The sequence below is a fragment of the Streptomyces spiroverticillatus genome, from assembly GCA_014650415.1.
In the GTDB taxonomy this organism is placed as follows: Bacteria; Actinomycetota; Actinomycetes; order Streptomycetales; family Streptomycetaceae; genus Streptomyces; species Streptomyces spiroverticillatus.
The window spans coordinates 1-113,145 of record BMUX01000013.1 but is presented as its reverse complement, the minus strand read 5'-3'; the positions used below and the strand labels follow the sequence as shown (position 1 = coordinate 113,145).

Genomic DNA, 113,145 nt, shown 5'->3' with positions numbered 1-113,145 from the left:
GGTCCCCTGCCACCGTCATCCCGAAAGGTGTGAGCGTCCGCCCATGGGCGAGCCTCCCAGTAGTCGACATCGCGCGATCCTCCTGACCCTGATCGATCATGGGACGGAGGTGAACCGATGATTGAAGTGCTTCTGCTCCTCGTGGCGCTCCTGCTCTCGCTGATCTGCGGCGCCTTCGTCGCGGCGGAGTTCTCGCTGACGACGGTGGAGCGTGGCGACCTGGAGCGGGCCGTCGAGCGGGGCGAGCGGGGTGCCGAGAGCGCCCTGAAGGCCGTACGCGGCCTGACCTTCCAGCTCTCCGGCGCGCAGCTCGGCATCACCGTCACCAACCTCCTCGTCGGCATGCTCTCCGAGCCGTCGATCTCCAAGCTGCTCAAGGGCCCGGTCGAGGCGGTCGGCCTGTCCCCCGCCGTGGCCTCCTCCGTCGCCCTGGTGCTGGGCACCGCGCTGTCGACCGTCGTGCTGATGGTCGTCGGCGAGCTGGTCCCCAAGAACTGGGCGATCTCCTCGCCGCTGGCCGTCGCGAAGGTAGTGGCGACCCCGCAGCGCTGGTTCACGGCCGCGTTCAAGCCGCTGATCAGCCACCTCAACAACACCGCCAACCGCATCCTGCGCCGCTTCGGCATGGAGCCCGCCGAGGAGCTGGCGTCCGCCCGCAGCCCGCAGGAGCTGGTGGCGCTGGCCCGTCACTCCGCGAAGGAGGGCGCGCTGGAGGCGGACACCGCCGAGCTGTTCGTCCGTACGCTCAACCTGGCGGAGCTGACCGCCGAGAACGTGATGACCCCGCGCGTGCAGGTCACCGCACTGGACGTGCTTGCCACCGCCGAGGACGTCGCGAACGCCACCCGGGCGACCGGCCTGTCCCGCTTCCCCGTGTACCGGGGCAGCCTGGACTCCGTCGTCGGCCTGGTGCACATCAAGGACGTCCTGGCCGTCCCCGCCGACCGCAGGCCCCGCCACCCGGTCACCGAACTGGTCCGCGAGCCCCTGCTCGTACCCGAGACGCTGACCGTCGACAAACTGCTGGACCGGCTGTCCGGCAAGCGGACCATGGCCGTCGTCATCGACGAGTACGGCGGCACCGCCGGTGTCGTCACGCTGGAGGACATCGTCGAGGAGGTCGTCGGCGAGGTGCGCGACGAGCACGACCCGCACGAGACCCCCGACCTCGCCCGCGCGGGCGAGGACACCGACGGCCGCGACCTGTGGTCGGCGGACGGCGCCGCCCGCTGCGACCAGCTGGAGCGGATCGGGATGCGCGTGCCGGAAGGCCCGTACGAGACCCTGGCCGGGCTGATCGCCAACGAGCTGGGCCGCATCCCCGAGGTCGGTGACTGCGTCGAGCTGTCCGGCTGGAAGCTGGACGTGGTGGACGCGAGCGGCAGGAGGGCGGCCCGGGTGCTGATGCACGCGCCGCTCGCCTCCGACGACGTGCACGAGACCCACCAGCACCAGACGGAGGCCGGACGATGATCGCGATACAGCTCCTCATCGGCCTGCTCACGCTGGTCGTCAACGCCTTCTTCGTCGGCGCGGAATTCGCGCTGATCTCGGTACGGCGTTCGCAGATCGAGCCGCAGGCCGAGGCCGGGAACCGCAGGGCGCGCAGCGTCATCTGGGGCCTGGAGCACGTCTCGGCGCTGCTGGCCGCCGCCCAGCTCGGCATCACGCTGTGCACCCTGGTGCTCGGCATCGTCGCCGAGCCCGCCATCGCGCACCTGCTGGAGCCGATGTTCCACGCGGTGGGCGTGCCGGACGCGCTGACCCACCCGATCTCCTTCGTGATCGCGCTGGCGCTGGCGACGTATCTGCACATGCTGCTCGGCGAGATGGTGCCGAAGAACATCGCGCTGGCCGAGCCGACGAAGACCGCGCTGGTCCTCGGCCCTCCGCTGGTCGCCGTCGCGCGGGCGCTGCGGCCGGTGATCTTCGCGATCAACTCCTTCGCCAACCTGCTGCTGAAGCTGCTGAAGGTGGAGGCGAAGGACGAGGTGTCGGCGACGTTCTCGGACGACGAGCTGGCCCGGCTGGTGAAGGACACCGAGGACGCGGGTCTGCTGGACGACCGGGCCGCGGACCGGCTGCGGGACGCCCTGGAGCTGGGCCGGCGCCCGGTGCGGGACGTCGTGATGCCGGTCGAGCGCGTGGTGTACGCGCAGGTCGGGACGACGCCGGAGGAGCTGGAGCGGCTCTCGGCCGAGTCCGGATTCTCCCGCTTCCCGGTCCTCGACTCGACCCGGCGCATCCTCGGCTACCTGCATGTGAAGGACGCCCTGGACGCGATGCCGCGCGACCTGCCGTTCCCGGTCTCGGCGATGCGGCCGATCGCGCGGGTACGGGCGGAGACCCCGCTGGACGACGTACTGACGGCCATGCGCCGCAGCCGTACGCACCTGGCCGCCGTGGCGGACGAGGACGGCCGCCCGGCCGGTCTGGTCACCATGGAGGACGTGCTGCGGGAGCTGGTGGGGCCGCCGCAGCAGGCCTGACGCACGATGCCCGATCCCTCGACAGGAGGGGTCGGGCATTGTCGTTTCCCGACCGCACGCGCCCGCAAGTGATTGGGTACGATCGCTCCGCCATGGAGATGAATGCCACCTACACCAGTCTTGTCGCGGTCGGCGACTCCTTCACCGAGGGAATGTCCGACCTCCTGCCCGACGGTTCCTACCGCGGCTGGGCCGATCTGCTCGCCGCCCGGATGGCCGCGCGCACACCCGGCTTCCGGTACGCGAACCTCGCCGTGCGCGGCAAGCTGATCGGCCAGATCGCCGACGAACAGGCGCCGCTCGCCGCCGCGATGAAGGCGGACGTGGTGACGCTGGTGGGCGGCCTCAACGACACCCTGCGCCCCAAGGTCGACATGGGCCGCGTCCGCGCCAAGCTCACCGAGGCCGTCGAGACGCTGGCCCCGTCCTGCAAGCAGCTCGTGCTGATGCGCAGCCCGGGCCGCCACGGTCCGGTCTTCGAGCGGTTCCGCCCGAGGGTCGAGGAGCTGTTCGCCGTCGTCGAGGAGCTGGCCGCCCGGCACGACGCGGTGGTCGTCGACCTGTACGGGGCTGCCGTGCTCGGTGACCAGCGGATGTGGGACGTGGACCGCCTGCACCTCACCGCCGAGGGGCACCGCCGGGTGGCCGAGGCGGTCTGGCAGGCCCTCGGACAGGAGGCCGAGGACGACTGGCTGGCCCCGCTGCCCGCCGCCGTGCCGCCGAAGTGGGCCGCACGCCGGGTGAGCGACGTGCGGTTCGCGCGCGAGCACCTGGTGCCGTGGATCGGCCGCCGGATCACGGGGCGCTCGTCGGGGGACGGCCGCCCGGCGAAGCGCCCGGAGCTGCTCCCGTACGACCAGCGCCTCTCGTAGCAACGTACGAACCGCCCCGCGGCTCTGGCCTGCACAAACCGCCAGTAGAATCTGTTTACGTGACTGCCAAGCCCCGCATTCCCAATGTCCTGGCCGGCCGCTACGCCTCCGCGGAGCTCGCCGTCCTGTGGTCCCCCGAGCAGAAGGTCAAGCTGGAGCGCCAGCTGTGGCTGGCCGTGCTGCGTGCGCAGAAGGACCTCGGGATCGAGGTTCCGGACGCGGCGCTCGCCGACTACGAGCGCGTGCTCGACCAGGTCGACCTGGCCTCCATCGCCGAGCGCGAGAAGGTCACGCGCCACGACGTGAAGGCGCGGATCGAGGAGTTCAACGCCCTCGCCGGGCACGAGCAGGTCCACAAGGGCATGACGTCCCGCGACCTCACCGAGAACGTCGAGCAGCTCCAGATCCGGCTCTCGCTCGAACTGATGCGGGACCGCACGGTCGCCGTCCTCGCCCGCCTCGGCAAGCTGTCGGCGGACTACGCCGAGCTGGTCATGGCCGGTCGCTCGCACAACGTCGCCGCCCAGGCCACCACCCTCGGCAAGCGCTTCGCGACCGCCGCCGACGAACTGCTCGTCGCGTACGGGCGTCTTGAGGAGCTGCTGGGCCGCTACCCGCTGCGCGGCATCAAGGGCCCCGTCGGCACCGCCCAGGACATGCTCGACCTGCTCGGCGGCGACGCCGAGAAGCTGGCGGAGCTGGAGCAGCGCATCGCGGGCCACCTCGGCTTCGCGCACGCCTTCACCTCGGTCGGCCAGGTCTACCCGCGCTCGCTGGACTACGAGGTGGTGACCGCGCTGGTGCAGCTCGCCGGCGCGCCCTCCTCCGTCGCCAAGACGATCCGCCTGATGGCGGGCCACGAGCTGGTCACCGAGGGCTTCAAGCCCGGCCAGGTCGGCTCCTCCGCGATGCCGCACAAGATGAACACCCGCTCCTGCGAGCGCGTCAACGGCCTGATGGTCATCCTGCGCGGCTACGCGTCGATGACCGGCGAGCTGGCGGGCGACCAGTGGAACGAGGGCGACGTGTCCTGCTCCGTGGTCCGCCGGGTGGCGCTGCCGGACGCGTTCTTCGCATTCGACGGGCTCCTGGAGACCTTCCTGACCGTCCTGGACGAGTTCGGTGCCTTCCCGGCCGTCGTCGCCCGCGAGCTGGACCGCTACCTCCCCTTCCTCGCCACGACGAAGGTCCTGATGGCCGCCGTACGGGCCGGGGTCGGCCGGGAGGCCGCGCACGAGGTCATCAAGGAGCACGCGGTGGCCTCCGCGCTCGCCATGCGCGAGCAGGGCGCCGAGCGCAACGAGCTGCTGGACAAGCTGGCCGCAGACGACCGGATGCCGCTGGACCGCGCGCAGCTGGACGAGCTGATGGCGGACAAGCTGTCCTTCACCGGTGCGGCGGGCCAGCAGGTGGGCGTGCTGGTCGCGCGCATCGAGGAGATCGCCAAGCAGCACCCCGAGGCGGCCGGCTACGCCCCCGGCTCGATCCTCTGATCACCACGTGACTCCTGAGGAGCTTCAGGCCGCCCGCGACCGCGTCATCCCCGACGTGGTCGCGGGCGGTCTGCGTGTGCTGTTCTGCGGCATCAACCCCGGGCTGATGTCGGCGGCCACCGGGTACCACTTCGCCCGCCCCGGCAACCGGTTCTGGCCCGTGCTGCACCGGTCGGGCTTCACCCCGCGCCAGTTGCAGCCCTGCGAACAGGAGGAGCTCCTCTCGTACGGTCTCGGCATCACCAACGTCGTCGCGCGGGCCAGCGCCCGGGCGGACGAGCTGAGCGCCGAGGAGTACGTCGAGGGCGGGCGGCTGCTCACCGCGAAGGTGGAGCGGCTGGGGCCGCAGTGGCTGGCGGTGGTCGGGGTGACCGCGTACCGCACGGCGTTCGGCGAGAAGAAGGCGCGGATCGGGCCGCAGGAGCGGACGATCGGCGGGGCGCGGGTCTGGGCACTGCCCAACCCCAGCGGGCTCAACGCGCACTGGAGCCTGGACGCGATGGCCGAGGAGTACGGGAGGCTGCGCGAGGCCTCCGCAGACGTTGCAGGCACGTAGCGCCCTGCAACGATCCGGTTCCGCTTTGTACGACGCGGCTCGCACCGCGTGTGGCCAGCGGATACGATCCAGCAGCCAGACACACGTACGAGCCGGGAGGACACGTTGGGGCGGCTGACCGGCGGGGACCCCTCTCTGCTGCGGCGGATCAACTCCGCGGTGGTACTGCACGCGCTGCGCGGCGCGGACGCCGCCGACTCCCCCACCCTCACCGACCTGACCCGCGTCACCGGCCTTTCCCGGCCGACCGTCGAGGGCGTCGTCGAGGGGCTCATGGAGACCGGGCTGGTCGTCGAGGCGGAGGCCGAGGAGGGCGGGGCCAAGCGGCAGGGGCGGCCCGCGCGGCGGTTCCGGTTCCGGGCCGAGGCGGGGCATCTGCTGGGCATCGAGATCGGGCCGCACCGGATCTCGGCGCTGATCTCCGGGCTCGACGGGCGGATCGTCGGTGCGGGCTCGCGCGAGGTGGACGAGTCGGCGAGCGCGGACGACCGGCTGGAGCGGGTACGGGTCGTGGTGGCCGACGTACTGCGCCGGGCCGGTGTCGCGCGCAGCTCGCTGCGGGCGGTGGGCGTCGGCAGCCCCGGCATCGTGGAGGCCGACGGGACGGTGCGCCTCGGCACGGCGCTGCCCGGCTGGACCGGACTCCCCCTCGGCGAACGTCTGCGCCGCTCCTTCCGCTGTCCCGTCCTCGTCGAGAACGACGCGAACACCGCGGCCGTGGCCGAGCACTGGAAGGGCGTCGGACAGGACACCGACGACATGGTCTTCGTGCTGGCCGGGCTGAGCCCGGGGGCCGGTTCGCTGATCGGCGGCCGGCTGCACCGGGGCTTCGGCGGGGCGGCCGGTGAGATCGGCGCGCTGCATCTGCTGGGCCAGGAGGACCGGCCCGAGAGCCTGCTCTCCACCACGGACGAACCCCTGCACCCCCTGGACGAGCAGGCGGTGGCGGCGGTCTTCGCGCAGGCCAAGCGGGGGGACGAACGGGCGCGGGCGGCGATGGACCGCTTCCTCCAGCGGCTCGTCCACGACGTGGCGGCGCTCGTGCTGGCGCTGGACCCGGAGCTGGTGGTGGTCGGCGGGTGGGCAGCGGGCCTGGACGGGGTCCTGGATCCCCTGCGCACCGAGCTGGAACGCTTCTGCCTGCGGCCTCCGAGGGTGGCGCTTTCCCTCCTGGGCGAGGCCTCGGTGGCGACGGGCGCGCTCCGTCTCGCCCTCGACCACGTGGAGGAGCAGCTCTTCGCGGTGGAGACGACGGTGACGGCCCGCCGCTGAGCGCTCGGGGCGCGGGCGGTACGGGGTGAGGGTGGGCCGGTCTCGAGGGTGCGGGCAGGGGCCGGGACCGGGGCGGGCCCGGATCGGGCGTACCGCCCCCTTGCCCGCCCGTCCCGCCCCCGGGGGGCGGCCCCGCCGCCCAAGGGGGCTAGGCGGAAGGGGCGCCGCCCAAGGGGGCTAAGCGGAAGGGCGCCGTCCAAGGGGGCTACGGATCGCCCTCCGGTCAGGACGCGTGGGCCGCCGGAGCGTCGTGGTGGCTTATTTCGAGGTCACCGGAGTCGCCGAAGGTCAGACGGCACGTGTCGGCGCGGTAGGTGGCGACGGAGACGGCCGCCGTGCGGCCCTCCGCGAAGTAGCGGGTCGTCACGACCAGGACAGGCGCACCTGGCAGCCGGTCCAGTTCCTTGGCGTCGTCGGCACGCGCGGAGCCCAGTTCGACGGCCCGGTCCTGGCCCTCCAGCCCGAGCCGCTGGAGTTCACGCAGCACCGTACGGGCGCGGACCTGCCCCGACGGGGTCTCCACGGCGGGCAGTTCGGGCACCGACGCCGCAGGCACGTAGAGCAGTTCGGCCGCGACCGGCTGCCCGTGCGTCATGCGCGTGCGCCGCACCACGTGCAGCTCGTCCCCGAGGGGCGTCCCGAGCATGCGGCTGACGGCCGCCGGCGGTGCGGCGAGCGCGGAGCCGACCGGCACCCAGGCGTCGTCGGCCGCACCCGGCCAGGAGTGCTGCGAGGTCGAGACGTCGACACCCATGCGCGGCGGCGCGACCGTGGTGCCCACACCCCGGCGGCGCTGGAGGCGGCCCTCCAGCTCCAGCTGTTCGAGGGCCTGGCGGAGCGTGGCCCGGGCGACCCCGAAGCGGGCCGCGAGCTCGCGCTCGTTGGGAAGGATCTCGCCGACCGAGAAGTCGGAGTCGAGTGCCTCGCTGAGCACGGTCTTGAGGTGCCAGTACTTCGGCTCCGGCACCGTTTCGAGCTGCGTGGTCCCCACCCTGATCCTCCGCAATCGCCGCGTCCCCCGCGGCATTCCGAGACGTCCGCCAAGACGCCGTTCCGCGCCCTTGTTTATTAAAGGTCCTTGCACTAACTCTGCGACCATAGGTCCGCCCCCCTACTTGGTCAAGACCAATCCGCTTTCCTTTACGGAGGTTATGGAAGCCCGGGAGCGAATTGCGCGTAGGCCACGGACCGTTCACGAAGCCGCAAACTGCCCCGCATCCGAGGGACGGATACGGGGCAGAGAGACGCACGGGAAATCCGGAAGAGACTATTCCGGCAGGAGTGCGGAGAGTTTGTCGGGATTGCGCATGATGTAGACGGTCTGAATGAGCCCGTCGGCGACGTCCAACTGGAAGACGGCGTCCACCACTCCGTCCACCGACGACACCAGCGCGGGCCCACCGTTGAGTTCGGCGAAGCGGATCTCGGTGCCGGGGGCCGCCTTCTTGGCGATGCCCGCCAGGAAGCGCGCCACCTTGTCCGCGCTCTCCACGACCCGCAGCGAGAGCCGCACCTTGCCGCCGCCGTCGCCGACGAGGCGCACCTCGGGGGCCAGCAGCGCGAGCAGGTCGCCGAGGTCGCCCCCGGCCGCGGCGGCGAGGAACCGCTCGGTGAGCTCCTGCCGCTCGGCCGGGTCCACGTCGAAGCGCGGCTTGCGCGCGTCCACGTGCTTGCGGGCGCGCCCCGCGAGCTGGCGCACCGCCGCGTCCGACCGGTCGAGTGCGGCGGCGATCTCCCCGTACGGAAATCCGAAGGCCTCGCGCAGGACGAACACGGCGCGTTCCAGCGGCGAGAGAGATTCGAGGACGACCAGGACGGCGAGGGAGACGGACTCGGCGAGCACGGCGCGTTCGGCGGTGTCGGGGACGCTCGCGTCGAGGTCGGTGGCGAGCGGCTCCGGCAGCCAGGGGCCGACGTACGCCTCCCGTCGCGACTGCACGTGCCGCAGGCGGTCGATGGCCAGACGCGTGGTGATCCGTACGAGATAGGCCCGCGGTGTGCGGACCTCCTCGCGGTCCTCCGCCGACCAGCGCAGCCACGCCTCCTGCACGACGTCCTCGGCGTCGGCGACGCGACCGAGCATGCGGTAGGCGACGCCGATCAGGACGGGGCGGTGCTCTTCGAAGAGGGCGGCGGCGTCGGTGGCCGTGTCCAAGGTCATCCCTCCATCCCAGCTCACGGGCGTGGCGGTGTCCAGGGCGGGCGGGAGCGGTCTCGGCCACACCCGCGGCCGGCGCGGGCCGAGCGGGAGCGGCTCTTGAACTCCAAGCTACTGGAGGGTAGTTGTTGCTGACAGAGCGTCTAAGGCTGTTCCTGCACCCCCGCCCCGAGGAATCCCGAGGAGTCCCCCATGACCGCCACCGTCGCCTTCGCCGTCGAGTCCCCCGGCGGCCCGCGCACCGCGTCCGTCACGTACGAGCGTCGCGGGCAGGGCGAGCCGCTGCTCCTGCTGCACGGCATCGGGCACCACTGGCAGGCCTGGGAGCCGGTGCTGTCCGCGCTGGCGGCGGAGCGCGACGTGATCGCCGTCGACCTGCCCGGGTTCGGGACCTCGCCGGCCCTCCCCGACGGCGTGTCGTACGACCTGGAGTCGGTGGTGCCCGTACTGGGCGCCTTCTGCCGGGAGTTGGGGGTGGAGCGGCCGCACGTCGCCGGGAACTCGCTCGGCGGGCTGCTCGCACTGGAGATGGGCCGGGAGAAGCTGGCGCGGTCGGTGACGGCGCTCTCCCCCGCGGGCTTCTGGACGCAGGCCGAGCGGCGGTACGCGTTCGGGACGCTGCGCGGGATGCGGGCGGCGGCGAAGGCGATGCCGCTGCCGCTGATCGAGCGGCTGTCGAAGAGCGAGGCGGGCCGGTTCGCACTGACCAGCACGATCTACGCCAAGCCGGGGCGGCGTACGCCGGAATCGGTCGTCGCGGAGACCTTGGCGCTGCGGGAGGCCACCGGCTTCGGACCGACGCTGACCGCGGGGCTGAGCGTGCAGTTCCGGGACGACGTGCGGGACGTGCCGGTGACGGTGGCGTGGGGGACGAAGGACCGGCTGCTGGTGCGACGGCAGGGGGTGCGGGCCAAGGGGATCATCCCGGAGGCGCGTCTGGTGCGGCTGCCGGGGTGCGGGCACGTGCCGATGAACGACGATCCGGCGGCGGTGGCGAGGGTCATCCTCGACACCAGCCGCTGAGGCCGCGAGGGCCTCCAGGACCGTACGGGCGGCAGGGACCGCACACTCTTTCCAAAGTGGAAAGTAGATGGCAATCTGGCAACAACACCGATTCCACGGGACGTTGGGGGAGCCATGAGTGAATACGCGGACGCGGTCGCGGCGTTGCGGAAGGCGGAGCGGGTGGAGGGCGCCGCACGGCACGGCAGCAGTTGGTACGCGCGCTACCTCCTGGTCTTCGGCACCGCGCAGTTCGCCTTCATCCCGCTGGTCGTGCTCTGGCACGGCGCACTGGCCACCGCCGTCACGATGTCCGTGTTCGCGGTGATGGTCGTCCTGCTGAGCGTGTACGCCGCCCGGCAGCGCACGGCGCGGCGCCACTTCGGTCTCCGGCACGGCCTCACGATCGGCGCCTGGACGCTGCTCTACACGGCGACGATCGTGCTGCACGGCCGGGACGGGTGGCAGGACAGCGTGCCGCTCGCCGTCGGGGGCGCCGTGGCCTGCGCACTGCCCCTGCTGGTGGGGGCCGTGTTCGAGCTGCGGAGTGCGGCATGACGGAGCAGAAGGCCGGCGCGCACCCCCGGCACGCGCTGGCACCGCTGCTGTCCTCTCCGGTGCGGCTGTCCGTGGTGGCGGCGCTCGCTCCGCTGGACAAGGCCGAGTTCGGATTCGTACGGGATCTGGTGGAGGTGTCCGACTCGGTGCTGTCGAAGCAGGTGGCCGCTCTGGAGGAGGCGGGGTGGGTGACCGTGACGAAGGGGCGGATCGAGCGCAGGCCCCGGACCTGGCTGGCGCTCACGAAGGAGGGGCGCGAGGTGTACGGGCGTCACCTGGACGCCCTCCGGGCCATCGCCGGCGGCCAGGCGCTTGACACTCCCACCTGACCTGGGCGAACGTATCCCGCCACGGGATCGGTCAGCTCCGGTCGCCCCGCGCCCAGAATCGCGGCGAAACGACCAGAAGCACACTTAACCCATCAGTCACAAACCGTTCGTGATCACGCAACACCGCTGAGCAAGAGTGCTGCCATGACGCACACGAATCGCCCCGCGGCAGCCCCTTCCCAGCAGGCCTCCAAGCCCCGGCACCGCCACCACTGGCGGCGCGACCTCGTGGAGCTGGCGGCGCTCTTCACGGCGGTCGCGGTCGCCGACTCGATCGCGAACATGATCGTGCACGGCCCCGACGGACCCGTGCTGCTCATCGCCTCGGCGGTGGCGCTCGCCGCCACCGCCGGGTTCCACACCTGGTGGGCACGGAAGCACGGGCACGCACCTCCGCCCGCACCGCCGACCGATCCCGGCACGGCCGTGGAGGCGGCCGAGTCCGAGGAGCCGGCCGAGCCCCGCGAGACCGCGCTGTGGCGGATGCGTACGACGGTCAAGGACGAGCCCGGCTCGCTGGCCGCGCTGTGCACCGTGCTGGCACGGCTGGAGGTCGACATCCTGACCCTCCAGACCCACCCGCTCGGTGACGGCACCGTGGACGAGTTCCTGCTCCGGGCGCCCGCCGAGGTGCAGATCCGGGACCTGTCCCGCGAGGTCGCGGCCATAGGGGCCAAGGACACCTGGCTGGAGCGGGCCGACACGCACGACCTCGTGGACGCGCCCACCCGGGTGCTGGGTCTCGCCACCCGCACCGCGCTCGATGCCGCCGAACTGCCGCTCGCACTGCGGCAGTTGCTCGGCCGGTGCACCATCCACTCGCTGCCCGCGACCACCCTCACCGGGCGGCCGTCCGGACACGCGGCGCCCGTGGAGGGCGTACTCGAAGGGACGGTCATGCGGCTCGGCCACCCGTCCGGCGGGGCGATCACCGTGGAGCGGCCCTACCTGCCGTTCACGCCCACCGAGTTCGCGCGGGCCAGGGCGCTGGTGGAGCTGGACGCCCGGCTCGGGCCGCGGGTGCCGCGCAGCCAGGACGTGCTGACGCTGCCCGAGGGCAACGCCATCACCGTACGCAGGGCCGGACCCGACGACCTCGAAGCGGCACTCGCCATGCACGAGCGCTGCTCGGAGCGGACGCTGGGGCTCCGCTACCACGGGCCCGTTGCCGACGCCGACCGCTATCTCACCCACCTGCTCAGCCCCCGTTACGGCCGCACGCTGGCCGTGCAGACCGCGTCCGGGCGGCTCGTCGCCCTCGGCCACCTGCTGTGGGACGGCGACGAGACCGAGGTGGCGCTGATCGTCGAGGACGCCTGGCAGCGCCGGGGCATCGGCTCCGAGCTGCTGAGCAGGCTGGTGGGCCTGGCGGCCGAGGCCGACTGCGAGAGCGTGTACGCCGTCACTCAGGCGTCCAACACCGGCATGGTCGCCGCGATGCGCGGCCTCGAACTGCCCCTGGACTACCAGATCGAGGAGGGCACGCTGGTGGTGACGGCGCGGCTCGGCGGGGTGACTACGCCGGTACGCCCTGGTTCCGTGCAGCAGGAAGGTCTGCCGTACGTGCCCCGCTCCGACCGGAGTTGAGGACCAGGCGGTCGGTGGCCGGTACGGAACCGGCCGCCGCCAGGGCCTCGCAGAGGTCCCGCCAGAGGTCCTCGACGTCCTCCAGCCCGACCGACATTCGCAGCAGCCGGTCGCTGACGCCCGCCGAGCGCCGGTCTCCCTCGGCCACGATCCGGTGGCTGATGGAGGCCGGGTGCTGGATCAGGGTGTCGACGCTGCCGAGGCTGACGGCCGGGGTGATCAGGCGGACGCCCGCGATCACCGCGTGCGGGTCGCCGTACACCTCGAAGGCGACCATCGCGCCGCCCAGTTCGGGGTAGTGGACGCGGGCAACTCGGGGGTCGGCGGCGAGGCGGCGGGCCAGCTCGGAGGCGTTCGCGGACGCGGCCTTCATCCGTACCGGAAGCGTGGACAGGCCGCGCAGCAGCAGGTATCCGGCGAGCGGGTGCAGCACGCCGCCGGTGGCGAACCGCACCTGCCGCAACTGCCGGGCGAACTCCTCGTCGCAGGCCACCACTCCGGCCAGCACGTCACCGTGCCCGCCCAGGTACTTGGTGGCGCTGTGCAGGACCAGGCGGGCCCCGTGCTCGACGGGGCGCTGGAGCACCGGTGTCGCGAAGGTGCTGTCGACCAGCAGCGGAACCGGGCCGCAGGCCTCGGCGACGGCCGCGATGTCGATCTCCGCGAGAGTCGGGTTGGCCGGGGTCTCGACCATCACGAGCCCCGTGTCGGGGCGGATCGCCTCCGCGATGCCCGCCGGGTCGGTGCGGTCGACCCAGGTGACCTCGGTGCCGAGCAGCCCTGCGGTGAGCAGGTGGTCGCTGCATCCGTACAGCGGGCGCACCGCCACCACGTGCCGCAGCCCCGCCGACGCCCGCACCAGCAGGACGGCGGTCAGCGCGGCCATGCCGCTGGCGAAGGCGACGGAGGAGTCCGTGCCTTCGAGCCGGGCGAGCGCCTCCTCGAAGCGGGCGGTCGTCGGGTTGTCGAGGCGGGCGTACACCGGCGGGCCCTCGGGGAGTTCCCCGGTCGCGGCGAACGCGTCGATGCGGGCGGCCTCCGCACGGCTGTCGTGGGAGGGGTACGTCGTCGAGAGGTCCAGCGGCACGGCGTGCACGCCCAGCGCGGCGAGGTCTTCGCGGCCGGCGTGCACGGCGTGGGTGGCGAGGGCCCGGGGTGCGGGGTGCTCGGAGGCGGCGGCCCGGGGTGCGGGGTGCTCGGAGGCGGCGGCCCGGGGTGCGGGCGAGGATACGGGGGTCATGCTGCGCAGTCTGAACATCCACCGGACTTCGGCGGTGAACTCCCGTGCTACGTTCGGCCAATGGCTGATTCCGTCGCACTGGACCCGGTCGACCTGCACATTCTGCGCCTGTTGCAGAACGACGCCCGGACGACGTACCGCGACCTGGCCGCCGAAGTCGGCGTCGCCCCCTCCACCTGTCTGGACCGCGTGACCAGGCTGCGCCGCTCCGGCGTGATCCTCGGGCACCAGCTGCGGCTGGACCCGGCGAAGCTGGGGCGCGGCATCGAGGCGCTGCTGCTGGTGCAGGTGCGCCCGCACCGCCGGGAGCTGATCGGCCCGTTCGTGGAGCGGGTCAGGGCGCTGCCCGAGTCACGGGCACTGTTCCACCTGACGGGGCCCGACGACTACCTGGTGCAGGTGGCGGTGGCCGACGCCGCCGAGCTCCAGCGGCTCGTCCTGGACGAGTTCACCTCCCGTCGCGAGGTGGCCCGTGTGGAGACCCGGCTGATCTTCCAGCAGTGGGACTGCGGTCCTCTGCTGCCTCCCGGATCGCCCCAGGTCACGGGGCGACAGGGGTCAGGCGCAGAACGCTAGTGACGTGGGCCCCCTCTTCGTACGAGGATGTCCGTATGTCAGACAACAGCACCCTTGACACCCCGCTCCCGCGCGAGGTCGCCGACGCGTACGTCGACGCCCTGATCGCCCTCGACCCGGTCCTCGGCACCTACCTCGGGGTCAAGGACAGCGCACGCAGCCTCCCCGACTACTCCCCCGAGGGCCGCCAGGCCGTCGCCGAGCTGGCTCGCCACACCCTCGCCGTCCTGGACGAGGCGGAGCAACTGCCCGGCGCGGACACCGAGGCCGAGCGGCGCTGCGGGCGTCTGCTGCGCGAGCGCCTGACCGCCGAGCTCGCGGTGCACGCGGCGGGCGAGGACCTGCGCGCGGTCAGCAACATCCACTCCCCCGCGCACACCATCCGTGAGGTGTTCACGCTCAACGCGACCGACACCGACGAGGACTGGGCGGACATCGCCGAGCGCCTGCGCGGTGTCCCGGCCGCCTTCGAGGGCTACCGCTCCTGCCTCGAACTCGGCCTGGAGCAGGGCCTGTTGGGCGGTCCGCGCCCGACCGCCACGTTCATCGAGCAGCTCACCGAGTGGGCGGGCGGCGAGCGCGGCTGGTTCGAGGAGTTCGCGGCGGACGGCCCGCAGTCGCTGCGCGGCGAGCTGGACGAGGCGGCCCGTGCGGCGACCGCCTCGGTGATGGCGCTGCGCGACTGGATGCGGGACGTGTACGCGCCGGCCGTCAAGGACGCGCCCGACGCCGTGGGCCGCGAGCGGTACGCGGTGTGGTCGCGTGCCTTCAACGGCACCGACCTGGACCTGGACGAGGCGTACGCGTACGGCTGGGCGGAGTACCACCGCCTGCTCGCCGAGATGAAGACCGAGGCCGAGAAGGTCCTCCCGGGCGCCGAGACCCCGTGGAAGGCGCTGGCCTGGCTGGACGAGAACGGCACCCACATCGAGGGCGTCGAGGAGGTCCGGGTCTGGCTCCAGGCGCTGATGGACGAGGCGATCGAGTCCCTCGACGGCACCCACTTCGACCTCGCCGAGCGGGTCCGCAAGGTGGAGTCCCGGATCGCCCCCGCGGGCGGCGCGGCGGCCCCGTACTACACGGCCCCCTCCGAGGACTTCTCCCGCCCGGGCATCACCTGGCTGCCCACCATGGGCGAGACCCGCTTCCCGGTGTACGACCTGGTGTCGACCTGGTACCACGAGGGCGTCCCCGGCCACCACCTCCAGCTCGCGCAGTGGACGCACGTCGCCGACCAGCTCTCCCGCTACCAGGCGTCGGTGGGCCAGGTCAGCGCCAACTGCGAGGGCTGGGCGCTCTACGCGGAGCGTCTGATGGACGAGCTGGGCTTCCTGAAGACCGCCGAGCAGCGGCTCGGGTACCTGGACGCCCAGATGATGCGTTCGACGCGGATCATCGTGGACATCGGCATGCACCTGGAGCTGGAGATTCCGGCGGACTCGCCGTTCCACCCGGGCGAGCGGTGGACGCCGGACCTGGCGCAGGAGTTCTTCGGCCTGCACAGCGGGCGTCCGGCGGACTTCGTGGAGAGCGAGCTGACCCGCTACCTGTCGATGCCGGGCCAGGCGATCGGCTACAAGCTGGGCGAGCGGGCGTGGCTCCTGGGCCGTGCGAACGCGCAGGCCGCGCACGGCGAGTCCTTCGACCTGAAGGCGTGGCACATGGCGGCGCTGTCGCAGGGGTCGCTGGGCCTGGACGACCTGGTGGACGAGCTGTCGAAGCTCTGAGTCGGTGACGGGGGGCGGGGGCTTGGGCTCCCGCCCTCTTTCGCGTAGGGGGAACCGTGCAAAGCAGTTGGCTGATGTGCGCCGATCCGCTGTCGGGGCGGCGGGTCGATCCGGCGTTCGCCGCCGAGGCGTCGGCGGTACGGGATCTGGGCGGGCCGGTGGCGCTCCTGGACCACGACGCGCTGCTCGCCGGGGACCTCGGGGCGGCGCTGGGGCGGGTGCCGCGCGGGTCGGGGGCGTACTGGTACCGGGGGTGGATGATTCCCGTGCACCGGTACGAGGAGTTGGCGCGCGGCCTGGAGGAGCGCGGGTGCGCCTTGCTGACCGGGGCCGATTCCTATCAGGCGGCGCATGAACTCCCTTACTGGTACGAGGAGTTCACCGGCCTCACGCCGCGCAGCGTCTGGCGGCAGTGCCCGCCGGGCGCGCCGCCCCGACTTCCCGAATTGTCCGCGCTCGTCCGTCCGCTGCGGGCCGGGCCCGCCGTGGTGAAGGACTTCGTCAAGTCCCGCAAGCACGAGTGGCACGAAGCGTGCTTCGTGCCCGAACTCGGGGACACCGCCGCCCTGTCGGCCGTCGTGGACCGGCTCTTCGCGCTCCAGGAGGACTCCCTGGCGGGCGGTCTCGTGGTGCGGGAGTTCGAGTCGTTCGTACGGGGCGGGGAGGCCCGGGTGTGGTGGGTGGACGGGGAGGCGGTGCTGGTCACCGCCCATCCCGACACCCCCGGCGACGCCCCGGAGCCGGATCTCGCGGCGGTGCGCCCGGCCGTGCGGGCGCTGGGCTGCCGGTGGGTGACCACCGATCTGGCGCTGCGCGAGGACGGGGTGTGGCGGGTCGTGGAGGTCGGGGACGGGCAGGTCAGCGGGCTGCCGGAAGGGGCGGACCCCCGGGCGCTGTTCGAGGTGCTGGGTGCGGCCGTCGGCCCCGATGGGCTGTGACGGCCGCCGTCAGCCCCGGCGGAAGCCGCCCTCCGAGTCGATGACCCGGCCCGTCACCCACGCCGCCTCGTCGGTGGCCAGCCAGGCGAGCAGGCGGGCCGGGTCGTCCGGCATGCCCCAGCGGCCCGCCGGGAACATCGACGCGATCGTGTCGTAGACCTCGCCCGTCAGGTAACCGGTGTCCACCGGGCCCGGGTTGACCGCGTTCACGGTGACCCCGAGGTCGGCGAAGGTGGTGGCCAGGGTGCGGGTCGCCGAGGCGAGGGCGCCCTTGGCGAGGGCGTAGGCCAGTTCGCCGGGCATGCCGCTGCCCTGGTCCTGGCCGGAGGTCATCAGGAGGAGGCGTCCGCCGGGGGTCCGCGTCGGCTGTGCGGTGCGCAGTCGGGCGTAGGCCTGGGCGAGCAGGATCACCGAGCGGGTGTTCGTGGCCCAGTGGGCGTCGAGCATGTCCGCGTCGATCTCGTCCAGGGTGCCGTCCGAGCCGCTGAGGGCGTGGTTGGCGACGACGATGTCGAGCCGTCCGCCGAGTGCTTCGGCGGCGGTGGCGATGAGGGAGGCAGGGGCCTTCGGGTCGGTCAGGTCGCCGGGTCCGTGGGCGACGACCGCTCCGGGGTCGCTGCGGGCCTCCCGGACACCCGCGGCCACTCCTTCGGGGCCTTCGGGGTCCGCGCCCCACGGCTGGGCGGCGTCGTGCGGGACGTGGTGGTGCAGGTAGACGCTCGCCCCGTACGCGGCGAGCCGCCGGGCCACCGCGTAGCCGATGCCGCCGCGCCTGCTGGCCCCGGTGACGAGTGCGGTGCGGCCCAGGAGGGGGCGGGGATCGCGGCGGAGGTCTTCGGGGGCGGGGTGCTGGATCTCGGGCATGGTCCCGGATCCTCTCAAAGAGGCCGGCCCCGCTCCACCGGATTCCCTGCCACCGCAGGCGGGTTCGGCAGCCGCAGGAGTCTTCAGCAGCCGCAGTCGTCGGAGTCGACCGGGGCGGTCAGCGGGTCGGCCGTGGGCGTCACCGGGCCCTCCCAGGTCTCGTACGCGAAGCCCTCGCGGATCCAGTACTCCATGCCGCCGAGCATCTCCTTGACCTGGTAGCCGAGTTGGGCCAGGGCGAGGGCGGCACGGGTGGCGCCGTTGCAGCCGGGGCCCCAGCAGTAGGTGACGACGGGGACGCTCTTGTCGAGGAGGCGTTCGGCCTGCTCGGGGATGAGGGCGGTGGGCAGGTGCACGGCGCCGGGGACGTGGCCCTGGTCCCAGGAGGCGGTGTTGCGGGAGTCGATCACGACGAAGCCGGGGTCGCCGCCCGCGGCGAGGGCGGAGGCGACGTCGGAGACGTCCGCGTGGAAGGCGAGGCTGGCGCCGAAGTACGCGGCGGCAGCGGCGGGGGACGCGGGCGGGACGCGCAGGACGGCGTTGGCGGCGGGAGCAACGGGGGCGGCGGTGTGCGAGGCGGTGCTCGTCGTGGTGCTCGTCATGGCCAGAAATCTACGGTCGATGATCATCGGGCTGAAGTGGATTACCCCGGGACTTCTCTTGATCTGCCGGTGAATCCCCTGTTGTCTGTGCGCATGACCGGATATTCACCGGACGCCACGGACTGGCGCATTCTGGAAGCCCTGCAACGCGAAGGCCGTGCCACTTTTGCCGAGTTGGCGCGGACCGTCTCGATGTCGTCGAGCGCGGTGACCGAGCGCGTGCGCCGCCTGGAGGAGGCGGGGGTGATCTCGGGGTACGCCGCCGTGGTCGAGCCCGAGCGGATCGGCATGCCGATCCTCGCCTTCGTGCGGCTGCGCTACCCGCACGGGAACTACAAGCCCTTCCACGACCTCCTCGACGTGACGCCGGAGGTGCTGGAGGCGCACCACGTGACCGGCGACGACTGCTTCGTGCTGAAGGTCGCCGCACGGTCGATGCAGCACCTGGAGGAGGTGTCCGGGCGGATCGGGGCACTGGGTTCGGTGACGACCAGCGTGGTGTACTCCTCGCCGCTGCCGCGCCGGGCGATCAGCCGCTGAGCCTCGGTCGCAGATCCCCCTGAACCTCAGTCTGCCGTGCCCCGGCGACGCACGGCAGAGCCCGCCCGCCCCTTGATCACCTCCAGTTGGACCGGGATGCGGCGGCGCAGGTCGCCGACGTGGCTGACGATGCCGACGCTGCGGTTCCGTTCGCGCAGGGCGTCGAGTACGTCGATGACCTCGTCCAGTGTCGCCTCGTCGAGGCTGCCGAAGCCCTCGTCGATGAACAGGGTGTCCAGGCGCACCCCGCCCGCCTCGTCGGTGACGACGTCCGCGAGGCCGAGCGCCAGCGCGAGGGAGGCGAAGAAGGTCTCGCCGCCGGACAGGGTGGAGGTGTCGCGCTCACGGCCGGTCCAGGAGTCCACGACGTGCAGGCCGAGGCCCGCGCGCCTGCTGCCGGTGCCGATGGTGCGCTCGTCGGAGTGCACGAGGGTGTAGCGGCCGGCGGACATGCGGTGCAGCCGGGCGGTCGCGGCGGCGGCGACCTGTTCCAGGCGGGCGGCCAGGACGTACGACTCCAGGCGCATCTTGCGTTCGTTGTCGGCGGAGGTGCCGGCGGCGAGTCCCGCCATGCGGGCCACCCGTTCGTAGTCGGCGCGCAGCGGGCCGAGCCTGCGGGCCTCGTCCTGGGCCTGCCTGCCGAGGCGGGCCAGCGCCGTGCACCGGTCGCGGGCGGCGTCGTACGCGGAGGTCGCGTCGCGCTGGGCGCGTTCGGCGGCGGTGAGTGCCGCCTCGGCGGACCGGACGTCGGAGGCGGGCCGGGCGGCCGCTTCGGCGGCGTCCCTCTCGTGCAGCCGGTCGGCGACCGCGGCCCGTTCGGCCTGCCAGGCGTCGATGCGCTCCTGGAGGGCGCGCTGCTCACGGTGGTCGAGGAAGGCCCGCGCCGCCTCGTCCGGGGTGGCGAATCCGGCCTTGAACGCGGCGTCGGCGAGGGACCCGTCGGCGGCCTTGAGGCGCTCCGCCGTCTCCTCGTACGCCCGTACCGCCTCGGCGGCGTCGGCGAGCAGGGCGACCCGGCGGGTGAGGGTGGCGAACTGCTCCTCCACGCTGCCCGCCTCCCCGCGCGCCCGGGTCAACTCCTCCTGGAGTCCGGCGAGTTCGCGGTCGATGGCCTCGCGGTGCGAGGTGCGGGCGGCGCTGCGCCGTTCGGCCTGCTCGCGGGCGTCGACGCGGCGGGCGTGCTCCTGCTCGGCGCGGCCCAGTTCCTCGCGGGCGGCGTGCATGTCGCCCGCCGCGGCGTGGGCGGTCGCGTGGTCGTGGCGCAACTCGCCTTCCAGTACGGCCAGTTCGTCGACGCTCGCACCGGTGGCCTCGGCCTGGGCGGCGGCGTGGGTCTGCCGGAGCCGGGACAGTTCGCTCTCGGCCTGCGCCCGGGTGTCCTCGGCTCGCCCGTAGGCGTCCTCGGCGCGCTGTTCGGTGTCCCGGTCGACGTGTCCGGCCCCGGCGCGGGCGGGGGCGGGGTGGCCGGTGGCGCCGCAGACCTTGCAGGCCTCGCCGTCGCGGAGTTCGGCGGCGAGTTCGGCGGCGATGCCGCTGAGCCTGCGCTCGCGCAGGTCGAGCCAGTGCTCTCGGGCGTCGCCCGCCGCGTCGCGGGCGGTGCGCAGGCGCTGCTCGGCACCGCCCAGTTGCTGGTCCAGTGCGTCGCGGCGGCGGGCGGCGGCCAGCCGGGCGGCGGCCGGTGCGAGCTGCGACTCCAGGTGCCCGGCGCGGGTCGCCGCTTCCTGGGCGGTCTCGATGCGGTCCTGGAGGCGGCGTCGTACGGAGTCCCAGGCGGCGAGCCAGTCCTCGGCGTCCTGCCGTACGTCCTCGTCGGCGCGGGCCTCCCGGTCGAGGGCGGCGCGCTCGGCGGTGATCTCGGCGCTGCGGCGCTCGGCCCGGCGGGCGGCGTCCAGGCCGCCCAGCTCCTGCCGTATCCGCCTCTCCCGCTCGGCGAGCTGGTCGGCCCCGGCGTCGGCGAGGGAGGCGGGCAGCCGGGTGCGGGCGTGTGCGTACGCCGTGGCGGCCTGCCGGTGTTCGCGTTCGGCGGTGTCGCGCAGGGTCAGGGCAGGGGCGACCCGGTCGGCGGCCCGGGCCAGGTCCTGGCGGGTGCAGAGCCCCTCGAACTGCTCACGGCGTTCGTCCAGCGCGGTCGCGCGGCGGCGGGTCTCCGCGTACCGCTCCTGGAGCCGCAGCAGGTCCCGCTGCTCCTCCAGCACGCGCCGGGCGGCGGCCCGTCTGCTGTCGGCGGCGTCCACCGCGCAGGCGGCGAGGTCCCGGCGCTCGACGGCCCCGCTGCGGGCAACGGCGGCCCAGGCGAGGACGGCGGCGGCGAGCCCGGGGTCGCCGGGGCGCTCCTCGGGGCGGGGCAGGTCGCGGGCGGCGGGACCGGCGGCCTCGGCGGTGCGTTCGGCGAGGGCGAGGAGGCGTTCGTCGCCCTGCTTGACCTGCTGTTCGGCGGTGCGGCGCAGTTCGGCGAGGCGTTCTTCGACGGCGGCGAAACGGCGGGTGTCGAAGAGCTTGCCGAGGAGTTTTCCGCGGGCTTCGGCGTCGGCGCGCAGGAAACGGGCGAAGTCGCCCTGCGGGAGGAGGACGACCTGGCAGAACTGCTCGCGGTTCATCCCGACGAGCTGGCCGATCTCCTCGCCGATCTCCTGGTGGGAGCGGCTGAGGGCCTGCCACTCCCCCGTCTCGGGGTCGCGCTCGCGCAGCCAGCTCTGGGCCTTCTCGGTGACGAAGCCGGTGCGGTTGCCCTTCTTGGGCCGCAACTGGGCGGGGCGGCGGGTGACTTCCAGGCGACGGCCGCCGACGGTGAGGTCGAGGACGACCTCGGTGGGGGTGTCGGTGGCGGCGTGGTCGCTGCGCAGGGTGAGGCCGCGCCCCTCGCGGGCGCCGGGCACGGACCCGTACAGCGCGAAGCAGACGGCGTCCAGGACGGAGGTCTTGCCCGCGCCGGTCGGCCCGTGCAGGAGGAACAGTCCGGCGGCGTTGAGCGCGTCGAAGTCGACGTGCTGGGCGGCGCCGAAGGGGCCGAAGGCGGTGACGCGCAGGGAGTGCAGCTTCATCGGGGCACCTCGCACGGGCCCCGGCGGGACATCTCGCACACGGTCGCAGGGCAGTGCTTCATCGGGCCACCTCGCGCACCGTCTCGTCCACCCGTACGTCGTCGAACGCGCCCCGGAGCACCGCCCGTTCGCTTCCGTCCGGTCCGCTGCCGCCGCGTACGTGCGCCACGAAGTCCTCCGCGATCTGCTGGTCGTCGCGGCCCTTGAGCCGCTGCGCGTACGAGACGTGTTCGCTCTCGGGTCCGCGTTCCGGGTCGAAGACCAGGCTCACCGTGTGCGGGAAGCGGACGCACAGGCGGGCCATCGGGTCCTCGGGCCGCACCGGGTCGGTGAGCGTGGCCTCCACCCAGGAGTCCTCGTGCCGGGCCAGGCGGGGATCGTCGAGGAGGTCCTCCAGGTGGCCGCGCAGCCGGGCGAGCGGCCGGGGCACCGGGCAGTCGAGCCGCTCGGCAGCGGCGATCTCGCCGCCGGGGCCGAGGTCGATCAGCCACATCGTCTTGCGGTGGTCGACCTCGGAGAAGGAGTAGGCGAGCGGGGAGCCGGAGTAGCGGACGCGTTCGTTCACCGTCTGCGCGCCGTGCAGGTGGCCCAGCGCCACGTAGTCGACGCCGGCGAAGACCCCGGCGGGGACGGCGGCGACCCCGCCGACCGTGATGTCGCGCTCGCTGTCGCTGGGCTCGCCGCCCGCGACGAAGGCGTGCGCGAGGACGACGGAGCGGGTGCCGGCGGGGCGGGCGGCGAGGTCGGCGCGCACCCGGTCCATCGCGGCGGCGAGGACGTCCTCGTGGCGGGCCTTGGCGGCGCCCAGTTCGTCCCGTGCGAGAGCGGGTTCCAGATAGGGCAACCCGTAGAAGGCGACGTCGCCGTGCGCGTCGGAGAGCACGACGGGGGTGGCACACCCAGCCGGATCGGTGCGCAGGTGGATGCCCGCGCGCTCGATGAGGCCCGCGCCGACGCCCAGGCGACGGGCGGAGTCGTGGTTGCCGGAGATCATCACCGTCGGCACGTTCTCGGCGGCGAGGCTGTGCAGGGCCGCATCGAAGAGCTCCACGGCGGCGAGCGGCGGCACCGCGCGGTCGTACACGTCCCCCGCGACCAGCACGGCGTCCACCTCGTGCGCGCGGACCGTCGCCACCAGGTGGTCCAGGTACGCGGCCTGGGCGTCGAGCAGTCCCACCCGGTGGAAGGACCGGCCGAGGTGCCAGTCGGACGTATGCAGAAGCCTCATGGTTCACGAGCGTAAAGGGAGGGTCTGACAATCAAGGCCGCAACGGGTGAATCCGCCCTCGCACCGGCCTCTCCCGCCCCTGGTCCGGCGGGCTGCTCAGACGTCTCCGTACGCCTCTCCGCCGAGCGCGAAGGAGGCTGTTCCCGCCGTCGCGTCCGCGAGCCAGCCCCGGAAGGCGTCGACGTCGGCGTCCGGCAGCCCGATCTCGATGGTGACCGCCTCCGCGTACCGCACCTCGCGCACGGAGCGCCCGGTGGCCCGCAGGTCGTTCTCCAGCTTGCCCGCGCGCTGGTGGTCGACGGTGACGGTGGCGAGCCGGAAGCGCTGGCGGGTGATCGTCCCGAGTTCGTCGAGCGCCTCCCCCACGACTCCCCCGTACGCCCTGATCAGGCCGCCCGCGCCGAGCTTCACGCCGCCGTAGTACCGGGTGACGACGGCGACGACGTACCGCACCTCGCGGCGCATCAGCATCTGGAGCATCGGGACGCCCGCGGTGCCGCCGGGCTCGCCGTCGTCGCTGGCCTTCTGGATGCCGGCGTCGGCCCCGACGACGTACGCGTAACAGTTGTGCGAGGCGGTGGGGTGCTCCTTGCGGATGCGGGCGACGAAGTCCTGCGCCTCCTGCTCGGTGGCGGCGGGCGCGAGGGCGCACAGGAACCGGGATCGGTTGATCTCGGCCTCGTGCACGCCCTCCTGGGCGACGGTCCGGTACTGCTCTGCCATCCGGCCACCCTATGCGGCCTGCGGATTCGCCCGCCCACCGAGGCGCTGCGGGCTCAGCCGGCGGCCCAGTGCTCCCAGGACTGCGCCCTGATCCACTCCACGGCCGGAGTGAGCCGCACGCCCAGCTCCCGTTCCGTGTGCGCCGGGTCGGCGGCGAGCAGGGCGGGGTCCGTGTGCGCGTGGTGGTAGACCCCGGCGACCCCTGCCGCGGCCGCTGCGCCCACGGCCCGGGCGAGCCCGTCCTCGAACCGCCGGACGTCCAGCGGTACGTACGTCACGTCCCGGCCCAGGACCTGGGCGAAGGCCCGCGCCAGCTCGGGGCCGGTGAGGACGTCCGCACCGCCGACGTCCAGCACCCGGCCCACCAGTGCGTCGTTGTCCAGCGCGGCGGCGACGAGGCGTGCGAGGTCGTCGTGCGAAAGCCAGGCGACCGGCTGGTCGGCACGCAGTGGGTAGGCGAGGACGCCGTGGTCGACGAGATCGGGCCCGTGCCAGGGGCTGAAGAGGTTGTCGAGGTAGACGGGCGGACGCAGGACCACGGTCGGCACGCCACTGGCCCGGATCACGTCCTCGGCGGCGCGGCGGGTCTCGAAGGCGGCGTACGGGGTGGTCGTCTCGGGCAGCGCGGTGTTGGTGTTGAAGACGAGTCGCCGGAGGCGGGCGGTTCGGGCCGCGGTGGCGACGTTGCGGGCGTAGGTGAGGACGGTGTCCGGGTCGTACTCCAGGGGGATCGTCACCACGGCGTGGGTGATGCCGGTGAAGGCCTCCTGGACCGCGTCGGCGTCGCCGAGGTCGGCGGCGAGCAGGGTGACGCCGGTGGGGGCGGGCTTTTCGGGGTCGCGGACCAGGCCGATGACCTCGGTCCCGTGGGCGGCGAGGTAGCGGGCGATCGCGCCGCCTTGGGCGCCGGTGGCGCCGGTGATGAGGTAGCGGGGGGTCATGCGGGGTTCCTTTCGGGTACGGGGGTGGGCCGGGGCCTCTGCGGAGGCGCGGCCGGTGTCGGGCTGGGCCGGGGGGGGAACCGGGGCCCGCCGGAAGCGGGAGGGGCCGCCCCCCTTGCCCGCCCGTCCCGCCCCCGGGGGGCGGCCCCGCCGCCCAAGGGGGCTACGTGAGCACAAGGGAGCTACGGAGCTGCGGGGTTGCGGAGTCGGGCCGCCACCAGCGCCCCCATCACCCCCACGCCCGCCCCCGCGAGGAAAGCCGCGGCCAGGCCCCCCGTGAGGTCGTCGCCCGCCGCGGTGCGGGACGCCGTGATTCCGGAGAGGGTCGCGAGGCCGATCACGGAGCCGAACTGGAGGCTGGTGTTGACCAGCCCCGAGGCGAGCCCGGCCTCGTCGTCGCCGGTGCCCGCAGTGGCCGCGACCTGGGTGGTGATGGAGACCAGCGGCAGCGCGACCCCCAGCACCAGACTCGGGAACAGCACCTCCCCGACGAACGACCCCGTCGCCGAGAGCCGGGACAGCCAGCCCATCCCCACCGCGATCAGCACGAACCCGGCACACATCACCGCCCGCAGCCCGTACCGGCCGATCAGCCGCCCCGTGCCGCCCGCGACGAGCACCACCGTGACGGACAGCGGCAGCAGCCCCAGGCCGCCGCCCACCGCGTCGTACCCCAGAACCGTCTGGAGGTAGAGGCTGACCAGGAAGAACATCGGGAACAGCGCCATCTGCCACAGGGCGGCCAGGACGTTCGCCGTGCGCAGGGCGCGGCGCCGGAGGACGCCGGGCGGCACCAGTGGCGCGGCCGCCCTGCGCTCGATCCGTACGAAGAGGGCCAGCAGCAGGACCGCCCCGGCGGCCGGGCCGAGGGTCGCGGGCGCGTGACAGCCCGCCTCTCCGGCGCTGACCACGGCGTACGCGAGAAGCGCGAGGCCCCCGGTGACGGTGACCGCGCCGGGCAGGTCGACGCCGCGCCCGTCGCGTACCGCACGCCCCTCGGGCAGCAGCCGGAACGCCGGGACCATCAGCACCACCCCGGCGACGACGTTCATCGCGAAGGTGGACTCCCAGCCGAGCCAACGGGTCAGTACGCCGCCGAGCACCGTGCCCGCCGCGCCTCCGGCACCCGCCATGGCCGCGAAGACGCCGAGCGCCCGGTGCCGGCCCGGCCCGTCCTCGTACAGCAGGAGCAGGAGCGCGAGCGCGGACGCCGCGGCCAGTGCCGCGCCGACGCCCTGTGCGGTGCGGGCCGTGATGAGCAGCGGGGCGTTGGTCGCGAGGGTGCCGAGCAGCGAGGCGACGGTCAGGACGGCGAGGCCCGAGACGAACACCCGCCGCCGCCCGAGCAGGTCGGCCGCCCGGCCGCCGAGCAGGAGCAGGCCGCCGAAGGAGACCAGATAGGCGTTGGCCACCCAGGACAGAGCGGCGGGTGAGATGCCCAGCTCCCGGCCCATGGAGGGGGCCGCGACATTGATCACCGAGGTGTCCAGGATCAGTACGAACTGGGTCCCCGCGAGCAGCGCGAGCGCCCGGCCGGTCCTGGCGGAGACCGGGCGTTCCTGACCGGTGCGGGACATGTCTCTCCTGACAGTGCGGCGACGGACGACTCCGTACTCCCTCACCGGGAGGCGGAGTCGATGACTCCCCACCACCCTCCGCCGCCCACCCGATACGATCAATTAACCGCAGACTCAATCCACTTAAGGATCGTCCATGCCGCAGGCCGACGTGCTCAGCGAGCTGCTCAAGCCCCTGCGGCTGGCCGACACCTATTGCAGCCGGTGGCTGGCGGGCGGGAGTTGGGGGATCGCCGGGGAGGACGACAGTCACGCCGTCCTCCACCACATGGTGCGCGGAACCTGCCACATCTCCTTCGCGGACGGCGAGGTGATCCGGCTGGACGAGGGCGACCTCGCGGTGTTCCCGCACGGAACGGCCCATTCCTTCGCTTCTGCGCCGGGCCGCGCGACGACCCCGCTGCGGTCCGTCCTCCCGGACCTCTCCCCCGGAAGCTCCGCCTCCGTCACGATCGGCAGCGCCCCTGCGGACACGGAGATCCTCTGCGCCAGCCTGCACTACGACCCCACCACCGAACCCGCCCTCTACCGTGCCCTGCCCCGCGTCCTCGTGCTCCGCAGCCACCTCCTCCGCGAGGAGCCGCTCCTGCACCACACCCTGGACTGTCTGCCCCGGGAGAACGCCCGGAGCGCACCGGGCTCCCCGCTCGTCTCGCTCCGCGCCTTCGAGATGGTGTTCGTCCTGGCTCTGCGTACGGCGATGGAGCGGCTGGCCGAGTCCTCCCCCGCGCTGACGGCCCTGCGCCACGAGGGGATCGGCCGGGCCCTGACGGCCGTCTACGCCGCGTACGCGCAGCCCTGGACGGTCGAGTCGCTCGCCCGGGAGGCCGGGATGTCCCGGTCCGCGTTCTCCCGGACCTTCCGCTCGCTCGTCGGCGAACCACCGGCCCGCCACCTCCTCTTCCGCAGACTCCAGGAGGCCCGCAGACTGCTGGCGGACCCGTCCGTCCCGCAGCAGGAGATCCACAAGGCCGTCGGATACGGCAGCCACGTGGGCTTCCACCTGGCCTTCCGCAAGGAGTACGGCATGACACCGGGCGAGTACCGCACCCGACGCCTCGGCCCCCGGACCGCCACCACTTCGTACCATCGAGCGCACAAGGACCCGTCACAGGAACACGAAGCCGAAGGAACCCTCATGGACGACACCCGGCAGGCCATCCGCAAGATCCTCCTGGAATCCGGGGACACCTGGGCCGTGGTCGGCCTCTCCTCGAACCAGTCGCGCGCCGCGTACGGCGTGGCCCAGACCCTCCAGCGCTTCGGCAAGCGCATCGTGCCGGTGCACCCGAAGGCGGAGACGGTCCACGGCGAGCAGGGCTACGCCTCGCTGGCCGAGATCCCCTTCCCGGTCGACGTCGTGGACGTCTTCGTCAACAGCGACCTGGCGGGCCAGGTCGCCGACGAGGCGGTGGCGATCGGCGCGAAGGCGGTGTGGTTCCAGTTGGGCGTGATCGACGACGCCGCCTTCGACCGCACCCGGGCAGCGGGCCTGGACATGGTGATGGACCGCTGCCCGGCCATCGAGATCCCCCGCCTCTGACCCCGCGACCCGGCTCACCCCGGCCGTCCCAGTCCCGCGTCCCGGGCCAGGGCGATGGCCTCCGCGCGGGTGCGGGCGCGGAGTTTGGCCAGGATGTCGCTGACCCGGTTGCGGACGGTCTTCTCGGAGAGGGTCAGTCGGCGGGCGATGGCGGTGTTGTCGAGGCCGCGGGAGAGCAGGTCGAGTATCTGCCGTTCGCGGTCGGTGAGTTGGGGGAAGGGTGCGGTGTCGGCGGCGGCGTGCGGTGAGGCGAAGTGGGCCAGGACCCGCTGGGCGATGCGTGGGCCGAAGAGGGCTTCGCCGTGTGCCGCGCCCAGCACGGCGCGGTGGATGTCGGTGCCGTCGGCCTCCTTCAGCAAGTAGCCGCGGGCTCCGGCCCGCAGCGCCGCGAAGATGGAGTCGTCGTCCTCGTCCATGGTGAGGACGACGACGGCGGTGTCCGGGTGCCGGGTGGTGATGGTGGCGGTCGCCTCCAGTCCGCCGACGCCGGGCATCCGCAGATCCATCAGCACGATGTGCGGGGCGAGCCGTGCGACGGCGGCGACGGCCTCGGCGCCGTCGGCGGCCTCGCCGACCACGGTGATGCCGGGCAGGTCGCCGAGCACGGTCGCCATCCCGGCCCGGAAGACCGGGTGGTCGTCGACGACAAGTACGGTCACGGGCTCATCGGGCAAGGTCGTGCGCCTCCTCCGGGGGCACCGGAATGCGGGCCTCGACCGAGGTGCCGCCGCCCGGGGTGCGGGTGATCGCCAGGTGGCCGCCGACCTCCGCCGCGCGTTCGCCCATGCTGCGCAGGCCGACGCCCGCACGGTGGCGCGGCGGGATGCCGCAGCCGTTGTCCGCGACGGTGAGGACCAGGGTGCCGTCGGTGACGCGGGCGGTGAGGGTGAGGGTGCTGGCCGCGCTGTGCTTGAGGGCGTTGCCGACCGCTTCGGCCGCGATGGTGTACGCCGCGACCTCGACGGAGGCGGGGAGTGCGTCGCAGTCCGGGGCGAGGGCGCAGCGGCAGGCGGGGACGTCGTACCCGGCGAGCAGTTCGCGCAGCGCCCCGCAGAGGCCGAGCTGGTCGAGGACGGCGGGGCGCAGCCCGTTGACGACGTCGCGCAGGTCTCCGACGGTCAGGCGCAGACGGTCCCGTACGACGCGGATGGCGTCGGCGAGGTGGGGGTCGGCGGACTTGCGGGCCAGCGAGTCCAGTTGGTGGGCGGTGCCCGCGAGGGAGGGGCCGACGCCGTCGTGCAGGTCGGCCCGCAGCCGCCGGCGCTCCTCCTCCCGTACGGCGACGATGTGCGCCCTGCTGCGGGTGACCTCCTCGACGAGCCCGGCGGCGTAGGCGAGGGTGGCGGCCCGGGCGGCGACCTCCTCGGCCGCCGCGCGCTGCTGGGCGGTCCAGGGTTCGGCCGCGCGCCGCCGCCCCAGGTGGAGTTCGCCGACCAGGCGGCCGAGCGCCATGCAGGGCACGGTCCGCCAGCCCGCGCCGGGGACGGGGGTGCCGGAGGCGGCCGTCGCGGCGGGTCCGGTGAAGGCCGCGTACGGCAGGGCCAGGGCGCGGCGGAGCTCGTCCACGAGCAGGTGCATGGCCTCGGCGGGTTCGGAGGCGGGGGCGAGGTGGCGGCCGACGCGGGCCACCACGGCGTACGGGTCGTGGCGGTGCCCGAACAGCAGCCGGTCCACGGCCGACTGCACCGCCCCGCGCCCGGCTGCCGCGAGCAGTGCGGCCACCGCGATCACGGCGGTGCCGCCGAGGGAGCCGGGGGCGAGGGCGCCCGCGCCCGCGACGACGGCCAGGTAGACGCCCAGGACCAGGCCGCTGAGCAGCGCGAGGACGATGGCCCGGCCGAGCACCACCTCGATGTCGTAGAGCCGGTGGCGCAGCATGGCCACGGCGATGCCCGCGGGCGGGCCGAGCAGCCCGATCGCCATCAACAGGTCTGTTGCCACCGGGTTTTGCTCATCGTCGACGAAGACGCCGCCGGTGAAGGCGAGGGCCATCGTGAGGCCCCCGAGCATGAGCCATTGCAGTTGCGCGCGCTCCACGCCCGTTGCCGCACGGGTCCGTAGCACCACGAGGAGTCCGGCCGAGGCGGTGCCGCCGACCAGGCAGACGACGGCGGAGGTGAACATGACGGGAGCCAGCCAGTCCGCACCCCGCAGGCCGAGCGGATTGGCCAGCCCCGGAACGGGGTCGGTGCCGTTCGGACGCAGCATCCCGGCAAGTGTGGCGACGCCGGCGGAGGCGATGACCACCGCTGCCAGCACGCGGCGCGGGCGGGTGCCGAGCCGTCCGTGCGGGAAGAGCAGCGGCACCAGCGGGGTCGCGAAGAAGTATCCGGCGAACCCCCAGCAGCCCAGCCAGGCCCCGAACTGCCAGCCCGGAAGCGGGTGTTGGGCGATCAGCTGCGAGTAGGCCGCGTAGTAGGTCAGCAGGTGGTAGGGCCCCATGAGCGCGGGCGCCAGCATCACCCAGACCAGCCGGTTGCGCGGCTGCACCCGGGCGACGGCCGCACCGAGCAGCGGCCACACCGTACCCAGGACGAGGTCGCTCCAGAACAGTTCGCTGACCTCGATCCGCCGCGCCAACGCCTCGTGCACCGGCACGGCGGCCACGCAGCACGTGACGCCCGCTCCCGCGACGGCGTGCGCGGCACGGCGCAGCGCGCGGCCCCGCCTGCCGTCTGTGTCCCCCCGCCCCATGGGGACATGGTGGCCCACCGATATCCCGGGCGAAAGGGACGGGCGCCCCTGTCGCCCGGGACGCTGCCGCCTGGACAGTGCAGCCCAACTACCCCTACTAAAACTGGAGTTGAGCACCATGACAGCAGTGGAACCCCGCACGGCGGAGGCGACGACACGCACGGACACCGTCGAGGGACGGGCCAGGTGGCCGCTGTACGGCGTCGCGGCGGGCCTGCTCGGCCTGGCGGCCACCCTCTTCACCGATCCCCGGATGGGCATCCCGGAACGCGACGCCGTGGACGCGTCCGTCCTGAGCGACCTCTCCCGCGGTCTCGCCCACGTGGGCCTGGTGGCGGGCTTCCTCACCGTGGCTCTTCTGCTCGTCCTGGCGGCGGCCTGGCGGCGGCAGGTCGAGCCGCGGGTCCCGGGCAGCACTGCGGCGCACGTGGTGAGCGGTGCGCTCGTCGCCTCGGCGGCCGGACTGACGTACGGATACGCGTGGAAGGGGGCGCTGGCCATCTACCTCCCGACGGGCTCCGACGCGGGGCCCTACGGCGACGACGGCCTGTTCGTGTACTTCATGCTCAACGACTTCGGTCCCTACATCGGCTGGCTGGGCGTGGTCGTGGCCGCCGGCGCGGTCGCGTGGATGGGCCTGCGCGAGCGGACCGTGTCGCGCTGGATCGGCGTGCTGAGTCTGGGGCCGGTCGTCGCCGTCACGGGCCTCGCGGGCGCGACCGGCCTGCCCGGCTTCCAGGGACTGGCCGGCCCCGCCTGGCTCCTTGCCGCCTGCACCGGCCTGGCGGCGGGCCGCAGCACGATCGTCCGCTGAGCCGGAGGGGGGTCAGCGGACCGGAGGGCAGGGCCGCCCGTGCGCGGCGGCCCTTGCCTCGAAGCCCGGGGGGAGCCAGCCGTGGGAGAGGAGACGGGGGTGGGCGGGGAAGGCGGCGTGGGCGGCGAGGACGAAGATCAGGGAGGCCCAGAGGCTGTGCAGGCGGATGGTGGTGTAGCCGCGGCCGTTGATGTCGTGGAAGGCGCACTCGAAGGTGTCGGGGGCGGCCAGGTCCATGGTGGCGAGGCCCGTCCAGCCGAGGTCGAGCCAGGTCTCGGGGTGGGAGTAGATGGCGCGTTTGTCGGTGACGGTGAGTTCGCCGTGGCCGTTCTCCATCACCCAGCGGGGCTGCGCGGCGGCCATGGCCTGGTTGCGGCGGTTGGCGTTGCTCATGGCGTTGACGGCGAGCGCGCCGACGACGAAGCCGGTGGAGCCCATGGCCATGGTGCTGGTCTGGGTGTACGAACCGTCGCCGAGCGGACGCCAGGTGGAGCGGGCGGCGGGGCCCGCGGCCAGGGAGAGTTCGCCGGGGGCGAGGCGGGTGGTGGTGGGGAGCGGGGGCCGGTTGCGCAGGAGTCCTCGGCCGAGGTCGTGGACGACGCCGCAGGTGTAGAGGAGGTGGTCGTCCAACGGGCCCCAGGGCGGCTGTCCTTGGGGCAGGTGCGGTTGCCCCTGGGGCTGGGGCGGTTGCCCCTGGCCGTGTGCGGGCACCGGCAAGGTGTGGTCGTTCACTGTGTTTCCCCGTTCCCGTCGACACTTCCCCGTCTCCATCGACGCACGACATCGTAGGACTCCCCCGCATCCGGAGTCGACGCCTTCACCGTGCGTGCGGCACCGACCGGGTCGGCGGCACCGAGACCGCCATCGTCATCTCCATGGGCTCCGGGCCCTCGTTGGCGTACGTGTGCCGTACGTCGCCCTCGAAGGTGACGGCGGTGCCCGCCGGGACCCGGTACTCGGTGCCGTCCACCACCAGGGTCAGTTCCCCGTGCGTGACGCGCAGGAGTTCGACGGTGCCCGAGGGGTGCGGGTCGGAGGTGCGGGAGTCGCCCGGCATCAGGAGCCAGGACCAGAGTTCGAGGGGGCCCGCGTTCTCGGTGCCGACGTGCAGGGTGGCGTGGCCGCCCGCGCCGGTGGACCACATCCGTACGGCCTGCTCGGGCGTCACCAGGCGGACCCGGGTGGTCTGTTCCTCGTCGAGGAGGGTGGTGATGCTGATGCCCAGGGCGTCCGCCAGCTTGACGGTGGTGCCGACGCTGGGGTTGGTGCGGGCCTGCTCGATCTGGATGATCATGCCTCGGCTGACCCCGGCGCGGGCGGCCAGCGCGTCGAGTGTGAAGCCCCGTTCGCCGCGCCACCGCTTGAGGTTGCGGGCGAGCGACTGCGTGAGCTGGTCGAGGTCCGACACGTACCGTTCCGTCCCAGAAGTGGCCAGAGTGGCCAGGCCGTGCAATGCGTTGAACGGCTGGTTCACTTTACTGGAACGCCCGTACGGGACCGCGAGCACTTCAGGAGGCTTCGCGCTCCTCCAACTCGGCCAGCGCGACGAGCTGTTCCGGTGTGATGTCGGCCGGTATCGGCACGGGTGCGGGGGTGCGCAGCGGCGGCTGCCAGCCCTTCTCCTCGTCCCAGGTCCGTACGATCCGGGCGGGTGCGCCCGCGACCACCGCGTGGTCGGGGACCTCGCCCCGCACGACCGCCCCGGCCGCGACGACGACGTTCCGGCCGAGCCTCGCGCCGGGCAGGATCACCGCGTTGGTGCCGATCCAGCAGCCGGGCCCGATCGAGACGGGTTCCATGCGGGGCCACTGCTTGCCGATGGGCGTCTCGGGGTCGTCGTAACTGTGGTTGGTGGTCGTGACGTAGACGTGCGGGCCGAAGTAGACGTCGTCGGCGATGGTGACGGTGGTGTCGGCGATGATGTGGCTGCCCCGGCCGAGGACGACACCGTTGCCGAGGGTGAGGATCGGGTCGGGGCCGAGGTCCAGGCCCGGCATCATTCCGGCCGTCAGCGTGACGTGCTCGCCGATGATGCAGTAGTCGCCGAGGTGGATCCAGGGTTCGCCGAAGACGGTGCCCTGCGGGAAGGCCAGCTTGCTGCCGTGTCCGAGGGAGCCGAAGCGCAGCTTTCCGGGCCGCTGCGCGCTCACCGCTCCGGCCTGCTGGATCAGCCGCCAGCCCTCGTGCACGGCCCGCGTCGTGGCGCGCCGCCGCCAGAGCGCGGCGGTGGTGAGGGCCTGCGTCACAGGGGCGGGAAAGGAGAACGTGTTTCTGTTCTTCGGCACCCGCACACGGTAGTCGGCGGGGCGCGGGCCGGTCAGCGGCCCGACCTGTGATCTTCACCCCACCCCGGGTGGACGCGGGAGGGCCGTACGGAGCACTGGGACGATGCTCCGTACGGCCCTCTTCATGTCCGGTACTGCGGTGATTCAGGTACTGCGGTCGTTCGGTACCGCGGGGTGGTCGTCCGGGTCAGAGCAGGACGCCCAGGCCCAGGCCGACACCGACACCCACACCGACGCCGTGGTGGTGGTGATACCACGGGCCGTCGTCGCAGTAGACGTGACCGTGGTGCCGCCAGCAACGGTCGGCCGCCACAGTCGATTTGGCCGTCTGGTCCACCGTGCTCGCCGCAGCCGTGCCGGCGAGGGGTGCGATCGCGATGACGGCCAGGGCCGAAGCCGCCACCGCTCGTCCGATTATGGCGCGCATACTGGTCTCCTTAGTGAGGAGGAATGGGACACACTGAGGCATACCGTGCGCCATCCGTCCTACTACAGGGCCGGTCGGGTTACGCCCGTTCGGAGCCGTAGTGCGGCCGTTCGGCCCAGTGCGGGTTGCGCGAAGGCACCCGACTGTGCGTCAGGCCCCGGACTCCCCCACCGCTTCCCCGTGCTGCGCCGCCAGGTCCCGGTACATCAGGGCGTTGACCTTGATGCCCTCGCGCTCCTCCTCGGTCAGCTCCCGGCGCACCTTCGCCGGTACGCCCGCCACCAGCGATCCCGGCGGCACCACCATTCCCTGCGGCACCAGCGCCTGCGCCGCCACCAGCGAGCCCTCGCCGATGACCGCGCCGTTGAGCACGGTCGCCCCCATGCCGACCAGTACGTCGTCCTCGACGGTGCAGCCGTGCAGCACGGCGTTGTGGCCGACGGAGACGCGCGCGCCGACGGTCACCGGGAAGCCGGGGTCGACGTGGACGGTGCAGTTGTCCTGGATGTTGGAGTCGGCGCCCAGCACGATCGGCCCGCAGTCGGCGCGCAGCACCGCGCCGTACCAGACGCTCGCCCCCTCGCCGAGGGTCACTTCGCCGACGACCACGGAGGTCGGGGCGGCGAAGGCGTCGGCCGCGAGCTTCGGCTGCCGTCCGCCGACGCCCATGATCAGCGCACCCTGGGTGCTGCCCTTGCGACCTGCTGTTTCAGTCATCGTGTGTTCCTTGTACGTGGTCGGGTCCTGCCGCGCCGCTGTCCTTGCCCGGCACCGTAGACGACCGGGGCGCACCCGGGCGGGGCGGGGTCGGCAGCGGACCCCGGACACGGCGGAGCGGGGTGGTGCGCAGCCGCCCCAACGGCTGCGTCCCACCCCGCCCGGTCTGAGGGGCCGCCGCTTACGCGGTGGCCGACTTGAGTGCCGCGAGCAGCTGGTCCGCGTACTTCCGGTCGATCGTCACCCCGGAGGCCAGCCGTATCTGCACGGCCAACGCCGCGATGCGGGCGTTGCGCAGCAGCGGCCTGTCCCAGTCCCGGCGCAGGCCCGCGAGCTGGTCGAGGAGGGTGCGCTCGGTGATCCGGCCGGTGATGCGCCGGTCGGCCACCGCGTCCCGGACGGACGCCGTGAGGGTGTCCGGGCCGAGCGTGCTGCTGTCGGGGCGGCGGACGGTCGCGGTGACGGGGCCCTCGATGCGTTCGCCGCGGTTCTCGAAGGTGGTCTCGGCCGCGCCGTCCTTGACCTGGAACGGCACCCAGTCGTGCACCCCGAGCGCCCCCGGCTCGACCCCGTCGACGCGCAGGCCGTAGCCGCGCCCGTCGCCGAGCCGGGTGGTGGCCCACAGGCCCTTCGCCCAGGCGGGGGGCGGGGTGTCGCCGCCGGTCTTCAGCTCGTTCGGGGCGTCGGTGGCCGCGGCGGCGGGCGTGCCGGCGTAGGCGCTGGACGTACCGGTGACCGGGAGGGTGGCTTCGGCGTCCTTCTGGACGACGACGTACGCACCGGCCTTGACCTGGCCGTTCCCGTAGACGTACGACGACACGACGGCACCCGTGCGCTTGTCGGTGCGGACCAGGACGAAGCGTCCGGCGAGCTTCATGCCGTCCACGTCACGGACCGTGGTGTCGTCGCTGACGTACACGGTGTCGCGGTAGCGGTCGGTCTCGGTGCGGACGACCGTGGTCATCGCGTCGCCCTGGTAGCCGGTCTCGAAGGCCGAGGAGGTGAGCTGCGGCTTCTGGCCCTTGCGCCAGGTGTCGTAGACGGCTCCGTACGTCGTGGTGTCGTCCGGGGTGACCAGGGAGCGGCGCTGGAAGTGCCAGCCCGGGAAGTCGTTCTTCTTGGGGATCTCGTTGGCGGTGCGGCGCAGGGTGGGCGTCTTGGAGAAGATCACCTCGTCGCCCTCGTTGCCGTTGACGAAGGCACGCACACCGGTGCCGGTGCGGTCGCCGGTCCAGGTGAAGGAGAGGTCCTTCGCGCCGTCGCCGATCTTGGGGTCCTTCATCAGGTCGCGGTCCTCGGCGAGACCCTCGTCGTGGCCGGAGGCCGCGTAGTAGTCCTTGACCGTGGCGCCGCCGTCCTTGAGCGGGAGCGCGGTGTCGAGGGTGTTGTTCTCGTCCTCGGAGGCGCGCAGGAACCACTGGTGCGCGTCGCCGCCCTTGAGGCGGGAGAGGTCCACGGTGTAGGGGCGTCCGCCGGGCACCTGGATCACGGCGAGCAGCCGCCGCTTGACCTCGGCCTTGTCGGAGGCGGGACCCGGTTCGCTCGCCTCGACGAGCTGGACCTGCTTGCCGCCGCGCGCCCCGTCGTCGTACGCGAGGAGCGAGGCCCGGGTGGGCAGCGCGTCCGCGCACTCCTGGGGAGTGGCCGAACGGGACCAGATCCAGGGGGTGTTGTGGGCGGGGGTGTCCATGTGCCAGTACCGGTTGTTGTCCGGCTTGACCGGGTAGCCCTGGTCGGGCAGGACCTCCATGCCGGAGCCCCACAGGTTGAGCCCGAGGTGGCTGCCGTGGCCGTGCCCGGCCTTGTACGGCAGGCCCTCGCTGTACTGCGGGAACATCAGGCCCGCGTGGGTGGCGTCCTTGGTGTTGCCGGCGGTGAGGCCGAAGTACCCGTAGTGGTACTGCTCGATGTTGCGCAGGTACTCAGGTCTGATCGGGTCGTCGGCGACGGCCTGGTCGGCGGGCAGGAAGTGGGTGTCGTTGAGGGTGATCGGCGCACCGTCCGGGTAGCGCAGCTCCTGGCCGGGGCGGTCGGTCTTGGTGAAGATCGGGTAGCGGCCGGGGACCAGGTCGGTGTGGTCGAGCTTCAGCCCGTACGTCGTGTCCTCGTACCCGTCCGGGTCGGTGAAGTTGTCGGCCAGGAGCTGGAAGGCGCCGCGTCCGAAGACGGCCACCTGGTCGTGGTAGGAGACCGAGCCCTCCTCCCAGTTGCCGTCGGCGAAGAACTGCTCGCCGCTGAACATCCGGTCCGCCATGGGCAGTACGTGCCGGACCAGGTCCGGGTCGCCGAGGACGGAGGCCACGCCGAACGCGTAACGGAAGCCGTACACCTCGATGTTGTGCTGGCCGACGATCCGGTGGTCAGCGAGGTTCACGAAGTTGACGACGGTGGCGCGCAGCCACTTCTCGACGGCGGCGCGGCTCTCGGGGGTCCAGTCCGGGGAGTCGTGGACCAGGTCGTAGGCGCGGACCGCGTTGTACGGGATGGTGTTCTTCGACCAGGCGGCGTGGAGGTAGGGGACCTTGTCGTAGCCCTCGGCGAAGGCGGTGAGGCCGAGGACGGCGCGGCGCTTTTCCTGCTCGCCGCCGAGTTCGGCCAGACGCCTCAAGTGGTTCTCGAAATCCGGGTGTTGGTCGAGGCCGGTGCGCGCGGCGGACGCCTTGCGGGCCTCGGCGAGGTACGTCGCCTCGTCGGCGGTGGCCAGCGCGCCGAGCTTCTCGCGCTTGACGTCGGCGGACTCGTTCGCGATGGCGTCCCAGTCGGCCTTGCCCATCATGTTCTGCGGGTTCTTCAGCGGGTGCGCCACGCGGCTGCTGGGGAATTTCCCGCCGATGTCGCTCGGGCGCAGTTCGGGTGCGTACGAGCTGTCGGTCCACACGGTGCCGGGTCCGGCGTACGTCAGCTCGACGCGCAGGGTGTCGGCGCCGTCGGGGATCGGCACGTTGTGGGAGAGGAGCGTGAAGTCGGTCAGCTCCTGGTCGAGGGTCTTGTACGCGTACCGGATCTCCTTCTTGTCCGGGCCGAGGACCGGCTTGCCGCCGGACAGCGGGGTGTACGCGACCTCGAAGACGCTCTGCTTGCAGGTGATCCCGGCGAGCTTTGCCCACACCTCGGAGCGGTAGACCTGGCGTGCGGTGACGGGGAAGTCCCGCCGGAAGCGGCCCTGCTGGCCTGCCTTCGCGTCGATACGGAGCGTGGGCTTCCCCGCGTGCCGCGTCTGCTCGTCGAGGGCGAGGTCGGGCGTTCCGGCGAGCGGGATGCGGGTCCAGCCGCCCACGGGGGCGAGATCCCCGGCCCAGTCGATGCGCAGGTCGTCCAGGAAGTAGCTGCCGACCGCGCCGTCCGCCATGGGCTCGACGCTCAACTGGGCGGTTCCGGCTGGGACTTCGACGTACGCCTCGACGCGCTGCCAGGTGGTGGTGCCGGTGGCCACGCCGACGTACCGGATGGAACCGGCGCTCGTGCCCGTCGCCGTCTTGAACTGGACGCGGACACTCGCCCGGCCGCCCTTCAGGTCCTTGGCGCGGACCTGTGCGGAGACCTTGATCCAGCCGCCGTCGGCGCTGGGGAGCTTGGCCTTCTGGGTGATGGCGACGCGGTCGTCGGCGCTGTCGGTGCGCAGTTCGACGGAGCGGGAGCCCTCCGCCGCTTCGTCGGAGACGAGGACCTGGCCGTCGCCGGCGGGCTTCCAGACGCCCCACCCTTCGGGGACTCCGGCGGCCACGGACTCGAAGCCGCCGTTGACGACGAGGGGGTCGGCGGCCGACGCGGCGGGGGCGACGACGGTCAGGCCGGTGGTGAGGGCCGCCAGGGTGATGGACGCGGCGACCGTTCTACGAGCAGGCACACTCGTCTCCTTTGACGAGGGAGGGGCGGGGGATGACGTGCCGTACTGCCGTGATTTCCAGCGGTGTTACTTGCCCGAACCCAGCGTCATGCCCTCGATGATCCGGCGGCCGAGCCAGATGTAGACGAGCAGCAGGGGCAGCACGACCAGGCCGATCGCGGCGAACAGGCCGCCCCAGTCGGCGCCGCTGAACTGCACGCGGGACATGAAGCCGAGGAGCGCGAGCGAGAGGGTCTGCTGCTGCGGGTCCTGGAGGAAGATCATCGCGAGCATGCCCTCGCTCCAGTGGCCGATCACGTTGAGGATGACCAGCGTGACGATGCCGGAGCGGGCCAGCGGCAGCATGATCTGCCAGAAGGTGCGCCAGGGGGTGGCCCCGTCGAGCGCCGCCGCTTCTTCCAGCTCGGCCGAGAGGCTGCGGAAGAACGCGGTGAGGAAGAAGACCGCGAAGGGCACGGACGTCGCGATATAGACGAGGATCAGACCGCCGAGGCTGTTGACCAGGCCGATCTGCGACATCGCCACGAACAGCGGCAGCATGATCGCCTGGATCGGGATGCCGAGCCCCATCGCCATGAACGAGGTCAGCCCGCTGGCGGAGCGCGCCCCGAACCGGCTCAGCGCGTAGGCGGCGGGGGCCGCGATGGCCACCGTGCCGATCGCGGTGGCGGCGACCACCAGGAGCGTACGGAGAATGGCGGGACCGAAGTCGCCGACCTCCCAGGCGCGGGCCCAGTTCTCCAGCTGCCAGCTCTCGGGCAGTCCGAACGGCGCGGCGAAGATCTCCCGGGCGGTCTTGAAGGACGACAGCGCCATCCAGACCAGTACGAGGAGGTCGAAGGCGACCATGGCCCAGACGAACGTGTACACGACGTGCCTGACGCGTGGCCGCTGGAACTTCCGGCGGGGGGCCGGGGTCAGCACGGGACGGGGCAGGGCGGGGTTGGCCATGGGTCAGAACTCCAGGGACTCTCGACGCGTGACCCGGCGGGTCAGCACGATGAGCAGGACGATCAGTACGAGCGTCACGACCGTGGCCGCCGCGGAGGCGCCGAACCTGGCCACGCCGGTGGGCTGGAAGGCCTCGGCGTAGGCGTACAGGGACAGCGTCCACGCCTTGGTGGTCGGGGTGGACCCGGCGGCGCCCGCGAAGACGTAGATGAACTCGAAGATCTTGATGGCGCTGATCACCCAGAGGGTGGCGCTCACCGCGACCGCGTCCCACATCATCGGCAGGGTGACGTGGCGGAACTTCTGCCAGGCGTTGGCGCCTTCGAGGTCGGCGGCCTCGTACAGGGTGATCGGGATGCGGTCCACGGCGGCCATCAGGATGGTCGTGTAGAAGCCGGTGTTGATCCAGATCAGGCCGATGCAGATGACGTAGAAGAGGTTGTCGTCGGCGAGCCAGCGCGGCGGGGCGTCCAGGCCCAGCGCGCCCATCACCTTGTTGATCAGGCCGTCCGCCTGGAAGAGGAAGCCCCAGAGGATGGAGATCGCGAGGGCGGACACCGCGTTCGGGAAGAAGATCACCGCGCGGACGAACTTCCGGCCGGCCATCTCGCGCAGCACGGTGGTGAAGAAGAAGCTGAGCAGGAAGGTGCCGAAGCCGACGCCGAAGAGGATCAGCAGGGTGTTGCCGAAGGACGAGGCGAAAACGTCGTCGTACCAGAGGCGCTTGTAGTTGTCGAAGCCCACCCACTCGATGGGGCCAGACCCGGCCCACTTGGAGAAGGAGAGGACGACCGTGAAGAGCGTCGGGGCGACGATGGCGACGGCGTAGAGGAAGAACGCCGGGCCGACGAACGGGACGAAGAGCTTGCGGCGGCCCCGCTGGAGGGGGCTGGTCGGCGCGTCCGACCGCTTGTCGTTCTTCTTCACGGGTACGTCAATGACGGCGCCCGGGGGCGTGACGGCCGGGTCGGGCAGGGCCCGGGACGGCTGGAGGGCCGTCCCGGACTCCCGGACCTCGGCGGAGGCGGTGCTCATCAGCCGTTGGCCTTCCACCAGTTGACGGTGCTCTTCTTGAGTTCGGCGACGTAGTCGGCGGCGCTGATCTGCCCGGAGATCAGCTTCTTGCTGAGCGGCTGGGTGATCTTGGTCTCCCAGTCGGACATGCCTTCAGCGCCGTCCTGGCTGACGTGGATGGCGCCCGCGTCCTGGAGGGCCTTCTGCGGGCCCTGGAGCTCCTTGACCGCGGGGACGTCGGCGCGGACGGTGATGGACTTCTCCTCGGTGGCGAGGCGGTCCATCCACTTCTTGCCGAGGAAGAACTGGATGAACTTCTCGGCGGCGCCGCCGTTCTTGGCCTTCTTCGGGATGCCGTAGCCGTAGAGGCTGGCCTGCTCCGAGTCGTGGCCGCCGGCCGTCTTCGGGAACGGGAAGGAGCCGTACTCGAAGTCCTTGCCCGCGATCTCCCCGGTCTCGGACGGGCCCCAGGTGCCCATGAAGAGGAAGTCGGCCTTGTTCTGCGCCCACTTCTGCTGGATCGCCGGGAACTTGCTCGCGTCCCAGCCGTCGACGAAGTACTTGCCCTTGCCGATCTTCTCGGCGTTCTGGGCGGCCTTGAGGACCTCGGGCTTGTCGAAGCCGGCGCCGGACTTGTCCTCCAGCACCTTCTTCCAGTTGCCGGCGCCCAGTTCGCGGATCATCAGGGTCGAGACCCACTGGTCGACGTAGGCGAGGATGTCGCCGTCGAGGGCGAGCGGGGCCTTGCCGGCCGCCTTGCGCTTGTCGAGGAGGGCGATGAACTCGTCGAAGGTCTTCGGCGGGTTGGCCGCGACGTCCGGAAGCTGCTTCTTGTTGAAGAAGACCTGCCAGGTCTGGACGTTGGTCGGGATCAGGTAGGTCTGCCCGTCCTTGTCCTTGACCAGGTCCTGGTACGCCTTGGGCACGGTCTCGCCGACGGTCTTGGACTCGCCGGTGACCTTCGCGTCGAGCACGCCGGACAGGTCGCGGGCGTTGCCGGTCGCGGCCAGGGTGTCGCGGATCTTGAACTGGCTCTGGTCGACCAGGTCGGCCGCCACGTTGCCGCCCACCAGGGTCGGCTGGAGCTTGTTGAGGACCTCGCGGCCCTGGAAGACCAGCTCGACCTTGATGCCGGTCTCCTTGGTGAAGGCGGCCACCGCGTCCTTGATGACCTTGGCGCGGGGCTCGTCCTCCTTGTACATCGACCAATAGGTGAACTCCTTGGAGTCCTCGCCGCCGCCCGCACTGCTCGCACCGCCGCAGGCGGAGAGGGTCAGGGCCAGGGCTGCGACGGCGACGAGTGCCGTGCTCTTGGTCGTGGTACGAAGTCTCATGTGACACCACCGTTCTCGGGCGCACATTCGTTGGGCGCCGAAGGAGGACGAGCTGGGGAAGGAAGGAATGCCCGGATTCTGTTGCCGCCGCTGCACTAAGGTCAAGGCATTCGTACGAATGAATTTTCCGTTACCGGCTCGATACATACCCTTGAAGGCGCAGTGACCGCCCTGGACGCCCCTGTTGGAGGCCTTATGTCCGTCCGCCAGCCGTCGGTTTTCCGTCGGGAGACCCGATGAGCACCCCGTCGCGTCCCGCAGCGCGCGGGGAGAAGTTCCGCCGACTCGCCGAGGAACTGCGGCGCGGCGTGGCCGAATTGCGCTGGCCGGACGGCCGTCTGCCCACCGAGCAGCAGCTCGCCAAGGAACAGGGCGTCAGCCTGAACACGGTGCGCCGGGCGGTGGACCTGCTGGTCGCCGACGGTCTGGTCTACCGGCGGCAGGGCTCGGGGACGTACATCGCCGACGACGCCGGCGAGAGCGCGGACACGGCGGGCGGGGAGTCCGTGCCGGGTCCCGTGGTGGGCATCTGCGTGCCCTCGATGACGTACTACTACCCCCGGATCATCGCCGCGATCGAAGCCGAGCTGACCCGTGGCGGCGCCCAGATGATGATCCGCAGCACGGGTTACGACGCAGGTCAGGAGCGGTCCGCCATCGACGGCATGCTCGCGGCCGGGGCGACCGGACTGCTGCTGGTGCCCGAGCTGGAGCCGGGCGCGGACCCTATGCTCCAGCACGACGCGATCCAGTCGCTCGGGGTGCCGGTGGTGATGGTGGAGCGGCGCTTCGCGACCTCCGCCGACCACCATGAATTCGTCTGCTCGAATCATTCCGCCGGGGCGTACGTGGCCGTGCGCCACCTGGTCTCTCTCGGCCACCGGAAGATCGGCTACCTCCAGCGGCACAGCCCCTTCACCGCCGACGCGGTCGCCGCCGGGTTCCGCACGGCGCTCGCCGACTCGGGACTCGACCCGGCCGAAGCCCCCTACGCGGGGCGGGCCCGGTGGGACATGCCGGACGCGGACGCCTTCCTGGACGAGCTGATCGCGGCGGGCGCGACCGCGGTGGTCTGCTTCGCGGACCGGGAGGCGGCCCTCCTGGTCTCGGCGGCGAGACGGCGCGGACTCTCCGTACCCGGGGATCTCTCGCTGGTCGGGTACGACGACGAGGTGGCCGAGCTGTCGGAGGTGCCACTGACGGCGGTCTCCCCCGCGAAGGCCGAGGTGGGACGGCTCGCGGCACGCACACTACTGCGCCGGATCGAGGACCCGTCGGCGCCGATCGTGCAGCAGCTGGTGGTGCCGAGGCTGGTGGTGCGGGACTCGACGGGGCCGGTGGGCTGAGCGGACCGGGGCATCTGGAGGCGCCTGGCGGCATCTGACGACACCTGGCGGCCCTCGCACGCACAATTCATTCCCTCCAATGGGTTGTATTCAGGGATTGAATTAGTGAGGGTGGGGGCTCAGCTTCCCGGACCAGCGAGGTAGTCATGCCCCCAGCAGTGCCCCCCACAGGTGCCGTACGGCTCGGAATCGTCGGCGCGGGAGGCGCTGCCCGGCTGCACGCGGAGGCCGCGCTCACGCTGCCCGACGAGGCACGGGTGACCGCGGTCCACGACATCGCCGAGGACCGCGCCCGCTCCCTCGCCGACCTCACCGGCGCCAAGGTCACCACCGGGTACGCGCAGATGCTGGACGAGGGCCTGGTCGACGCGCTGGTGGTGTGCACCCCGCACGCCCTGCACGTGGCACCGGCGCTCGCGGCGGCGCGGGCCGGGATACCGGTACTGCTCGAAAAGCCGATGGCGACGAGCCTGAGCGACTGTGACGCAGTGTCAGAAGCCTTCGCTGCGGCGGGAGTTGCCCTCTTCCTCGGACACATCCAGCACTACCTTCCCCTGACGGCCGCCGCCCAGCAGGCGGTGCGCGCCGGGCTGATCGGCGCACCCGTGTCGGTCGTGGACCGCCGGGCCACCGACTACCGGCCGGGGCACCGGCCCGCCTGGTTCTTCGATCCCGAGCTCGCGGGCGGCGGTGCGGTGATGAACATCGGGGCGCACTGCGTGGACCGGGTCACCTGGATCACCGACGCACGTCCGCTGCGGGTCGATGCGCGCATCGTGCACCGTGACGTGCCGGTGGAGACGGAGGGGTTGCTGCATCTGGAGCTGGAGGGGGGTGTGCGGGCCACGGTGTCGGTGACCGCCGGTGCGCTGTCGGACCTCGACGAGTTCGAAATCACCGGTGAGAAGGGGACGTTGCGGGCCTCCAAGGCCAAGGGGCTCTGGCTGGCGGCCGGTTCGGGCGAGGCGCGGGAGCTGCGGGCGCCGGCCGACATCAACGAGGACGTGGCTGTCGCCTTCCGCGACCAGCTCCACGACTTCACCGCTTCCGTACGCGGGGAACGCCCCCCGGCGGTGGGTGCCCGCACGGGGCGCGACGTGGTCGCGACGGTCCTCGCCGCTTACGCCTCCTCGGCGCTCGGCGAACCTCAGCCGGTCTCCCGCCCCGGCGTCCTGGCCTGAGCCCTGTCCCGCCAGGGGCACGGGGCTGTCTCGACGCGCGGGCACGACCTGCCGTGCCCCTTCAGGGGCGCGGGGAACTGCGCGAGCAACCACGTACTCGTCCGCACGGAACCGCCCACCAGCCGCGCGGCCGAGCGCTTTAGGTGAAGGGGCGGGGCTGGGGCCTCTTCTGCCCAGGCAGCCTGCGGGCTGCGCGCCCGGTGCTGGAAGCGCAGCCCTCGGCCCGCTGGGCCAGGGGGTCCCCAACCCCGCCCCTTCACCTAAACCCGCGGGGCGATTGCACGGCTCCGTGCAGGCGCGTCGTGGCTGAGCGCGCAGTTCCCCGCGCCCCTAAAGGGGCACGGAAAGGGAGCGGCCCGCACGGGAAAGTCGCGCCCACGCGGCGGAGCCGCACATCGGCACAGCCCCGCGCCCCCGAGGGGGTACGCGCAGGGTCAGCCCGCGACCCTCTCCGGCTCGGCGACAGGCTGCGCCGAGTCCGCCTGTGCCGAGGCCTTCTTGGCGCGGCTCTTCAGGACCAGCATGGACCCAAGACCGAAGGCCACCGCCAGCAGCAGCCCCAGCCAGGAGAACCGCTTCAGCCACGCCTCGGCGACGACCCCCACCGAGTAGATGACCGCGGTGGTGCCCCCGGCCCAGACGATCCCGCCCAGCACATTGGCGATCAGGAACTTCCAGTACGGCATCCGCAGGACCCCCGCCAGGGGCCCCGCGAAGATCCTCAGCAGCGCGACGAAGCGGCCGAAGAAGACTGCCCACATGCCCCACTTCTGGAACGACCGCTCCGCCATCACGATCTGCGCCTCCCCGAAGTGCTTGGGGAACTTCCCGCCCATCCAGGCGAGCAGCGGCCTGCCGCCCTTGCGCCCGATCGCGTACCCGATCGAGTCGCCGATGATCGCTCCCGCCGAGGCGCACGCGCCCAGGACGTACGGGTCGATCTCCCCGTGCTGGGACGCGAGCAGGGCCGAACTGACGAGGACGATCTCACCGGGCAGCGGAATGCCGAGGCTCTCCACACCGATGACCACCCCCACCAGGATGTAGATGCTGACCGCGGGCACGGTCTCCAGCCATTCCTGGACGTGCAAAGCCGGTTCCTCCGTCGAACGTGATACGTGATGCGTGGGATTCTGGCGCTCAAGCAACAAGCAACAAGCAAACTGCCCGGCCCGCGCCCCGAGGGCGCACGCCGGGCAGCCTACCCCCCGGGTCAGGCCGTGGCGGCGGCGTCCCAGAGGTCGCACTGGTGGTCGGATCCGACCTTCCCGTCGAGCGTGTTGCCCCCGGCGGACGCGGTCTTCAGGGACAGCACCGTGCCCGGGGTGCGGTTCTCGGCGGGCATGGCGGGCTGCCCGGCGGCCCTGGGCACACCGCCCCGGACGAAGGAGCCCCAGTACTGCACCATCTGGTCGGACAGCCTGCGCTGTTCGGCGTTGAAGGGGCTGGTGAGCCCGAAGTGCTTGAAGAGGTACTGGATCTCGTTGACGTGCATCGCGCCGAAGTCGAAGTCGTCCGGCCGCGGGCTCGACGAGGCGAACGGCGGCGAGGTGCGGTCGGCGAACTCGTACGTGTAGACGGTGTTGTGCGTGGCCATCGCCCGGTCGAGCCGCAGCGCGCTGCACGCGAACATCTGGTCGCCGATGGCCGTGCCGATGGCGATCGTCGGTGAGGAGTACGCGGCAGCCGGGTAGCGGGCGAGCACCTTGTCGCCGAGCGGCCCGAAGAAGGCCTTGACCGCGAGGGGGTACGCCTCGGGGGTCAGCGGCTTGCCCTGCCCGTCGAACATGCCGAAGGCGAACAGCCTGCCCTCGTCCTTGTTCGCGCCGTTCAGCACCGGCACCCGTGCGGCTTTCCCCTCCTTGAAGGCCGCCGTGGGCTGGACGGGCAGGAACGAGCCGCCGACCACCGGACTCCAGGAGAACCCGCTCTGTGCTGCGAGGATCTCCCGGGAGCTCTTGCCGCGCAGACAGGCCACCGCCGTCTTCGCGTTGGTGCAGCCGAGTTTCGCGGCGAAGGCGGTGCCCTGTTCGGCCGCCGTCTTCTTCGTACGGGCCGCGCAGTCGTTGTACGCGCCGGACTCGATGATCCCGGCGCGGAACAGTCCGCGTGCGGTGGGCGAGGCCAGTTGCGTACAGACGGACAGCCCGCCGGCCGATTCGCCCGCGATGGTGACGGCGGCCGGGTCGCCGCCGAAGCCGCCGATGTTGGCGCGCACCCAGCGCAGGGCCGCCTGCTGGTCCTGCATGCCGAAGTTGCCGGACGTGCCGTCCTTGGCCTCGGCGTCGAGTCCGGGCGCGGAGAGGAAGCCCATCGCGCCGAGGCGGTAGTTGACGGCGACGACGACCGTGCCGGTCCTGCGCGCGAACTCGTCCGGCACGACGTCCTGCCCCGCACCGGCCGTCAGCCCGCCGCCGTGGAACCAGACCATGACCGGCAGGCCCTTGCCGTGCTGCGAAGCGGCCTGCTTCGGCGCGTACACGTTGAGCGCCAGACAGTCCTCGGTGTACGAGGGGTTCTCGTACCCGGGGTCCCAACTCGCTGTCTGCACGCACTTGTTGGCGAAGCGGGTGGCCTCGCGCACGCCCTGCCACTTCGGGGCCGCCTGCGGCGCCTTCCAGCGCAGCGCGCCGACCGGCTGGGCCGCGTAGGGAACTCCGAGGAACTGCTGCCCCTCGCGGGTGGTCTCGCCCCGGACGGCGCCGGAAGCGGTCCGTGCGACCGGACCTTCCGCGTGGGGCGCGGCCTGTGCGGACGACGGCAGGAGTGCGGCGGCCGAGGCGACGAGGGCGGCAAGTCCCAGCCCGGCGCAGTGTGTTCGAAGTCTCTTGGGGCCCGGTGTTGCATCCGTCATGGCCGCTCCCTCTTCGTTGAGGTCATGGGGCATGTACACGTGCCAACTATCGTGCGACGTTCGCTCCTTGAAGGCGGAACACGCCGGAGCTTGCGACTTGTCCGTGAAAGTTAGATCCGGCCCCGGGAGGAGTCAATAAGTTGAACAAGAAACAGATGCATCACGCACGAAAGGGCGGTGCCCCGCCTCCGCCGAGGTGGGGCACCGCCCTGCCGAAAAAGCCTGCCGCGCCTACTTGTTGGGCTGATTGGGCCGCAGCGTCCAGACGACCGTCATCTCGCCGGTGACCGCGCCGTCCTCCCGGGTGATCGCGATCTCGACCGGGAACTCCGGGCGCTCGCCCGCGTCCAGCTCGGCGACCACGTCGGCGATCGGGCGGCCGAGGGTGGCGGTCGCGGTGACGACGCCCATGGCGAGCTTCTTGTAGCCGATCTCGGCCTTGACGGCCAGCGGCACCGCGCGCGTCAGCTGGTCGCCGAAGGCGGCGATCACGATCGCGCCGCTCGCCGACTCGGCGAGGGTGAACATGGCTCCGGCGTGCGGCCCGCCGACGTGGTTGTGGTAGTCGGCCTGGTCCGGCAGGCGGACGACGGCCCGCTCGGGGGTGGTCTCCAGGAACTCCAGACCCAGCGTGCGGGCCATCGGAACCGTGGCGGCGAGCATCTCGCCGACGGACATCTGATCTGCGCTCATGGCCGTGATGTTACCCACCGGTAGTCATGCTTGGCCATCCCCCTCGACGCCCTTCCCGGGCGAAGCCTTCACCGTCCCTCCAGAGGCGACTGTGGCCCCTGTGCTCCCACCCCTCTATGGTTACTGGCCATGTGGCCAGGACAGCAGCCGCCCGGGGGCGAGCAGAACCCGCAGGACCAGAACCAGAACCCGTACCAGCAGCCGGGGTACCAGTCGACGCCTCCGCCCGGGGGGCCGCCGATGCCGCCCCCTCCGCCGGGGCAGCCGCCGACGCAGCCGCCCGGCGGCTACCAGCAGCCGGGCTACCAGCAGCCTCCGACCCAGCCCGGGTACGGCTATCCCTCCGCGCCGACTCCCCCGCCGGGTGGTTTCGGTCACCAGGAGCCGTACACGGTGCCGATGCAGGCGGGTCCGCCCGGACCCGGCGGCGGCCCGGGCAACGACCGCAAGAAGACGATCATCACCGCGTCGATCGCGGGTGTGGTGGTCGTCGCGGCCCTCGCCGTGACCGGCATCTTCGTCCTGGGCGGCGACAAGGACGAGGAGAAGCCGCCGCCGGTGGCCGCTCCGAAGACGACCCAGCCCGCCGCCGGCGGGGACTCCGCGCCCGCCACCACCGACCCGAACACTCCCGCGCCGGGCGCGGGCGGCAGCACGGGCAACCCGCGCGCGGGCATCGACGCCAAGCCGACCGTCCCCGGCTGGAAGGTCGTCATCAACCCCAAGCACGGCGCGATCTTCGACGTGCCGCCGGAGTGGGACGTCCAGTCGACCGACACGTTGATCGGCTTCGAGGACGCCAAGAACCCGACCGGTCCCGCGGTCGCCATCATGTCCGCGCCCGCCACGCTCAAGGAGCAGTGGTGCATGACCGACGAGGACGGCGACGGCGACCAGGACAAGACCGCCCTCTCCCACGTGGGCACCACCGGCACCATCAAGGGCGCGAAGAACACCGCCGAGGTCGCCCAGGGCCAGGCGGGCAACTGGGTCTTCGGCGGCTACGACCAGAAGCGCACCGGCAAGATCAACGTGACGAAGGGCAAGCCCTTCACGACCACGGCCGGCGTGGAGGGCAGCATCTCCATCGGCACGGCGGTCGGCGTGAAGAAGCCCAACAAGTGCACGACGGACGGCAAGTCCCTCGCCTTCGGCTTCAAGAACGCCAAGGGCGACTTCCGGACCTTCGTCTTCCACAGCGCGAAGGGCGTCAAGGACGAGGTCCCGGACGCGACCGTCATGAAGATCCTGGGCACACTGCGCCTGGTGCCGTGACCCACCGCCCGCCCCGGCCCTGCTGAACGGGCGCCCGGCACCGCGAGGTGCCGGGCGCCCGTCCGTGTTCTCCGGTACGTTCCCGGGCTCAGCCGATGCCGAAGGCGCCGCCCGGCGGCTCGGGCGAGTCCGTCGCCCCGGCGTCCGGCACGGGAGCCGCGCCCCCGACGAAGCGGACCAGGGCCGCCCCGTGCTCGACCCGGGCGGGGAAGGCGTCGGAGGCGGTGCGCCGGGCCAGGGCCGCGGTGTCCAGGGGCTTCTGCGAGGCGACCAGCACCGCGTTGCCGAACCGCCGCCCGCGCAGCACCGCGGGCTCGGCGATCAGGGCAAGCTCGGCGAACTCCCCGCGAAACGTGGCGAGTTGGGAACGCAGAAAATCAAACGGGGCACCGTCCGCGAGGTTGGCCACGTACACGCCGTCCGCCCGCAGCACTCGGGCCGCCTCCCGTGCGTACCCGACCGAGGTGAAGGCGGCGGGCACCCGCGAGCCCCCGAAGACGTCCGCGATCAGCACATCGGCGCTGGAATCCCCGGCCCGCTCCAGCCACGCCCGCCCGTCCGCCCCGTGCACGGTGATCCCGGCGCCCCCGTCCGGCAGCGGCAAGTGCTCGGCGACCAGCCCGAGCAGCCCCCGGTCGGCCTCGACGACGTCCTGCCGTGAACCGGGCCGGGTGGCGGCGACGTACCGGGGCAGCGAAAGGCCGCCCCCGCCGAGGTGCAGGACGTCCAGCGGCTCCCCCGGCTCGGCCACCCCGTCCACGACGTACGCGAGCCGTCGCGCGTACTCGAACTCCAGGTGCTCGGGCTCGTCCAGGTCGACGTACGACTGAGGCGCCCCGTCGACGGTGAGCAGCCAGGCCCGGGGGCGGTCGACGTCGGGCATCAGCCGGGCGACTCCACCGTCGACGTCTCGCACAACGGGCACGGATTCATTCATCCGCACATTCTCCCCCGGACGCCGGAGGTCCGCGTCCGTGCCCCATGGGAAAGTGTCACTGTGAGCAATGATGTGCCGAACGATTCCGCCCTTGCGCCGTGGCAGCAAGGCGCCCACCGGAACGCCGCCGAACTCGCGGACATGCTCGGTGTTTCACCGGACCACTACGCGGCGGATCCTCTGGCCCTGCTCCCCGCTCTCCACCACTACGTTTCCCGGCTCCCCCTGGGAGAGTTCGAGCAATCCGACTGGATCACGCTCCACACCGATCTGACGTCATATCTGGGCGATGTGCTCGTACGCCGTCATGGAGCGAGGTGGGTCCGGGTCGACGACTCCTCCTCCCCGGCGGGCCATCGGTTCTTCACGGAGGCGACAGGTGCCGACGGCGAGGTGCACCGGGTCGAGCCGTACGACGTGGTGATGGAGGAGTTCGAGAACCTGCCGATCGAGATCTCCCGGATGATCGCCAACGCGGAGGCCGTACTGCGAGTCGGCCCGCCCGGACCTCGGTCCTGACCTGGCACCGTGCCCCCCTGCAACTGCCCGGCCCCGCCGGGAAAATCGTTCGCTCCCCGCGGCCCGATCGGCAATGATCTGGCTCATGTTCCGGTACGCCTTCCTCGCAGCGCCGTCCGCAGTCGCGGACGCGCCGAAGGCTGCCGTCAACGCACACTTCGCAGACTTCGCTGACTTCACGGACTTCGCGGCAGAGGCCGCAGTCCCCGCAGCATTCCCCGCAGCAGTCGTCACTGCTGCCGCAGCGCCCGTCGACGGCGCCCGAAGCTGACCCTTCCCGGAGAGCGTCCGGCGGACCCCGTACGGGGAGGGTCGGCAGGCCCAGGGGGTCCCACCACGCTTCGCGTCACCACGCGTCACTCCGCAGAGGAAACATCTGTCATGCCCAAGACGGCATACGTCCGCACCAAGCCCCACCTCAACATCGGCACCATGGGCCACGTCGACCACGGCAAGACCACGCTCACCGCCGCCATCACCAAGGTCCTCTCCGAGCGCGGAGGCGGCACCTTCGTCCCCTTCGACCGCATCGACCGCGCCCCCGAGGAGGCGCTGCGCGGCATCACCATCAACATCAGTCACGTCGAGTACGAGACCGACACCCGCCACTACGCCCATGTCGACATGCCCGGCCACGCCGACTACGTCAAGAACATGGTCACCGGGGCCGCCCAACTGGACGGCGCGATCCTGGTGGTGTCCGCGCTCGACGGCATCATGCCGCAGACCGCCGAGCACGTCCTGCTCGCCCGGCAGGTCGGCGTCAACCACATCGTCGTCGCCCTCAACAAGGCCGACGCCGGTGACGACGAGCTCACCGACCTCGTCGAGCTGGAGGTCCGCGAACTGCTCACCGCGCACGGCTACGGCGGCGACGCCGCCCCGGTCGTCCGCGTCTCCGGCCTCAAGGCCCTTGCGGGCGACCCCCGTTGGGAGGCGTCCGTCGAGGCGCTGCTGGACGCGGTCGACACGTACGTACCCATGCCCGAGAGGTACGTCGACGCGCCCTTCCTCCTCCCGGTGGAGAACGTCCTCACCATCACCGGGCGCGGCACCGTCGTGACCGGTGCCGTGGAGCGCGGCACCGTCAGGGTGGGCGACCGCGTGGAGGTGCTGGGCGCGGACACCGAGACGGTGGTGACCGGTCTGGAGACCTTCGGCAAGCCGATGGACTCCGCGCAGGCCGGCGACAACGTGGCGCTGCTGCTGCGCGGGGTGCCCCGGGACGGGGTGCGCCGCGGACACGTGGTGGCCGCGCCGGGCAGCGTCACGCCCGCGCGCCGCTTCGTCGCCCAGGTGCACGTGCTGTCGGCGAAGGACGGCGGCCGCTCGACGCCGCTGACCTCCGGCTACCGGCCGCAGTTCTATCTGCGTACGGCGGACGTGGTCGGCGACGTGGACCTGGGCGAGGCCGCCGTCGCCCGGCCCGGCGAGACCGTCACCATGACGGTCGAGCTCGGCCGCGACGTCCCCCTGGAGGCGGGCCTCGGCTTCGCGGTCCGTGAGGGCGGGCGCACGGTCGGCGCGGGCACGGTGAGCGAGGTGCTCGGCTAGTCCGGGCAGCAGGGCAGGGCCGCACGGTCGACCGTGCGGCCCTGTTTCGCCACGTCAGAGGTGCTTCAGGGCCTCGCGCACCGAGAGCGGGGAGAGCGTGTCGCGGTGGGCCTCGACGAAGGTGCGGACGGCCGCCGGGTCGGTCTTCGCGTACTCGCGCAGGCACCAGCCGATGGCCTTGCGGACGAAGAAGTCGGGGTGGGAGGCCTGGCGCTCGCAGTAGGCGAAGAGGCGGTCGGTGTCGGTGGCGGTCTTGTGGCGCAGCTGGTGGAGGAGGGCGGTGCGGGCGACCCACAGGTCGTCGTCGCCGATCCAGTCGTCCATGGCGCGCTTGAGCTTGGGGTCGGCGGCGACCAGTGCGCCGACGACGTGCGCGGCGAGCAGGTCGACGGTGTCCCACCACGGGACGGTGGTGATCAGGTGCCGGGCCGTCGGAAGGAAACCGGAGGACAGGCGTCCGGCGTGCTTGCGCAGGTAGTCGACCGCGAAGTAGTGGTACTCGCGCTCCGGGAGCGCCCAGCAGCGCAGGGCGAGAGCCGTGCAGTCGGCCTCGTCGGGTCGCGGAATCCCGGCGAGGACGGTGCGGGACAGGGCACGGCGCTCGGGGGTGGGGATCCCGAGGAAGGGGGCGACGTTCTTCATGTACGCAGCCGCTTTCTCGGCCCGGATCGGGTCGGCCGCGGCGGGGTACTCGGTGGTGAGCCGCGCCAGGACGGTGTCCGCGAGTGTGCTGGAGGGGCCGCCGTCAGCCATACGGGTCAATCCGGTCATGCGGTGCACATTACGGCGATCACACACGCATGTCAGTTACTCTCCCGGGATGTTCGACCACGCCACTGGGGCCACGCCCCGCACGGACGCACCGCTCACGGACCACCCGTGCACGGGCCGCTCCGACGCGGCCGGACCCCGCGCGGGCAGACCGGACGGGGCTCGCGCCGACGCTCCGCGGGTCGTGCGCTTCGCCAGGGTGCTGCTGTCGCCCTGGGCGCGCCTCGCGCTGCTGCTGGTCGTGCTCGCCTCGGCGGCCACCGCCGTGCTGCTGTACGAGCCGCAGAAGATGCTGGCCGACGGCTGGCCGCCGCAGTTGGGCGGGGCCATGGCCGCCGTGCTCTTCGGGGTGGCGTACGGGCTCTGCACGGTCGCCTTCGTACCGCGTCCGATCCTCAACCTGGCGGCGGGCGCCCTCTTCGGCACCGCCCTCGGGCTCACCACGTCCATCGGCGGCACCGTCCTCGGCGCGGGCATCTCCTTCGCGCTGGGCCGCTACCTGGGCCAGGACGCGCTGCGGCCCATGCTGCGCGGGCGGGTGCTGCTGGCGGCGGACGGGGTGCTCAGCAGGCACGGTTTCCGGTCGATGCTGGCGATCCGGCTCTTCCCCGGGGTGCCGTTCGCCGCGGCGAACTACTGCGCCGCCGTGTCGCGGATGCGGTACCTGTCCTTCCTGACGGCCACCGGGCTCGGCTCGATCCCCAACACCCTGGCGTACGTCATAGCCGGCAGCGAGGCCTCCTCGCCGACCTCGCCGGCGTTCGTGATCTCGACGGCGTTCATCGTGGTGACGAGCATCGCGGGGGTCGTGGTGGCGTGGTGCAAACGGCACTCGATCGGCCGATCGGCGGGGCCGACCTCACCGGTCGCCGCATCGGAAGCGAAGACGGAAGAGACGTCAGAGACGGAAGAGGCCGCGAAGACCCCCGCCCTCCCCCTCTCGAACAAGTGAATTCCGGGCGATGACACCGAGCCACGCCCGACGCCCGCTGATCACCCTCCCGCCACCTTCCACGGGTACGCTGCGCACCACTTCACCCCACCCACCGCGCTGCGGCACACCGCCCTGCGCTCTCTCGGGACGGCGCGACCCCTCATGAGCTGGTTCGAATCCTTCATCCTCGGTCTGGTCCAGGGCCTGACCGAGTTCCTGCCGGTCTCCTCCAGCGCCCATCTGCGGCTCACGGCGGCCTTTGCGGGCTGGCACGATCCGGGGGCCGCCTTCACGGCGATCACTCAGATCGGCACCGAGACCGCGGTCCTGATCTACTTCCGCAAGGACATCGCGACGATCCTGGGCGCGTGGTTCCGCTCGCTGCGGGACAAGTCGATGCGGAGCGACCACGACGCGCAGCTGGGCTGGCTGGTGATCGTGGGCTCGATCCCGATCGGGGTGCTCGGGGTGACGCTGAAGGACCAGATCGAGGGCCCCTTCCGGGACCTGCGGCTGATCGCCACCACGCTGATCGTGATGGGCGTCGTACTCGGCGTCGCGGACCGGCTGGCGGCGCGCGCGGAACGGGACACGGGGCGGCACACCGCCGGGAACCACCGCAAGACGCTGAAGGACCTCGGGGTCAAGGACGGCCTGATCTACGGCTTCTGCCAGGCACTGGCCCTGATCCCGGGCGTGTCCCGCTCGGGGGCGACGATCAGCGGCGGCCTGCTGATGGGGTACACGCGGGAGTCGGCGGCACGGTACTCGTTCCTGCTGGCGATTCCGGCGGTGCTGGCGTCGGGGGTGTACGAGCTGAAGGACGTGGGCGAGGGGCATGTGTCGTGGGGCCCGACGGTCTTCGCGACGCTGATCGCGTTCGGGGTCGGATATGCGGTTATCGCATGGTTCATGAAGTTCATCACGACGAAGAGCTTCATGCCGTTCGTGTACTACCGGATCGCCCTCGGGGTGCTGCTGTTCGTGCTGGTGGGCACGGACGTGCTGAGCCCGCACGCGGGGGAATCGGCCGGGTAGTCCCCAGCACTGGCCAGAGACCGCCCCGGTCACTTCGGTGAGGACACCGCCGCCGACGCGTCCACGATCCCCAGGCCGAGCTTCGGGAGCTTCTGAGGGTTGCGGGCCGTGGAGCGGATCGCGGTCATGATCTGGTCCGGGGTGCGCCCCTGATGGTGCAGGAGGGCCGCCACGGCGGAGACGTAGGGCGCAGCCATCGACGTCCCGTCCAGCGTCCCGTACCCGGACGTGTTCTTCTTCGTCTCCTGCGTCTCGTACGTGGGGAGAGTCGAGAGGATCTTGACGCCCGGCGCGCTCACTGCGTCCTGCGCCCCGAAGTTCGAGAAGTCGGCCGGCTTGTCCGCCGGGCCGCTCGCGCCGACGACCAGGACCGGCGTCTGCGGCTTGTACGGCTGGAGGACGGTGCCGTCGTTCCCGGCCGCCGCGACCACCACCGCCCCCTTCTTGTGGGCCGCCGCGATGGCCGGATTCAGCACGCCCCCCTTGAGGAGCCGCGCCATCAGACCCGATTCGCCGAGGGAGAGGTTGATGACGTCCGCCCCGTGGTCGGCGGCCCAGAGGATGCCCTTGGTGATGTTGGCGTTGGTGCCCGAGCCGTCCGCGCCCAGCACCCGTACCGGCATGATCTTCGCGCCCGGGGCGCCGCCCGCGATGCCGATGCCGTTGTCGGTCGCGGCGGCGGCGATGCCGGAGACATGGGTGCCGTGGCCGTTCTCGTCGGTGGGGTCGTCGTCGTTGTCGACGAAGTCGTGCCCGTCGACGAAGCGGCCCTTGAGGTCCGGGTGCTTCAGGTCCGCGCCCGTGTCGACCACCGCGATGACCGTGTCGTCGCCCTTGGTGGTCTTCCACGCGTCGAGCAGCTTGATGTCGTCCAGCGCCCACTGCTTCCCGCGCATCGGGTCGGGGGTCGCCTCGTCTCCCCCGCAGCCGGTGACCAGCGCCGCCGAGGCGACGGCGGTGGCGAGCAGGACGGAGATGGTGCGCCGCAGACCCATGGACATGCCTTCCGAAGTGACGAACAAGCGGCGGGTGGCCGATTCATTACGGAATATGCAGTTCTGCCCGATCGTAAGAGCGGCATCTTTCCGCCGCACGGCGAGCACTCGTGCCCCACGGGCCCTTGGCGGCGCGCCCGTGCTGCCCGAGACTGAGCCGATGACCCAGCGTGTGGAGCTCGCGACCGTTATGGACCGGCTGGCCATCGACGCGGTGATCACCGGTTACGCCGTGGCCGTGGACGACGCCGACTGGACGGCGTACCAGGCCCTGTTCACCCCCGACGGGCGCGCCGACTACCGCTCGGCCGGCGGCATCGAGGGCCCGGCCGTCGAGGTCGCCGGGTGGCTGGCGGAGATGCTGAGGCTCTTCCCCGTACGCCAGCACCTCATCGTCAACCGGCTGCTGCGGCTGGAGGACCTCAACGGGTACACGGGTGACCGGGCGGACCTCCAGGCCGACTACCTCAACCCGATGCGCCTGGAGCAGTCGGGCCTGCTCGACGGCACCTCGGCCCCGAACTTCGTCACCGGCGGCCGCTACTCCTTCGAACTGCTGCGCTCCGAGGAGGGCTCCTGGCGGGTGCGCCGGGTGACCGTGCACGAGAAGTGGCGGCGCACGGGCCCGCACGCCATCTGAAGCCCACCGTCCCGCCCACCGTCCCGCCCGCCCGCCCGCCCGCGATCCGACGCCCACTGTCCCGCTCCCCGCCCCTCCCCCACACTGGGGTCATCACTCCGGTGGTGAGGAGGCGCGACATGCCGAGGCACTGGGTGGCAGGCAGGCGTCCGAGCCGTCTGCGACAGGACGGCACGGCGACCACGGGCACCCCCCGAGCCGCTCCCCGCACGCACGCCCGGCCCCGCGCCCTCGCCGCCCTCCTGGCCGGCGCTCTGCCCGTGCTCACGTTCCCCGCCCCCGGCCTGTGGTGGTTCGCCTACGTCGCCCTCGTGCCCTGGATGCTGCTGCTCCGGTCGGCCCCGACCGGGCGGCGGGCCGCACTGGAGGGGTGGCTGGGCGGGGTCGGGTTCGTGGTGGCGGTGCACCACTGGCTGATGCCGAGCCTGCACGTGTTCATCGTGGTGCTGGGGGCACTGCTGGGGCTGCTGTGGCTGCCGTGGGGTGTGCTCGTACGGGTCCTGCTCGGCGGCAGGCCGACGGTGCCCCGTGCACTGGCCGCCGTCGCCGTGCTGCCCTCGGGGTGGCTGATGGTGGAGCTGGCCCGCTCCTGGGAGGGGCTCGGCGGTCCCTGGGGGCTGCTCGGCTCCTCGCAGTGGGACGTGACGGCCGCCCTGCGGCTGGCCTCGCTCGGCGGGGTGTGGCTGGTGACCCTGCTGGTCGTGGCGGTGAACACCGGTGTCGTCATCCTGCTGACGCTGCCGCACGCCCGTAACGCGGCCCTCTGTGCCCTCCTCGCCTGCGCCGTCCTCACCGGGGCCGCCTGGGCCTGGGCCCCGCGCCCCGCGCCCGACCGCACCGCCCGGATCGCCGTCGTACAGCCCGGTGTCTTCGACGGCATCGGCAGCACCGAGCAGCGTCTGGCGCGCGGCGAGGAGCTGACCCGTACGCTCGCCGACCGGCGGGTGGACCTGGTGGTGTGGGGCGAGAGCAGCGTCGGCGAGGACCTGACGGCCCGGCCCGACGTGGCGGCGCGGATCGCCGCGCTGTCCCGGGCGGTGGACGCGTACGTCCTGGTCAACGTGGACGCCCGGCGTTCCGACCGGCCCGGCATCTTCAAGTCGTCGGTGCTGGTGGGCCCGGACGGGCCGACCGGGGCGCGCTACGACAAGATGCGGCTCGTCCCGTTCGGCGAGTACGTCCCGGCGCGCGCCCTCCTCGGCTGGGCGACCTCGGTCGGCAAGGCGGCGGGCGAGGACCGCATGCGGGGCACGGCCCCGGTGGTGATGGAGCTGCCGAACGGGCTGCGGCCGGGCCCGCTGGTCTGCTTCGAGTCGGCGTTCCCCGACATGAGCCGCCGCCTGGTCAGGGACGGCGCGGGCCTGCTGATCGCGCAGTCCGCGACGTCCACCTTCCAGGACAGCTGGGCCCCCGGGCAGCACGCGACGCTGGCCGCGCTGCGGGCCGCCGAGACGGGCCGGCCCATGGTGCACGCCACGCTCACCGGGGTGAGCAGCGTGTACGGGCCCGACGGCCGCCGGATCGGGCAGCCGCTGGGCACCGACCGCAGCGCCGCCGCCGTCTACGACGTACCGCTGGCGAAGGGCCTGACCCCGTACGCGAGGTTCGGGGACTGGGCGGTGTACCTGGCGATGGCCGTGCTGGCGCTGCTGCTCGCCGCCGAGGGGGTGCGCAGCCTCAGGAAGCCTGCTCCAGAGCTGTCCGTACCACGCGCTCGCACAGCTCGTGAGTAGCGAGCGCGTCGCGTGCGCTGACGAGCTTTCCGGCGCGTACGGAGTCCAGGAACCCGGTGACGGCCTGCTCGATGCCGCGCTGGCGGGCGACGGGCACCCAGTCGCCGCGGCGGCGGACGCTCGGCTGGCCCTTGTGGTCGATGACCTCGGCGAGGTTGACGACCTGCCGCTTGGTGTCCTGGCCCGCGACCTCGAGGATCTCCTCGGTGGAGCCGGACATGTGGTTCATGGTGCCGATGGCGGTGAAGCCGTCGCCGGAGAGCTGGAGAACGACGTGGTGCAGCAGGCCGTCCACCATGCGTGCGCGCACGTCGACGTGGTCGATCTCGCCGGGGGCCAGGAAGCGCAGGGTGTCGACGACGTGGATGAAGTCGTCGAGGACGAAGGTGCGCGGCTCCTCGGGCAGGCCGACCCGGTTCTTCTGCATCAGGATCAGGTCGCGCGGGTGGTCGGCGCACTGCGCGTAGCCGGGGGCCAGGCGGCGGTTGAAGCCGACGGCGAGGCTGACCCCGCGCTCCTCGGCGAGCTCCACCAGCCGTACGGAGTCGGCCAGTTCGTAGGCGAGGGGCTTGTCGACGTACGTCGGGACGCCCGCCTCCAGCAGTGCGGTGACCAGCTCGGGGTGCGCGGACGTCGACGCGTGCACGAACGCGGCGTCCAGGCCCTGCGCGAGGAGTCCGTCGAGCGTGGTGTGGGTCTGGGAGGTGGGGATGCGGTGGGTCTCCGCGACCTGGGCCAGCTTGGCGGCCGTACGGGTCTGGAGGTGGATCTCGACCCCCGGAAGGGTCGCGAAGACGGGCAGGTACGCCTTCTGCGCGATGTCGCCGAGGCCGATGACGCCGATCTTCACGGGGGTCTCCCTCTGTGGTGCTAGGCCTGTTGTGCCTGGTGAACGGGTGTCCCGGCAGCATACGTGCGCTGCGGGGGACGCCAGTCGCAGACTCCGTCGAAGGCCCGCAGGGCGAGCGCGGAGGGGCCCAGGCTCGCGAGCCTGAGCACGGCGTTGCGGACGGCGGTGCCGGGTGCGCTGTCCAGCATGGCCAGCCCGGCGATCTTCGCGGACTTGGCGACGATGCCGGTGGTGCGGGGCAGCCGGTCCGCGGTGAAGGCGGCGAGCCCCGCCCCGAGGTCCGCGGCCGGGTCGAGGTGGTGGCCGAGGACGACGCCGTCCTCGATGGACTGGTTGCCGCCCTGGCCCATGGTCGGGCACATGGCGTGCGCGGCGTCGCCGATGAGGACGGTGCGGCCGCGGTGGAAGGAGTCGAGCGGGGTGCTCATGTGGAAGACGTCGTGCCGCAGAACGCCGGACTCCTCGGTGGCGGCGACGATCTGCGGGATCGGGTGGTGCCAGTCGCCGAAGCGGCGCAGCAGTTCGGCCTTCTCGCCGTCGGCGGAGCGGCCTCCGGCGGGGGTGCGGGCGGCCCCGTACGCGTAGATCCGGCCGTCCTTGAGCGGCTGGGTGCCCCAGAGCCGTCCGCGCCCCCAGGTCTCGTGCGGCGCGAAGGGCTCAGCGGGTGCGGGGACGACGACCCGCCAGGTGGTGAACCCGGCGTAGACGGCCCCGGGGTGCTCGGGGAAGAGGACGCTCCGGACGCCCGAGCGCACGCCGTCGGCCCCGACGACGAGGTCGGCCTCGATGTCGCCTTCGTCGGTACGGACCAGGGCGGGCCGGCCGCCCGGCTCGCCCGCGTCGACCAGCGAGGCGGCGGCGCCGGTGCGGATGATGCCCTCGGGCAGTGCGGAGCGCAGGACGTCCACGAGGGTGGCGCGGTGCAGCAGCACCAGGGGTCCGCCGAAGCGTTCGGCTGCGGCGGCGCTGTCCATACGGGAGAGCCAGCGGCCGTTCGGGGCGCGCATCCCGCCCTCGCCCTGCCAGGCCGCGAGCTCGCGGACGGTGTCGCCGAGGCCGAGGACGTCCAGGGCGCGCAGGGAGTTGGGGGCGAGGCCGATGCCCGCGCCGACCGGCTCCAGGGAGGCGGCCCGCTCCAGGACGGTGACCTGCCGGCCGCCTTGGTGGAGGGCGACGGCAGCGGTGAGTCCGCCGATTCCGCTGCCGACGACGACGGCGCGGCGGGGCTGGTGCGGGGTCCGGGGCTGGTGCGGGGACATGACGCCTCCTGGGTGACTACACCTGTAGTGACCTCTCGAACGCTACTACACATGTAGTGAGCGCGGTAGATTGGCCCCATGACCGCACCCACCTCCCCGGACTCCCCCGCCGCCTCCCGCACCGAGCGCATCGCCGACGCCGCGCTGACGCTCCTGGTCGAGCGCGGAATGCGCGGGCTCACCCACCGGGCCGTCGACGAGACGGCGGGCCTGCCGCAGGGCTCGACCTCCAACTGCGCCCGCACCCGGCAGGCCCTGCTGGAGCTCGCGGTGCGCAGGCTGGCCGTGGTGGAGGGCGAGGCGTTGGGGGTGGGCGCGCTTCCGGGACCGGGTGCCGCACTCGACCTCGACCGGCTCGTGGACCTGCTCTCCCACGTCCTGCACCGGTATCTGACCGAGCACCGCTCCCTGCTGATCGCCCGGTACGAACTGGGCCTGGAAGCCACCCGCAGACCCGAGCTGCGGGAGTTCTACGACGCGACGGGCCGGGCGGGCTTCCGGGAGCCGCTGGTCGCGCTGATGACGGCGGCCGGTTCGAAGGAGCCCGAGCGGCACACGCTGTCACTGGTCGCGTGGGTGGAGGGGCTGATGTACTCCTGCGCGGCGGGCTCGTACCACGCGTCGGTGCCGACCAGGGAGGAACTGCGCACCGGGTTCGGCGAGTTGCTGCGCGGGATGCTGGGTGCGCAGACCCTTCCGTACCGTACGTAAGCACCTGGCCCGCACGTCACTCATGTGGGGCAATATCGGCTTCCCGGCTTCCCCAACGGGGGCCGCGATCAGCAGAGTTGCGCGGGTGCACCGAACAAGAACCGTGACGAGAACCGCCGCGACCCTTCTGGTGGGGGTCGCCGTGTCGGCCGTGTCGGGCTGTGTGTCCGCGGGAGCCGGGCAGCCCGCCCCGCCCGCGGCCCAGTCCCCCGCCGCCCAGCAGCCGCGCCCGCCCCAGCTGCCCCACCTGATCGGGAACGGCGGCGATCCCGAGGAGCTGGTCGAGGCCCCCGTCCACGAGGTGCTCGAAGCGGCCCTGCTGCCCTCCGAGCGCGCCCCCGAACCCGCCGCCGCCCCGCCCGTGCCCCGCGAACCCCGCCACCACGCCGACACCGACGCGCCTGCGCAGCCGCCCGCGCGCCGGGCCGCGGCCCCCGAATCCGCCCCGCACAAGAAGCCCAAGCCCCACCACGAACCGGACCGCAAGAAGCCCGCTCTGCCCAAGCTGCCCACCTCGGCGGCGGACGTGTGCGCGCTGGGCACCGGCTACGGCGGCTGGAAGCCGAACAGCCCGGAGGCCCGCATCTGCCGCGAGACGTACGGGGGTTGACCCCGCCCCTCGGCCGGCCCCGCCCCTCGGCCGGCCCCGCTCTCGGCTAGCCCGGCTCCCCCGCCAGCCTCGCCTCCAGCCGCCCGATGGCCTCCCGCACCCCCAGCGCCGGGCGCCCCTGCTCCGTCAGCGCGTCGGACAGGGCGCGGGCCCGGCTCAGATGGATGCGGGCGGCCTCCGGGCGGCCCAGCTTCACGTAGTCGGCGGCCAGGCCCAGGTGCAGGGAGGGGCGGAAGCCGTGCAGCTCCGCCGACGGGCGTTCGCCTCCCCGGCCGCCGTCGCGCCCGTCGGCGGCCGCCAACGCCCGCAGGTCCCACAGCAGTTCGTCCCGGGGGTCGTCCTGCGCGTCGGCCAGGTAGTGCGCGGCCATGCAGCGGTGCCAGGGGTCGCCCTGCGTGCCCAGCTCCTCCCACAGCGCCTCGAACCTGCTGCGGGCCTCCTGCCGGTCACCGGCGTGCAGCAGGATCGCCGTCTGCCCGATCCTGGTCATCACGGCGTCCCCCGACGCCTCCTGCTGCTCCACCACTGCGGCCTCCGCTGCGCACGCTGTCATCGACTGTCCCCGTGACGCTAGCCGCAGGCGGGGACGATCGGGCTCAGGCTCAGCCCAGGTTCGGGATGGTCCAGTCGATCGCCTCGTGGCCCTGCTCGGCGACGGCGGCGTTGATCTGGGTGAAGGGGCGCGAGCCCCACCACTTCTTCGCGGACAGCGGGGACGGGTGAGCGCCCTTGACGATCGCGTGCCGCTCGGCGTCGATCAGCGGGAGCTTCTTCTGCGCGTAGTTGCCCCACAGCACGAAGACGGCCGGGTCGGGGCGGTCCGCCACCGCGCGGATGACGGCGTCGGTGAACTTCTCCCAGCCCTTGCCCTTGTGCGAGTTGGCCTCGGCCTTGCGGACGGTGAGGACCGCGTTGAGCAGCAGGACGCCCTGCTCGGCCCACGGCATCAGGTAGCCGTTGTCCGGGATCGGGGTGCCCAGCTCCTCGTGCATCTCCTTGTAGATGTTGCGCAGCGAGGGGGGTGTCTTGACGCCGGGCTGCACGGAGAAGCACAGCCCGTGCCCCTGGCCCTCGCCGTGGTACGGGTCCTGGCCGAGGACCAGGACCTTCACCTGGTCGTAGGGGGTGGCCTCCAGAGCGGCGAAGACCTGCTCGCGCGGGGGGTAGACCGGGCCGGCCGCCCGCTCCTCCTCGACGAACTCCATGAGCTCCTTGAAGTAGGGCTTCTCCAGCTCTTCGCCGAGGACCCCGCGCCAGGACTCGGGCAGCATCTGGATGTCCGTCACGTCAACAACCTCCGGTGAGCGATTCGTTCTCTGGCAAAGAACCTACCGGCCACCACTGACAACGCCGCCCGAGCCCCGTGCGTACCCCTCCGTACCCCTAGTCCCAGCTGGTCTTGCGGTACAGCTCCCACACCTGCATGACGGTCTGCGGGTCGAGCGTGAGCTCGGTGCCGCCGACGTCCTCCAGGGCGGCGACGTACATCTTGCCCTGCCACAGCGGCAGCAGCCGGGCGTCGTGCATCAGCACCTCCTGGGCGCGCACGAAGTAGTCGGTGGCGTTCTCGCGCTTGATCTCGCGGCGCGACTTGGGCAGCAGCTCGCCGGTGATCTCGGGGACGACGTACGGGGTGGAGATCGCGTTGCGCTTGCCGACGAACGGCGAGACGAAGCTGTCGGGGTCCGGGTAGTCCGGCGCCCAGCCGCGGCCGAAGACGGGGAAGGAGCCCTTCTGCACGCCCTTCTGGAACTCCTTCCAGGGCAGCCCCTTCACCGTGACCTCGAACAGCCCGGAGGCCTCCAGCTGCCGCTTCAGCTCGGCGAACTCCAGGGCGGTCGCGGAGCCGTAGCGGTCGGTGGGGAACCAGAAGGCGAGCGGCACGCGTTCGGTGATGCCCGCGGTGCGCAGGATGCGCTTCGCCTGGGCGGCGTCGGCCCTGCCGTACTCGTCGAAGAAGTCGGTGGTGTGCCCGGCGATGCCGGTCGGCACCATCGAGTAGAGCGGTTCGGCGGTGCCCTTGTAGACCTTCTCCACGAGGGTGGGCCGGTCGACGAGCTGGGCGATGGCCCGGCGGACGGCCGGCTTGGCGGCGTACTTGTCCTTCGGGTTGAAGACCAGGTAGTGGATCTCGGAGCCGGGCGACTCGGTGACGTGGATCGGCCCGTCCGCCTGGTCCTGGAGGCCGACGACCTGCTCGGCGGTCAGACCGCGGAAGGTGGCGTCGATCTGCTTGTCCTTGAGCGCCTTGACCATCTTCGCGGAGTCGTCGAAGTAGCGGATGGTCACCGCGTCGTTCTTGCGGTCGGCGAAGCCCTTGTAGGACTCGTTGCGCTCCAGGTCCGCGCCGGAGTCGGCGCCCTCGGCGCGGTAGGCCTTCAAGGTGTACGGGCCCGAGCCGACCAGCGAGTCGTCCTCGCGCAGCTTGGTGGACGGGTACGCGGCCGGGCTGACCAGCGACATGCCCGGGGTGGCGAGGACGAACGGGAAGGTGGCGTCGGGCTTGTTGAGCCGGAAGACGACCTTCTGCTTGCCCTGCGTCTCGACCTTGTCGAGGCTGCTGAGCAGGCCCGACGGACCGCCGTCGGCGTTGATCTTCACGATGCGCTCGATGGAGTGCCGGACGGCGTCGGCGTCGAGCGCGGTGCCGTCGGAGAAGGTCAGGCCCTCCTTGAGCGTGCAGGCGTAGACGCGGTGGGCGGTGTCCGCGAAGCCGCACGTCTGCGCGGCGTCCGGGGAGGGGGACACGGTGCCGGTGGGATAGCTCAGCAGGGTCTGGAAGACGTTGCGGTAGAGCTCCCAGGAGCCGTCCCAGGCGCCCGCCGGGTCCAGTGTGCTCGGTTTGCTCGTGGTGCCCACGCTCAACCGGTGTTCCGTGTCGGAACCCTCGTCGGTCAGCACCCCGCAGCCCGCCAGCAGGGATATGGACGTGAGGGCTGCGGCAGCCCGCAGTCTCCTGGCCCGGTCAAACACGTGCACGCTCCTCGTTCAGCCGTGGGATCGGCAGACCATACCTCAACGGCCCGCCGGAGCAACGTGGTTGTCCAGCGAGCCGTCACAGGGAAGGAACACAGAATTCCGCCCAAGCCGGGTGCGAGGGGAACTACCGCGCACCCGTCTTCACCAATGCTCCTCAGCCGACACCGGCGTTGAGGAAGATCCCGCCGTCCACGACGAGCGTCTGCCCTGTGATCCAGTCCGACTGCGCGGAGGTGAGGAAGGCCGCCGCGCCGCCGATGTCGGAGGGCACGCCGAGCCTGCCGAGCGGGTACGCCGCCGCCGCTTCCTCCTCGCGGCCCTCGTAGAGCGCCTGCGCGAACTTGGTCTTCACCACGGCCGGCGCGATGGCGTTGACCCGCACCAGCGGGGCGAATTCGTGCGCGAGCTGGACGGTGAGGTTGATCATCGCGGCCTTGCTCATGCCGTACGCGCCGATGAACGGCGAGGCCGAGACGCCCGCCACCGAGGCGATGTTGACGATCGCCCCGCCGTTCGCGGACTGCCAGGCCTTCCAGGTCTGCTGGGCGAAGCCGAGCGCCGAGATGACGTTGGTCTCGTAGACCTTGCGGGCGACGTTCAGGTCCATGTCGGCCATCGGGCCGAACACCGGGTTCGTCCCCGCGTTGTTGACCAGGAAGTCGACCCGGCCGAACGCCTCCATGGTGCGCGCCACGGCGACGGCCTGGTGCTCCTCGTCGGCCGCCTTGCCGGCGACGCCGATCGCACGGTCAAAGCCGAGCTTCTCGACGGCCTCCTTGAGGGCGTCCTCGTTGCGTCCGGTGATGCACACCCGGTCGCCGCGGGCGACCAGGGCCTCCGCGACGCCGTAGCCGATGCCGCGGCTGGCACCGGTGATGAGGGCGACCTTGCCGCTGTCCTGCACTGCTTCACTCATGTGCTCGAAGTCCCTTGGCTCGGCAGGTCAGTTGAGGGGTCCACCGGCGACGTACATGACCTGGCCGGAGACGAAGCCCGCCTCCTCGCCGGTGAAGAAGGCGATGGCGTTGGCGATGTCCTCGGGGCGCCCGACGCGCTGCACCGGGATCTGGGTGGCGGCGGCGGCCTGGAAGTCCTCGAAGCCCATGCCGACGCGGGCGGCGGTCTGCGCGGTCATCTCGGTGACGATGAAGCCGGGGGCGACGGCGTTGGCGGTGACGCCGAACTTGCCGAGCTCCTTGGCGAGGGTCTTGGTGAAGCCCTGGAGTCCGGCCTTGGCGGCGGAGTAGTTGACCTGGCCGCGGTTGCCGAGCGCCGAGGACGACGACAGGTTGACGATCCGGCCGAACTTCGCGTCCACCATGTGCTTCTGCACCGCCCGCGACATCAGGAACGCGCCCTTGAGGTGGACGCCCATGACCATGTCCCAGTCCAGGGCACTCATCTTGAAGAGCAGGTTGTCGCGGAGCACGCCCGCGTTGTTGACCAGGATGGTCGGCGCGCCCAGCTCGGCGGCGACGCGCGCCACGGCGGCCTCCACCTGCGCCTCGTCGGACACGTCGCAGCCGACCGCGAGGGCCTTGCCGCCCGCCTTGGTGATCTGCTCGACGGTCTCGGCGCAGGCCGCCTCGTCGAGGTCGAGCACGGCCACGGCGCGCCCCTCGGCCGCGAGCCGTACGGCGGTGGCGGCGCCAATGCCGCGCGCCGCCCCGGTCACGATCGCAACGCGCTGCTCGGTGGTGGACATCCCTGTTCTCCTCGCCCTTGGGAACCGGTCCCGGGGGACCGCTCAACTGCTGAGCAACCGCTTAGTAGCCTCAGCAGTCGTGACGCTAGAAGCCACGGCACCCGGTGTCAACGGCCGCCCCGGTACCCGACGAAGGTCACACGGTGTCCACCCGTGTCAGCGGACCAGCAGGTCGAGCAGCCGTTCCAGCTCCGCCTGCGGATCGGCCGTCAGTCCGGTGTGCACGGGTCCGGGCTGTACGACGGCGGAGCGCGGCGCGCTCAGCCACCGGAACCGCCGCCCCGGTTCGTCACCGGCCGCCTGTCCCGCCGCCTCGCCGCCCCCGCAGAGGCCCTCCACCGCGTGCAGCGCGGCCCGGACGCCCACGACGTCGGCACCCGGGTCGAGCACCCGCAGCTTCTCCTCGTCGAGGTGGGTGAGGGCGGCCGCGTACGACTTGGCCCGGCAGTAGACCATGACCCCCGCGTTGAACATCTCGCCGCGCTCCACACGCGGCACGACGCGCAGCAGCGCGTACTCGAAGACGTGCCGCTGGACGGGGTCCTTGGCACTCGGCGGGACGGGGGCCTTCACACTCAACTGCTCGCTCACTTCTCGCCGCCGTCCTGCTGGGCCTTCTTCGTGGGGTGCGGCAGCGGCTTCAGCCGCTCCTTCAGCCAGCCGGGCGCCTGCGAGGGCCGGTCCTCGGTCGGCGCCTCCAGGACGATCCGCTCGTGCACGGTCGCCGCGCGCGGCAGCAGCGCGTCCACGTACGCCCGGCGCAGCGCGTCGGTGCTGTCGAAGCCGGGCTCGTCGGCCAGCCATACGTCGGGCACCTGGGCGGTGACCTCGGTGAGCAGTTCCTCCGTCACCAGCGGCGCCAGCTTGGCGGCGGCCGCCGCGATGTCGGGCCGGAAGCGGGCCAGCGCGTGGTCGGAGGCGTTGTAGGGCTTGGCCGAAGCGGTGGCGGCGGTGGGCCAGTTGTGGTGCCAGATCATGGTGGCGCCGTGGTCGATGAGCCACAGGTCGCCGTGCCAGACCATCATGTTGGGGTTGCGCCAGGAGCGGTCGACGTTGTTGATGAGCGCGTCGAACCACACGACCGCGCCCGCCTCCCCGGACCCGACCTCGTACGCCAGCGGGTCAAAACCGATCGACCCCGGCAGGAAGTCCATCCCGAGGTTCAGCCCGCCGCTCGCCTTGAGCAGCTCCTGCACCTCCTGGTCGGGCTCGCCAAGACCGATGACCGGGTCCAGCTCCATGGCCACCAGCCGCGGCACCCGCAGCCCGAGCCTGCGCCCCAGCTCCCCGCAGATGACCTCGGCGACGAGCGTCTTGCGCCCCTGTCCGGCGCCGGTGAATTTCATGACGTACGTACCCAGGTCGTCGGCCTCGACGATTCCGGGGAGCGAGCCGCCCTCACGCAGGGGCGTGATGTAGCGGGTCGCTGTGACTTCGGTGAGCATGCCGTCAGGCTAGCCGGACGGTCCGCGCCCGAGACCGTGCGCCCGGCTCCTGTCATAGTCGGAGCATGGTGTGGTCACCCGATCCGAAGGCACTGGACGGCCGGGTCGCCGTCGTGGCGGGGGCGACGCGCGGGGCCGGACGGGGCATCGCCGCCGCGCTCGGTGAGGCCGGGGCGACGGTCGTCTGCACGGGGCGCAGCAGCCGTGTGCACGGCAGCGGGGCGTCCGACTACGACCGGCCCGAGACGGTCGAGGAGACGGCGGAGCTGGTCACCCGGCTGGGTGGGCGAGGGGTCGCCGTGCAGGTGGATCACCTTGATTCGGGGCAGGTGGCGGGGCTTGCCGGGCGGGTGCGGGAGGAGTTCGGGCGTCTTGATGTGCTGGTGAACGACATCTGGGGCGGCGAGCTGCTCAAGGGCGGTCCGGCGCGGTGGAACACGCCCCTGTGGGAGCTCGATCTCGACGACGGGATGCGGCTGCTGCGGCTCGCCGTCGACACCCATCTGATCACCTCGCACCAACTGCTGCCGCTGCTCATCGAGCGGCCCGGCGGGCTGCTGGTGGAGGTGACGGACGGGACCCGCGAGATCAACGCCTCCTGGTACCGGATCTCCGTCTTCTACGATCTGGCCAAGGCGGCCGTGAACCGGCTGGCCTTCTCCCAGGGCCACGAGCTGGCGCCGTACGGGGCCACCGCGCTCGCGCTCACCCCGGGCTGGCTGCGTTCGGAGATGATGCTGGACAACTTCGGTGTCGACGAGGAGACCTGGCGCGACGCCCTGCTGCCGGACCGGCCCGGGGGCCTGCCGACCGCCCCCGAGGGGTTCGCCGCGTCGGAGTCGCCGCGTTACGTGGGGCGTGCGGTGGCCGCTCTGGCGGCCGATCCCGATCGGCGGAAGTGGAACCAGCAGTCGCTGACCTCGGCGCGGCTCGCGGTGGAGTACGGCTTCACCGATGTCGATGGCACCCGGCCGGACAGCTGGAGCGGGCGGCCCGGCGCGGATGCGTGGAGACTGGGCGTGTTCCCTGCCCCGACCCCCTGCCGGCGGGGGCCCGACGTACCGGAGAGCACCGCATGAGGATCACCATCACCAGCGTCTTCGTCGACGACCAGGCCAAGGCGCTGAGCTTCTACACGGACAAGCTGGGCTTCGTGACGAAGCACGACGTGCCGGTGGGCGGCGAGGACCGCTGGCTGACCGTGGTGTCGGCGGAGGACCCCGGGGGCACCGAGCTGCTGCTTGAGCCCGACAAGCACCCCGCCGCGCAGGCCTACAAGAAGGCGCTGGTCGCGGACGGGATTCCGGCGGTGCAGTTCACGGTGGACGACGTGAAGGCGGAGTTCGAGCGGCTGAGCGCGCTCGGGGTGCGCTTCACCGTGGAGCCGATGGAGGCGGGCCCGGTCTGGGTCGCCGTCCTGGACGACACCTGCGGCAACCTGGTGCAGATCGCCACCCAGCCCTAGGACGTACGGCGAAGGGGCGGGCCGGAGCACTTCCGGCCCGCCCCTTCGCGGTGTCTGCCGGGCGTCGCCCCGGTTCCGCGTGTCTACCGGGCGTCGCCCCGGTTCCGCGTGTCTACCGGGCGTCGCCCCGGCTCCGTACCAGAAGCCACAGGAAGTACGGCGTGCCGATGACCGCGGTGACGATGCCCGCGCCGATCTGGGCGGGCGCGATGACCGTACGGCCGATCATGTCCGCGACGCCCACCAGCACCGCGCCGAGCAGGATCGCCACCGGCACCACCCGCACGTGCCTGCGGCCCACCAGGGCGCGGGCGGCGTGCGGGGCGACCAGGCCGACGAAGGCGATGGTTCCGGCGGCGGCGACGGCCGACGCGCTCAGCAGCACGCCGAGGGCGAGCAGGACGAGGCGGGAGCGGGAGAGCCCCAGGCCGAGCAGACGTGGGGTGTCCTCGTCGAGGGAGACGAGGTCCAGCTCGGTGCGCCGTACGAAGGCCACCACGATCCCCAGCACCAGCACGACGGTCAGCGGCACCATGTCGGGGAAGGTGCGCCCGTACGTCGAACCGGACAGCCAGGTCAGCGCCTTGATCGCGTTGAACGGGTCGGTCAGTACGAGCAGCAGGCCGATCAGTGCGGTGGTCGCGGTGGCGACACCCATGCCGACCAGGACCAGGCGGTTCTGCTGGAAGCCGCCGCGCGCGGAGAGCCCGAAGACGATGACGGCGGCGACGGCCGCGCCCGCGAAGGCGGCGAGCGCCATGCCGACCGGCCCGGCCAGCGGGACGGTCGTCACCAGGACGACCGCGCCGAGCGCCGCGCCGCCGGAGACTCCCATGACGCCGGGTTCGGCGAGCGGGTTGCGGGTGACGGCCTGGATGAGGGTGCCCGCCAGTGCCAGGGCCGCGCCCGCGAGGACGGCGGCGAAGACGCGCGGCACGCGGGTGTCGAGGACGAAGGCGACGGAGCGGACCGCGTTGCCCTGCGCCCAGTTGACGACGTCGCCGAGCAGGAGCTTGGAGTCGCCGAGGAGCACGGAGGCGATCAGAACACCGGCCAGGACGGCGACGAGGACACCGGTGACGGTCACGAAGACCGTACGGCTGCGGATGCGCAGTTTGTCCGGCGGCGACGCGGCGCCCAGGTCGCGGCCCCTGGTGGCGAGGGTGACCAGGAAGACGGCGCCGACGAGGCTGGTGACGACGCCGGTGGGCACCGACACGGCGGTGTCGGAGGGCACCAGGGAGCGCAGCACGACATCCGCGCCGAGGACCAGGACCATGCCGATGAGCGCGGAGGCCGGGACGTTCCCGCGGACCTTGGCGAAGACGCGGTAGCGGCGGGCCAGGACGCGGACGACGGCCGGGGCGACCAGGCCGACGAAGCCGATGGGCCCGGCGAGCGTGACGGCCGCGGCGGACAGCAGTGCGGCGAGGACGACGGTGATGACGCGGGTGGAGCGGACGTTGACGCCGAGGCCGCGGGCCGCATCGTCGCCGAGTGCCAGCGCGTCGACCCGGCGGGCCACGAGCATCAGCCCGACGAGCCCGATCACCAGCAGCGGAAGCATGGACAGGACGCCGCCGAAACCGTTCTGGGCGATGCTGCCCTGGTTCCAGTGGCGGAGCCCGTCGGTCTCCAGGGGGAAGAGCAGTTGCAGGCCCTCGGTGACGGCGGTGAGGCCCAGGGTGAGGGCGGTGCCCGCGAGGACGAGGCGGACGGTGCCCGCGCCGAGCCCGGACATGCCGAGGACGATCGCGGCGGCGGCGAGCGCGCCGACGAAGGCGACGCCGGAGGAGGCCAGCAGCGGCAGGGAGATGCCGGTGGTGGCGACGACGCCGAGCGCCAGGTAGGAACCGGCGTTGACGGCGAGGGTGTCGGGTGCGGCCAGGACGTTGCGGGTGACGGACTGGAGGGCGGTGCCCGCCATGCCGAGGATCGCGCCGACGAGGATTCCGGCGGCCATGCGCGGCAGCCGGGAGGCGAGCACGACGGAGGAGTCCCCCGTGTCGGCCTGTCCGGTGAGCGCCTTGAAGACCTCGGCGGCGCCGACACGGGCGGTGCCCTGGGTGATGTCGACGACGGCGAGGACGGCGACCAGCAGGACGAGAGCGGCCGTCACCGCTACCGCGCCGCCCTTCCGGGAGACCGCCGCCGGGGTGGGGGCGGCGGGTGCGGTGGTGGTGACGGCCATGGTGGTTGCTTCGTGTCCCCTCGTTACTTCTTCAGGGCGGCGACGAGGGAGTCGGCGTACTTCTCCATCGAGGCGGTGCCGCCGAACATCCAGACGCCGTCGGGCAGACGGTAGGTCTTCTTGTCCTTGACGAACGGCAGGGACTTCCAGACGGCGTTGTCCTTGAGCTGGTTGTCGAAGACGGTGCTGCTCTTGTCGGCGTCGTTGGAGATGTAGCCGAAGTGGGTGTCCTTGTCGAGCTTGGTCAGGCCCTCGACGTCGGTGGCGCCCAGGCCGTACGCCTTGTCGCCCTCGACCTTCCACGGGTTGACCAGGCCGAGCCGGTCGTTGACCGCGCCGAACAGGGAGCCCTTGGTGAAGGCGCGCAGGCTGACCTGGCTGCCGTTGGCGTAACCGTCGGCGAAGGCGAACTTGGTGCCCTTGTGGCCGTTCTTCTCCAGCTCCGCCTTGGCGGAGGCCAGCTTGGCCTCGAAGCTCTTCTTGAGCTCGTCGCCCTTGGCGGTGGTGCCGGTGGCCTTGGCGATGAGGTCCAGGTTGGCGGTCATCGTGCCGATCGGATCCTTGGCGTCGGCCGCCTTCAGGTTCAGGACCGGGGCTATCTTCTCCAGCTGCTTCACGGCGGCCGGGGGAAGGTCCGTGGTGGCGACGATGAGGTCGGGGGCCAGGCCCGCGACGGTGTCCATGCTGGGCTCGCCGCGGGTGCCGATGTCCTTGGGGGACTTGGTGAGCGGGGCGGCCTTGTCCCAGTCGGTGTAGCCCTTGACGTCGGCGACGCCGACCGGCTCGACGCCGAGCGAGACGAGGTGCTCGACGACGTCCCACTCGGTGCCGACGACCTTCTTGGCCGGGGCGTCGAGCTTGACCGTCTTGCCGTCGCCGCCGGTGAGCGTGATGGCCTCGGAGACCTTCTTGTCCGTCTTCTTGTCCGCGGCGGGCTCGGTGGTGCCGCAGGCGCTGAGGGCGAGGACGGCCGTGGTGGTGGCCGCGGCGGCGAGGAGGAGGTGTCGCTTCATGACGGGGACTTGAGCCTTTCGGAGTGCGCGGGGGTGCGCGTCGAGCAGTTCGGAGTGCGCGGGGTGCGCGTCGGGCGGAGGGTGGAGCGGAGGGAGAAGTCTGGGGTCAGGCGTGCACGTCGACCTGCGCGGCCGTCTCGCTCTGCGGGGCGTCGCTGTCGAGCATGCGTACGCCGTCGGAGGTGCGCCGGGTGTGGTGCCGGCCGAGGGCGCGGGTGCGCAGCTTCCCGGTCAGCGGGTCGGTGGAGACCTCGATGCGGATGCCGTACGTGTCGGTCAGGCGCTCCGGGGTGAGGACGTCCTCGGGGGTGCCGTCGGCGATCACGCGGCCCGCCTTCAGCAGGACGATGCGGTCGGCGACGGCGGCCGTCTGGTCGAGGTCGTGCAGGACGACGCCGACGGCGATGCCGTGGTCGTCGGCCAAGTCCCGTATGAGGTCGAGCAGTTCCACCTGGTAGCGCAGGTCGAGATACGTCGTCGGCTCGTCCAGGAGCAGTACACCGGTCTCCTGCGCGAGGCACCCGGCGAGCCACACCCGCTGGAGCTGGCCGCCGGAGAGGTGCTCGACGCCGCGCTCGGCGAGTTCGGTGACGCCGGTCATCGCGAGCGCCCGGTCCACGGCCTCGCGGCCGCCCGGGTCGGCCTTGCCCCAGCGCCCCCGGTAGGGGTAGCGGCCGAACTCCACGACGTCGCGCACGCTGAGCCCGCTGGGCGTGGGCCGCCCCTGGGTCAGCAGGGCGACGTGCCGGGAGAACTCACGGGGGGTCAGGGCGAAGCCGTCGGTGCCCTTGTCGAGGGTGAGCGCCGCGTGCCGGGGCTGCTGGAGGCGGGCGACGGTGCGCAGCAGCGTGGACTTCCCGCTGCCGTTCGGCCCGACCAGGACGGTGACCCGGCCGGGCGAAAGCTCCAGGGACGCCTCGTGCACGACGTCGACACCGTCGTACGCCACCGTCACGCCCGTGGCGTTGAGGGTGTGGCCACGGGGCGTCGTGGCCTGCGGAAGTTCTTCACCGGCTTTCACAGACTGAAGGTTAGCCTAACCTAAACTTGGCCGAAAACACCCTCTCCCGTTCCCGCCCTGACGGAGGCTCGGCCTCTCCGGCTCAGAGCTCGCGCGGCACCTTCTTCGCCTTGCTGCGGATGCTGAACGCGGTGACGACCTCGACAATGCCGGTCGCGACCAGCCAGCACCCGCCGATGACGGTGAGCACGGCGACCGAGTCCAGCGGCGAGCTGATCAGCACGACACCGCCGATGACGGTGAGAATGCCGAGGCAGATCTGCCAGCCACGGGCCGGAACGGCGGGGTCGGAAGCTGCGGCGATCGTCTGGGTGATGCCGCGGAACAGCCAGCCGATGCCGATCCACAGGGCGAGCAGAAGCAGTGACTGCATCGCACCGCGGAAGCAGAACAGGCCGAGCAGGATCGACAGCACACCACTGATGAAGGCCATCACCCGCAGGGCCGTCGAGACGTGCGTGCCGAACGCGGCGACCAGTTGCATCACACCGCTGACCACCAGGTAGACGCCGAAGAGCACGGCGACGGCGAGCAGCGTGGCACCCGGCCAGGCAAGCACCATGACGCCCAGCACCAGTGCCGCGAGTCCGGCGGCGAGCACCGCCTGCCAGGCCCCCTTGCCCAGCCGGTGCAGCGGGCCCTCCTCGGGGCGCGGGCCCCACTGCGGGCCCTGCGGCCCGTCGGTGGGCGGGGTGTGCGGGGTGGCCTGATCCGTGGTCATGGGTGACTCCTCCTGCCGAGGAAGTGCCGGGACCGGCCGGTGTGCGCGGGCCGGTGAACCGCCGATCACTCCACTAGAACAAACAGTCACCGCTCCCGCACGGCGAGCGAGGCCCCGCCCGTCTCCGGACATGCCGACCCGTAACCGGGTTGCTACGTTGGGCGACTAGTCACGCTTTGCTCCGTTTCCTCCCCTTCTCTCTGGGATCTGACGACTATGGGCGTTCTCAAGGACCATCCCGAGCTCGCACTCTTCCTGTGCCTGGCCCTCGGCTACCTGGTCGGCAAGCTCCGCGTGGGCCCCATCTCCCTGGGCGGCATCTGCGGCACGCTGATCGTGTCGCTGCTGATGGGCGCGTGGGCGAAGGTGCAGGTGTCGGGCGACGTGAAGAACGTCTTCTTCGCCCTGTTCATCTTCTCGCTCGGCTACATGGCGGGCCCGCAGTTCTTCTCGAATCTCAACCGCAAGAGCCTGCGCTTCTTCGCGCTCTGCTTCATCGAGCTGATCAGCGTGCTGGGCATCGCGTTCGGCCTCGCGAAGGCCTTCGACCTCGACGTCGGCACCGCGTCCGGCATCCTCGCGGGCGCGGCCACCGAGTCCGCGGTGGTCGGTACGGCGACGGAGGCGATCGGCAAGCTCGGCGACCTCACCCCGGACCAGATCAGCCAGTACCAGGGGCACGTGGCCACCGCGTACACCGTCTGCTACCTCTTCGGCCTGATCACGATCGTGCTCTACACCAGCCAGATCATGCCGATGCTGCTGCGCATCAACCTCGCCGACGCCTCCCGCGAGCTGTGGGAGAAGATGCGCGGCGGCAGCGGCCAGGGCGCCCTGGAGTCCGACGAACGCGCCGCGCTCCCGGGCCTGGTGGGACGTACGTATCTGGTGACGCACGCCGACGGCCGCACCGTCGGCGACCTGGAATCGGGGCTCGACGGCCGCATCACGGTCGAGGCCGTCAAGCGCGGCAGCAAGGTCTACCCGGCCGCCCCGAACTTCCGCCTCGGCCTCTCCGACCTGGTCCTGATCGTGGGCCGGCGGGCCAACATCATCGAGGCGGGCCGGCTCATCGGCCCGGAGACCCCGGGCATCCCCGGCCTCGACACCCCGCTGACCTCCCGCCAGATCGCGGTGACCGACAAGGCCACCGACGGGCTCACCATCGACCAACTCCAGGCGCAGCACCCGGAGTTCATCAAGGACGGCGTCTACATCACCGACGTCCTGCGCGGCGACCAGCAGCTGCCCGCCAACGGCGACACCGTCGTCCACCGCGGCGACGTCCTCACCCTGGTCGGCGCGCGCTCCGGGCTCTCCAAGCTGGTCGCCAAGATCGGCGCGGTGGTCAAGAACGACGCCACCGACTTCATCTACCTGGGCCTGGGCATCGTCGTCGGCTCCCTGATCGGCCAGTTGGTCGTCAAGCTCGGCGACGTCCCGCTCTCGCTCGGCACCGGCGGCGGCTGCCTGATCTCGGGCCTGCTCTTCGGCTGGTTCCGCTCCCGCTCGCAGACCTTCGGCGCGTTCCCCCCGCAGGCCGCGACCACGCTCAAGGACATGGGCCTGGCCCTGTTCATCGCCTGTACGGGCCTGGTCTCGGGCCCGCAGGCATGGCCGCTGCTCAAGGAGTACGGGGCGCTGCTGCCCTTCGCCGGAATCGCCATGGTGCTCGTACCCGCGACGCTCTCCCTGCTCGTCGGCCGCAAGCTCCTGAAGATCGAGAAGCCGCTGCTGATCGGCGCCATCGCCGGACAGCAGTGCTCGACCCCGGCGATCACCTCCATCACCCAGACGGCCCAGAGCTCGGTACCGATGCTCGGCTACACGATCACCTACACCCTCTCCAACTTCCTTCTCCCGCTGACGGGGCCCATCCTCGTCGGCGTTCTGGGGGCCTGACCCATGATCGATTTCCTGGTGCGGGACATCTTCAAGCCGCACCCCGAACTGCTCGTCTTCCTGGTCGTCGCACTCGGCTTCCTGGTCGGGAAGATCCACTACAAGACGATCGCGCTGGGCGCGGTCACCGGCTGCCTGGTGATGGGCCTGCTCTTCGGCGCGCAGCTGAAGGTGCCGGTCAACGGCACGGTGAAGGACCTGTTCTTCATCATGTTTCTGTTCGCCCTCGGCTACAAGGTCGGCCCCCAGTTCTTCCGGGGCCTGAAGAAGGACGGCCTGCCGCAGGTCCTCAACGCGGTCGTCGTCTGCGTGACCGGACTGCTGGTCGCCTGGGGTTTCGCGGCCATGCTGGGGTACGGTCCCGGGCTCACCGCCGGCCTGATGAGCGGCTCGCTCACGCAGTCGGCGGCGATCGGCGTCGCCCAGGACGCGATCAGCACCCTGCCGGGGCTCAGCGGCGCCGACGCGAAGTCCGAGGAGAACCTCGTCGCGGTCGGCTACGCGGTGACGTACCCGCTCGGCACGATCCTCTGCGCGATGCTGCTCGCCAACGTCCTGCCCCGCCTCTACCGGCGCAACCTGGCCGCCGAGAGCGCCACGCTCGCCAAGGAGATGGACGCCCCCAGCGACAACCCCGACCTGGGCGCGGGCTACTACGAGGTGGTGCTGCGCGCGTACACCGTGCAGCGCCCCGACATCGTGGGCCGCTCCATCGAGGACTTCGAGAACCAGCAGAAGGAACTGGGCCGCCGCATCTACCTCACCCAGGTCAGACGCGACGGCGAGATCCTCCCGCAGTCCCAGTCGACGGTCCTCGCCGAGGGCGACGTCGTCGCGGTCAGCGCCCTGCGCGGCGACCTGGTGGCGTACGACGCCCGCACCCACATCGGCGGCGAGGCCGACGACGTCGAACTCCTCGGCTACCAGACCGAGCACCTGCACGTCGTCGCCTCCGAGAAGGCCCAGCTCGGCAAGACCGTCGCGGACCTGCGCCGCGAGCCGTTCATGGTCGGCGTGTACGTCGACAAGCTGTACCGGTCGGGCGCGGAGTTCCCCTACCGCCTCTCCACGAAGCTGGAGCGGGGCGACACGCTGATCCTGTCCGGGCCCAAGCGCCTGGTGGACCCGGCGGGCAAGAAGATCGGCAAGCCGGTCCCCACCTCCTTCGCGACCGACATGATCTGGGTCGGCCTCGGCATCTTCCTCGGCGGCTGCATCGGCATCCCGGCGCTCACCGCCGGCGGTGTACCGATCTCGCTGTCGACCTCCGGCGGCGGCCTGATCATGGGCCTGGTCTTCGGCTATCTGCGCGGCAAGTACCCGACGTTCGGCAATGTGCCGCCGGGTGCGCAGTGGCTGATGGACACGCTCGGACTGTGCATGTTCGTGGCGATCGTCGGCATCAACGCGGGCCCCAGCTTCACCAGCGGCCTGTCCACGGCCGGCTGGGGGCTGCTGGTCTTCGGCGCGGTCACCACGGTGATCCCGCTGGTCGTCGGCTTCCTCTTCGGCCACTACGTGCAGAAGATCCGCTTCCCGATCCTGATGGGCGTCCTGGCGGGCGGACAGACCACCACCGCCGCGATCGGCGCCCTCAACGAGAACGCCAAGTCCCAGATCCCGACGCTCGGTTACACGATTCCGTACGCCGTCGGAAACGTGCTGCTGACCATCTGGGGCGCGGTCGTCGTCCTCCTCCACCACTGAACGCCCGTACCGAATCCAGGAGTTGCACCATGCCCAAGGCCACGTACAGCCGCGAGGAAATGAAGCGGCTCTCCTCCCTCAGCCCCTTCGAGCTGAAGGCCGAGTTCATCAAGCTCGCCGAGGCCCAGCAGGCCGACAAGCCCGGCCAGAAGGGCGAGGCCGCCCGCACCATGCTCAACGCGGGCCGCGGCAACCCGAACTGGGTCGCCACCGGCCCCCGCGAGGCCTTCTACGCCCTCGGCTACTTCGCGCTGAGCGAGTCCCGCCGGGTGTGGACGGCCGACAACCTGGGCGGCATGCCGGAGAAGTCGGGCGCGGGCGAACGCTTCGAACGCTTCGTGCGTACGCATCCGGACCTGCCGGGCATCGAGATGCTCAAGGCGAGCTTCGACCTGGCGGTGGAGCGCTTCGGGTTCGTACGGGACGACTTCGTGCACGAGATGGCCGACTCGATGATCGGCGACAACTACCCGAGCCCGGACCGCATGCTGGTCCACTGCGAGAAGGTCGTCCGCGGCTACCTCCAGGACGAGATGTTCGACAAGAACCCCCCGGCGGACAACCTCAGCGTCTTCGCCACCGAGGGCGGCACGGCGGCCATGTGCTACATCTTCGACTCCCTGATGAAGAACGGGGTGCTGAAGAAGGGCGACCGGATCGCTTTGATGGTGCCGGTGTTCACCCCGTACCTGGAGATCCCGGAGCTGGACACGTACGGCTTCGACGTGGTCTACGTCGAGGCGAGCATGTTCGCCGAGAACGGGGTGCGCGAGTGGCGCTACCCGACCGAGGAGGTCGCCAAGCTGGAGGACCCCTCCATCAAGATGGTCTGCCTGGTCAACCCCAGCAACCCGCCGTCCCTCGCGCTCTCGCAGCGGGTCACCGACCAGATCAAGGAGATCGTCGCCACCTCCAACCCGAACCTGGTGATCGTCACGGACGACGTGTACGGCACCTTCGTGGAGGGCTTCCGCTCGATCGCCGCCGACCTCCCCCGCAACACGCTGCTGGTGTACTCGTACTCCAAGCACTACGGCGCGACCGGCTGGCGCATCGGCGTGATCGGCCTGCACGACGACAACGTGATCGACGCGATGATCGACGCGCAGCCGCAGGAGGACAAGGACCGCCTCAGCAAGCGGTACGGGACCCTCACCCTGGAGCCCGAGAAGATCCGCTTCATCGACCGCCTGGTCGCGGACTCCCGCCAGGTCGCGCTGAACCACACCGCGGGCCTCTCGCTCCCCCAGCAGGTCATGATGGTCCTCTTCTCCCTCTTCGACATGCTGGAGGAGGGCCAGGAGTACAAGCACCGGATCCGCGCGATCGTCAACCGCCGCCTCGACCTGCTGCTCGAAGGCGCGCAGATGAAGATCGCCGAGGACCCGAAGCGGGCGGGCTACTACATCGAGCTGGACCTCCTCGCGGAGGCCGAGCGCGTGCAGGGCAAGGAATTCGCCGACTTCCTGGAGCAGAACTACGAGCCGGTCGACCCGCTGTTCCGCCTCGCCGAGCAGACCTCGGTGGTCCTCCTCAACGGCGGCGGCTTCGACGGCCCCGAGTGGTCCGTCCGCGCCTCCCTGGCCAACCTGGACGACCTCGACTACCTCCAGATCGGCCACCACCTCCGCAAGATCTTCGACGACTACATCGCGGAGTGGCAGCAGTCCAAGGGCTGACAGCTCACCGCTGTGCCCGCCTGACTGCGGGCCTCACTCTGTCCACGCTGTGGGCAGGCGTTCCGCAGGGCGGAACGGGTGGGCACAGCGGAACTCCCAGCGCCGGACAGGCGCCCCACCCCCCGGCCAGCCCCCGCACCGCGCACCCCCACGGAGCCTCCATGCAGCACCGCTCCCGCCTCAGCCGCCTCGACCACGAGTGGTTCGAGAGGGTCGCCGCCGCCCACATCCCGGGCGCGGACCAAGCCCTCCCCGCCCTCTCGAAAGCCGCCAACCACGGCCGCCTCTGGTTCGCCTCCGCCGCCACCCTGGCGGCACTCGGCGGACCCAAGGCCCGCCGCGCCGCCCGCCGCGGCCTCGGCTCCCTCGCCCTGGCCTCCCTCAGCACCAACGCCGTCGCCAAGTACGCGGTCCGCCGCCACCGCCCCTCCACCGACCGCGTCCCCTTCGTCCGCCGCCCGGCAAAGGCCCCCTGGACCTCCTCCTTCCCCTCCGGCCACTCCGCGTCGGCCGCGGCCTTCGTCGCCGGCGTCGCGCTGGAAGCCCCCCGCTACGGCGCCCTCCTCGCCCCGCTCGCCGCCGCCGTCGCCTTCTCCCGGGTGTACGTCGGCGTGCACTACCCCGGCGACGTCCTGGCGGGCTGCGCGCTCGGCGTGGCGGCCGCCGCGGTCACCTGCTACTGGTGGCCCCCGCGCCCCCCGTACGTACGCAACGGCCGCACCCGCGTCGAAGCGCCGGCGCTCCCCCGGGGCGCGGGCCTGGTCGTCGTCGCCAACTCCGGTTCCGGCAAGGGCGTTCCGGGCCGCATCCCCGCCCACGAGCACCTGCGCATCCTGCTCCCCGAGGCGGAGATCATCGTCCGCGAACAGGACCAGGACCTCCTGGAGATCCTCGACAAGGCAGTCGTACGGGCCAAGGAGTCGGCCGGTGTCCTCGGCGTGTGCGGCGGCGACGGCACGGTGAGCGCGGCCGCGTCCCGCGCGGCCGAGGCGGGCCTGGCCCTCGCGGTCTTCCCCGGCGGCACCCTCAACCACTTCTCCCTGGACGCGGGCGCGGACACCTTCGAGGACACGGCGCACGCGGTCCAGCACGGCGAAGCGGTACGGGTGGACCTCGCCCATGTGCTGGACGGCGAGGGCACCCCGGTGACCGACTTCGTGAACACCTTCAGCATCGGCCTCTACCCGGAACTGGTGCGCCGCCGCGAGAAGTTGGAGGACCGCATCGGCAAGTGGCCGGCCGCCGCGCTCTCCCTGCTCTCCGTCCTCCGCGACGCCACCCCCATCCACCTGCGCATCGACGGCGAACCCCGCACCCTGTGGCTGCTGTTCGCCGGAAACGGCCACTACTACCCGGACGGTCTGGCCCCCTCCCACCGCGCGCATCTGGACGAGGGGCTGCTCGACGTCCGTACGGTCGACGCCGACGCCCGCCTGGCCCGCACCCGCCTGGCGATCTCCACGCTCGGCGGCGCCCTGAACCGCTCCCGGATCTTCCACACCCAACGTGTCGAGAAGCTCGCTCTCGACGGCCTGACCGACGTCGACCTCCTCGCCCACGACGGCGAGACGACCCCCTCCCCGGACTCCCTGCGTCTGACGAAGTCGCGGGGCGTGCTCACGGTCTACAGCCCGGCCGCCGACCTGGGCGAGATCCGCCAGCAGTTCCTGACCGCCACCGCCCACCTCACTCCCCCGGACGGCTCCCCTTCTCCCTGGCAACAGCTCCGGCTGCGAGGAGCGTCGCAGTGGCGAGGCCGCCCCACAGAGCGGCCGGACCGTGAGGGGCGAGACCGGTGATGACCGTCGGGGACACCGCGAGCCCGACCCCGGTGGACAGCTCGAACCGGGCCAGCACCTGCCCCAGCGCACGGCGCGGCGCGAGCACGGTGACGAGCGCGGTCGCGCTGCCCGCGTAGAGGATCTCGCCCAGCGTGCACACCACCGACACGACCGCTACCGCAGGCGCGCCCCACCCGCCGCCCAACGAAGTGGCGGCGAGGAACCCCCCGTACGACACGGCGAGCACCACCCCGGCGACGACCAGCACGGTCCGCCGGGAGAAGCGTGCCGCCCAGGCGGTGAGCGGCACTTGCAAGGTGACGACCAGCACCGTGTTGGCGACGAAGATCACCGCCGACCAGACGGGCGAGGCGTGCAACTGCGTCACCAACACCAACGGCAGCGCGATCTCGGGCACGTTGAGGCAGAACGCGTACACCGCATTGGCCCCCAGCAACGCACCGGTCCGGGGCACGGGCCCGCCGCCCTCCTCACTCCCGACCGCCACCGGCTCCGCCGCGACACGCACCGACCGGGCCAGGACGGCCGCGACGAGACACGCCAGCCCGGTCGCGGCGGCCAGCAGCCGCAGCGCCGCCGGCCCACCCGCCAGACACACGGTGGCCAGGAGCGCACCCACCCCCATCCCGGCGTTGCGCAACGCCCGCCCTGCGGCCAGGGCGTTGTCCCGGTCCCGCCCGTGGGCGACCGTCGCCACCAGCGCGGCATGGGCGGCGGGGAAGGCCTGGTTCCCGACCCCGAGCAGCAGCGCCGCCGCCCCGAACGCCCCGGCGCTCCCCACCGGGGTGACCAGCAACAACCCCACACCCACGACCCGTACGAACATCGCCGCGGCGACGACCGCACTGCGCGCCCCCCGGTCCAGCCACACGCCGACCAACGGCATGCACGCAAGCCCCACCACAACACCGGCCGTCATGGCGATCCCGGTGACGGGCGCGGACAACTGGAGCACGGTCACCCCGTACAACAACAAAAACGGCCGCAACAGCCCGGTACCGAGGGCGTCAACGCCGAGCGCGACGGCGTAACGAGGCCCGCCGGACGCCTGCACGAGGGCCTTGGGCCGGAGGGGGGTGGTGGTGAGTGCCATGTCCCCCACGGTCCCGCCGCCCGCCGAACCCCCCACGCGGCTTGACGATCTCCGCCAACTGACACTCCTCGCTTCCCGCCCTCCGGACCCAACGCCCCCGTCCGCCATCATGGAACCGTGACGCTGAAGATCGACATCAGCGGCCTGCCGCCCGAGCGCCTGCGGTTCGCCGCCTCCCCGCTGGCCGAGCTGACCGCGATGCTGCACGTCCTCGCCGCACCCGAGCACCATCCGGAACAGACCGCCCTCGTCGCGGAGGTACGGTCCGGCCTGCGGCCCGAGCTGGCCGAGCGGCTCCGCGAGGCGGAGTTCCTCTGGCGCTCCTCACAGGCCGACTTCCTCCTCCCGGCCCGCCCCCGCGCGACCCTCGCCGAGGAGCTGGACGACGTCGACCGCATCGACGACGACACCTACGTGACGGCCGCCCTCGTCTCCACCTGCGGCAGCACCCGGACCCCCTTCGCGACCGCGTCCCCCCTCACCGACCCGGCCGCCCGCGAACGCGCCCTGAGCCGGGCCCAGGCGCGCGGCCCGCGCCAGGAGGCCTTCGCCGAGCGCCTCCTCACCGACCCGGCCGCCGTACGGTCCCGGCTGCGCGACACTCTCGAACAGTGCGCCGCCGCCTTCTTCGACGCCGTCTGGGCGGACATCGTCGTACGACTGGCCACCGACCTGCGTCTGAAGAGCGACCTCTTCCGCCGCCAGGGTCTCGCGGCGGCCCTCGCCTCGGTGTCCGGCGCGGTCGCCCTCTCGCCGGACGCCGACCGCATCCTCATCGACAAGTTGCAGGACAAGGCGACCACCGCCCAGGACACCGGGGTCACCTTCATCCCGAGCGTCTTCGCCGACCCCCACCTGGTGGTGGTCCACGCCCCGGGCTGGCACCCGGTGGTCCAGTACCCCGTGCCCGCACAGGCCCCGGCGACCGCATTCCCCGTCCCCCTGGACACCGTCACGCTACGGCTGGAAGCCCTCACCCACCCCTTGCGCCTGCGCCTGCTGCGCACGCTGGCCCGCGGCCCGCACACCACCGGCGAGCTGGCCCACGCCTGGGAGCTCTCCCTGCCGGAAACCTCCCGCCACCTGGCAGTCCTCCGCGCCGCCGGCCTCCTCACCTCCCGCCGCCGGGGCCGCTACGTCCACCACACGCTGCACCTCCCCACCGTCGCCACCCTCGGCACGGACCTCCTCTCCGCAGTCCTGCGCTAAACCCCCTGCCCCAAAGCGGAGTCGCGTTCCCACACCCCCCAGATCTCCCCCGCCCCCACCACCCTCGCCACCAACCCCAACGAATGCCTCATCACCGCCCCCACGTACTCCTCCGGCACCCCCGCCACCGCATCCTCCGCCACCACCACCCCGTACCCCAGGTTCACCAGGTCGAAGACCGCGTTCGGCACCGCCACGTTCGCCGACACCCCGACCACCACCACGTCCCGGCACCCCAGGTTCCGCAGCAGAGCGTCCACCCCCGTCCCCGCCACCGGCGACAGCCCGTGCAGCCGCCCCACCACGAAGTCCTCCTCCGCCACCTCGATCGGCGCCGCCACCCGCACCGCCGGCGACCCCACGATCTGCCGCACCGGCAGCCTCTCCGCCGCCCGGAACAGCCGCGCGTTGCGGTTCGCCCCCCGCCCGTCCGCCCGCCGCTCCGCCACCGCGTGCACCACCTGCACCCCGGCCCCGTGCGCCGCCGACACCAGCCGGGCGACGTTCGCCAGCACCCCCGACTTCCGTGCCTGCGCGGCGAGTTCGGGCAGGGCGCTGTCCTCCCCCACCACCCCCTCCTGGCACTCCACCGTGAGCAGCACGGTCGTTGCGGGATCGAGCTGGGCCACGAGCTGTTCGTACAACGACATGGCGACGCCCCTTCGAAGACTCACACCACCGGCCAACGGGGCCGCGACCCTAACGGCCATTGCGTACCGAGGGAAGAGCCCGCATGCTTTCCGCACACAGCATCTGACGGCGCATCAGAACCTTCCACATGCAGCACCTGACGACGCATCAGAAATCTTCCACAGGAGCCCGGATGACCACCGAGACGCACCCCCAGCGGCGCGGCCGCCGCATCATGATGACGACTGCCGAACGCGACGCCTACCTCACCGAACAGCGCACCTGCCGGGTCGCCACGGTCTCCTCGGACGGCGCCCCGCACATCGGCGCGCTGTGGTTCGTCTGGGACGGCACCTCGCTGTGGCTGTACTCGATCACCCGCAGCCGCCGCTGGGCCCAGCTCCGCAAGGACCCCCGCATCGCGGTCGTCGTCGACGACGGTGTCGAGTACGGGGACCTGCGCGGCGTCGAACTCTCCGGCACCGCCGTCTTCGTCGGCGAGGCCCCCCGCACCGGCGAGCCGTGCCCCGAACTCGACGCCCCCGAGGGGATGTTCACCCAGAAGTACTTCGGCCTGACCGAGATGCCCCACGACGGCCGCCACGCCTGGCTGCGCCTGACCCCGGACGCCATCGCCTCGTGGGACTTCCGCAAGCTGGCCGCCCTCTGAGCCCCCGGCGAAGACCGACGCGCACCGGAGGCGGACCCGCCCCGGAGACGACCCGCCCCGGAGTGCTCAGCTCGCCACCCGCTCCCCCGCCACCGCCAGCGCCTCCACCGCCGCCCTGATCGAGGGCCGCCGGTCCGCGTCGGCGCGCCACACCGCGTGCACATGCCGCCGCATGGCATGCCGTACGGGAACCACACGCACCCCCTCGGGCACCGGCCCCCGCCCGAGCCTGGGCGCGATGCACACCCCCAACCCTGCCTCCACCAGGGCGAGTTGGGTGGCATGCTCCTCCGCCACATGGGCGAGCCGGGGCTCCACCCCCACTCCCCGCAGCGTCAGCAGCAGCCACTCGTGGCAGAACTCGCCCTCCGCCCACGTCACCCAGTCGTCGTCGGCGAACTCCGCCAGGTCCACCTCACCGCGCCCGGCGAGCGGATGCCCGACCGGCATCGCCACGTCCGCAGGGTCGTCGAGGAGTTCACGCTTGGCGAGCCCGGCGGGCATGGAGAGCGGCTTGTTGTACCAGTCGAGCACCACGGCGACGTCGTAGTCGCCGCGCACCACGCCCCGTACCGCCGCATCGGGCTCCACCTCCCGCATTTTCACGCGGAGTTGGGGATGCCTCTCGCGCAGCGCCGCCAGCGCCGGGGGCACGAGACCACGGGCCGCCGTCGGGAACGCGGCCACCGACAGATCACCGACGACCCGGCCCCGCTGCGCCTCGATGTCGGCCTGGGCGCGCTCCGCCTGCGACAGGATGGCGGCGGCGTGCCCGGCGAGCAGCCGTCCGGCCTCCGTGAGCCGGACCCCCCGCCCGTTCTTGGCGAGCAGCGGCTCCCCGATCTCGCGCTCCAGCTTGGCCATCTGCTGCGACACCGCCGAGGTGGTGACGTGCAGCCCCTCCGCCGCCCCGCTGACCGACCCGTGCCGGGCAAGGGCGTCCAGGGTGCGCAGCCTCTCCAGATTCAACATGTAAGCAATGCTAAGCGGTACCGCCACGAAAAGTTGCTTGTGCTACGAGGTCGGATCGGCCCATGGTGGCAACCATGACCCCCGCGCCCTCGGCCCCGAGCCGCACGACCGCACCGCCCGCCCCCGCTCCCACCCCGGCCCCCTCCCGCCGCCGGGCGCTCGACTGGCGCATCCGCTTCGCCGCACTCGCCCTGATCTGGGGCTTCAGCTTCCTGTTCATCAAGGTCGGCACGGAGGGCTTCGCCCCCTTCCAGGTCACCTTCGGCAGGCTGCTGTTCGGGGCACTCGTGCTGGTCGCGGCGATGGCGCTCAAGCGCGAACGGCTGCCGCGCTCCCTGCGCACCTGGGGTCATCTCACGGTCGCCGCGTTCTTCCTGAACGCCCTCCCGTTCTCCCTCTTCGCCTACTCCGAGCTGACGATCCCCTCGACGCTCGCGGGCATCTGCAACGCGACCTCCCCGCTCTGGGGGATGGCGCTCTCGCTCGTCGCGCTCTCCGAGGACCGCCCCACCCGCCGCCGGGTGGCCGGTCTCGGTCTCGGGTTCCTCGGCGTGCTGACGGTGCTCGGCGCGTGGCAGGGCTTCTCGGGCGTCGACCCGGCGGGCACCGTGATGGCCCTGCTGGCCTCCCTCAGCTACCCGATCGGCTGGATCTACCTGCGCCGCACGCTGGGCGGCAGCAAGGACTCCGCCCTCTCCATGACCGGCACCCAGCTCCTCCTCGCCACGGCCCAACTGGCCGTCGTCACCCCCCTCTTCACCACCCTCCCCACCCACTTCCCCCTCCTCCCCCTCTTCTCCGTCATCGCCCTCGGCGCCCTGGGCACGGGCCTCGCGATGCTGATCCAGTACGGCCTGGTCACCGAGGTCGGCCCCACCACGGCCCAGATGGTCACCTACTTCATCCCGGTGATCGCCACCGCCGCCGGCGTCACCCTCCTCGACGAACACCTCACCTGGAACACTCCGGTCGGCGCCCTCGTCGTGCTCGCCGGCGCCTTCCTCACCCAACCCCGCAAGACCCCCTGACCGCCTTACTCGTACCTCCGCCCCACCCCCACCTCCCCGATCGCCTCCACCACCGCATCCGCCACCGCTCCCACCTCGCCGACCCCCAGCGTGGACACGGTGACCCTCACCCCCGCCCCCGCCCGCACCCGGAAGCGGGCCCCCGGCGCCACGGCCCACCCCGCATAGAGCATCCGCGCCACCACCCCCGTCTCGTCCCCCACCGGCACCCACACGTTCATCCCGCTCCGCCCGTGCGCCCGCACCCCCCGTTCCGCCAGCGCCGTAACCAGCGCGTCGCGTCGTTCTCCGTACGACCGCGCGACCGCCTCCGTGTCCACGGCCCCCGTGGTCCACAGCCGTACGACCGCCTGCTGGAGCAGCCGGCTCACCCACCCGGGCCCCAGCCGCTGCCGCCCCCGCACCCGGTCCACGGTCTCCGCGTCGCCGGTCATCACGGCGACCCGCAGGTCCGGCCCGTACCCCTTGGACACCGACCGTACGAACACCCAGGGCCCGCCGCTCGTCCCGGCCACCACATGCACCGGCAGGTCCACGATCCCGTGCCCGTGGTCGTCCTCGACCAGCAGGACCGACGGGTGCGCCGCCAGCACCTCCCGCAGCTCCGCCGCCCGCACGGCACCGACCGCCGCCCCCGTCGGGTTCTGCGCCCGCGCCGTCACCACGACCGCCCGCGCCCCGCCCCGCAGCGCCCGCTCCACCTCGTCCGGCAGCGGGCCCTCGTCGTCCACCGCCACCGGCACCGCCTTCAGCCCCAGCGCGGGCACCAGGTCGAGCATCGCGCCCCAGCCGGGATCCTCCACGGCGACCGCGTCGCCCGGCTTCAGATGCACGGCGAGCACCCGCTCGATGGCGTCCAGCGAGCCCGAAGCGACCGCCACCGGCCCGTCCGGCACTCCCGCCGCGTCGAAGCCCGCCCGCGCCAGCCGTTCCAGCTCCGGCTCGACGGCCTCCTCCCCGTACAGGACGGGCTCCGCGTCGGCGCGCTCCACGGCCCAGGCCATCGCGTCCCGCAGGGAGGGGAGCAGGGCGACGTCCGGGTTGCCCTTGCTCAAGTCCCGTACGCCTGCGGGCACATCCGCCCGGATCGACTCGCGCGCGGTCACGGCCGGGCGCGCGCGGATGCGGCTGCCCCGTCGTCCGGCCGTCTCGATCACCCCGCGCTCGCGCAGAGTCCGGTATGCGGACGCGACCGTATTGGGATTCACCCCGAGCTCGTTCGCCAACTCCCGCATGGGCGGCAGGAGTTGACCGGGTTTCAGTGCACCCTCGCCCACCCCCCGCTCCACGCTCGCGGAAATTTCTGCTGCACGCCTGCCACTGATCCGATACTCTCCTAGCACAAAAGACAGTATGCACTAGTGCAATGGAGAGCGCAATGCAGGACAGCATCACCGGCAGCGGCAGCGGCAGCACGACCGACGCCCCCGCCGCCTACACCCCCACCGATCGCACCGTCCCCACCCGCTCCCCCGACCGCGCCTCCTACGACCGCGAACTGGTGCACTCGATACTCGACGATGCCTACGTCTGCCACCTCGGCTTCGTCCGCGACGGCGCCCCCGTCGTCCTGCCGACGCTCTACGGCCGGATCGGCGATCGCCTGTACGTCCACGGCTCGACCGGATCGCGCCCGCTGCGCGCCGCCGGGCGCACCGAGGAGGCCCCGGGCATCAAGGTCTGCCTGACCGTCACGCACGTCGACGGACTGGTCCTGGCCCGGTCCGCCTTCCACCACTCCATCAACTACCGCTCGGTCGTCGTCCTCGGCACGGCCCGCCCGGTCGTCGACGAGGAGGAGCGGCGCATCGCCCTCGACGCCCTCGTCGACCACGTCGTCCCGGGCCGCTCCCGCGACTCCCGCCCCGCGAACGCCAAGGAGCTGGCCGCAACAGCCGTACTGCGCCTGGACCTTGACGAAGTGTCGGCGAAGGTCCGCACCGGCGGCCCCAACGACGAGCCCGAGGACGCCGCCCTCCCGCACTGGACCGGCGTCGTTCCCCTGACCCGCGGCTACGGCCTGCCGATCCCGGCCGACGACCTCGACCCGGCCGTCGCCCTGCCCGACTACCTCGGCGCCCTCCAGCACTGACGCGAGGCCGGCGCGGCGGCGCGGCGGCGCGGCGGCGCCCCACCATGCCCGCCACCGCGCCACGCACCCCCGCGCCTCAGCCCCCTGCAGCCACCGCCGCCCGCCTCGCCCGCGCCGCTTCCCGCGCCTCCCCGTACGCCAGCCCCGCCACCGCCGTGAGCAGCAGCAACGTGCCCAGCACGGTGGCCGCCGTCAGCTCCTCGCCGAGCAGGACGACCGCGATGACGGCCGCGCTGACCGGTTCGAGCAGCATGATCACGGACACGGTCGCGGACCGCACGACCGCCGCCCCCGCGAAGTACAGCGCGTAGGCGAGCGCGGTCGGCACGGCCGCGACGTACACCAACAGCCCGATCACCACGCCGAGTTCACCGGCGTGCGGCAGCAGCCCCTCCGCCAGCGCGAACGGCAGCAGGCACACCGTCCCGACCGCGAAGGTCCCGGCGCACGTGGCGACGGGGTCGCCCCCGCCCCCGTCCCGCCCGAGCCACCGCGTGAGCAGCGTCATCACCGCGTACGCGGCCGCCGACAGCAGCGCCAGCAGTACGCCACCGGGCCGCACAGCCCCGCCGTCGCCGCCCAGCGTCAGCACGGCGAGCCCCGCCAGCGCCCCCGCGACGGCGCACACTCCGCCGCCGCCGAGCCGCTCCCCCAGCAGCACCCGCGCGCCCAGCGCGATGAACACGGGCCCCGCCCCCAGCGTGACGACCGTCGCCACGGCGAGCCCGGTCGCCTGCACGGCGGCGAAGTAGGCGCTCTGGAACACGGTGAGCGCGAGCCCGGTCGCCAGCACGCGGGCGAGACGCCGCACCCGGGGTTCGGCCACCACGGGCTCCCGACGCCGGCCGGTGCAGGCCCGTACCGCCAGCAACAGCAGCAGCCCGCCCGCACACCGCCAGAACGACAGCGACAGCGGACCCAGATCGCTGGCCCCGAAGACCAGCGCGGCAGCCGCCCCGGCAGTCCCCCAGGCGACTCCGGCGACGGTCAGATACAGCAGGCCCCGCCCGACGGACAGACCTGCGGAACGTACAACAACAACACTCTCGGACACGTGACTTCCCCACGAGAAACGAAGACGGATCGGTTCGCTCGGCTCCGCACGCGGGCAGCGACGATCCGCCCCGGGGCGCACCCCGGGGGTCTTCGGCTTCTGTGCTCCCGCGCGCTAGAGGGCGGCGGGAGGGGGCAGGACGAGTGTGTTCGGCATGATCGTCACCCTACGGTGCGATCCGGCCGGTGGACAACGCGCCCTCCGCGTCGGTGACTTCGTCCGGCTCACCGCCCGCGACCGGCCCGTCGCTCGGGGCCTTCGGCGTGGAGGACTGCGCGATGAACGCGCCGATCAGGACGACGGCTCCGCCCACGATCTGCGGCAGCGAGAGGTGCTCGCGCAGCAGCACCCAGGCCGCCACGGTCGCGATGACCGCCTCCAGACAGGCCACGACGCCCGCGACCTGGGGCGACAGTTTCCGTACGGAGACCACTCCGGTGACGTACGCGAGGACCGTCGCGATCAGGACGATCCAGCCGAGCAGCACCCACGCCTGCACCTGGCTGCCGCCCATGTCGACGGCGCCGCCCAGGATGTCCCACTTCATGTTCCAGGGCTGTGCGACGACGGTCAGAACACTCGCGCCGACGAGCAGTCCGTACGCGATCACGCCCAGCGGGTCGGCCGCGTCCTCGCCGTCGCCGCCCTGGTCGGAGAGGACGAAGTAGCCGACCTGGCAGCAGGCCGCGCCCAGCGCGAGCAGCAGTCCGAGGACGTCGAAGCTGAGCCCCGCCCACACCTCGACCACGCACGCCAGACCGCCGACCGCGAGCACCACGCCCACGGCGGCCGCCCGCGTCACCGGCCTGCGCTGCACGAACCGCACCCAGCCCAGCACCAGCGCGGGCGCGAGGTACTCCACAAGCAGGGCGACGCCGACCGGTATCCGCGACAGCGAGGCGAAGTAGAAGGCCTGGACACCGGCGACCGCGAGCAGCCCGAAGCCCGCCAGCAGGACGGGCCTGCGGCGTACGAGGGCACGGTGGCGCCAGGCGACCGGCAGCATCACGAGCGCCGCCCCCGCCACCCGCAGCCACACCACGTGCAGCGGGTCGAGCCCCGCCTCGATCAGCGGCTTGGCCGCGACACCTGATCCACCGAATGCGAGCGCCGAGACCAGGGCAAGACCCAGGCCGACGCTCCTCCCCTGAGCGTGCATCGCAACATCATGACAGGCCGGGTCAGCACCGTCATCTGCGTCACACCTGTCGAGACGACCGCACGGCGAAACACCCCAAAAGGCCATGTACGTACGGTTTTTCTTCCGTTACGAGCAGGGCCCGGCCGACGACTTCCCGCCGGGCTCAGGCGCTCCGGGACCCCACGCACAGCCGCCCCGCCAGCCCCTCCGGGTCCACGCCCGCGTGCCGCAGCACCTCGACCGCCCGATACTCGGGGTCGGCGGCGAGCGCCGCCAGCAGGTCGGTGCCGCCCGCCCGGACGTCCTCGCGCGCCGCGGCCCGCGCGAGAGCGGCCTCCATGGCGCGCACGGCGGCGGGCGACCAGCCGGTCACGGGCGTCGCCAGGGGCGCGCCCTCCGCCCTGGCCTGCCAGCGCAGCCCGTAGCCGATGCTGCGCTGCACGAGGTATCCGAGGACGCGGGCGAGCTGGTCCGCGCCCTCGAAGGCGGCGCGCACCTCGGGGTCGGTCTCCAGGAGGGAGTGCAGCAGGTGGGCGGTGTCGATCTGCCGGTCGCCGTCCCGCACGGCCCGCCGGCGCGCGCCTGCGACCACCGTGGCCAGCTCTACGGTGAGCCTGGCCTCGATGTCTGCGCGCGGAGGGACGGCCGCTCCGGTGCCGGTGGCGCCGGAAGGTCGTCGGGCGGGGTGGTGCACCCCTCCACCCCATCACCCGCACCCCGGCGCGGTCATCAGCGCGGGGGAGCATTCGGGCGTCCCACGGGAGTTGGGCACGGCCGTCCCCTCCCTCATCCTTGCGGAGGAGATCGGATGAAACTTCCCTGAGAACGGCACCGAACGCCCCCGAAACCCCTCCGGGCCGCCACCTCCGCTTCCCTGACGGTTCATCAGTATTGAATGTTCACGACCCTGCCGCTACGTTCCGCGACACCCAGCAGGATTCCGCGCGGAAGGGAAGCTCCCATGGCCGAGGTCAGCGCAGAGGCACGCATCGAAGCACCGGCGGGCAGTATCTGGTCCCGGCTGACGGACTTCACGACGTACGACCAGTGGAACGCGACCCACACCAGCTTCCCGAACGGCGGCCCGGACCCGCTCGCGGTCGGCGCGACGTACCGGGAGAACATGAAGCTGATGAGCTTCCCCGCCGAAGTCGACTGGACGGTCGAGGAGTTGGAGGAGGACCGCCTCCTTGTGGTGCGCGGCAAGGGCCCGATGGGCGTGAACCTGGCGATGCGCTACGCACTGGCGCCCGCCGACGCGGGCGGCACACTGGTCCGTATCGACGGGGAGTTCACCGGCGCGGCCATCTCCCTGATGGCCGGCAAGCTCAAGGACTCCGCGACGACCGCCCTCACGGAGTCGCTGAGCAAGCTCGCCGGCCTCGTCACCTGACGGACGGGGCGGACGCCTCACCGCAGTCACCACGGAGACGCACGCCCCCATGCCGCCCAAACCGCTCCCGCGCCCCGACTCCGACCTCGTCGAGGACCTTTGCCTCGTGCTGTACGGGTCCCTGCGCACCGAAGGCCCGGACGCCGCCCCGGATCCGGTCCCCCTGGCCTGCGCGCTGTTCGACGCGGGCCACCGGGGGGACGCCGTCCGGGAGGTCCTGGAGTGCACCCCCGCGGCCCTGTCCGGGGCCGAACTGGCGGCTCTCGCCGCGCGCCTGCTCTCGGAATGCGCCTTCGATCCGGGCTTCACGCATGCGCCGGAACGGCTGGAGGTGCTGCGCGGGGCGCTGCGGGTCGCGGCCCGGGACCTGCCCTCGGCAGGCCACCACGGGGCTCCCCGCCTGATGCTTCTGGAGGACGCCTTCCCGCCTGCGGCCGGGGTGGTGCTGGCGGACGGGCGGCGTCTGGAGGGAGGTCTGCTCGCCTCCACGGGTGACGATCCGACCGGCGCGGTGGCGGCGGTGGCGGAGCATCTTCAGGAAGGGCTCATGACCCTGACCCGGCGGGTGTGGCCGGTGTGCGATCGGCACGGTCTGGGCGTTCACCCGGTCGTACGGAACGACGCGGCGGTCTGGTGGTGCGCGGCGGCACAGGGCCCCCCTCTCGCCCGTGTCGGCGAGTTGACGCGCTCACGGCGTCAGTAGCACCACCAGGTGCCGCTCGCGGGCTGCGGAATCCACCCGTAGCTCCCGGAGTCCGCGGGCCCGCGCCGGAACACCGCGGTCACCGCGTCGGGCCGATAGGTCCTGATCCGGACCGGATTCCCCCGCTCGTCGGCGGCCTCCAGCACGATCTCCCCGGACTTGGTCCGCCCGGCGGCCTGGGCCTCGACCACGTCGTCGACCCCTTCCGCCAACTGCAACATAAATACAGCCATAACGCCTCCTCAACCCCAACAACAACCGAAGCACCCTAACCCCCCGAACTCCCCCCTCCTCCCCCTCAATCACCCACCAGGCCCAACCCACTTCCCTCTCGGAAGACGACGCCTCCCCTTCCCTTTCCATCGAGCCCCCTTGGGCGACGGGGCAGCCCGCCTCCTCACCTCTCCCCCGCCCCCTTGGGCGGCGGGGCCGCCCCCCGGGGGCGGAACGGGCGGGCAAGGGGGCGGCCCGCCCGATCCGGGCCCACCCGGACACCGCCCCCTGCCCGCACCCCCGACACCGGCCGCGCTCGCCCCAGGGGGACCCGGGCCCGCCTCACGGCACCGGCCACATGCAGCCCCGGCCCGCCCGGCACCAAGAGGCCCCCGGATGCCCAATCCGAGTCCACCCAGCCCGAATTGGCCCTGCCACCCCGCACCCCCACCTCCGTACCCTCACCCCATGCCCCTGCGAATCCGTACCGTTGACGCCTTCACCAGCACCCCCTTCCACGGCAACCCCGCCGGCGTCCTCCTCCTGGAGTCCGCCACCGCCTTCCCCGACGACACCTACCTCCAGCACGTCGCCACCGAGCTGAACCTCCCGGAAACCGCCTTCGCCCACCCCCTCCCCGGGACCGGGGCGGGGACCGGAACAGACCCCGAACCCACCCCAGAAGCCACCCCCCTCTGGGCCCTCCGCTGGTTCACCCCCACCACCGAAGTCGACATGTGCGGCCACGCCACCCTCGCCACCGCCCACGTCCTGCACACCACCGGCCTCACCACCGGCCCCGTCTCCTTCTCCACCCGCAGCGGCATCCTCACCGCGACCCCCGCCGCCGACGGCTCCCACACCCTCGACTTCCCGACCGCCCCACTGCTCGACACCGAGCCCCTGGAGGGCCTGGCCGAGGCCCTCGGCGCCGACCTGCTCACGGTGCACTACACCGGTGACCAGGTCGGCGACTACCTCGTGGAGCTCCGCAGCGAGAAGGAGGTCCGCGCCCTCACCCCCGACCTCAGGGCCCTCGCCGCCCTCTCCCGGCGCGGCGTCATCGCCACCGCGCTCGCGGACGACCCCTCCCAGGGGTACGACTTCGTCTCCCGCTGCTTCTTCCCGGCCGTCGGCATCGACGAGGACCCGGTGACGGGCAGCGCCCACACCGCCCTCGCCCCGTTCTGGTCCGCCCGCCTGGGCCGCACCGAGCTGACCGGCTTCCAGGGCGGCCGCCGCACCGGCCTCATCCGTACCGCAGTGCACGGCGACCGCACCCACCTCACCGGTCACGCGGTCACCGTGGTCGACGGCACCCTCCTCACCGCCCCCTGAGCTCAGAGGGTGGGCAGCCAGCCCACCTTCCCCGCCAGCACCGCGTACCCCACGAAAGCCCCGATGTCGAGCAGCGCGTGGGCCGCCACCAGCGGCCCCACCCGCCCCCACTTGCGGTACAGCAGCACGAAGACGACGCCCATCACGACGTTCCCGAGGAACCCGCCGATCCCCTGGTACAGGTGGTACGACCCGCGCAGCACCGAACTCGCGACCAGCGCGGCCAGCGGCGTCCACCCCAACTGCCCGAGCCTGCGCAGGACGTACCCGACGACGATGACCTCCTCCAGCACGGAGTTCTGGATCGCCGACAGGATCAGTACGGGGTACTTCCACCACACCTCGGGCAGCGACTCCGGCACGACGGTGAGGTTGAACCCGGCCGCGTTCATCGCCAGGTAGAAGGCGAGCCCGGCACTGCCGATCCCGGCCGCGACGAGCGTCCCGCGCCCCAGGTCCGACCACGGCCGCGACCGGTCGAAGCCGATCTCCCGCAGCCCGCTCCCCTCCCGCAGCAGCAGGTACGCGACGAGCGCCACCGGCACCAGCGCCGTGGAAATGCTGAACAGCTGCCACACCAGGTCCAGCCAGGGCCTCCCGGGCGCGGCGGACGAATTCAGGTTCGCCGCCTGGTCCTTCAGCCCGCCGGGCCGCGTCAGCGCCCCGATGAACCTGATCAGCGAGGAAACCCCGCTGGCCCCGAGCGACAGGGCCAGCACGATCAGGAGCTCGGCCCCCACGGCACGCCGGCCGGGCTCGGCCCACCGCCCGCCCACCGGCTTCTCAGACGCCACTTCAGCCACCGGCCCACTGTCCCCTCACGCTCAACATCACGCTCAGACCTCCACCAACATCACCTCATCCTCCCTCCCCGGCCTGTGAACACCAGCCCCGCCCCGCTGCGGACCCGGCCGAACTCCCGGCTCATCCTCACGACGGCCCCGGAAACCCCACCGGCCACAGGTGCACCGGCTCCCCGCCCCACATCAGTTCCCCGTACCTCCGCGTCATGGCCGCCAGCGCCGCCTCCCTGCCCAGCCCCGCCTCGACCGCCCGGTGGTACGTGTCGACCTGCCAGGAGGCCCCGTTCACCCGCCTGCGGCACCGCTCCTCGATCACCCCGAGGTACTTGTCCCGGTCCGCCGCCTCGACCCCCCACGCGTCCAGCCCCGCCGCCGCCAGCGGCAGCAGCTCGTCCCGCACCAGCTTCACCGCGGGCACCTTCTGCGTCCCCGAGCCCCGGCTGCCGCGCGGCCACGTCAGCTCCGCGTCGATCCCGTACCGGCACGCCGCGTCGAAGTTCGCCTCTGCGTCCTTGAAGGCCATCCGCCGCCACACCGGCCTGGAGTCCTCGGCGAGCGCCCGTACGAGCCCGTAGTAGAAGGCCGCATTCGCAATGACGTCCGTGACGGTCGGCCCGGCCGGCAGCACCCGGTTCTCCACCCGCAGATGCGGCACCCCGTCCGCGACCCCGTACACCGGCCGGTTCCACCGGTACACGGTCCCGTTGTGCAGCACCAGTTCCTTGAGCTGCGGCACACCCCCGTCGTCGAGCACCCGCAGCGGGTCCTCCTCGTCGCAGATCGGCAGCAGCGACGGGAAGAACCGCAGGTTCTCCTCGAACAGCTCGTACGCCGACTCCACCCACCGCTCCCCGAACCAGGTCCGCGGCCGCACCCCCTGCGCGATCAGCTCCGGCGGCCTGGTGTCGGTGGCCTGGGTGAACAGTGGCGGGCGCGACTCGCGCCACAGCTCCTGCCCGAACAGGAACGGCGCGTTGGCCCCGACCGCGATCTGCACCCCGGCCACCGCCTGCGCCGCGTTCCACACATCCGCGAAGCGCCCCGGCGTCACCTGGAGGTGCAACTGCACCGACGTGCACGCGGACTCCGGCACGATCGACTCCGACGTGCAGGTCAGCCGCTCGACGCCCTCGATGTCGAGCTGGAAGGGCTCGCCCCGGGCCGCCACGATCTGCTCGTTCAGCAGCTCGTACCGGTCGACGTCCGACAGGTTCGCGTGCACCAGGTCGTCCCGCCCCAGCGTCGGCAGAATGCCGATCATCACGATGCCCGCGTCGACCTCGGCGGCCTTCCGGTGGGCATATCCGAGACCGGTCCGCAGTTCCTCCGCCAATTGGTCGAGAACGCGTCCGCCGAGGCGGTGCGGAACGATATTGACCTCCAGGTTGAACATGCCGAGTTCGGTCTGGAAATCCCGGCTCGCAATGCGCTCCAGCACTTCTGCATTCATCATCTTCGGCAGCCCGTCGGACCCCGCCAGATTCAGCTCGATCTCCAGCCCCATCAGATTCTTCGGCCGGTCGAACCGCTTCTCCTCCAACAGCCTCCCGAGTCCCTCCAGGCACTGGTGGAGCTTGTGCCGGTACTTCTGCCGGTCCGACAGATCAAATCCGTCTGCCACGACCTTCTCACCCATCGGAGCGTCCTTCCTCAGCCGGGGCAGCCCGCGGCACGACCGCTGCGTCCTGTGGTTCACGGTCGATGATGCCCCGGCCGACTGATCCATAACGCCCCGCGCACGACCGGCGCACAGTATCCTCGACACACATTCCTCGCGGCACATTCCGCGGGCATGGTGCACTGCGCAGTTACCACCTTCCCGGAAGTGGTCCAAAACGCCGACGAGTTCAGGCCGACCGCGCCGGGGGCGAATTACCCACGCCCGCCCCGCAATCGCACGGGAAGCGGCCTTGATTCCCTCGGCCCGGTGCCGTACGGAAAGTCCGGAAGTTGTCTTGCGCGCAATATCCGCGACAGCTAGCGGAAACATCGTGTGAACACGTGTCGTATAAACTCCGCGAACGAGGCGGAGAGTTGACGCCGGGCCCTCGCCCAAGGCCCCCTCCGGCCCCGCACCGCTGACAGCGTCGTCCGCACCGCCCAGGCTTCACCGTGTCTCCCGAGCGAGAGGCGTCCCACCATGCCGCTTTACGTACCCCCGGCTCCCGCGCCCGCCCTGCGCAGCGTTCTCGCGGCTCTCGGCTCCCCCACTGCCGTCCGCGAGGCCCGCACCCCGGCCCTGCGCGCCCTCCAGGGCCCGCACACGCCCGAACTCCCGCTCCCCGTCCATGTGCTGGACCGGCTCGCCCCCGGCGACGGCCCCTTCCGCACCCGGCTCACCGGCTGGCGGTTCCTGATCCGCAGCAACGACCGCGCGGTGGCCGCCGCCGACACGATGCTCACCCCGGACGGCTGGACCTTCTCGCACTTCTTCGAGGGCCCCTACCTCGCCTCCACCGAACGCGCGCTGCGCCAGGCCGAGTCCATGGCGGCCGACTGCCAGCCGCGCCTGCTGTCCGTACCGGCCCTCTACATGCTGACCCTGTGGCTGCACGGCGACCCCACCACCGACGCCTCCACCGGCACCCCCGCCCCGACCGACGTCCTGATCCCGCTCGCCCCGGCCCCGCCCGGCATCGCCGCCCACCGCCCGCACACGGTCGCCGACCTGCTGCCCGCCCTGGCGCTCCGGCTCGCCCCATCGCCCGCCGCGAAGGCGTCCCCGCTCCTCGGCCAGCCCGCCTGACCCCGCGCCCGAAGCCTGCGCACGACGCCCCGCACCCCCTGCCCGACGGTGCGGGGCGTCGCCCTGCCCGGATGCCCCATCCGGAGTAGCCCACTCGGGTCACCCCGAACCACCCGAAGAGAGGGGCCAGTTGAGCTGAACCGTCCGCACGGGTGACGCGTCCTTGTTCAATAAGAAGAGCTGCCGTGAAATCCCTGCGGAACGACGCCCGTAGGGCAACACTGGGACCGGACCAACTGATACGGGGGGCGGCCATGAACACCGATTCGAGCCGCAGGAACACCTTCTCGACCACCACGCAGCGAAAGAACCCTTCCATGTGCCAGCACCAGCCACCCTGCCCGACCGCCGAATCCGCCGACCGGGAGGCCGCCCATCCGATGGCGCACCACCCGGAGCAGGGCTGGAGCCTGCTGTGCAACGGTGTCCTCCTCTTCGAGGACACCGGTGAGCTCCTGCCGAACGGGCAGATCATCGCACCGCACCGCCCGCTGGACGTGGCCACCGCTGCCTAGCCGCACCGCACGCCTGACACAGTCGACGTACGCCGGGAACAGGACGTACGACGAAGGGGCCGGCCCGGAGTCTCCACTCCGCACCGGCCCCCACGCATGTCAACTGCCGGACGTCACCGCTCAGTTGTCGTACTCGTCCATCGGCGGGCACGAGCAGACCAGGTTGCGGTCGCCGAACGCGCCGTCGATGCGCCGCACCGGCGGCCAGTACTTGTCCGCCGCCGAGACGCCCGCCGGGAAGACGGCCTCCTCGCGGGTGTACGGGTGGTCCCACTCGCCGCCGAGCGCGGCCGCGGTGTGCGGGGCGTTGCGCAGCGGGTTGTCCTCGGCGGGCCATGCTCCGCCCGCGACCTTCTCGATCTCGCCACGGATGGCGATCATCGTGTCGCAGAACCGGTCCAGCTCGAAGAGGTTCTCGCTCTCCGTCGGCTCGATCATGAGCGTCCCGGCGACCGGGAACGACATGGTCGGCGCGTGGAAGCCGTAGTCGATGAGCCGCTTGGCGATGTCGTCGACGCTGACGCCCGTCGCCTTCGACAGCGGGCGCAGGTCCACGATGCACTCGTGCGCGACCAGTCCGTTCGGGCCGGTGTAGAGCACCGGGTAGTGCGGCTCCAGGCGCTTGGCGATGTAGTTCGCCGCGAGCACCGCCACCTGCGTGGCCCGCTTCAGACCCTCGCCGCCCATGAGACGTACGTACGCCCACGAGATCGGCAGGATGCCCGCGGAGCCCCACGGCGCGGCCGAGATCGGACCGACGCCCGTCTCGGGGCCTGCCGTCGGCTGGAGCGGGTGGTTGGGCAGGTACGGCGCGAGGTGTGCGCGCACACCGACCGGGCCGACGCCGGGGCCGCCGCCGCCGTGCGGGATGCAGAAGGTCTTGTGCAGGTTCAGATGGCTGACGTCGCCGCCGAACTTGCCCGGCTTGGCCAGCCCCACCAGCGCGTTGAGGTTCGCCCCGTCGACGTACACCTGGCCGCCGGCCTCGTGCACGGTCGCGCAGATGTCGGCGACGTGCTCCTCGAAGACGCCGTGCGTGGACGGGTACGTGATCATCAGCACCGACAGCTCGTTGCGGTACTGCTCGATCTTCGCCCGCAGGTCCTCGACGTCGACCTCGCCGTCGTCCGCGGTCTTCACCACGACGACCTTCATCCCGGCCATGACGGCGCTCGCGGCATTCGTGCCGTGCGCGGAGGACGGGATCAGGCACACGGTCCGCTGCTCGTCGCCGTTCGCCCGGTGGTACGCCCGTACGGCCAGCAGACCGGCCAGCTCGCCCTGCGAACCGGCGTTGGGCTGGATGGACACCGCGTCGTACCCGGTGACCTCGGCGAGCCGCTCCTCCAGTTCACGGATGAGCGTGAGGTACCCGGCGGCCTGCTCGACCGGCGCGAAGGGGTGGATCTGACCGAACTCGGGCCAGGTCACCGGCTCCATCTCGGTGGTCGCGTTCAGCTTCATCGTGCAGGAGCCGAGCGGGATCATGCCGCGGTCGAGCGCGTAGTCGCGGTCGGCCAGCTTGCGCAGGTAGCGCAGCATCGCGGTCTCGGAGCGGTGCTGGTGGAAGACGGGGTGCGTGAGGTACGAGTCCGTACGCAGCAGCCCCTCGGGCAGCGCCTCGCCGACGGTCTCGTCCAGCGCGAGGATGTCGCCCTCGACGCCGAACGCGGCCCACACGGCGGCCACTTGGGCGCGCGCGGTGGTCTCGTCGCACGCCACGGACACCAGGTCCGCGTCCACCCGACGGAGGTTCACCCCGTTCGCCCGCGCGGCGGCCACGACCTCGTCGGCCTTGCCCGGGACCCGTACGGTCAGCGTGTCGAAGTACGCGCCGTGCACGACCTCGACACCGCCCGCGCGCAGGCCCTCGGCGAGGATCGACGCGTAGCGGTGCGTACGCCGCGCGATGCCCTTCAACCCCTCGGGCCCGTGGTAGACGGCGTACATCCCCGCCATCACAGCCAGCAGCACCTGCGCCGTACAAATGTTGCTCGTCGCCTTCTCACGACGGATGTGCTGCTCACGCGTCTGGAGCGCCAGCCGGTACGCCTTGTTGCCGTCCGCGTCCACGGACACGCCCACGAGACGCCCCGGCAGGCTGCGCGCGAACTTCTCGCGTACGGCCATGAATCCGGCGTGCGGACCGCCGAAGCCCATCGGCACACCGAAGCGCTGCGTCGTACCGACCGCGATGTCGGCACCCAGCTCGCCCGGCGACGTCAGCAGCGTCAGCGCCAGCAGGTCGGCGGCGACGGTGACGATCGCACCCAGCTCGTGCGCGGCGTCGACGACCGGCTTGATGTCCCGCACCACACCCGAGGCACCCGGGTACTGCAGCAGCACACCGAACACACCGCGCTCGGCGACCTCGGCCGGAATGCCCTCGCTCAGGTCGGCGACAACAACGTCCACGCCCGTGGGCTCGGCCCGCGTCTGGATAACGGCAATGGTCTGCGGAAGCGTTTCCGCATCGACGAGGAAGACCCCGCCCTTGACCTTGCCCACGCGCCGCGCGAGCGACATGGCCTCGGCGGCGGCGGTGCCCTCGTCAAGGAGCGAAGCGCCCGACGTCGGCAGCCCGGTCAGCTCGGCGACCATCGTCTGGAAGTTCAGCAGCGCCTCCAGGCGCCCCTGCGAGATCTCCGGCTGGTACGGGGTGTACGCCGTGTACCACGCCGGGTTCTCCATCACATTCCGCAGGATGACCGGCGGAGTGAAGGTCCCGTAGTACCCGAGACCGATCATCGGGGCCAGCACCTGGTTGCGGTCCGCGAGCGTACGGAGCTCGGCCAGGACCTCGGCCTCGGTCCGGGCGTCCGGCAGCCTCAGCGCCTCGGCGTTCTTGATGGCGTCCGGCACCGCGGCGGCGGTCAGCTCGTCGAGCGACCCGTAACCGACCTGCGCGAGCATCTTGGCCTGCGCCTCACCATCAGGTCCGATGTGACGCTGCTCAAAGGGAATGCCACGCTCAAGCTCAGTAAGCGGAATACGACGGTTGGCAGTCATCTGCGGAAGGCCTCCTGGTCCGACACGACCTGCGAGGGGCACCACGGCACGGGTACCCGGACGGCCTCCCCCTCTGTCATCTCAACCTGAGAGCTTCACCGGGGCGCCACGAACAGCACCCCGACTTTCACCGTCGGTGAGGAAAGGTCACGCACCGGCCTGCGCCGGACCCGCCACCCGCCCTGCTTTCCAGAGTGACCTCGTCCGTGCGGTACAGGGGCCTGAGAGATTCCGGGGAGGAGTTGCTCCTTCGGCGCCTCCGACATCCACTCGGAGGACTCTCCCGCACGGGGTCAGCAGCCTCGGTCAGCCTACCAGCGCACTCTCCGTTCGATCCCTCAAGTGGCCAGCCTCGCATTTCTGCTCTTTCGTAGTGTTTTACGGGGATCCACCCAGCAGTTGCGACCAGTTGGAGGGACAGTGCAGACCGACATCGATCCGCGCAGCCTGATCGGCCGCAAGGCGTTCGACCGCAACGGCACGAAGATCGGGACGGTGGACGAGGTCTACCTCGACGACGCCACCGGCGTCCCGGAGTGGGCGGCCCTGCGCACGGGCCTCTTCTCCCGCGACGCCTTCGTCCCCCTCGAACCGAGCCGCCTGGAGGACGACACCCTCCGCATCCCCTTCGAAAAATCCCTCATCCGCGACGCCCCCGACTTCGGCGTGGGCCGCCACCTCTCCCCCGAACAAGAACTCCAGCTCTACCACCACTACGGCCTCCACCTCCCCGGCTGAACCATCAGGGGCGCGGGGAACTGCGCGAGCAACCAAACAACAAGCCGCGCGGCGAGCGCTTTAGGGAAAGGGGCGGGACCGGGGCGAAAACCGGGGGCCCGGGGGCAGCGCCCCCGGCCTGAACAGCCCCCCCCACTCACCCACCCCTCACCCCCCGACCAGGGGCAACGGCTCCCCCCGCTCCAACCCCGGATCATCGACCCGAAACGTCCGCACCCGCCCCACCCCCACCGACCCCGGCTCCTCGAACCGCACCGTCACCCTCCCCAGCCCACTCCCCTGCACCCACCCCGCCCCGAACTCCACATGCCGCACGTCGTGCCCGGCCAGCCACCTCCGCTCCCCGGCCGGCTCCGCCTCGGTCACCTCGACCGCCTCCTCGACAGGCTCCGGAGCCACCTCCTCAGCCTCTCCCGCCCCAAGCTCCCCAGCAGCCGCAGCCGCGGCAGCGGCCTCCGCCTCCGCCGCCTGCGCAAAAAGATCCTCCTGCGTATAGTCCGCCAGCCCCGTCACGCCGACCCCCAGCAACCGCACGCCCCCGGTCGTGTCGACCCCCTCCAGCAACCGCGCCGCCGCCTCCCGCACCACCCCCGGATCGTCCGTCGGCCCCCGCAGCGTCTCCGACCGCGTCAACGTCGAGAAATCGAAACGCCGCACCTTGAGCACCACGGTCCGCCCCGACCGCCCCGCCCCCCGCAGCCGCTCCACACACCGGTCCGCCAGCCGCTCCACCTCCGACCGCACCCGCACCCGGTCGTGCAGGTCCACGTCGAAGGTGTCCTCGACCGACACCGACTTGGCGTCCCTCTCGGCCACCACGGGCCGGTCGTCGAGCCCCTGGGCCATCCGGTGCAGCGACGCCCCGTGCGCCTTCCCCAGCAGCCGTACGAGCTCGTCCTCGCCCGCCTCCGCCAGGTGCGCGACCGTCGTCATCCCGGCCCGCCGCAGATGATCACCGGTAGCGGGCCCGACCCCGGGCAGAGTCCGCACCGGCATCGGCGCGAGCAGCTCCCGCTCCGTCCCCGGCTCTATCAGACACAGCCCGTCCGGCTTGGCCTCCTCGGAGGCGATCTTCGCCAGCATCTTGGACCCCGCGAGCCCCACCGACCCACTGAGCCCGGTCAGCTCCCTGATCTGCTCCCGCAGCCGCTCCCCGACCGCCCGCGCGGAGGCCTCGTCGTCGGCGACCCCGCCGGCCTCCAGATCGACGAACGCCTCGTCCAGGCTGAGCGGCTCCACCAGCGGCGACAACCGCCCCAGCAGCCCCATCACCTGTTCGCTCACCGCCCGGTACACCGTGAAGCGCGGCACCAGGTACGCGGCATTGGGCGCCAGCCTGCGCGCCTGCGCCGTCGGCATCGCCGAGTGCACGCCGAAACGCCTGGCCTCGTACGAAGCGGTGGCCACCACCCCGCGCGGCCCCAGCCCGCCCACCACGACCGGCTTTCCGCGCAGGCTGGGCTTCGCCGCCTGCTCCACTGCGGCGTAGAAGGCATCCATGTCGAGATGCAGAATGGTCGGCGCGGTCCTCACCTCACCGATGCTGCCCTACGCCACTGACAATCGACCGGACCGCACAGCGCACCGCCGCGCAAAACAGCACACAGCCCCTCAAACCGCCCGGTTGCGCCGCCTCGCCAGCTCATCCCCCGGGTTGTTCCCGACCAGGGTCTCGCCGGTGTCCACACGCTCCCCGTGCAGCTGCGACAACGCCGTCTCGACGTCCCGCCACACCACGCCCACCGCGATCCCGAAGACCCCCTGCCCGCCCTGGAGCAGGCTGACGACCTCGTCCGGCGAGGTGCACTCGTACACCGTCGCCCCGTCGCTCATCAGCGTCATCCGCTCCAGGTCCTGAAAGCCCCGGGCCCTCAGATGCTGCACGGCGGCGCGGATGTTCTGCAATGCGACCCCGGTGTCCAGGAACCGCTTGACGATCTTCAGCACCACGACGTCACGAAAGCTGTAGAGCCGCTGCGTGCCCGACCCGTACGCGGGCCGCACGCTCGGCTCGACGAGCCCGGTGCGCGCCCAGTAGTCCAATTGCCGGTACGTGATCCCGGCCGCCGCACACGCGGTGGGCCCCCGGTAACCGACCGTTTCGGCGGCGGGCTGGGCCGCCTTCGGGGTGGAGCTTGCTGTGGGGTCGGCCGAACTGCCGAGCGGATACGGCCCGCCCGTCGCCGTACCGTCGCCGCTGATTCTCACGCCGACCTCCGTCCTTGACCTGCCTTGTCGACGGTAGGCAGTCACCCGGGGTGCGTCAACGATCGCCACACTCGGCACGCCGAGTGACAATCACCCTGAGAGTGGTTTCGCGCAACTTTCTTCGGGGAAAGGCTACTCGAATGCGCAGAAGTCCCCGGGAACCCGAAGGCCCACCGGGGACGTGCGACTCACTGGATCACGCGGCACACACGGCCCGCGCGGCTCACTGACTGTTGGTGCCGAAGTCCTCCGGCGAGATCTGGTCGAGGAACTCGCGGAACTTCTCGACCTCGTCCTCCTGCTCGTCCGGAATCGCGATCCCGGCATCGTCCAGGACCCCGTCACTGCCGTAGATCGGCGTTCCGGTGCGCAGCGCGAGCGCTATCGCGTCGGACGGCCTGGCACTGACCTCGACCCCGCTGGCGAAGACCAGTTCGGCGTAGAAGACCCCGTCCCGCAGATCGGTGATCCGCACTTCGGTGAGCTCCTGGCCGACCGCTTCGAGCACGTCCTTGAAGAGGTCGTGCGTCAGCGGCCTGGCGGGGGCCAGCCCCTGCTGGGCGAAGGCGATGGCAGTGGCCTCACCCGGTCCGATCCAAATGGGAAGGTACCGATCGCCTCCCACTTCACGCAGGAGCACGATCGGCTGGTTGTTGGGCATTTCCACCCTGACACCTACGACGTCGAGCTCGTTCACACAGCAACCCTAGGACGTGCCCGACCGGTTTGGGTAGTCGGGCTCCTGTTCACTCCACCTGCGGTGCGGTTTCACCCCACCGGCAGTTCAGTTCGCGCCGGCCCTCAGCGCGGTCTGCACCAACGCCGCATGCAGCCGTACGGAGAGCCCCGCGAGCTCCCTCGTGGTCGCCTCGGCATGCGCCCTCGTCTGCGGATTGCGGTGCCGCCGCAGCGGAGCCACGACATTGCCGATCAGCCCGGCCTCGCGGTCCGCGGCGGCCTTCATGGCCCGCAGGTGTCTCGGTTCCAGACCAAAACGCCCCAGGTCCGCCACGAGTTTCGCCACCGTGACGGCCTCCGCGTCGTAACCGCCGTCCGGCAGTTGCGCGATGAGTCCGTACGCTTCCCACTCGCCCAGATCGCTGTCCTCGACCTCCGCGGCCGCCAGCAGCTCCTCGCGGCCCAGCCGCGCCACGGTCGCCCGCTCCGGGGCCACCTCGGGTGCCCCGTCGAGCAGTTCCCGCGGCCCGCCCGGGGACGGCAGCCGGACCTCCTCGCCGCGCTCCAGCGCGTCGAGGTGCTCCTTGATGACCTTGAGCGGGAGGTAGTGGTCGCGCTGCATCCGCAGCACCTGGGCGAGCCGCTCCACGTCCGCCGGACCGAACTTCCGGTACCCGGACGGCGTGCGCTGCGGCTCGACCAGCCCCTCCGCCTCCAGAAAGCGGATCTTGGAGATCGTTACTTCGGGAAATTCCTCACGCAGCAGGCTGAGCACCGAACCGATGCTCATCAGCCTGCTGCCGGCGGAGGCGGCGCCGCGCACGGCACCGCCCGTCTGGATTCGCAGCATGGACCTTCCCTGAAGGGATCAGACGCCCCGCTGGCTCGCGTAGAAGACCAGCCGGTACTTACCGATCTGCACCTCGTCGCCGTTCGCCAGCGGAACCGCGTCGATGCGCTCCCGGTTGACGTACGTGCCGTTGAGGCTGCCGACGTCGGAGACGGTGAAGCCACCGTCTCCGCCCCGGCGGAACTCGACGTGCCGCCTGGAGACGGTGACGTCGTCCAGGAAGATGTCGCTCTGCGGGTGACGGCCGGCCGTGGTCAGCTCGCCATCCAGCAGGAAGCGGCTGCCCGAGTTCGGGCCGCGTCGCACCACCAGCAGCGCCGCACCCAGCGGAAGCGCGTCGACCGCGGCCTGGGCCTCGGGCGACAGCGACGGAAGCTGCGTCTGACCGGTCTTCTCCGCCTCGTAGGCCTCCAGGCCCGAGATGGAGATGGTCGACGTGGTCTCCGACGGCCGCTCGGCGGCGGCTCCGGCCCGCAGCGGCGCACCGCAGTTGGAGCAGAAGCGGCTGTCCGCGGCATTCCGGTGACCGCACCTCGTACAAACAGGCAACGCCGACATGGACGGATCCTCCTGCCGCGGCTGCCCAGTGTGGTGGGCGCTGGTTGCGTACGGGTCGGGCGTGAACCCTCCACCCGTACTTGAGGTTGATGGTTCTCCGGAACCTATGCGGCCGGGACCAGCCGGGTCAACAGACGGCGCGCCGTGGCCGCCGACCTCGTCGCGGAAGAGCGGGCGCTCGCCGCTCTGCTCCTCCGCCTCACCGGGGCGCGGGGCACGGTGACGCGCAGTGTGGGAGCTGCTGTCGTCACGTGCACTCTTGCCGAACAATTTCGCAAACAACTTCACGGGCGATTCCCCTTGACCGAAACAGACCCGCCCGTGGGGCAGGACGAACCCTGCGTCAACAAACCTGCTGACTTGGACATTCTCACAACGTCCGTATCACTCGGACAGTTTCCACCACGCACCGCGTCCTGGGTGCGCCGACCCCCCGCAACCTCATGCCCTTGTCCGACAACGCTCATTCGCCCAGCCTTCACTGGGATGACGACCGAGCGTAGTCAGGCCGCTTCGCCGGTCGCAAGGCATTCACGACGATCTTCTCAAGTCGCTGCACCACGGCGGTGGCCTGCTCCTTCTCCAGAGTCTGCACGACCCCGCCGGGGATGTTCAGCGCGGGCTCCAGATCCTGCGGCTTGCCGATCACCTTGAAGGTGTACGGAGCGCTGACGCTCTTCCCGTCGATCTGAATGCTGCCCGCGTCGCCGGAGAAATACGTGTTGGCCACGACACGTACGTCATTGATCTGCACGGCCTCCGCTCCGGCGGCCCGCAATTCCTGAATGGTGTCCAGCAGCCGGTCCGGCTCGACGGTCTTGTGCGGGTCCCCGACGGTCAGCGTGATCCCGGGCCCCTGGGCGCCCACCGTGCCCGCCAGCACGCCGAGCTGGCGCTCCTTCTCCAGCGTCTGCTTGCGGGCCTCCTCGGCCTGGTCGGAGCTGCTCTCCAGCTCGGACTTCTGCGCGCTCAGCCGCTGCTTCTCGTCCTCGAGACGCTGCGTACGGTCGTCCAGTTCGTCCAGGATGCGTACGAGGTCCTCCTGGCGCGCACCGCGCAGCGCGCCGTCCGCGCTGGTGGAGTTGACCTGGATGGCCAGCCCGAGCCCCAGCCCGAACAGCAGCAGCGCCACGATCAGTTGGGCCCGGGTGACCCGCGGCGGCCACAGCCCCGCGACCAACCTCTGACGCCCCGTCACTTCCCGGTGCTTGTGGTGCTCTTCGGGTGCGGGGCTCGGCGGGAAGGGCTGCCGCTCCTCGGGAAGCGGACCCGTTCCACCGGTCTCGTTGCTCTCGTTGCTCACCGGCGTCACGCCCGGAAGATGTGCCGACGGATGGCGGCAGCGTTGGAGAAGATCCGGATGCCGAGGACGACGACCACACCGGTCGACAGCTGCGCGCCGACGCCCAGCTTGTCGCCGAGGAAGACGATCAGGGCCGCGACCACGACGTTCGACAGGAAGGAGACGACGAAGACCTTGTCGACGAAGATCCCGTCCAGCATGGCCCGCAGACCGCCGAAGACCGCGTCCAGCGCGGCGACGACGGCGATCGGCAGGTAGGGCTCGACCACCGCCGGCACTTCGGGCCGGACCAGCAATCCGACCACGACTCCCACGACGAGGCCCAGTACGGCGATCACGATGTGCCCTTCTCTGTCTTCTTCGGTTCGGCCACGCCCTTCGCCGCGTCCGCGGCCAGCGGCTGGGCGATGCGTACGATCAGGCTCGGCGCGGCCGGGAGCCGCACCTCGTCCTGGTCGGTGATGCTGGTACGAATGCCGTAGCTCTCCTGCAAGGCATGCAGGTACTGCCCGTCGGCACTGTCGTTGAACGTGGTGTTGAGATGCTTGCCGCCCACCGCCAGCACGGTGTACGGCGGCGCCAGCGGCCGGTTGTCGACCAGTATCGCGTCGCCCGCCGCCCGGATCGCCGAGAGCATCGTCAGGCGCTGCCCGTTGATCGCGACGGCCTCAGCGCCGGACTGCCAGAGCCCGTTGACGAAGCGTTGCATGTCCCGGTCGCGGACCCGGCCGGTGTCGGCGAAGCCACTGCTGCCACGCGGGCCGTCACTGCCCCCACCGGTCTCCTTGGCATCGTCCACGACCAGTTTGACGCCCGGTCCGGTCACGGCGGTTGCTCCGGAGAGCAGGGAAACCAGTTCGGCCTGGTCACCCCCGTGCTGCTCCAGGGCCTTGCGCTGCCGCTCCCCCACGTCCGCACGCAGGGTCTCGACGTCCTTCTCCAGCTTGTCGGCGGCGGCGGTCTCGGACTGGATGCGGTCCACGAGCTTCTCGCGCTCCTTGGCGACCACGGGTGCCGCTATCCGCGCGTTGGCCGCCCCCAGCGTGACCACGGCCGCCGCCAGGACGAGACAGGCCGCCAGACCGAGTTTCCTGCGCAGGGTGCGCGGCATCCCGGCGGTCCCGTCGGCCTTCTGACGGGCCGCCGCCTCGGCGTACCCGTCGTCGAGGCTGTGCTCCATCACGTTCGTCAGCAGCGACATCGACGCATCGGGACGCCGCGGTGGAGAAGGGGTGCTCCGAACGGGGGGCTGCTGCGACATGCCGCACATCGTCGCATGTCGCAGCCCCTACCACCCAATGCCCCCACCGACGCACCGGAGGCCGTCGTGGGACGGCCTCCGGTCTCCGGTCCTGCGTCAGTGACCTGCGCTGTCGACGATCGCCGACCACTCGTCCAGGAGCGCCTGCGCGGAGTCGTCGTCCGGCCCCTCCGCCCACAAATGAGTGACGGCCTCCGCCGGGTCGGGCAGCACCATCACCCAGCGCCCGTCGGCCTCCACGACCCGTACACCGTCGGTGGTGTCCACCGACCGCTCGCCCGCGGCCTCCACGACCCGCCGCATCACGAGCCCCTTCACCGCCCACGGCGTCGCCAGATCACGCCGCAGCACGTGCGCCCGCGGTATCCGCGCATCGATCTGACTCAGCGTCAACTGGGTCCTCGCCACGAGCCCGATGAGCCGTACGAAGGCGGCCGCCCCGTCGAAGACACTGCTGAACTCCGGCACGATGAACCCACCGCGCCCGTCCCCGCCGAAGATGGTCGCGTCCTCGCGCCCCACCCGGGTCAGGTCGTCGGGCGACGTGGTCGTCCACTCCACCTGCGTCCCGTGGTACGCCGCCACCTGCTCGGCGACCCTGGTGGTCGTCACCGGCAACGCCACCCGCCCGCTGCGCCGCTCCGCAGCCACGAGATCCAGCATCACCAGCAGCGCCCGGTCGTCCTCGATGATCTTCCCGCGCTCGTCGACCAGCGACAGCCGCTCACCGACCGGGTCGAACCGCACCCCGAAGTCCGCCCGCGCCGACGCGACGATCTCCCCGAGCCGTACGAGCCCGGCCCGCCGGGAATCCGCCGTCTCCGTCGGCCGCGCTTCGTCCAGCCCCGGGTTGATCGTCAACGAGTCGACCCCGAGCCGCCCCAGCAGACTCGGCAGCACCAGCCCGGCACTGCCGTTCGACGCGTCGACGACGACCTTCAGCCCGGAATCCGCGATCCCCGTCGTGTCGAGGTTCCGCAGCAACGACCCGGTGTACGAGTCGAAGACGCTCGCCGGGAAGTGCAGATCGCCGATCTCCCCCGGGAACGCCCTTCGGTACTCCTGCCGCGCGTACACCCGGTCCAGCTTCCGCTGTCCCCCCTGCGACAGATCCGCACCCCGCTCGTCGAAGAACATGATGTCCACCGAGTCCGGCACCCCGGGCGTCGTACGGATCATGATCCCGCCGGCACTCCCCCGCGCCGTCTGCTGCCGCGCCACCGGCAGCGGCACGTTCTCCAGATCCCGTACGTCGATGGCACTGGCCTGGAGCGCGGAAATGACCGCCCGCTTCAGTGCACGGGCACCCCGGGAGTGGTCGCGCGCGGTGGTGACCGTCGACCCCTTCTTCAGCGTCGTCGCGTACGCCCCCGCCAGCCGCACGGCCAGTTCGGGCGTGATCTCGACGTTGATGATCCCGGAGACCCCACGCGCGCCGAACAGATGCGCCTGCCCCCGCGACTCCCAGATCACCGATGTGTTGACGAAGGCGCCGGCCTCGATCGTCTTGAACGGGTAGACCCGCACATTGCCCTGAATGATCGATTCTTCACCGACGAGGCATTCGTCGCCGATGACTGCCCCGTCCTCGATCCGGGCGGCCCGCATGATGTCGGTGTTCTTGCCGATCACGCAGCCGCGCAGATTGCTGTGCTGCCCGATGTAGACGTTGTCGTGGACGACGGCCTTGTGCAAGAAGGCCCCGCTCTTCACGACCACGTTGGAACCGACCACGCTGTGCTCGCGGATCTCCGCCCCGGCCTCGACCTTGGCGTAGTCACCGATGTACAGCGGCCCTCTGAGTACGGCGTCCGGATGGACCTCGGCGCCCTCCGCGACCCATACCCCGGGCGAGATCTCGAACCCGTCGAGCTCGACGTCGACCTTGCCCTCCAGCACGTCGGCCTGGGCCTTGACGTAGCTCTCGTGCGTGCCGACGTCCTCCCAGTAGCCCTCGGCGACATAGCCGTAGATCGGCTTGCCCTCCTTCATGAGCTGCGGAAAGACGTCCCCCGACCAGTCCACGGAAACGTCCGCCTCGACGTAGTCGAAGACCTCGGGCTCCATCACGTAGATGCCCGTGTTCACGGTGTCCGAGAAGACCTGCCCCCAGGTCGGCTTCTCCAGGAACCGCTCGACCTTTCCTTCCTCGTCCACGATCGTGATGCCGAATTCCAGCGGATTCGGCACCCGGGTCAGGCACACCGTGACCAGTGCACCCTTCTCTTTGTGGAAACGAATGAGATCGGTCAGGTCGAAGTCGGTGAGCGCGTCCCCGGAAATGACCAGAAAGGCGTCGTCCTTCAACGCCTCTTCGGCATTCTTCACGCTGCCCGCGGTGCCGAGTGGCTTCTCCTCGTTGGCATAGGTGAGCTCCATTCCGAGCTCTTCCCCGTCGCCGAAGTAGTTCTTGACGAGCGAGGCCAGAAACTGCACGGTTACGACGGTCTCATTGAGCCCATGCCGCTTGAGCAGCCTCAGCACATGCTCCATGATCGGCCGGTTGGCCACCGGCAGGAGCGGCTTGGGCATGCTTGAGGTCATGGGGCGAAGACGCGTGCCTTCGCCACCGGCCATCACGACGGCCTTCATGTCGGAAGATTCCTCCTTGGAAGAGAAGAAGATCCAGCCGACCGGGCCCGCCGAGATCCGACCTCCACAACTTCAGAGATCCACGAGGGCCGACGCTGCGCTGCGTCGCTTCGACAGGCTCAATCGGTCGCGGCGTCCGCCTTCACCAGACGACGGACCTGGACCACGTAGAGAATCCCTGCCCACCAATACAGGGTTGTACCCCATCCGGCGAACGCCCATCCGAAAATAGCACCAAGTTCCCCGAGCCACCCGTCCCGAACGCTGAGCAGCAACAACGGGAAGGCATACATCAGATTGAACGTGGCCGCCTTCCCGAGGAAGTTCACCTGCGGCGGCGGATAGCCGTGTCGGCGGAGGATACCCACCATCACGAGAAGCATGAGCTCGCGCGCCAAAAGGGCCGCAGTGACCCACCAGGGCAGGATCTCGCGCCAGGTCAGTCCGACCAGGGTCGACAGAATGTAGAGCCGGTCGGCCGCGGGGTCGAGCAACCGCCCCAAGCTGCTGATCTGGTTCCACCTACGCGCCAGCTTGCCGTCGAGGTAGTCACTGACGCCGCTGAGCATCAGTACCAGCAGGGCCCACCAGTCGCTGTTGGGTCCACCGAACACGGGGCGGAGAATCAGCCACAGGAACAAGGGCACGCCAACGAGGCGAGCCATGCTCAGAATGTTGGGGATGGTGAGGACTCGGTCCGTCTGAACGCGAGTCTCCTGGACCTCCACCCGGGGGCCTCCTGCTGTGGGAACGTGCCAACGATTTTCCCCCTGACCTTACCCTCAGCCACCACCGTCGGCCGCACAGGGGTGCGCGTCGCCCCTTAAACGCAGAAATGCCCCGTACCGGTAACCCGGTACGGGGCATTTCCACAATGAT

General features: G+C 71.7%; 105 protein-coding genes, 1 pseudogene and 1 riboswitch. Of the genes and pseudogenes, 45 read left to right on the top strand and 61 right to left on the bottom strand.

The genetic code is table 11. The features are described 5' to 3' along the window. Positions 1–117 precede the first annotated feature (117 nt). The 6 genes from IE269_RS29675 to IE269_RS29650 all read left to right on the top strand — a co-directional run bounded on the left by IE269_RS29675 (position 118) and on the right by IE269_RS29650 (position 6,682). Positions 118–1,473 (top strand): hemolysin family protein, encoded by a 1,356-nt coding sequence (locus IE269_RS29675; protein ID WP_189826282.1) that lies wholly within the window; start codon positions 118–120, stop codon positions 1,471–1,473. Continuing rightward, the gene (locus IE269_RS29670; RefSeq protein ID WP_189826281.1) at positions 1,470–2,489 is read left to right on the top strand and encodes a hemolysin family protein; all 1,020 of its coding nucleotides are present in this window, start codon (positions 1,470–1,472) and stop codon (positions 2,487–2,489) included. The genes IE269_RS29675 and IE269_RS29670 overlap by 4 nt, the downstream gene beginning before the upstream one ends. A 92-nt stretch (positions 2,490–2,581) precedes the next feature. Then, positions 2,582–3,361, top strand: coding sequence for an SGNH/GDSL hydrolase family protein (locus IE269_RS29665; protein WP_189826280.1), 780 nt, complete (start codon positions 2,582–2,584; stop codon positions 3,359–3,361). A 59-nt stretch (positions 3,362–3,420) separates the two neighbouring features. Further along, positions 3,421–4,854: an adenylosuccinate lyase gene (gene purB / locus IE269_RS29660; protein ID WP_189826279.1), complete on the top strand. Its 1,434-nt coding sequence runs from the start codon at positions 3,421–3,423 to the stop codon at positions 4,852–4,854. A 7-nt stretch (positions 4,855–4,861) separates the two neighbouring features. After that, on the top strand, positions 4,862–5,410 hold the full coding sequence (mug, locus tag IE269_RS29655) for a G/U mismatch-specific DNA glycosylase (protein WP_189826278.1): 549 nt from the start codon (positions 4,862–4,864) through the stop codon (positions 5,408–5,410). Positions 5,411–5,515: 105 nt separating this feature from the next. Next, complete coding sequence (locus IE269_RS29650; protein WP_189826277.1) at positions 5,516–6,682, top strand: ROK family protein; 1,167 nt, start codon at positions 5,516–5,518, stop codon at positions 6,680–6,682. Positions 6,683–6,905: 223 nt separating this feature from the next. Here the strand turns inward: IE269_RS29650 and IE269_RS29645 are convergent, their stop codons facing one another. Both IE269_RS29645 and IE269_RS29640 read right to left on the bottom strand, forming a co-directional pair. Next, a complete protein-coding gene (locus IE269_RS29645) occupies positions 6,906–7,673 on the bottom strand; it encodes a GntR family transcriptional regulator (RefSeq protein ID WP_189826276.1) in 768 nt (255 codons plus the stop codon). A 276-nt stretch (positions 7,674–7,949) separates the two neighbouring features. Further along, positions 7,950–8,843 (bottom strand): RNA polymerase sigma-70 factor, encoded by an 894-nt coding sequence (locus IE269_RS29640; protein WP_189826275.1) that lies wholly within the window; start codon positions 8,841–8,843, stop codon positions 7,950–7,952. A gap of 189 nt (positions 8,844–9,032) precedes the next feature. Between IE269_RS29640 and IE269_RS29635 the strand changes: the two genes are divergently transcribed. From IE269_RS29635 to IE269_RS29620, 4 genes are all read left to right on the top strand, one after another. Further along, positions 9,033–9,863 (top strand): alpha/beta fold hydrolase, encoded by an 831-nt coding sequence (locus IE269_RS29635; protein WP_189826274.1) that lies wholly within the window; start codon positions 9,033–9,035, stop codon positions 9,861–9,863. Positions 9,864–9,977: 114 nt separating this feature from the next. Next, positions 9,978–10,400 carry a hypothetical protein gene (locus tag IE269_RS29630; protein WP_189826273.1) on the top strand — a complete coding sequence of 141 codons (423 nt, stop codon included), beginning with the start codon at positions 9,978–9,980 and terminating at the stop codon, positions 10,398–10,400. Then, the gene (locus IE269_RS29625; RefSeq protein ID WP_189826272.1) at positions 10,397–10,729 is read left to right on the top strand and encodes a winged helix-turn-helix domain-containing protein; all 333 of its coding nucleotides are present in this window, start codon (positions 10,397–10,399) and stop codon (positions 10,727–10,729) included. The genes IE269_RS29630 and IE269_RS29625 overlap by 4 nt, the downstream gene beginning before the upstream one ends. A gap of 144 nt (positions 10,730–10,873) precedes the next feature. Further along, positions 10,874–12,316 (top strand): GNAT family N-acetyltransferase, encoded by a 1,443-nt coding sequence (locus IE269_RS29620; RefSeq protein WP_189826271.1) that lies wholly within the window; start codon positions 10,874–10,876, stop codon positions 12,314–12,316. Here IE269_RS29620 and IE269_RS29615 read toward each other — a convergent pair. Next, positions 12,246–13,556, bottom strand: a complete 1,311-nt coding sequence (locus IE269_RS29615; protein ID WP_189826270.1) for a trans-sulfuration enzyme family protein — start codon at positions 13,554–13,556, stop codon at positions 12,246–12,248. The genes IE269_RS29620 and IE269_RS29615 overlap by 71 nt on opposite strands. 60 nt (positions 13,557–13,616) lie before the next feature. Here IE269_RS29615 and IE269_RS29610 point away from each other — a divergent pair, with 60 nt between their 5' ends. The 3 genes from IE269_RS29610 (at position 13,617) to IE269_RS29600 (ending at position 16,797) form a co-directional block, all read left to right on the top strand. Continuing rightward, positions 13,617–14,132 (top strand): Lrp/AsnC family transcriptional regulator, encoded by a 516-nt coding sequence (locus tag IE269_RS29610; RefSeq protein ID WP_189826269.1) that lies wholly within the window; start codon positions 13,617–13,619, stop codon positions 14,130–14,132. Between the two features lie 35 nt (positions 14,133–14,167). Then, the gene (locus tag IE269_RS29605) at positions 14,168–15,859 is read left to right on the top strand and encodes a DUF885 domain-containing protein (RefSeq protein WP_189826268.1); all 1,692 of its coding nucleotides are present in this window, start codon (positions 14,168–14,170) and stop codon (positions 15,857–15,859) included. A 74-nt stretch (positions 15,860–15,933) separates the two neighbouring features. Continuing rightward, positions 15,934–16,797 carry an ATP-grasp domain-containing protein gene (locus tag IE269_RS29600; RefSeq protein ID WP_189826399.1) on the top strand — a complete coding sequence of 288 codons (864 nt, stop codon included), beginning with the start codon at positions 15,934–15,936 and terminating at the stop codon, positions 16,795–16,797. A 9-nt stretch (positions 16,798–16,806) separates the two neighbouring features. Here IE269_RS29600 and IE269_RS29595 read toward each other — a convergent pair whose 3' ends face one another. After that, positions 16,807–17,661, bottom strand: coding sequence for an SDR family oxidoreductase (locus tag IE269_RS29595; RefSeq protein ID WP_189826267.1), 855 nt, complete (start codon positions 17,659–17,661; stop codon positions 16,807–16,809). 83 nt (positions 17,662–17,744) lie between these two features. Beyond that, on the bottom strand, positions 17,745–18,269 hold the full coding sequence (locus IE269_RS29590) for a rhodanese-like domain-containing protein (RefSeq protein ID WP_438817647.1): 525 nt from the start codon (positions 18,267–18,269) through the stop codon (positions 17,745–17,747). 87 nt (positions 18,270–18,356) lie between these two features. Here IE269_RS29590 and IE269_RS29585 point away from each other — a divergent pair, with 87 nt between their 5' ends. Next, positions 18,357–18,803 (top strand): Lrp/AsnC family transcriptional regulator, encoded by a 447-nt coding sequence (locus IE269_RS29585; protein ID WP_189826265.1) that lies wholly within the window; start codon positions 18,357–18,359, stop codon positions 18,801–18,803. A gap of 26 nt (positions 18,804–18,829) precedes the next feature. Here IE269_RS29585 and IE269_RS29580 read toward each other — a convergent pair whose 3' ends face one another. From IE269_RS29580 to IE269_RS29560, 5 genes are all read right to left on the bottom strand, one after another. Beyond that, the gene (locus tag IE269_RS29580) at positions 18,830–21,844 is read right to left on the bottom strand and encodes an AAA family ATPase (protein WP_189826264.1); all 3,015 of its coding nucleotides are present in this window, start codon (positions 21,842–21,844) and stop codon (positions 18,830–18,832) included. 58 nt (positions 21,845–21,902) lie between these two features. Further along, entirely contained in the window at positions 21,903–23,072 is a 1,170-nt protein-coding gene (locus IE269_RS29575; protein WP_189826263.1) for an exonuclease SbcCD subunit D, read from the bottom strand. A 96-nt stretch (positions 23,073–23,168) separates the two neighbouring features. Further along, positions 23,169–23,795 carry a YigZ family protein gene (locus IE269_RS29570; RefSeq protein WP_189826262.1) on the bottom strand — a complete coding sequence of 209 codons (627 nt, stop codon included), beginning with the start codon at positions 23,793–23,795 and terminating at the stop codon, positions 23,169–23,171. Positions 23,796–23,848: 53 nt separating this feature from the next. Beyond that, positions 23,849–24,736 carry an SDR family oxidoreductase gene (locus IE269_RS29565; RefSeq protein WP_189826261.1) on the bottom strand — a complete coding sequence of 296 codons (888 nt, stop codon included), beginning with the start codon at positions 24,734–24,736 and terminating at the stop codon, positions 23,849–23,851. A gap of 182 nt (positions 24,737–24,918) precedes the next feature. Further along, positions 24,919–26,313, bottom strand: a complete 1,395-nt coding sequence (locus IE269_RS29560; RefSeq protein WP_189826260.1) for an MFS transporter — start codon at positions 26,311–26,313, stop codon at positions 24,919–24,921. A gap of 136 nt (positions 26,314–26,449) precedes the next feature. On the opposite strand from IE269_RS29560, the pseudogene IE269_RS29555 reads away from it, so the two are divergent. Beyond that, a pseudogene (locus tag IE269_RS29555) lies at positions 26,450–27,355 on the top strand (AraC family transcriptional regulator); the annotation flags it as partial. A 96-nt stretch (positions 27,356–27,451) separates the two neighbouring features. Then, positions 27,452–27,856, top strand: coding sequence for a CoA-binding protein (locus IE269_RS29550; protein WP_189826398.1), 405 nt, complete (start codon positions 27,452–27,454; stop codon positions 27,854–27,856). A 14-nt stretch (positions 27,857–27,870) separates the two neighbouring features. Here the strand turns inward: IE269_RS29550 and IE269_RS29545 are convergent, their stop codons facing one another. Then, complete coding sequence (locus IE269_RS29545) at positions 27,871–28,530, bottom strand: response regulator (RefSeq protein WP_229898355.1); 660 nt, start codon at positions 28,528–28,530, stop codon at positions 27,871–27,873. Then, on the bottom strand, positions 28,520–30,550 hold the full coding sequence (locus tag IE269_RS29540; protein ID WP_229898354.1) for a sensor histidine kinase: 2,031 nt from the start codon (positions 30,548–30,550) through the stop codon (positions 28,520–28,522). The genes IE269_RS29545 and IE269_RS29540 overlap by 11 nt, the downstream gene beginning before the upstream one ends. A gap of 118 nt (positions 30,551–30,668) precedes the next feature. On the opposite strand from IE269_RS29540, the gene IE269_RS29535 reads away from it, so the two are divergent. Beyond that, on the top strand, positions 30,669–31,364 hold the full coding sequence (locus IE269_RS29535; RefSeq protein ID WP_189826259.1) for a hypothetical protein: 696 nt from the start codon (positions 30,669–30,671) through the stop codon (positions 31,362–31,364). A gap of 12 nt (positions 31,365–31,376) precedes the next feature. On the opposite strand, the gene IE269_RS29530 is transcribed toward IE269_RS29535, so the two are convergent. The 9 genes from IE269_RS29530 to IE269_RS29490 all read right to left on the bottom strand — a co-directional run bounded on the left by IE269_RS29530 (position 31,377) and on the right by IE269_RS29490 (position 41,939). Then, complete coding sequence (locus IE269_RS29530) at positions 31,377–32,096, bottom strand: hypothetical protein (RefSeq protein ID WP_189826258.1); 720 nt, start codon at positions 32,094–32,096, stop codon at positions 31,377–31,379. An 85-nt stretch (positions 32,097–32,181) separates the two neighbouring features. Next, positions 32,182–32,772, bottom strand: coding sequence for a helix-turn-helix domain-containing protein (locus tag IE269_RS29525; RefSeq protein WP_189826257.1), 591 nt, complete (start codon positions 32,770–32,772; stop codon positions 32,182–32,184). 100 nt (positions 32,773–32,872) lie between these two features. Further along, positions 32,873–33,649 (bottom strand): acyltransferase, encoded by a 777-nt coding sequence (locus IE269_RS29520; RefSeq protein WP_189826256.1) that lies wholly within the window; start codon positions 33,647–33,649, stop codon positions 32,873–32,875. A 187-nt stretch (positions 33,650–33,836) separates the two neighbouring features. Next, positions 33,837–34,076, bottom strand: a complete 240-nt coding sequence (locus IE269_RS29515; RefSeq protein ID WP_189826255.1) for a hypothetical protein — start codon at positions 34,074–34,076, stop codon at positions 33,837–33,839. A gap of 150 nt (positions 34,077–34,226) precedes the next feature. After that, positions 34,227–34,793 carry a gamma carbonic anhydrase family protein gene (locus tag IE269_RS29510; RefSeq protein ID WP_189826254.1) on the bottom strand — a complete coding sequence of 189 codons (567 nt, stop codon included), beginning with the start codon at positions 34,791–34,793 and terminating at the stop codon, positions 34,227–34,229. A gap of 181 nt (positions 34,794–34,974) precedes the next feature. Then, positions 34,975–38,640 carry a heparinase II/III domain-containing protein gene (locus IE269_RS29505; RefSeq protein ID WP_189826253.1) on the bottom strand — a complete coding sequence of 1,222 codons (3,666 nt, stop codon included), beginning with the start codon at positions 38,638–38,640 and terminating at the stop codon, positions 34,975–34,977. Between the two features lie 66 nt (positions 38,641–38,706). After that, positions 38,707–39,591: a carbohydrate ABC transporter permease gene (locus IE269_RS29500; RefSeq protein WP_229898353.1), complete on the bottom strand. Its 885-nt coding sequence runs from the start codon at positions 39,589–39,591 to the stop codon at positions 38,707–38,709. Positions 39,592–39,594: 3 nt separating this feature from the next. Continuing rightward, a complete protein-coding gene (locus IE269_RS29495; RefSeq protein WP_189826252.1) occupies positions 39,595–40,626 on the bottom strand; it encodes a carbohydrate ABC transporter permease in 1,032 nt (343 codons plus the stop codon). Further along, entirely contained in the window at positions 40,626–41,939 is a 1,314-nt protein-coding gene (locus IE269_RS29490) for an ABC transporter substrate-binding protein (RefSeq protein ID WP_189826251.1), read from the bottom strand. Before IE269_RS29490 ends, IE269_RS29495 begins: the two co-directional genes overlap by 1 nt. 236 nt (positions 41,940–42,175) lie before the next feature. Here IE269_RS29490 and IE269_RS29485 point away from each other — a divergent pair, with 236 nt between their 5' ends. Together IE269_RS29485 and IE269_RS29480 are read left to right on the top strand one after the other, a co-directional pair. Continuing rightward, positions 42,176–43,285, top strand: a complete 1,110-nt coding sequence (locus IE269_RS29485; RefSeq protein ID WP_189826250.1) for a substrate-binding domain-containing protein — start codon at positions 42,176–42,178, stop codon at positions 43,283–43,285. Between the two features lie 158 nt (positions 43,286–43,443). Then, on the top strand, positions 43,444–44,466 hold the full coding sequence (locus tag IE269_RS29480; RefSeq protein ID WP_189826249.1) for a Gfo/Idh/MocA family protein: 1,023 nt from the start codon (positions 43,444–43,446) through the stop codon (positions 44,464–44,466). 434 nt (positions 44,467–44,900) lie between these two features. On the opposite strand, the gene IE269_RS29475 is transcribed toward IE269_RS29480, so the two are convergent. The 3 genes from IE269_RS29475 to IE269_RS29465 form a co-directional block, all read right to left on the bottom strand. Beyond that, positions 44,901–45,557, bottom strand: coding sequence for a DedA family protein (locus tag IE269_RS29475; protein WP_189826248.1), 657 nt, complete (start codon positions 45,555–45,557; stop codon positions 44,901–44,903). 122 nt (positions 45,558–45,679) lie between these two features. After that, positions 45,680–47,320: a carboxylesterase/lipase family protein gene (locus IE269_RS29470; RefSeq protein WP_189826247.1), complete on the bottom strand. Its 1,641-nt coding sequence runs from the start codon at positions 47,318–47,320 to the stop codon at positions 45,680–45,682. Between the two features lie 231 nt (positions 47,321–47,551). Next, on the bottom strand, positions 47,552–47,998 hold the full coding sequence (locus IE269_RS29465; RefSeq protein WP_189826394.1) for a DUF4442 domain-containing protein: 447 nt from the start codon (positions 47,996–47,998) through the stop codon (positions 47,552–47,554). A 144-nt stretch (positions 47,999–48,142) separates the two neighbouring features. Here IE269_RS29465 and IE269_RS29460 point away from each other — a divergent pair, with 144 nt between their 5' ends. After that, positions 48,143–49,288 (top strand): DUF8017 domain-containing protein, encoded by a 1,146-nt coding sequence (locus IE269_RS29460; protein ID WP_189826246.1) that lies wholly within the window; start codon positions 48,143–48,145, stop codon positions 49,286–49,288. Positions 49,289–49,376: 88 nt separating this feature from the next. Here IE269_RS29460 and IE269_RS29455 read toward each other — a convergent pair whose 3' ends face one another. Beyond that, the gene (locus IE269_RS29455; protein WP_189826245.1) at positions 49,377–50,225 is read right to left on the bottom strand and encodes a spermidine synthase; all 849 of its coding nucleotides are present in this window, start codon (positions 50,223–50,225) and stop codon (positions 49,377–49,379) included. A 60-nt stretch (positions 50,226–50,285) separates the two neighbouring features. Here IE269_RS29455 and IE269_RS29450 point away from each other — a divergent pair, with 60 nt between their 5' ends. The 3 genes from IE269_RS29450 to tuf all read left to right on the top strand — a co-directional run bounded on the left by IE269_RS29450 (position 50,286) and on the right by tuf (position 52,298). After that, positions 50,286–50,744, top strand: a complete 459-nt coding sequence (locus IE269_RS29450; protein ID WP_229898352.1) for a hypothetical protein — start codon at positions 50,286–50,288, stop codon at positions 50,742–50,744. Between the two features lie 85 nt (positions 50,745–50,829). Further along, entirely contained in the window at positions 50,830–51,015 is a 186-nt protein-coding gene (locus IE269_RS29445) for a hypothetical protein (protein WP_229898351.1), read from the top strand. Positions 51,016–51,125: 110 nt separating this feature from the next. Continuing rightward, positions 51,126–52,298 carry an elongation factor Tu gene (gene tuf, locus IE269_RS29440; protein WP_189826243.1) on the top strand — a complete coding sequence of 391 codons (1,173 nt, stop codon included), beginning with the start codon at positions 51,126–51,128 and terminating at the stop codon, positions 52,296–52,298. A gap of 54 nt (positions 52,299–52,352) precedes the next feature. Here tuf and IE269_RS29435 read toward each other — a convergent pair whose 3' ends face one another. Next, on the bottom strand, positions 52,353–53,069 hold the full coding sequence (locus IE269_RS29435) for a DNA alkylation repair protein (RefSeq protein ID WP_189826242.1): 717 nt from the start codon (positions 53,067–53,069) through the stop codon (positions 52,353–52,355). A gap of 49 nt (positions 53,070–53,118) precedes the next feature. Between IE269_RS29435 and IE269_RS29430 the strand changes: the two genes are divergently transcribed. Further along, positions 53,119–54,021 carry a TVP38/TMEM64 family protein gene (locus tag IE269_RS29430; protein WP_189826241.1) on the top strand — a complete coding sequence of 301 codons (903 nt, stop codon included), beginning with the start codon at positions 53,119–53,121 and terminating at the stop codon, positions 54,019–54,021. 144 nt (positions 54,022–54,165) lie between these two features. Then, positions 54,166–55,041 carry an undecaprenyl-diphosphate phosphatase gene (locus tag IE269_RS29425; protein WP_189826240.1) on the top strand — a complete coding sequence of 292 codons (876 nt, stop codon included), beginning with the start codon at positions 54,166–54,168 and terminating at the stop codon, positions 55,039–55,041. Positions 55,042–55,070: 29 nt separating this feature from the next. Here the strand turns inward: IE269_RS29425 and IE269_RS29420 are convergent, their stop codons facing one another. Then, positions 55,071–56,042, bottom strand: a complete 972-nt coding sequence (locus IE269_RS29420) for a S8 family peptidase (protein WP_229898350.1) — start codon at positions 56,040–56,042, stop codon at positions 55,071–55,073. Positions 56,043–56,196: 154 nt separating this feature from the next. Here IE269_RS29420 and IE269_RS29415 point away from each other — a divergent pair, with 154 nt between their 5' ends. Then, entirely contained in the window at positions 56,197–56,676 is a 480-nt protein-coding gene (locus IE269_RS29415; protein ID WP_189826239.1) for a nuclear transport factor 2 family protein, read from the top strand. 119 nt (positions 56,677–56,795) lie between these two features. Beyond that, a complete protein-coding gene (gene lnt / locus IE269_RS29410; RefSeq protein WP_189826238.1) occupies positions 56,796–58,409 on the top strand; it encodes an apolipoprotein N-acyltransferase in 1,614 nt (537 codons plus the stop codon). On the opposite strand, the gene IE269_RS29405 is transcribed toward lnt, so the two are convergent. Further along, on the bottom strand, positions 58,354–59,259 hold the full coding sequence (locus IE269_RS29405; RefSeq protein WP_189826237.1) for a Gfo/Idh/MocA family protein: 906 nt from the start codon (positions 59,257–59,259) through the stop codon (positions 58,354–58,356). The genes lnt and IE269_RS29405 overlap by 56 nt on opposite strands. Before the next feature lie 20 nt (positions 59,260–59,279). Then, a complete protein-coding gene (locus tag IE269_RS29400) occupies positions 59,280–60,518 on the bottom strand; it encodes an FAD-dependent monooxygenase (RefSeq protein WP_189826236.1) in 1,239 nt (412 codons plus the stop codon). Between the two features lie 78 nt (positions 60,519–60,596). On the opposite strand from IE269_RS29400, the gene IE269_RS29395 reads away from it, so the two are divergent. Further along, the gene (locus IE269_RS29395; RefSeq protein WP_189826235.1) at positions 60,597–61,229 is read left to right on the top strand and encodes a TetR/AcrR family transcriptional regulator; all 633 of its coding nucleotides are present in this window, start codon (positions 60,597–60,599) and stop codon (positions 61,227–61,229) included. A 103-nt stretch (positions 61,230–61,332) separates the two neighbouring features. Then, on the top strand, positions 61,333–61,839 hold the full coding sequence (locus tag IE269_RS29390; RefSeq protein WP_189826234.1) for a hypothetical protein: 507 nt from the start codon (positions 61,333–61,335) through the stop codon (positions 61,837–61,839). Between the two features lie 46 nt (positions 61,840–61,885). Here IE269_RS29390 and IE269_RS29385 read toward each other — a convergent pair whose 3' ends face one another. The 7 genes from IE269_RS29385 to IE269_RS29355 all read right to left on the bottom strand — a co-directional run bounded on the left by IE269_RS29385 (position 61,886) and on the right by IE269_RS29355 (position 67,968). Then, the gene (locus tag IE269_RS29385; protein WP_189826391.1) at positions 61,886–62,365 is read right to left on the bottom strand and encodes a hypothetical protein; all 480 of its coding nucleotides are present in this window, start codon (positions 62,363–62,365) and stop codon (positions 61,886–61,888) included. Between the two features lie 76 nt (positions 62,366–62,441). Next, entirely contained in the window at positions 62,442–63,125 is a 684-nt protein-coding gene (locus IE269_RS29380) for a uracil-DNA glycosylase (protein WP_189826233.1), read from the bottom strand. 97 nt (positions 63,126–63,222) lie between these two features. Beyond that, positions 63,223–64,812 (bottom strand): ABC transporter substrate-binding protein, encoded by a 1,590-nt coding sequence (locus IE269_RS29375; protein ID WP_189826232.1) that lies wholly within the window; start codon positions 64,810–64,812, stop codon positions 63,223–63,225. 160 nt (positions 64,813–64,972) lie between these two features. Beyond that, the gene (locus IE269_RS29370; RefSeq protein ID WP_189826231.1) at positions 64,973–65,734 is read right to left on the bottom strand and encodes an SDR family oxidoreductase; all 762 of its coding nucleotides are present in this window, start codon (positions 65,732–65,734) and stop codon (positions 64,973–64,975) included. A gap of 27 nt (positions 65,735–65,761) precedes the next feature. Next, positions 65,762–66,523, bottom strand: coding sequence for a 3-oxoacyl-ACP reductase FabG (fabG, locus tag IE269_RS29365; RefSeq protein WP_189826230.1), 762 nt, complete (start codon positions 66,521–66,523; stop codon positions 65,762–65,764). A 156-nt stretch (positions 66,524–66,679) separates the two neighbouring features. Continuing rightward, positions 66,680–67,114: a DUF3037 domain-containing protein gene (locus IE269_RS29360; protein WP_229898349.1), complete on the bottom strand. Its 435-nt coding sequence runs from the start codon at positions 67,112–67,114 to the stop codon at positions 66,680–66,682. Then, positions 67,111–67,968 carry a HipA family kinase gene (locus tag IE269_RS29355; RefSeq protein ID WP_189826229.1) on the bottom strand — a complete coding sequence of 286 codons (858 nt, stop codon included), beginning with the start codon at positions 67,966–67,968 and terminating at the stop codon, positions 67,111–67,113. The genes IE269_RS29360 and IE269_RS29355 overlap by 4 nt, the downstream gene beginning before the upstream one ends. Before the next feature lie 65 nt (positions 67,969–68,033). Between IE269_RS29355 and IE269_RS29350 the strand changes: the two genes are divergently transcribed. Further along, positions 68,034–69,047, top strand: coding sequence for an SDR family oxidoreductase (locus IE269_RS29350; RefSeq protein ID WP_189826228.1), 1,014 nt, complete (start codon positions 68,034–68,036; stop codon positions 69,045–69,047). Beyond that, on the top strand, positions 69,044–69,433 hold the full coding sequence (locus IE269_RS29345) for a VOC family protein (RefSeq protein ID WP_189826227.1): 390 nt from the start codon (positions 69,044–69,046) through the stop codon (positions 69,431–69,433). Before IE269_RS29350 ends, IE269_RS29345 begins: the two co-directional genes overlap by 4 nt. A gap of 112 nt (positions 69,434–69,545) precedes the next feature. Here the strand turns inward: IE269_RS29345 and IE269_RS29340 are convergent, their stop codons facing one another. The 4 genes from IE269_RS29340 to IE269_RS29325 form a co-directional block, all read right to left on the bottom strand. Then, a complete protein-coding gene (locus IE269_RS29340; protein WP_189826226.1) occupies positions 69,546–71,624 on the bottom strand; it encodes an iron ABC transporter permease in 2,079 nt (692 codons plus the stop codon). Between the two features lie 23 nt (positions 71,625–71,647). Then, positions 71,648–72,637, bottom strand: coding sequence for an iron-siderophore ABC transporter substrate-binding protein (locus tag IE269_RS29335; RefSeq protein ID WP_189826225.1), 990 nt, complete (start codon positions 72,635–72,637; stop codon positions 71,648–71,650). A 106-nt stretch (positions 72,638–72,743) separates the two neighbouring features. Then, positions 72,744–73,658, bottom strand: coding sequence for an ABC transporter ATP-binding protein (locus IE269_RS29330; protein ID WP_189826224.1), 915 nt, complete (start codon positions 73,656–73,658; stop codon positions 72,744–72,746). A gap of 82 nt (positions 73,659–73,740) precedes the next feature. Further along, positions 73,741–74,379 (bottom strand): HdeD family acid-resistance protein, encoded by a 639-nt coding sequence (locus IE269_RS29325; protein WP_189826223.1) that lies wholly within the window; start codon positions 74,377–74,379, stop codon positions 73,741–73,743. A 216-nt stretch (positions 74,380–74,595) separates the two neighbouring features. On the opposite strand from IE269_RS29325, the gene aspT (IE269_RS29320) reads away from it, so the two are divergent. From aspT (IE269_RS29320) to IE269_RS29305, 4 genes are all read left to right on the top strand, one after another. Beyond that, complete coding sequence (gene aspT / locus IE269_RS29320) at positions 74,596–76,281, top strand: aspartate-alanine antiporter (RefSeq protein WP_189826222.1); 1,686 nt, start codon at positions 74,596–74,598, stop codon at positions 76,279–76,281. Between the two features lie 3 nt (positions 76,282–76,284). Then, on the top strand, positions 76,285–77,988 hold the full coding sequence (gene aspT, locus IE269_RS29315) for an aspartate-alanine antiporter (RefSeq protein ID WP_189826221.1): 1,704 nt from the start codon (positions 76,285–76,287) through the stop codon (positions 77,986–77,988). 29 nt (positions 77,989–78,017) lie between these two features. Further along, positions 78,018–79,667 (top strand): bifunctional aspartate transaminase/aspartate 4-decarboxylase, encoded by a 1,650-nt coding sequence (locus IE269_RS29310; protein ID WP_189826220.1) that lies wholly within the window; start codon positions 78,018–78,020, stop codon positions 79,665–79,667. 161 nt (positions 79,668–79,828) lie between these two features. Beyond that, positions 79,829–81,466, top strand: a complete 1,638-nt coding sequence (locus IE269_RS29305; RefSeq protein WP_189826219.1) for a bifunctional phosphatase PAP2/diacylglycerol kinase family protein — start codon at positions 79,829–79,831, stop codon at positions 81,464–81,466. On the opposite strand, the gene IE269_RS29300 is transcribed toward IE269_RS29305, so the two are convergent. After that, entirely contained in the window at positions 81,354–82,562 is a 1,209-nt protein-coding gene (locus tag IE269_RS29300; RefSeq protein WP_189826218.1) for an MFS transporter, read from the bottom strand. The genes IE269_RS29305 and IE269_RS29300 overlap by 113 nt on opposite strands. Before the next feature lie 117 nt (positions 82,563–82,679). On the opposite strand from IE269_RS29300, the gene IE269_RS29295 reads away from it, so the two are divergent. Further along, the gene (locus IE269_RS29295) at positions 82,680–83,771 is read left to right on the top strand and encodes a DUF5937 family protein (RefSeq protein WP_189826217.1); all 1,092 of its coding nucleotides are present in this window, start codon (positions 82,680–82,682) and stop codon (positions 83,769–83,771) included. Here the strand turns inward: IE269_RS29295 and IE269_RS29290 are convergent. After that, positions 83,768–84,421, bottom strand: coding sequence for a cysteine hydrolase family protein (locus IE269_RS29290; protein WP_189826216.1), 654 nt, complete (start codon positions 84,419–84,421; stop codon positions 83,768–83,770). The genes IE269_RS29295 and IE269_RS29290 overlap by 4 nt on opposite strands. A gap of 173 nt (positions 84,422–84,594) precedes the next feature. Here IE269_RS29290 and IE269_RS29285 point away from each other — a divergent pair, with 173 nt between their 5' ends. Continuing rightward, the gene (locus tag IE269_RS29285; protein WP_189826215.1) at positions 84,595–85,071 is read left to right on the top strand and encodes a pyridoxamine 5'-phosphate oxidase family protein; all 477 of its coding nucleotides are present in this window, start codon (positions 84,595–84,597) and stop codon (positions 85,069–85,071) included. Between the two features lie 66 nt (positions 85,072–85,137). On the opposite strand, the gene IE269_RS29280 is transcribed toward IE269_RS29285, so the two are convergent. Further along, on the bottom strand, positions 85,138–86,043 hold the full coding sequence (locus IE269_RS29280; protein WP_189826214.1) for a LysR family transcriptional regulator: 906 nt from the start codon (positions 86,041–86,043) through the stop codon (positions 85,138–85,140). Between the two features lie 74 nt (positions 86,044–86,117). Here IE269_RS29280 and IE269_RS29275 point away from each other — a divergent pair, with 74 nt between their 5' ends. After that, complete coding sequence (locus IE269_RS29275; protein WP_229898348.1) at positions 86,118–87,071, top strand: DMT family transporter; 954 nt, start codon at positions 86,118–86,120, stop codon at positions 87,069–87,071. A 5-nt stretch (positions 87,072–87,076) separates the two neighbouring features. Here the strand turns inward: IE269_RS29275 and IE269_RS29270 are convergent, their stop codons facing one another. Further along, the gene (locus IE269_RS29270; protein ID WP_189826212.1) at positions 87,077–88,414 is read right to left on the bottom strand and encodes an aminotransferase class I/II-fold pyridoxal phosphate-dependent enzyme; all 1,338 of its coding nucleotides are present in this window, start codon (positions 88,412–88,414) and stop codon (positions 87,077–87,079) included. Positions 88,415–88,449: 35 nt separating this feature from the next. Here IE269_RS29270 and IE269_RS29265 point away from each other — a divergent pair, with 35 nt between their 5' ends. After that, a complete protein-coding gene (locus IE269_RS29265) occupies positions 88,450–89,163 on the top strand; it encodes a pyridoxamine 5'-phosphate oxidase family protein (protein ID WP_189826211.1) in 714 nt (237 codons plus the stop codon). A gap of 76 nt (positions 89,164–89,239) precedes the next feature. On the opposite strand, the gene IE269_RS29260 is transcribed toward IE269_RS29265, so the two are convergent. From IE269_RS29260 to IE269_RS29250, 3 genes are all read right to left on the bottom strand, one after another. Further along, positions 89,240–90,217 (bottom strand): DMT family transporter, encoded by a 978-nt coding sequence (locus IE269_RS29260; RefSeq protein WP_229898347.1) that lies wholly within the window; start codon positions 90,215–90,217, stop codon positions 89,240–89,242. Positions 90,218–90,383: 166 nt separating this feature from the next. Further along, on the bottom strand, positions 90,384–91,376 hold the full coding sequence (locus IE269_RS29255; protein WP_189826210.1) for an EamA family transporter: 993 nt from the start codon (positions 91,374–91,376) through the stop codon (positions 90,384–90,386). A gap of 145 nt (positions 91,377–91,521) precedes the next feature. Next, positions 91,522–92,052 carry a Clp protease N-terminal domain-containing protein gene (locus tag IE269_RS29250; protein ID WP_189826209.1) on the bottom strand — a complete coding sequence of 177 codons (531 nt, stop codon included), beginning with the start codon at positions 92,050–92,052 and terminating at the stop codon, positions 91,522–91,524. Positions 92,053–92,319: 267 nt separating this feature from the next. Here IE269_RS29250 and IE269_RS29245 point away from each other — a divergent pair, with 267 nt between their 5' ends. Together IE269_RS29245 and IE269_RS29240 are read left to right on the top strand one after the other, a co-directional pair. After that, positions 92,320–92,751 (top strand): type II toxin-antitoxin system Rv0910 family toxin, encoded by a 432-nt coding sequence (locus tag IE269_RS29245; RefSeq protein WP_189826208.1) that lies wholly within the window; start codon positions 92,320–92,322, stop codon positions 92,749–92,751. A gap of 49 nt (positions 92,752–92,800) precedes the next feature. Next, positions 92,801–93,454, top strand: a complete 654-nt coding sequence (locus IE269_RS29240; RefSeq protein WP_189826207.1) for a hypothetical protein — start codon at positions 92,801–92,803, stop codon at positions 93,452–93,454. Here the strand turns inward: IE269_RS29240 and IE269_RS29235 are convergent. After that, positions 93,448–93,687 (bottom strand): hypothetical protein, encoded by a 240-nt coding sequence (locus IE269_RS29235; RefSeq protein ID WP_189826206.1) that lies wholly within the window; start codon positions 93,685–93,687, stop codon positions 93,448–93,450. The two genes, IE269_RS29240 and IE269_RS29235, sit on opposite strands and share 7 nt — an antisense overlap. A gap of 454 nt (positions 93,688–94,141) precedes the next feature. Between IE269_RS29235 and IE269_RS29230 the strand changes: the two genes are divergently transcribed. Further along, positions 94,142–95,005: a PhzF family phenazine biosynthesis protein gene (locus IE269_RS29230; protein ID WP_189826388.1), complete on the top strand. Its 864-nt coding sequence runs from the start codon at positions 94,142–94,144 to the stop codon at positions 95,003–95,005. A gap of 2 nt (positions 95,006–95,007) precedes the next feature. On the opposite strand, the gene IE269_RS29225 is transcribed toward IE269_RS29230, so the two are convergent. Together IE269_RS29225 and IE269_RS29220 are read right to left on the bottom strand one after the other, a co-directional pair. Further along, complete coding sequence (locus tag IE269_RS29225) at positions 95,008–95,781, bottom strand: CPBP family intramembrane glutamic endopeptidase (RefSeq protein ID WP_229898369.1); 774 nt, start codon at positions 95,779–95,781, stop codon at positions 95,008–95,010. A 154-nt stretch (positions 95,782–95,935) separates the two neighbouring features. Continuing rightward, positions 95,936–97,444, bottom strand: a complete 1,509-nt coding sequence (locus tag IE269_RS29220; RefSeq protein ID WP_189826205.1) for a glutamate-cysteine ligase family protein — start codon at positions 97,442–97,444, stop codon at positions 95,936–95,938. A gap of 504 nt (positions 97,445–97,948) precedes the next feature. Here IE269_RS29220 and IE269_RS29215 point away from each other — a divergent pair. Together IE269_RS29215 and IE269_RS29210 are read left to right on the top strand one after the other, a co-directional pair. After that, positions 97,949–98,554: a hypothetical protein gene (locus tag IE269_RS29215; protein ID WP_189826204.1), complete on the top strand. Its 606-nt coding sequence runs from the start codon at positions 97,949–97,951 to the stop codon at positions 98,552–98,554. 317 nt (positions 98,555–98,871) lie between these two features. Further along, on the top strand, positions 98,872–99,069 hold the full coding sequence (locus tag IE269_RS29210) for a DUF5999 family protein (RefSeq protein ID WP_308436993.1): 198 nt from the start codon (positions 98,872–98,874) through the stop codon (positions 99,067–99,069). A gap of 120 nt (positions 99,070–99,189) precedes the next feature. Here the strand turns inward: IE269_RS29210 and gcvP are convergent, their stop codons facing one another. Continuing rightward, on the bottom strand, positions 99,190–102,078 hold the full coding sequence (gene gcvP, locus IE269_RS29205) for an aminomethyl-transferring glycine dehydrogenase (RefSeq protein WP_189826202.1): 2,889 nt from the start codon (positions 102,076–102,078) through the stop codon (positions 99,190–99,192). Positions 102,079–102,277: 199 nt separating this feature from the next. Continuing rightward, positions 102,278–102,374, bottom strand: a riboswitch (glycine riboswitch). Positions 102,375–102,498: 124 nt separating this feature from the next. Here gcvP and IE269_RS29200 point away from each other — a divergent pair. After that, positions 102,499–102,816 (top strand): PRC-barrel domain-containing protein, encoded by a 318-nt coding sequence (locus IE269_RS29200; protein WP_189826201.1) that lies wholly within the window; start codon positions 102,499–102,501, stop codon positions 102,814–102,816. A 147-nt stretch (positions 102,817–102,963) separates the two neighbouring features. Here IE269_RS29200 and IE269_RS29195 read toward each other — a convergent pair whose 3' ends face one another. The 10 genes from IE269_RS29195 to clsA all read right to left on the bottom strand — a co-directional run bounded on the left by IE269_RS29195 (position 102,964) and on the right by clsA (position 112,994). Next, on the bottom strand, positions 102,964–104,349 hold the full coding sequence (locus tag IE269_RS29195; RefSeq protein ID WP_189826200.1) for a DNA polymerase IV: 1,386 nt from the start codon (positions 104,347–104,349) through the stop codon (positions 102,964–102,966). A 78-nt stretch (positions 104,350–104,427) separates the two neighbouring features. Next, positions 104,428–105,024 (bottom strand): MerR family transcriptional regulator, encoded by a 597-nt coding sequence (locus tag IE269_RS29190; RefSeq protein ID WP_189826199.1) that lies wholly within the window; start codon positions 105,022–105,024, stop codon positions 104,428–104,430. A gap of 223 nt (positions 105,025–105,247) precedes the next feature. Continuing rightward, positions 105,248–105,721: a bifunctional nuclease family protein gene (locus IE269_RS29185; RefSeq protein WP_185033262.1), complete on the bottom strand. Its 474-nt coding sequence runs from the start codon at positions 105,719–105,721 to the stop codon at positions 105,248–105,250. An 87-nt stretch (positions 105,722–105,808) separates the two neighbouring features. Next, positions 105,809–106,552: a transcriptional regulator FtsR gene (ftsR, locus tag IE269_RS29180; RefSeq protein WP_189826198.1), complete on the bottom strand. Its 744-nt coding sequence runs from the start codon at positions 106,550–106,552 to the stop codon at positions 105,809–105,811. Positions 106,553–106,570: 18 nt separating this feature from the next. Further along, entirely contained in the window at positions 106,571–107,440 is an 870-nt protein-coding gene (locus tag IE269_RS43845) for an FHA domain-containing protein (protein WP_189826386.1), read from the bottom strand. A gap of 148 nt (positions 107,441–107,588) precedes the next feature. Further along, on the bottom strand, positions 107,589–108,413 hold the full coding sequence (locus IE269_RS29170) for a DUF881 domain-containing protein (RefSeq protein ID WP_189826385.1): 825 nt from the start codon (positions 108,411–108,413) through the stop codon (positions 107,589–107,591). A 5-nt stretch (positions 108,414–108,418) separates the two neighbouring features. Beyond that, positions 108,419–108,751: a small basic family protein gene (locus tag IE269_RS29165; RefSeq protein WP_040019805.1), complete on the bottom strand. Its 333-nt coding sequence runs from the start codon at positions 108,749–108,751 to the stop codon at positions 108,419–108,421. After that, on the bottom strand, positions 108,748–109,683 hold the full coding sequence (locus tag IE269_RS29160; RefSeq protein ID WP_229898346.1) for a DUF881 domain-containing protein: 936 nt from the start codon (positions 109,681–109,683) through the stop codon (positions 108,748–108,750). Before IE269_RS29160 ends, IE269_RS29165 begins: the two co-directional genes overlap by 4 nt. Before the next feature lie 87 nt (positions 109,684–109,770). Beyond that, positions 109,771–112,266, bottom strand: coding sequence for a mannose-1-phosphate guanyltransferase (locus IE269_RS29155; RefSeq protein ID WP_189826196.1), 2,496 nt, complete (start codon positions 112,264–112,266; stop codon positions 109,771–109,773). A 119-nt stretch (positions 112,267–112,385) separates the two neighbouring features. Beyond that, complete coding sequence (gene clsA, locus IE269_RS29150) at positions 112,386–112,994, bottom strand: cardiolipin synthase ClsA (RefSeq protein ID WP_189826195.1); 609 nt, start codon at positions 112,992–112,994, stop codon at positions 112,386–112,388. Positions 112,995–113,145 lie beyond the last annotated feature (151 nt).

Excerpts from the sequence above, each read along its gene's own strand:
- IE269_RS29675 (WP_189826282.1), top strand. The coding sequence starts at position 118 with ATGATTGAAGTGCTTCTGCTCCTCGTGGCGCTCCTGCTCTCGCTGATC.
- IE269_RS29670 (WP_189826281.1), top strand. The coding sequence starts at position 1,470 with ATGATCGCGATACAGCTCCTCATCGGCCTGCTCACGCTGGTCGTCAAC.
- IE269_RS29665 (WP_189826280.1), top strand. The coding sequence starts at position 2,582 with ATGGAGATGAATGCCACCTACACCAGTCTTGTCGCGGTCGGCGACTCC.
- IE269_RS29640 (WP_189826275.1), bottom strand. The coding sequence starts at position 8,843 with ATGACCTTGGACACGGCCACCGACGCCGCCGCCCTCTTCGAAGAGCAC.
- IE269_RS29635 (WP_189826274.1), top strand. The coding sequence starts at position 9,033 with ATGACCGCCACCGTCGCCTTCGCCGTCGAGTCCCCCGGCGGCCCGCGC.
- IE269_RS29630 (WP_189826273.1), top strand. The coding sequence starts at position 9,978 with ATGAGTGAATACGCGGACGCGGTCGCGGCGTTGCGGAAGGCGGAGCGG.
- IE269_RS29625 (WP_189826272.1), top strand. The coding sequence starts at position 10,397 with ATGACGGAGCAGAAGGCCGGCGCGCACCCCCGGCACGCGCTGGCACCG.
- IE269_RS29620 (WP_189826271.1), top strand. The coding sequence starts at position 10,874 with ATGACGCACACGAATCGCCCCGCGGCAGCCCCTTCCCAGCAGGCCTCC.
- IE269_RS29615 (WP_189826270.1), bottom strand. The coding sequence starts at position 13,556 with ATGACCCCCGTATCCTCGCCCGCACCCCGGGCCGCCGCCTCCGAGCAC.
- IE269_RS29610 (WP_189826269.1), top strand. The coding sequence starts at position 13,617 with ATGGCTGATTCCGTCGCACTGGACCCGGTCGACCTGCACATTCTGCGC.
- IE269_RS29605 (WP_189826268.1), top strand. The coding sequence starts at position 14,168 with ATGTCAGACAACAGCACCCTTGACACCCCGCTCCCGCGCGAGGTCGCC.
- IE269_RS29600 (WP_189826399.1), top strand. The coding sequence starts at position 15,934 with ATGTGCGCCGATCCGCTGTCGGGGCGGCGGGTCGATCCGGCGTTCGCC.
- IE269_RS29595 (WP_189826267.1), bottom strand. The coding sequence starts at position 17,661 with ATGCCCGAGATCCAGCACCCCGCCCCCGAAGACCTCCGCCGCGATCCC.
- IE269_RS29585 (WP_189826265.1), top strand. The coding sequence starts at position 18,357 with ATGACCGGATATTCACCGGACGCCACGGACTGGCGCATTCTGGAAGCC.
- IE269_RS29580 (WP_189826264.1), bottom strand. The coding sequence starts at position 21,844 with ATGAAGCTGCACTCCCTGCGCGTCACCGCCTTCGGCCCCTTCGGCGCC.
- IE269_RS29575 (WP_189826263.1), bottom strand. The coding sequence starts at position 23,072 with ATGAGGCTTCTGCATACGTCCGACTGGCACCTCGGCCGGTCCTTCCAC.
- IE269_RS29570 (WP_189826262.1), bottom strand. The coding sequence starts at position 23,795 with ATGGCAGAGCAGTACCGGACCGTCGCCCAGGAGGGCGTGCACGAGGCC.
- IE269_RS29565 (WP_189826261.1), bottom strand. The coding sequence starts at position 24,736 with ATGACCCCCCGCTACCTCATCACCGGCGCCACCGGCGCCCAAGGCGGC.
- IE269_RS29560 (WP_189826260.1), bottom strand. The coding sequence starts at position 26,313 with ATGTCCCGCACCGGTCAGGAACGCCCGGTCTCCGCCAGGACCGGCCGG.
- IE269_RS29550 (WP_189826398.1), top strand. The coding sequence starts at position 27,452 with ATGGACGACACCCGGCAGGCCATCCGCAAGATCCTCCTGGAATCCGGG.
- IE269_RS29540 (WP_229898354.1), bottom strand. The coding sequence starts at position 30,550 with ATGGGGCGGGGGGACACAGACGGCAGGCGGGGCCGCGCGCTGCGCCGT.
- IE269_RS29535 (WP_189826259.1), top strand. The coding sequence starts at position 30,669 with ATGACAGCAGTGGAACCCCGCACGGCGGAGGCGACGACACGCACGGAC.
- IE269_RS29515 (WP_189826255.1), bottom strand. The coding sequence starts at position 34,076 with ATGCGCGCCATAATCGGACGAGCGGTGGCGGCTTCGGCCCTGGCCGTC.
- IE269_RS29510 (WP_189826254.1), bottom strand. The coding sequence starts at position 34,793 with ATGACTGAAACAGCAGGTCGCAAGGGCAGCACCCAGGGTGCGCTGATC.
- IE269_RS29500 (WP_229898353.1), bottom strand. The coding sequence starts at position 39,591 with ATGGCCAACCCCGCCCTGCCCCGTCCCGTGCTGACCCCGGCCCCCCGC.
- IE269_RS29495 (WP_189826252.1), bottom strand. The coding sequence starts at position 40,626 with ATGAGCACCGCCTCCGCCGAGGTCCGGGAGTCCGGGACGGCCCTCCAG.
- IE269_RS29490 (WP_189826251.1), bottom strand. The coding sequence starts at position 41,939 with ATGAGACTTCGTACCACGACCAAGAGCACGGCACTCGTCGCCGTCGCA.
- IE269_RS29485 (WP_189826250.1), top strand. The coding sequence starts at position 42,176 with ATGAGCACCCCGTCGCGTCCCGCAGCGCGCGGGGAGAAGTTCCGCCGA.
- IE269_RS29470 (WP_189826247.1), bottom strand. The coding sequence starts at position 47,320 with ATGACGGATGCAACACCGGGCCCCAAGAGACTTCGAACACACTGCGCC.
- IE269_RS29465 (WP_189826394.1), bottom strand. The coding sequence starts at position 47,998 with ATGTCCGTCGGCGAGATGCTCGCCGCCACGGTTCCGATGGCCCGCACG.
- IE269_RS29460 (WP_189826246.1), top strand. The coding sequence starts at position 48,143 with ATGTGGCCAGGACAGCAGCCGCCCGGGGGCGAGCAGAACCCGCAGGAC.
- IE269_RS29455 (WP_189826245.1), bottom strand. The coding sequence starts at position 50,225 with ATGAATGAATCCGTGCCCGTTGTGCGAGACGTCGACGGTGGAGTCGCC.
- IE269_RS29445 (WP_229898351.1), top strand. The coding sequence starts at position 50,830 with ATGTTCCGGTACGCCTTCCTCGCAGCGCCGTCCGCAGTCGCGGACGCG.
- tuf (WP_189826243.1), top strand. The coding sequence starts at position 51,126 with ATGCCCAAGACGGCATACGTCCGCACCAAGCCCCACCTCAACATCGGC.
- IE269_RS29435 (WP_189826242.1), bottom strand. The coding sequence starts at position 53,069 with ATGACCGGATTGACCCGTATGGCTGACGGCGGCCCCTCCAGCACACTC.
- IE269_RS29430 (WP_189826241.1), top strand. The coding sequence starts at position 53,119 with ATGTTCGACCACGCCACTGGGGCCACGCCCCGCACGGACGCACCGCTC.
- IE269_RS29425 (WP_189826240.1), top strand. The coding sequence starts at position 54,166 with ATGAGCTGGTTCGAATCCTTCATCCTCGGTCTGGTCCAGGGCCTGACC.
- IE269_RS29420 (WP_229898350.1), bottom strand. The coding sequence starts at position 56,042 with ATGTCCATGGGTCTGCGGCGCACCATCTCCGTCCTGCTCGCCACCGCC.
- IE269_RS29415 (WP_189826239.1), top strand. The coding sequence starts at position 56,197 with ATGACCCAGCGTGTGGAGCTCGCGACCGTTATGGACCGGCTGGCCATC.
- lnt (WP_189826238.1), top strand. The coding sequence starts at position 56,796 with ATGCCGAGGCACTGGGTGGCAGGCAGGCGTCCGAGCCGTCTGCGACAG.
- IE269_RS29400 (WP_189826236.1), bottom strand. The coding sequence starts at position 60,518 with ATGTCCCCGCACCAGCCCCGGACCCCGCACCAGCCCCGCCGCGCCGTC.
- IE269_RS29395 (WP_189826235.1), top strand. The coding sequence starts at position 60,597 with ATGACCGCACCCACCTCCCCGGACTCCCCCGCCGCCTCCCGCACCGAG.
- IE269_RS29370 (WP_189826231.1), bottom strand. The coding sequence starts at position 65,734 with ATGAGTGAAGCAGTGCAGGACAGCGGCAAGGTCGCCCTCATCACCGGT.
- fabG (WP_189826230.1), bottom strand. The coding sequence starts at position 66,523 with ATGTCCACCACCGAGCAGCGCGTTGCGATCGTGACCGGGGCGGCGCGC.
- IE269_RS29355 (WP_189826229.1), bottom strand. The coding sequence starts at position 67,968 with ATGCTCACCGAAGTCACAGCGACCCGCTACATCACGCCCCTGCGTGAG.
- IE269_RS29350 (WP_189826228.1), top strand. The coding sequence starts at position 68,034 with ATGGTGTGGTCACCCGATCCGAAGGCACTGGACGGCCGGGTCGCCGTC.
- IE269_RS29345 (WP_189826227.1), top strand. The coding sequence starts at position 69,044 with ATGAGGATCACCATCACCAGCGTCTTCGTCGACGACCAGGCCAAGGCG.
- IE269_RS29340 (WP_189826226.1), bottom strand. The coding sequence starts at position 71,624 with ATGGCCGTCACCACCACCGCACCCGCCGCCCCCACCCCGGCGGCGGTC.
- IE269_RS29335 (WP_189826225.1), bottom strand. The coding sequence starts at position 72,637 with ATGAAGCGACACCTCCTCCTCGCCGCCGCGGCCACCACCACGGCCGTC.
- IE269_RS29325 (WP_189826223.1), bottom strand. The coding sequence starts at position 74,379 with ATGACCACGGATCAGGCCACCCCGCACACCCCGCCCACCGACGGGCCG.
- aspT (WP_189826222.1), top strand. The coding sequence starts at position 74,596 with ATGGGCGTTCTCAAGGACCATCCCGAGCTCGCACTCTTCCTGTGCCTG.
- aspT (WP_189826221.1), top strand. The coding sequence starts at position 76,285 with ATGATCGATTTCCTGGTGCGGGACATCTTCAAGCCGCACCCCGAACTG.
- IE269_RS29310 (WP_189826220.1), top strand. The coding sequence starts at position 78,018 with ATGCCCAAGGCCACGTACAGCCGCGAGGAAATGAAGCGGCTCTCCTCC.
- IE269_RS29305 (WP_189826219.1), top strand. The coding sequence starts at position 79,829 with ATGCAGCACCGCTCCCGCCTCAGCCGCCTCGACCACGAGTGGTTCGAG.
- IE269_RS29300 (WP_189826218.1), bottom strand. The coding sequence starts at position 82,562 with ATGGCACTCACCACCACCCCCCTCCGGCCCAAGGCCCTCGTGCAGGCG.
- IE269_RS29290 (WP_189826216.1), bottom strand. The coding sequence starts at position 84,421 with ATGTCGTTGTACGAACAGCTCGTGGCCCAGCTCGATCCCGCAACGACC.
- IE269_RS29285 (WP_189826215.1), top strand. The coding sequence starts at position 84,595 with ATGACCACCGAGACGCACCCCCAGCGGCGCGGCCGCCGCATCATGATG.
- IE269_RS29280 (WP_189826214.1), bottom strand. The coding sequence starts at position 86,043 with ATGTTGAATCTGGAGAGGCTGCGCACCCTGGACGCCCTTGCCCGGCAC.
- IE269_RS29275 (WP_229898348.1), top strand. The coding sequence starts at position 86,118 with ATGACCCCCGCGCCCTCGGCCCCGAGCCGCACGACCGCACCGCCCGCC.
- IE269_RS29265 (WP_189826211.1), top strand. The coding sequence starts at position 88,450 with ATGCAGGACAGCATCACCGGCAGCGGCAGCGGCAGCACGACCGACGCC.
- IE269_RS29255 (WP_189826210.1), bottom strand. The coding sequence starts at position 91,376 with ATGCACGCTCAGGGGAGGAGCGTCGGCCTGGGTCTTGCCCTGGTCTCG.
- IE269_RS29245 (WP_189826208.1), top strand. The coding sequence starts at position 92,320 with ATGGCCGAGGTCAGCGCAGAGGCACGCATCGAAGCACCGGCGGGCAGT.
- IE269_RS29240 (WP_189826207.1), top strand. The coding sequence starts at position 92,801 with ATGCCGCCCAAACCGCTCCCGCGCCCCGACTCCGACCTCGTCGAGGAC.
- IE269_RS29235 (WP_189826206.1), bottom strand. The coding sequence starts at position 93,687 with ATGGCTGTATTTATGTTGCAGTTGGCGGAAGGGGTCGACGACGTGGTC.
- IE269_RS29220 (WP_189826205.1), bottom strand. The coding sequence starts at position 97,444 with ATGGGTGAGAAGGTCGTGGCAGACGGATTTGATCTGTCGGACCGGCAG.
- IE269_RS29215 (WP_189826204.1), top strand. The coding sequence starts at position 97,949 with ATGCCGCTTTACGTACCCCCGGCTCCCGCGCCCGCCCTGCGCAGCGTT.
- IE269_RS29210 (WP_308436993.1), top strand. The coding sequence starts at position 98,872 with ATGTGCCAGCACCAGCCACCCTGCCCGACCGCCGAATCCGCCGACCGG.
- gcvP (WP_189826202.1), bottom strand. The coding sequence starts at position 102,078 with ATGACTGCCAACCGTCGTATTCCGCTTACTGAGCTTGAGCGTGGCATT.
- ftsR (WP_189826198.1), bottom strand. The coding sequence starts at position 106,552 with ATGCTGCGAATCCAGACGGGCGGTGCCGTGCGCGGCGCCGCCTCCGCC.
- IE269_RS29160 (WP_229898346.1), bottom strand. The coding sequence starts at position 109,683 with ATGTGCGGCATGTCGCAGCAGCCCCCCGTTCGGAGCACCCCTTCTCCA.
- IE269_RS29155 (WP_189826196.1), bottom strand. The coding sequence starts at position 112,266 with ATGAAGGCCGTCGTGATGGCCGGTGGCGAAGGCACGCGTCTTCGCCCC.